The sequence below is a fragment of the Cloacibacterium sp. DMC96 genome (assembly GCF_056313765.1).
In genome coordinates, this window is sequence record NZ_JBQUZQ010000001.1 from 1,342,204 (window position 1) to 1,457,546 (window position 115,343).

Genomic DNA, 115,343 nt, shown 5'->3' on the forward strand with positions numbered 1-115,343 from the left:
TTTGAAAATGTGGTAATTTGAAAATGAGGTGACGGTGTGGGATACGGTGTAAAGTTGTAAAGTTGATGAGTTGTGAAGTCGTAAGGCGTAAGTTGTGAGTTGTGAAGTCGTGAAGTTGAAATATTTTTCTTGATGAAGAGATTCTTCACTACTCTACGCTTCGTTCAGAATGACATGGTTATGTTTTTTGCTCACGATTAGGAATCTGTTTCAGTGGGAGAATTATTTTTGATACGCAAAGATTTTTTATTATTCCTATGTTTTTAAGGAAGCAAAGTAGGAATTCGCTAGCGAATTGACGAAGCGTGTGTTTTAAATTTTTTTTTTCGAACGTATTTATTTGTGTTGTGGCTTCGACTACGCTCAGCCGCCGTGTATGAAAATTATTTTTTATGCTCTTTTGTTTTATTTTTGAAACGCAAAGGTTTTTATTATTGAATTACTTTTTTAAGTGAGCTAAGTTGGCGAAATTCATTCGCTCTGAAGCGAGGTGGAAATTGTTATTTAAACAGCCTTTTTTTATCACAAAGTTCACGGAGATGGAGTGAAATGATTCTGTTTTTGAGGGCTCTGAGGAACAGCGGAGATGTTCTCGATTAGGGATTAGGGGTGAGGGGCGGCGAGGTGAAATCGTAAAGTTGAGGAATTGTGAAGGAGTGCGAGAGTTTCTATCACAAAGTTCTCGGAGAGGGAGTGAAATGATTGTGTTTTTGAGCGCACTAAGGAACATCGGAGATGTTCTGGATGTGGATGGGTTCGCAATCCTTTGGTCTTTGCTAAGCTACTAGTGTGTGAAAATAATTTTCTTTTCCCCGACCCTGACTTCGGCTACGCTCAGTCACCGATGTGGAAAATTATTTTTATCTATTGTGGCTTCACAGGAAAAATTTGGTATAATAAAAGCCACACGAAAGGATTCGTGCGGTTATGCCAAGTGAAGATTTGGTAAAAAAGGAGGTTTTTCAAAGGGAAAAAAGATTATTTTTGAATAAACTATCGAAATGAAATTACCCATAAAACATCACGGAGCCGAAATTACCATCTTTTCTGAAATGACGGCACTTGCCCAACAATTTGGAGCGGTGAATCTGTCTCAAGGTTTTCCTGATGATGACATCGATGAGGCTTTGAAGAAGTTTCTTGCAGAAGGAACAAATAAAAATTTTAATCAATACGCTCCCAGTTTTGGTTTTCCTGCTTTGATAGAGAACCTCATCACGTTTAATTATGCCAGAAAAAATCCGATAGATTTTACTGCTTCGGAAATTACGATTACGCCAGGAGCGAGTTATGGAATTTACACCGCGCTTTCTGCGATTTTAGAAATGGGCGATGAAGTGATAGTGCTGGAACCTGCTTATGACAGCTACATTCCTTCTATTGAAATGAATGGCGCAAAGCCTATTTTGGTTTCTTTGAACGAAGATTTTTTACCCGATTTTGAAAAAATTAAAACGGCAATTACTGAAAAAACAAAGGCTATCCTCATCAATTCCCCGCATAATCCTACGGGAAAAATCTGGAGAAAAGAAGATTTTGAAAAACTCTATCAACTCATCAAAGACACCGACATCATCGTTATCTCCGATGAAGTGTATGATTTGATTACCTTTGATAACGCTGAATTTTACAGTGTTTTTCATCATGCGGAACTTAGACATAGGAGTTTTGCCATCTTTTCTTTTGGGAAAATGTTTCATCTCACGGGTTGGAAAGTTGGGTATGTTTTGGCTTGTGAAGAATTGACCAAAGCTTTTAGAAAAGTGCATCAGTACATCAGTTTCAGTGTAAATACTCCTGCTCAGTATGCTTTGGCGAAATATTTAGAGGTTTTTGACGCTCCAAAAAATCAACAGTATTTGCAGGAAAAAAGAGATTTCTTTTTGGCTCAATTTAAAGATTTGCCTTTTACATTTAAAGAAAAATCCGAGGGAAGTTATTTCCAGATTGCCAGTTATGAGAACATTTCTAACTTACCTGACAAGGAATTCTGCATTTGGCTCACGAAAGAATACCAAGTTGCCACAATACCGCTTTGTTCGTTTTACCAAGACCAAAGAAACACGGAAATGATTAGATTCTGCTTTAGTAAAAAGCCTGAAACGATTTTGAAAGCTGTAGAGCATTTGAGAAGGTTGGTGTGATGGTTTGAAAACCACTCCAAAGGAATTGTAAGGTAGCGATGATTTTTTTGTATGTTCTTTTGACTTCGTCGAACCACTGCGTTAGGTTTGGCTTGAACCAAAAGAACCAAAAATTGCCTCAACCATTTTATTATTTTCAAAGGAATCAGCGAAACTTTGTTTTTTTAACGCTTGCGGTTTCCTAGGACGTCAATTGCAACTTTATTTACAATAATGAGGCAGATTTAATCATACATTTTTAATAAAACACTTTAGAATATCCAATGATCAAAGTTTACACTTTAAATTTTTTAATAAAAAAGGAAAACAGTATTTTATAATCTTTTTGATTTTATTAACTTTGTATAAAACTAATAAGCAAAACTTAAAATCTATAACATAATTACAATAAAATTTTACAGCAGTGGCTATGTGGGTTCTAACCTCTGATGGAAATTTGCAGAATCCCACGAACGGAAGTAAACTTCATTCGTAGAACTTCGCAAATCTGCCGAATCTTTATCTGTAATTTTCCCTAAACTCACGACCAACAAAATATTTCATAAAATGAAAATTAAACTTTTATCATTATTTCTTTTTATATTTTTGATCTCATGTAATAGAGATGACAACAATATTGACACTAAAAGTTCAATAGAATTGTCTATTTTAAATTTTACCGCAACCTCAATTTCTTTGGATTATAATATAAAAAATATTTCAGGTGAAAAGTATTTAATATATAGCAAATCGGAAAATTTTGATTTACAAAATTGTGAAAAAAAAATTGTTTTAAATAATTCAAACAATATTCAAGTTAGTGATTTGACATCTAATACTAAATACTTTTTTAAGATTTCCTATACGGAAAACAATACTATTAAATATAGTGATGTGATTTCAGCAATAACAAAGGAAATTTCATTTTCAAATATATTAGATAAAGATATAGGACTTACTCCTGAAAACGGAAGTTTTATATATTTAATGGACAGTGAGTTAGATGAATCAAAATCATTTTTATTTTTATTAACTAGGCAAATCAAACAATATTCAGGGGTAAAAAAAATAGAATTACATAAAATAGACTTAAATGGAAATTTAATCTGGAGTAAATTAATTCAAGATTCGCCTTCTCCATACACATATAAAATACAACTTTTATCAGATCATAATATTGCAGTAATAACAGGAACAGGTAACCAAAAAGCGACTATAATAACAAAAATAAATCCAAATAATGGTGATTTAATATGGCAAAAGGAATATCCTGTAATTGATCTAAACGGGGTGCAAGCTAATTTAATTTTGGGTTATAAATATCAAAATAATCTAATTAAAATAATAACAGGCGGTGGATACGAAATTGAAGAGTTATGGGTAAATAATGAAGGTGGAATCATATTACATAAAACTTTAAAAACAAATAATATTGTATTCAATAGAATGACTTATTCTGAAGATGGTAGCGTTTTTGATATTTATAATGGTGACAAAATAAAAACTGATGCTTTGGTTACTTATGATGGATTAATTCAGAAAATAACTATTAATGATGATGTTTGTAATAAGTTGTACGAAAAGTATTATGGTGATTATGGCGGCGACGACTCTTTTGAAAATTTTTTATTAAAGGAAAATAATATATATGTTCAGGGATTTTATGGTGGAACAAGTGGTTTTACTGATAAGCAGAAGTGGGTATTAAAGTTAGACTTGAATGGTGAAATTTTATGGCAGAACAAACAGCCTTCAAGAAAAGATTTTATCTATCAAGGAAGAGATATAAAAATAAATGAGAACAATGAATTGTTTTGTTTAATGCATGAAATTTATTATCCTAACTATAATGCTTATGACTATACATCATTAACAAAATTCAATAACAATGGTAATTTAATTTGGACATGGAAAAGTGCTGATGATTTTAATAATGAGAGATTTTCCTCTAATAAAGTTTTTGAAACCAACAAGAACGAATTTATGATTACTGGATGGAAATCTCCTGGTGTGGGAAGTATTTGGATTAAGAAAATTAAAGTAAATGAATAAAACTACAGAGAACATATTCTATAAAAAAAAACAAATAAAATTTAGTTTCTTTTATTCTTTACTAAGCGCTGAAACTTATTTAATTTAGGTCTATTAATCCTATAAGAGAAGTGTTTAATGAAATCCTTGGAAATCTCTAATGAGCAAAGCTTAACCCGATGTCGCGGATTTGTAATCCGTGACTATACTAAAAATAATAGATGACTAATCATTAAATAAACAGCCACTTCTTTGTTGCTGTTTTTTTATTATTTTTACTCAAAACTAATAATGTCAACCAAATACAAAGCCACTGAAATTTCACAGGCATATTTCATTACTATTACCACAGAAGGTTGGGTAGATGTATTCACAAGACTACCACAAAAACATTTAATCATAGATGCACTCAAGTATTGTCAAAAAAATAAAGGACTTGTTGTATTTGCATATTGCCTTATGCACAGTCATTTGCATTTATTTTGCAGAGCAGATGGAGATTTAACATTATCAGAAATTATGCGAGATTTTAAAAAATATACTTCTAAAAAAATAATCCAAACCATACAAGACGAACCAGAAAGCAGAAGAGAATGGCTGTTAGAGTATTTTAGCAAAGCTTGCGAACATTTATCACGACCACAGCAATACAAAGTTTGGCAAGATGGCTATCATGCAGAAGAAATTTTTTCAAACCATTGGATAAAGGAAAAAATAAAGTACATACATGAAAATCCTGTAAAAGAAAAGATTGTAACGGAAGCAGAAAATTATTATTTTAGCTCTGCAAGAAATTATGCTGATTTAGATAGTGCTTTAGATGTCGAAGTCGTTTTCATGGGTTGGGATAACCACAAAATATAGAAATAGTCACGGATTACAAAACATCTAGTAAAATAATAGTAGTCACGGATTACAAATCCGCATTGAGCATAGATAATTATAAAAGAGTAATAGTCACGGATTACAAATCCGCGACATCGAGATAAACTTCCTTCTCGGTACTTCGCAAATCCGCCGAAACTTTAGCTGTAATTGTACCACAAATGCTGTCCTATAAAGAAAAATTGAAAGTATTTTATTTAATTTTAATTTCGTTCTGTAGCTTTAATTTAGCTGCTCAGAAAATTAACAAATCTGAAATCATAAAAATTTCAGATAGTATTATTCTTGCAAATACAAATTCTCACCTCATAGAATTTTTCAACGCAACTGAAGGAAGTTATTGTAGATATAAAAGCGGAAAAACAATAGAGATTGATCAATTGGATTTATCGCAAATACAAGAAATGTGGGTACATTATAAATTCAATCACCCTGAATTAAGTCCAATTTCTAATGGTTTATGGGTAAAATTAGATGAAGATTTTAAATTAATAGAACCTTTAGATCTAAAGTTTATCCCAGAATTTCTATGGAAAAATGAAGCAAAAAATTTCATAACTAAAGAAAAAGCCAAGCAAATAGCAATTTCAAAATTCGAAAAAAAAGGTATTAAAATTGATGATGCTGAACTAATGTATAATGATAAAACTAATTCTTATGTATACATTGTACATAATAAACTAAATGAAAAACCAAATTCAGCAAATAAACCTTCAGGAAACACGGAAGTAATAAAAGTTGATGCAATAACAGGCAATATTGTTGAAAAATTTGATGGATATTACGGTTTAATAATTAGATAAATTACAACTACAGCTAAGCGAGGTTTAAGGCTAAGTTGAACTGCTCTACTTTTTTAGCCACCAATATTTTCCTCAGTTTTTATATTTTTTTCAAAGGAATCGGAGAATCTTCGATTTTCCAATTCCACATATTTTAATAGTTTAGTTCCATTGAAAAAATATTGGCTGCGATAGTTCTGAACCTGTACTTTCGTTCTAATTAAGCCCGCAATTCACCAATACTTTTTCTTTATCTGCAAACAGATTTGACCAATATTGCGTAAATAATTTTGGATTAAATACCAAAAATTGGTATATTTGATTTTGAATTTTAAATCAGATTGTTATGGCAAAAAACACTTCGATTTTATTGGGCGATTATTTCGACAATTTTATCAATTCACAAATAAAAAATGGAAAATACTCTTCTGCAAGTGAAGTGATAAGAGCTGCTTTAAGAATGTTTGAACACGAGGAAACTAAAAAGTCTGAATTAATTAAAGAACTTAAAAAAGGAGAGAAATCTGGATTTTCAGCAAGTTTTAATCGAGAAACATTCAAACAAAATTTACATCAAAAATATTCTGCCGAATAATGAATTACAAAATTAGTAAACAAGCAGAAATTGATTTAGAAAACATTTGGCTTTATACTTTTGAAGAATGGTCGATTGATCAAGCAGATTATTATTTTGATTTGATTATGGATGAAATCGAATATATTTCGAAAAATCCAAAAACGGGTAAAGATTATAATGAAATCAGAAAAGGTTATTTTCGTTCACGCGTAAAATCTCACTTTATATTCTACAAAATAAATCTTAAAGAAGAAAATATTGAGATTATTAGAATTCTTCATCAACAAATGGATATAGAATCTCATATAAATGACTAATAAACCGCAATTCTAACAGTAGATAAGATAGATAGCCGTTGCACAACTCCCATTTTTTGAAAAAAGCACTTTGATGTCGCATTCTATAACAAAAACAAAATCCTCAAATTGAAATCAATTTGAGGATTTTTTAAACAACGTAATAAAGCTATTTATTTGAAAACACTAACATTTCCTTGCTTGTCTGTGAGTCTTCCTGAATTTCCATCATCAGACAGTTCCCAAGCATAAAAACCGTCTGTAAAAATAGGTTCGCCTTTTGGATTTGTTCCTTTTGCTACCAATTTGTGTTCTTCTTCATCATTCTTTTTAAGGGTCATCGCTAAATCGATTCCTTCGGCAAAATACGTTACCACTATGGTTTCTCCTTTATCATTGGTCAATGTTTTAGCCTCTTGTTTTAAAGAAACTTCTTTAGAATTTTTATCACTTATCATTGAAGTGTTCTGTGTAGCATCAGCTTCTTTTTTACAAGAAATCAAGAAAGCGAACATTGCTAAGATTATCCAATTATTTTTCATATTGATTCAATACTATTTTTTGAAAGAAATGAGTCCACTATATGAGCAGTCATTATTTTTAAAAATAATCACAAAAATGCTCTTCTGTTTTACAGGTGCAAATTTGCTAATAAATGTCATGTTTATTTTATGACTCAAGTCATAAATCCCAACTGTTAAACTCCGTTAAATTTGTTATCAAATTAATATTAAAAATAAAAATATATGAAAAATTTGAAATTTCTAGTCCTTCCTATGATGGCTTTCGCGATGGTTTCTTGTGGTAATGACAAGCCTGCAGACGCTTCTGCATCTACCTCATCTACAGAAACATCTGCTACTACTACGGAAAGTAGCGCATCATCTGAATCAGGACAATACGATCCGAAAAGAGGTTTAGGTAAATATGACGAAAGCAACGTAGATGTGAGCAAATTTGACGCTGCTATGGCTGCTGAAGGGAAGAAAGTGGCAGAGGTAAAATGTACTTCTTGTCATAAACCTACAGAAGAAAAATTAGTAGGTCCAGGATGGAAAGGAGTGACTACAAGACAAACTCCCCATTGGATTATGAACTTCATCAGCAATCCAGATCCTATGATTAGTGTAGACCCAGAATTACAAAAACAATTAGAGATTTGTTTAGTGAGAATGCCAAACCAAGGGCTTAATGAAACTGAAGCAAGACAAATTCTAGAGTACATGAGAGAAATCGACGGTGCAAAATAATTTAGATAGACTATAAAAATAAATATATGAAAATTATTCAGTTATTTGGTATTTCGGCCTTTGCTTCATTAGCTTTTTTAGGCAGTTGTAAACCCAAAGGTACAGAAACCGCAGTAAGTGGTGACGCCGCAGAAAAAGTATATGTAGCTCCTGGAAAATATGATGAGGTATACAATTTCGTGAGTGGTGGTTTTAACGGACAAATGAACGTTTATGGTTTACCGAGCGGAAGATTATTGAAAGTAGTTCCTATTTTCTCTGTAAATCCAGAAAATGGGTATGGTTTCAGCGAAGAAACTAAACCTATGTTAGAAACTTCACACGGTTTTATTCCTTGGGATGACCAACACCACTTAGAATTATCTCAAACGAATGGTGAACAAGACGGAAGATGGATTTTTGCGAATGCGAATAACACTCCACGTGTGGCAAGAGTAAACCTGAAAACCTTCAGAACAGAGGAAATTATAGAATTGCCGAACTCTGCTGGTAACCACTCTTCTCCATTTATTACCGAAAATACAGAATATGTAGTGGCAGGTACTCGTTTTGCTGTTCCTACAGATGACATGAACGGAGATGTTCCTATTAATTCTTTCAAAGAAAACTTCAAAGGAGTGATTTCTTTTATCGGAGTTAATAAAGAAACTGGTGATATGAATTTATCATTCCAAATTGAAGCTCCGGGTGTAAACTTTGACCTTTCTCACGCTGGTAAAGGAAAATCTCATGGTTGGTTCTTCTTCTCTTGCTATAATTCAGAACAAGCAAATACTTTATTAGAGGTTAATGCTTCTCAAAATGATAAAGACTTTATCATGGCGGTAAACTGGAAAAAAGCGGAAGAATATCTAAAAGCTGGTAAAGGTAGAAAAGTAAAAACTCAGTATGCTCACAATAAATTTGATGAAAAAACTCAAACTGCTACCTCTAAAATGGAGCAAGAAGTGACTGTACTTTCTGCTAAAGAATTAAAAGATATTTGCTATTTCATGCCAACTCCTAAATCACCTCACGGTTGTGACGTAGACCCAACTGGTGAATACATTGTAGGTTCTGGTAAATTGGCCGCTCTTATCCCAGTACACAGCTTTAGCAAAATGCTTAAAGCCATTGAAAACAAAGAATTTGCAGGTGAATATGATGGAATCCCAATCTTAAAATATGAATCTACCCTTTATGGTGAAGTTCAAAAACCAGGTTTAGGGCCATTACACACAGAATTTGACGGAAAAGGAAATGCTTATACTTCATTCTTCGTTTCTTCTGAAGTGGTGAAATGGGATATTAAAACATTAAAAGTTCTAGACAGACAACCAACGTTCTACTCTGTAGGTCACTTAATGGTAGTAGGTGGTGATACTAAAAAACCTTACGGTAAATATCTCGTTGCTTATAATAAAATTACAAAAGACAGATTCTTACCAACAGGTCCAGAATTAACCCAATCTGCACAGTTGTATGACATTAGTGGAGATAAGATGAAACTCTTATTAGACTTCCCTACTTTTGGTGAGCCACACTATGCACAAGCTGTTCCCGCTTCTCTTATCAAAGACCAACAGGTGAAGTTCTACAATATTGCAGACAATAAACACCCTTATGCAACTAAAGGTGAAGCTGAATCTAAAGTGGTAAGACAAGGCAATAAAGTACATGTTTACATGACTTCTATCCGTTCGCACTTTGCTCCAGATAATATCGAAGGTATCAAAGTAGGTGACGAAGTTTACTTCCACGTGACCAACTTAGAACAAGACTGGGATGTACCACACGGTTTCGCCATCAAAGGCAATCAAAATGCTGAATTATTGATTATGCCAGGTGAAACTTCTACGCTGAAATGGGTTCCTAAAAAAGCAGGAATGTACCCAATGTATTGTACAGACTTCTGTTCTGCATTACACCAAGAAATGCAAGGATACGTAAGAGTTTCTCCTGCAGGAAGCAATGTTCCTCTTACTTACAGCCTCAATAATAAAGCGGATAACGCTAAAAGCCCTGTGAAAACAGCAGTCACAAAATAAATTTCTAAAAGGGCGGTTTCTACTGCCCTTTTTTACTTCTGTAACAAAAGTTACACTCTATAAGAACTTCTTATTACAATCTAAAAACAATGAAAAACAATTCATTATCTAAACTCTCTAAAATTTTGCTTATTACAAGCGGAATTGGATTAATCATCAGCATCTTCGTTCCTTTATGGGCCATTTATCTAGAAGCTCCTCAATATCCAGAAGGATTGGGCATGTTTCTCCATGCTAACAAAATCACAGGAGACTATGAAATTATCAATGGACTGAACCATTACATCGGGATGAAAGAAATACATCAGGAAGATTTTTGGGAATTTAAAATTTTACCTTATGCGTTAGGATTCTTTGCAGCGTTGGCATTTATCACCGTATTCCTCAACAATAAGAAATGGCTATATTTCTTTGCGGCTTTATTTCTTATATTTGGAGTAGCTTTCATGGTAGATTTCTATCTTTGGGAGTACGATTACGGTCATAACCTTAATCCCAATGCAGCGATTGTAGTTCCGGGCATGAGTTACCAACCACCACTTTTAGGTTTTAAACAACTTCTGAATTTCGGTGCGTATTCTTATCCTGATATTGGTGGCTGGATTATGTTTGGTGTAGGAATTATCCTTGTTGTTTTATCTTATTTAGAAATAAAATCTTCCAAAAAAGTAATATAAAATGAAAAATTTATTTAACATTCTAGGAATCATCTTTTTAGGCGTAATTTTTTCCTGTTCACCAAAAGGTCCAGAAAAAATAAACTTCGGGAAAGACCAGTGTGAACTTTGCAAAATGGGAATAGAAGACCCTAAATTCGCTACAGAACTTATTACAGAAAAAGGCAGAATCTATAAATTCGATGATCTGAACTGTATGCAAAGTTATGCCACCGAAAATGTTGAGCAAGTAGGTCAAGCCAAATTGTATGTACCTGATTTTCTTACCCATGAATTGTTCCCACTAGAAAAAGCAACTCTTATCACAGGTGGTGCCATAAAAAGCCCTATGAATGGTAATGTAGCTGCATTTATCGACAAAACCAAAGCCCAAGAAGAAGCTCAAAAATTAGGAGCGAGCTTCCTAGAACAATAAATTTCACTTTAACTTATAGCTTTTAGGCTTTGTGAGAAAGATTATTTTCTATTGTAATTCATTATAAAAATGATTAATTTTTATGTTTTTGAAACGCAAAGTTTTTTATTAAAAATATAAAAACATTAAGCAAGCAAAGTTGGTATTCGCTAGCGAATTGATAAAGCGAACGCTTTAAACGAATGTATTCGTAAACTTTGCTCACTATAATAATAATATTGATATTATATTGCTTTGCGTTTAAAAAAAATCAATACAATAGTTCATTTTAGTATTTTTAGCAAAGCCTATTTTTTTGAAACATCTTGAAAAATTTATCCAAAATATTATCTTTTTTCTTTCTCCTGAATTTTGTTTATCATTCAGCAAAAACGCTTGTGGTAGGTAAAAATCAGGCTTATAAAACCATTAACTCTGCCATTGCTCAAGCTCAAAATGGCGATACAATTTTGGTTCAAAAAGGACATTACAGAGAAGGAAACATCAACATCCAAAAATCTATTGCTCTGATTGGAATCGGCAGACCTGTCTTGGATGGTCAAATGAAGTACGAAATTGTTTCACTAAGAGCCAATAAAATTCTTTTGCAAGGTTTTAAAATCATCAATTCTGGGGAAGATGAAGTGAAAAACATAGGAGCTGTTCGTTTGTATGACAGTCAGTTTTCCACCATTAAAAATAATATTTTTGAGAACAATTACTTTGGGATTACCATTCAGAGAGGGTATCAATGTTTGATTCAAAACAATAAAATCACCACCAATAGAGGGAAATCACAAGAATTAATCGGTGATGGCGTTCACGTTTGGTCCAGTGCAGAAATTTGGATCAAAAACAATTACATTTCTGGTCACAAAGACGGCATTTACTTAGAAAAAGCCAACAACACCTTTGTTTTTAGAAATATTTCTGAGAAAAATAAACGTTATGGGTTGCACTTCATGTTCGCGCATAACAATGTCTACACCGGAAATATTTTTAAGAATAATGACGCTGGAGTTGCTGTAATGTACAGCCGAAATGTAGGCATGTATAAAAATAAATTCCTCGATAACTGGGGAGATGGCGTTTATGGACTCTTGCTCAAAGACCTTACTTTCAGTAAAATCAAGCACAATATTTTCAATAACAACACCGCAGCCATTTTTATGGATGGCACTTCTAAAGTTGACCTTTACAACAATCAGTTTTCTAATAACGGTTGGGGTATAAAACTCAATGCCAATTGCATGGAAAACCGTCTCATGAAGAATAATTTCGAAAATAATACTTTCGATGTGAGCACAAGTGGAAGTCTTGTGATGAATATTTTTAAAAATAATCATTGGGACAAATATGAAGGTTATGATCTGGACAAAGACCAAATTGGCGATGTACCTTTTCATCCCTTGAGTTTATATTCCGTTCTTTCTGAGCAAAACCCTATGATTATGTTGTTGTACAGAGCATTTTTTGTGGAGATATTAGACCGTTCCGAACGCTTAATTCCAAGTCTTACTCCAGAAAATTTTGTGGATGAGAAACCGGAGATGAAACCTAATAAGGTGATGAGGTGATGGAGTTATGGAGTGATGAAGTTGTAAAGTTGTAAAGTCGTAAAGTTGTGAAGTTGTGAAGTTGTGATGGAGTGATGAAGTGATGGATGAAGTGATGAAGTGATGAAGTGAAATGGTGAAATGATGCACTGTTTTGTGATTCTAAAAATTATTTTTATAAAAAGTTATGATTGAAATAAAAAATTTAACCAAAAAATTCAATAAGTTCACTGCGCTTAACGAGGTGAATATTCGCTTTAATGATGGGCATTCAGTTGCACTCATTGGTCCCAATGGTTGCGGAAAAACTACCCTTATTAAATGTATTCTCGGATTAAATGTAGTAGAAGATGGCGATATTTTGGTCAATAATGAAAGCGTAAAAGAACATTATCTCTACCGAAAAAATATTGGTTACATGCCTCAAATTGGTCGATATCCTGAGAATATGACCATCGCGCAAACCATTCAGATGATTAAAGATACCCGAAAAGTCTCTGAAAGCGAATTAGATACTGAACTTTTAGAAGCTTTCGAACTGGAAAGTATCTTCGACAAAAAAATGCGCACGCTTTCTGGGGGAACTACCCAAAAAGTAAGTGCTGTTTTGGCTTTTTTATTCAATCCTGGGATTATTATTTTAGATGAACCTACGGCAGGTTTAGACCCACTTGCTTCTGAAATTTTAAAAAATAAAATCATCAAAGAAAAAAACAAAGGAAAACTCATTATTATCACCTCTCACCTCTTGAGCGAATTAGATGATATTGTGAGTGAAATTGTTTTCATGAATGAAGGAAAAGTCATTGTTCACCAATCTGTAGAAGAATTAATGACCGAAAGAAAAACCGAGAAAATATCAGAAAGTATCATCAGTATTTTAAAGGAAATGAAGCCATGAACAATATCGCAAAATTCATCTTTTTTGACATTTTAAAAAATAAAATCGTCTTATTATACACCGTACTTCTTTTTGTCATTTCTTGGTCTGTACTGGGATTAGATAGCAATTACACCAAAGCTACGTTGAGTTTACTCAATATTGTTTTATTGGTGGTTCCACTTGTGAGCATTATTTTTTCTACGATTTACGTGTATAACAGCAGTCAGTTTATAGAATTATTGCTCAGTCAACCGATTGCCAGAGGTAAAATTTGGTTCAATATTTTTATCGGGCTTTCCTCCGCATTGATTCTGGCGTATTTGCTTGGTTGTGGCGTTCCTATTTTGCTCTATTCTTCTCTAGAAACTGGGTTTTCGCTTATTATCATTGGAGTAATGCTTTCGGTTATTTTCACAGCATTTGCTATGTTGTCTTCGATTGGAAGCAGAGACCGTGCCAAAGGAATAGGCATTTCGATTTTTGTTTGGTTGTTTTTCGCTATTATTTATGACGGCATTTTGTTGGTTCTCATGTTCCAATTTTCGGATTATCCCATAGAAGGAATCATGGCGACATTGGCAGCGATAAACCCTATTGGTCTTGCTCGAATTTTCGTGCTCTTGCAACTCAATATTTCAGCGATGCTCGGCTATTCTGGAGCAGTTTTTAAAGATATTTTTGGTTCAGGTGGCGGAATGGGAATTTCTATGGTGATTCTCTTCATTTGGATTGCAGTCCCTTTTCTGCTCTCTTATATCAAATTTAATAAGAAAGATTTATAATTTTCATCATTTGTGTTTTTTTGTAGATCTTCCCTCTTTTGGGAAGATTTTTTTTTAAAATATCAATTTAGCTCTTTTTCAATTCTCTGATAAATCTCACGTTTTCAAGCCTTTATTTTATGATTACAATCATAAAAGCATGACTGGGTTTGCTCGTAATTTTATTTAAAATTTTATAAAAATATGAAAAAGACATTTCTAATCCTTTCTTGTGTTGCTCTAGGACTTATCTCATGCAACAAAACCGAGGCTACCACTGAAACCTCAACCTCTACAGAAACTGTAGCTGGTGGTCAAGAAGCTGTAGTAGACGAAGATTCTGCACCTACCATTGTAAAATTAGCGGCAGGAAATAAAGATCTTTCTACCCTTGTTACCGCAGTAGAAGCAGCGGGACTGACTACTTCACTCAGTAATGCAGGTCCATTTACTGTTTTTGCGCCTGTAAATGCTGCTTTTGATAAATTACCTGCTGGAACAGTTGATGATTTATTAAAACCTGAAAACAATAGTAAATTGGGTGATATTTTAGGACACCACACTTATGTAGGAGTGATTAAAACAGAACAAATGACTGACGGTCAATCTTTAGGCATGGTAGACGGTAAAAATATTACTATTAAAATGGTGAATGGCAAACCAACCATCAACGGAACGGTTAATATTATTGCTACCGTTCCTGCATCTAACGGAATTGTACACGTAGTAGATGGTGTTATTTTACCACAATAATTATTACATAGGTTTTTCACAACAAAAGGCTTACTGATTTTTAGTAAGTCTTTTTTTATGGTGTGGCTTCGTGAACTTCGTTCGCAGACCTTTGGTCTGTGCTCAGCCACCGATTTTCTTTTCCCCGACCCTGACTTCGACTACGCTCAGCCACCGAAAGTGGAAAATTATTTTTATTATATGTTCTTTTGGCTTGAACCAAAAGAACCAAAAGTTCAAGTCTGGAAATCCTCAGCTAAAAATGTATAACCTTTTCTAAAAACTCTGAAACTCACTCGGCAGAATGCCGAGCTTAAACAGCAGACTTTTTTTAACGAAAAGGTTATACATTTTTTTAACGCTTGCGGTTTCCTAGGACATCAAATTCAACTCGATTTGTAATGTACAAGAGATTTTCTGTCCTTTCGTTCTCTTTAATATTTTAAACGTTTCAACAGACTAATTAATGGAGATAATTTTCTTTCCTCTACCCTGGCTTCGGAAGGCTTAGCCAACGAGATAAAAATTACGGTTTTCCTTTATTTTATTTTCTGCTTTTTGTTTATATTTGTTAAAACTAATAAACTGAAACTCGAGTACCTAACACAAAAAATTCTTATTGTCATTTTCAAAAAAAATAATTTATTGATAGTAAGAATTTTACCATTAAAACATTTGTATTTGACTGTTTAGCGTTTTTTTAAAAATATATCAATATTTTGACAGAATACCCGAAAGACATAAAATTTAAATACAGTTGGAGAAAATACCAACAACGAGTGCTTGACGACTTACAAGACCACCTAAATGACGGACATTTACACGTAATTGCTCCTCCAGGCTCGGGAAAGACAGTTTTAGGACTTGAAGTTGCTATTCGGCTTAACAAACCTACTTTAATTCTTGCTCCTACCCTTGCAATTCGTAACCAATGGATACAACGTTTTTGTGAACTTTTCCTTCAAACCAACTTGACCCCTGATTGGATCTCTAGAGACATACGCAATCCAAAATTTATGACCGTTGTAACGTATCAAGGTCTTCATGCAGCTTGTAACAACTGGAGAACTGACGAAGAAGAACTTGAAAGCGAAGAAGAAAAAACAGAAAAAACAAACGAAAAAGCAACAAATCCCAATCTTGAAAATATTGTACGCGGACTAAAAGCACAAAAAATAAAAACGATTGTAGTGGACGAAGCACACCATTTAAAAAATGAATGGTGGCAAACACTAACAAAGGTCAAAGAAAAATTAGCCCCGACTATTGTTGGCTTAACAGCCACTCCTCCCTATGACGTTACAGCTACAGACTGGCAAAGATACATTGACTTAAACGGACCTGTTGATACAGAAATTTCAGTTCCTGAATTGGTTATTGAAAGTGATTTATGCCCTCACCAAGATTACGTTTATTTCACATTACCAACAGAGAAAGAAAACCAAAGCATTGTTAATTTCAGACAAAACATTGAAAAATTTTTTCAAGAAATTAAAAATGATGAAACTATCATCAAGGCTATAGAACAACATCCCATTTGGCAAAACCCGATAGAACAATTAGATTGGATTTACAACAACCTCTCCTATTATTCAGCTTGTCTGATTTTCCTAAAAGCCAACGATAAAGAAATTCCAGAAACTCATCTGGAAGTAATTGGAGATAAGAAATTTAAAATTCCAAAACTTGATTATGAATGGATTGAAAAACTTTTAGATTTTTACCTCTACAAAGAAAAAGAACACTTCAAGACATTTGAAGAACATCAAAAAACGCTTGAAAACCGATTAAGAAGATATGGGGCAATAGAAAGGCGACAAATCAATTTTTCCCAAAATAAAAGAGTAACAGGATTTTTGACTTCAAGTATTAGCAAACTCAACGGTATTAAGGAAATTGTTGATTTTGAATATCAGAATTTAGGAAACAATTTACGATTAGTAATTCTTTCAGACTTCATCCGTAAAGAGTTTTATATCAACGCTCCTGACAATAACCTTGAACTCAACAAAATCGGAGTAATTCCAATTTTTGAAAAATTAAGACGAGAAAACAATGAGAATAAGAAAATTGCTGTTTTAACAGGTTCAATGATCATCATTCCTGTAAGTGCTTACTCTGCTTTTGAAGCAAAAGCTGCAAAATATGGCATTAAGCAAATCAGTTCTAATCCCCTTCCTTTTGACAGCAATTACATATTAATCAGCCAAACCGAGCAACTCAAACATGACATCGTTCATATAGTAACACAAATTTTTCAACGTGGAGAAATAGAAGTTTTGATAGGAACAAAATCTTTGCTTGGTGAAGGTTGGGACGCTCCAGCAATCAACTCATTAATCTTGGCAAGTTTTGTAGGTTCGTTTGTGCTTTCCAATCAAATGCGAGGTAGAGCCATTAGAACCCAAAGCGGAAATAGCGAAAAGACAGGAAATATTTGGCATTTGGTCTGTATTGACAAAACTTCACCCACAGGTGGAGAAGATTTTGACTTACTAAAAAGACGTTTCAGAAGCTTCGTTGGCGTTTCTTTCAAAGAAGAACCCGGAATTGAAAATGGAATTGGCAGATTGAATTTGCCCGAAAATATTCACCATACAGAAGAAACTGAAAGGAAAAACATTGAAATGTTTACCCACGCACGAGACAGAGAAAGTTTGAAGCAGCGCTGGAAAGAAGCATTGGCAACAGGTGTAGACCTTGTAGAAGAAATCAGAATTCCATTCCCCGAAGAAAGAGAATACAAAGCGGTAAAGTCAATGTACATTGACAAGACAATTAAAAACTTATTAGCCACTTTAGGCTCAGGACTGCTTGGCTTTGGTTTAGAAAGTTTACAAGGACTTGGAAGAGCAGCAAAAAATATCAAAACAACTCAAGACCTTTATTTATTCCTTGCAATTCTTGGAACTATTGGTATGTTAATTTTCGGAAGACAGACTTACAAAACCTTGACACTATATTTTAAATACCGTGACATATCAAAAGACATTCAGCAAATCGGGAATGCACTTTTAAATTCATTAGTAAAAGCAGGTGCAATTCGCACAGACAATTCAAAATTAAAAGTTGAAACCTCTGTTGACTATTGGGGTGCTGTTTATTGTCATTTAGAAGGTGGAACTACATTTGATAAATCAACTTTTATAAACGCACTTCAAGAAATCATTGCTCCTGTTGATAACCCACGATATGTGATAATCAGAAAAAACAGGTTTATGCTTTTCGTTAAGCAAAAAGACTATCATTCTGTTCCTGAAATACTTGGAAGAAACAAAAATGCAGCAGAATATTTCCAAAATCAATGGGAAAGACTTGTAGGTGCTTGTGAATTGATTTTTACAAGAACAATTGACGGAAGAAAGCTACTTTTGAAATCAAGAGTAAAATCTTTGGCAGCACAATTTGATGACAAAGTAGAACACGTAAATAAATGGAAATGAGAACAACAGAAAAATGAGTATATTTTCTTATCATCTTGTAAAACTATCTTTTATTTCTGCATTCAGAATAATGTTTTCGTCAATTAAATCAAAACAAGTAAATGGATTGATTTATGCTGAAACGATGTCTGCAATGGTGTTAGGTTCATCCATCTTTTCTAAGTCTCGATTTTTTAACAGAGAAATTGTGGTTTTCGCTCAATGGGAAGATGAAAAGTATCTAAATGAATTTTTGCAATCTCATTCTAAAGGAAAACTAATCGCAAAAGGTTGGCATATTCGATTGGAATTTTTACGACAATGGGGAAAAATCTCAGGATTTCAAATTCCTCATCACGAAACAGAATTAGAAAACGAAAATAGACCAGTAGTCGCAGTTACGATTGCTAGAATGAAATACACACAAATTCAGAGATTTATTCATTGGGGAAGACCTGTAGAAAAGCAAGTTCGAGACAATGACGGAACTACTTTATCATTGGCTTCTATTCGATACCCGAATGTTATATCAACTTTTTCAATTTGGAAAACACAAAAAGCAATGACCGATATGGTTAGTGGACACAGTAAAATGCCACAACCAAAACGACACATTAATGCGATGAAAGAACGTGAAAGAAAAGATTTTCATTTTGAGTTTACCACGTTGCGTTTTAAACCACTTACAGAATATGGAGAATGGAATGGCCAAAAAAATTATATCCCAAATCAAAGCGAATCGTTATGAATACAGCAGATACAATGCAAAAATTCCAGGATTGGTTTACACAACAATGGGTAATTACTTATGGAAGAAAAATCAATCCTCTTGAAAATTCTTGGTTAATGGGTTATTTCGGAAATGTAAACGGAATTGGTGAAAAATTTATTTATGATTTAGCCGAAAAGGAAGATTTAACCATAAGTAGAAATTCGCATCACAAAGGATTGTTGGATTCGATTTCGAGTTTGAATTTACAAGAGAATGAAATTAAAAATCTTTCTAAAAAAGTTGTAGATTTTTACGAAAATACATCTGAATACAATTTACAATTTAGCTTAAAATGGAATCCTATATTTAAGATATTTGGTTATATCGTGAATAGATTATTCAGCCAGAGAATTAATCAACTTAATATTCCAACAACAAACATTCAATCCGCTGAAAATCTTACCAGCGAAATCATTCAATTAGTTGCAAAAAATACTAACGAGGTAAAATATACGATTTGGCTGCGAAAATTTCAATCAACAGGAAAAGTCATTTATTCTGGAATTTATACAACTTGCACACTACCTTCAGGTATTACTTGTGTAAAAGCCATTTTTCCATTACCAAAAGGAAATGCAACGGTCATTCTTAAACCTTCTGTCGGAGAAAAAAACGAACTGATTTTGGATTCCTCGGGAAATAAATTTGGGGACGCAGGTTTTTATTTTTTACTTCATGATTCCAAAGGAAAGCGTTGGAGTAAATACATAAAATCCTTCAAAGACAAACTCATTGTTAGCGATGAAAATGGAAAATTAACAGCAGAACAAACGCTAAGATTATGGAATCTTAAAGTTGCAAGATTTGAATACAAGATGAAAAAGTAAACAACATCAACTGAAAGAATAAGGGCGAATAGATAAAATGTGTATAGCAATATGGGGAGTTAAGCAAAAATTCAAAGTATTTTTCTGTCGCAACTTTCCTTATTTTAATTTAGCAAAAAACAAAAAGGCTTACTGAAATTCAGTAAACCTTTGTTGGATTTATAAAAAAGTAAGGGGTTTAATTGTTTTTTTCCTTTAAGGTGTTGAAGATGATTAGAATGGAGATTAAAATGAGTACAGAGATTCCAAATAAAAATTCATTGGCAAAAGGAATCGCTACATATTTTATCGAGAAAATGCCCATTAATCCCAATAAAAATTCATTCAGAAAAACGCTCAACAGAAAATATTTTAATCCAGCATTTAATCTTGGGTTAGTTTTAAAATTTTGAATGACTTGACTTAATAAAAAAGTCGCCACGCACATCAATAAAATCAAGTGTAAATAGGCAATCACCACGTTTCTAAAACCGAACGCAAATTGAGAAACCACTGGAATGACAGAACCCAACTGCAATAAAATTTTCACTGCAAAAGCAAAGCCTACATAGATGAAAACAAATCTCTGTAAAGCATTGGTAGTGGTTTTTATCTTTGGCCATTGGTTTTTTATCCATTTAAAAAACACAAAAGCGGCATGAGTTTGAACAAGCGTTGCCAAAACAATGACTAGATAAATCCAAACAGGCAGTTTCAACCATAAAACCGATAAACCGAAGCCTATGAAACAACCTATGAACAACAACCAAAATATCCTTTTGTTTTCTGTTGAACTGATTAGAATTCCTTTTTCTTTCAGGTGATAAAAGAGCAATCCTAGACATGAAAAAATAAAAAATCCGTTGTACTGAAAATGCAGATAAAAATACGTAGACGCTAGATATAATTCCTGTACCACGTTTTTACTCGCCATCATATAACTCAATGTAAAAACGCCTAATGATGACAATACGGCAAAGAAAAAAGCCCCTAAAAACCAAATTTTGGAGGTTTCCTGAAGGTTTTTAAGGTCTCTGTGCAAGAAAAGATAGTACACAAAACTATTCAGCAAAGCGATGGTGGAAAAAATTATGGACAACCAATAATATCCTGCGTATAGAAAACTCAACAGCATTCCGTAAGAAGCGAAAAAATTAATCCTAATCAATATTTGGTATTTTTTCAACTGAATTTCTTCTACCGTTTTGCTTAGATATTGAGCCACTAAAATGTAAATGCACGAAGTGATGAAGCCATAAAAAGCAAAATGAGAATGGGCTTCTTGCAGATGTTTTTGTTCTACAAAAGGCAAAGAAAAGGCAATCTTATAGCGCATCAATACGCCTAAAATCGCAACGATTACAAAACTGAAAACTGAAAACTTAAGTAAGAATGCTTGATTTTTCATGCCCTAAAATTAGAGCATTTAAACTACTTATTCTATGACTGTAATCACAGCGACTAGAAATAAATTTTACCATTTCTGATTTCTAACTTGCCATCTCTTTCCATTTTTTTAACGGTTCTGATAATGGTTTCGGTTCTGAGACCCGTCATATTCGAAAGTTCTTTTCGGGTGATGTCTATTAGAATTTTTTCTTCGCCACAGCTTTTTTGCTTTTTATAATCGCAGAGTTGGCTGAAAATTCTGTTCTCAGGATTTAGGAACACGATATTTTTAATGGAATTGCTCTTGCTGATGGATTTTTCGGCAATAGACTTGGTAAATTCTATGAGTAAATCTGGTTTTTGTTTCAGATAATTGAGGAAATTATCTTTGTTGATTTTGTAAATTTCTGCACATTCTGAAGTCACCACTACATTTCCCGGAAAAGGCCTCCCTAACAGAACAGCTGGTTCCCCGAAAAAACTTTGGTCAAACACTTTGTGTTGCAAAAATTCTTTTCCTTCTTCGGTAAAGTGAAAGACAGAAAGTTCTCCTTTTACCAAATAATAAAACGAATGCGAATGACTTCCTTCACTGTGAATTAGGTCATCTTTTTTGTATTTTTTTAACTCAGCATTTGTGTTAAAACTAAATTCTTGATCTATAATAAAACTCATCTCAAACCATTTTAACTTTCTGCAATTTACAAAATATAAATGACCTTTACTAAAGAATTTTAAAAAGACCATAACAGTCTTATTTTAAGATAAAAAAGCGCTCAATTCTACAAATTGAACGCCTTTTTACAAAAAAATTTAAAACAATTTATTATCTCCAACCGCCACCTAAAGCACGGTATAGTTCTACTCCTGCTTGTAATTTGGTATATTGAGCATTGGCAATGTTAATTTCTGCATTCAGTTTATTTACGTTGGCATTCAGCACTTCTAAATAATTCGCCATTCCGTAATTCACCAGTTCCTGAGAAAACTCTACCGATTTATCATACGCTGATAATTCTTTTTTCTTAAAAGCGATGAATTGGTCCTGCGCATTGTACATTTTCAGCGCATCTGAAACTTCATTTCCCGCATTCAGAATTGTTTTTCTAAAATTCAGATAAGCTCTTTCTTGATTCGCAAGACTTACTTCGTAATTGGTTCTGATTTGTCTTTTGTTCAATATCGGTTGAGCCAAACCTACCAAAACATTGGCAAAAACAGAATTGGCACTGAATAACTTGTCAATATCTACCGATTGTACTCCTGTACTTCCTGTAATTCTAAGACTAGGGTAAAACTGTGCTTTTGCAGCATTGGTGAGTTCAAAAGCATTAATCAGGTTAAATTCTGCCTGTTTTACATCAGGACGATTCGCCAAAAGAGCGCTTGGATAACCTACATCTGTATTGAGTGCAAAATTCTGGGTACTGAGAGACGTTCTTTCGATTTCGTGAGAAGGTTCACCCATTAACAAAGAAATGGTATTTTCTAACATCTGAATCTGAACGTCTAAAGTCACCAAAGAAGCTTCGGCATTATACACCAACGCTTCACTTTGTTGAACCGCCACTTCCGAAACTATTCCCGCATCTTTTAATGCTTTGGTGGTTTCTAAATTCTTTTTGCGAATTTCTATGGTATTGCTGAAGATTTTTTTCTGTTCATCAAAAGTCAAAAGTTGATAATACGCCGTCGCAATAGAAGCCACCAAATTGCTTTTTACATTTTGATGCGCTGCAACAGAACTCAGATATGCTGCATATTGCGCTTTTTCTTGCCCTTTTAGTTTTCCCCAAATGTCAAGTTCCCAACCAAGATTTGCAGTAATATCAAATTGATTGATGTATCTTCTTTCTCCTACAATTTGTCCGAACTGTGTATTGAGCGACGAGGTATTAAAAGAATAATCAGGCCCCACAGAAATGGTAGGTTGATACGCTGCTTTTGACTGTTTCAAATACGCTTCTGCGCTTGCAATATTTTGCAAAGCGATTCTGATGTCTAGATTATTCTCTAAAGCTTTGGCGATGTGTTTTTGCAAAACAGCATCGGTAAAAATTTCTTTCCAAGAGAGATTTGCCATGCTTAGACTGTCTTTTGGCAAGGCATCTGTTCTGAAAAGTTTTTCGTCTACCACATCGTTAGCTCTTTGGTAATTCTGTCTGGTGTGACAAGACACCACCAAAAAACTTACGAAAAATATAAGAATGATTTTATGGATTGTTATTTTCATAAACTTCGTTTTTAAATTATTCAGACAGATTAATTTCTAGTTTTTTAGGCGGCGTAATTTTTTCTTGTAAATATTGGAAAATCACGAATAATACAGGAATTACCACCAATCCTAAAAATGTACCTATCAATAGCCCCACTGCAGCACCTGTTGCAATCGAACGGTTTCCTACCGCACCAATTCCTGTTGCGAAAATGAGAGGCAATAAACCAAAAATAAACGCAAAAGAAGTCATTAAAATCGGTCTTAATCTCGCTTTAGCTGCATTGATGGCAGACATAACCAAGGTTTCACCGTGATGACGTCTTTGCACCGCAAATTCTACAATTAGAATGGCATTTTTCGCCAATAAACCTACCAACATGATTAAGGCAATCTGGAAGTAAATGTTGTTTTCTAAGCCTGCTAATTTTTGACCTAAAAACGCACCCATCACTCCTAATGGAAGGGAAATAATCACAATTAGCGGTAAGATATAACTTTCATATTGCGCTGCTAAAATGAAATATACAAATACCAAACTTAAGAGGAATATCAACAGCGTTTGAGAGCCAGAAGCTAATTCTTCTCTTGACAAACCTGTAAATTCTACCTCATAGTTTTGGTTGAGTGCACCATCTGCTACTTCCTGTACTGCTCTAATTGCGTCTCCGGTACTGTAACCCGGTGCATTAGACCCAGTAATTTTCACGGAAGTGAATAAGTTGTAACGGCTTACAGATTGTGGACCATAGGTTTTTTCTAAGGTTACAAATTGAGAAATTGGTGCCATTACTCCAGATTTGGTTTTCACATATAAGGCATTCAAACTTTCAGGAGATTTTCTAGCATCTGGTAAGGCTTGCACCATTACTCTAAACTGTTTTCCATATTTGGTAAAATCTGCTGCATAAATTCCACCAATATAGCCTTGCATGGTATTTAAAATGTCCGTCACCGAAACGCCAGATTGCTCTGCTACTGGAACATTAATCGACATTTGATACTGAGGATACTTGGTATTAAAAGAAGTCTGCGCAAATTCAATTTCGGGTCTTTCTATGAGTTTTCCAATGAATTCTTGCGTTACTTTGTCTAAATCTGCATAATCACCACCTGATTTATCTAGTAAAACCGCTTCAAAACCTGCACTACTTCCAAAACCTGGAACAGAAGGCGGTTGGAAAAACACTACTTTCGCATCTGGAACCGTAGCTGCCATTCCGAAGAGTTTTTTGGTAATGTTTTCTATTTTTTCGTCGTCACCGGTTCTTTCTTCAAAAGGTTTTAGTCTGATGAAAGCCAAACCATTATTGCTACCGTTTCCTGATAAGAAACCTCTTCCCGTAGAAATGGTTACGTTTTTCACTCCTGGAATTTGTAAGGCTTTTTGTTGAATTGCCTTCAAAGCGTTATACGTTCTTTCCATGGAAGCTCCTGCAGGAAGTTGAACATCTGTAAAGATGATTCCGCGGTCTTCATTCGGAACGAAACCTTTTTTCATGGAAGCATTTGCCCACCATAAAATTCCCATGGTAATGGCAAAAATAATAACGGTCACTTTCTTGTGTCTGATGAGATATACAAAAGCTCTTCCATAACGGTCTGTAGATGCTTTGAAGCCTGCATTAAATCTGTGGAAGAATTTTCCCATGGTGGTTTTTTCTTCGTATTCTTTATCGTGATGTTGAGGTTTTAAAAATAAAGAACACAACACTGGACTCAATGTTAATGCGTTGATTGCTGAGATTAAAATCGCCACGATTAAGGTAATCCCGAACTGTTTATAGAATACACCGGTAGGTCCTTCAATAAAAGTCACGGGAATGAAAACGGCAGCCATTACCAAAGTAATCGAGATAATTGCCCCTGTAATTTCGTGCATGGCTTCTACGGTTGCTTTTTTGGCATCGCTGATGCCGTGTTCCATTTTGGCATGTACTGCTTCTACTACTACTATGGCGTCATCTACCACAATCCCAATCGCTAACACCAAGGCAAAAAGCGTCAATAAATTCAAGGAATATCCTAGAAGATTCAGGAAGAAAAACGCCCCTATAATTGATACGGGAACTGCAATTGCCGGAATCAATGTAGAACGGAAATCTTGCAAGAAAATAAATACTACGATGAATACCAAGATAAACGCTTCAATTAAGGTATGTACAACTTTTTCGATAGAGGCATCCAGAAATTCATTGGTGTCAAAGTTTACGGTATAATGAATGCCTTCTGGGAAGTCGCTTTCGGCTGTTTTTAGGTAAGCTTTGATATCGTTGATGATATCTTGTGCATTAGAACCCGGCGTTTGAAAAATCCCCATACTGATGGCTGGAGAATTTCCGTTTTCGCCTCTTCCTGTATAAGATTGAGCAGCCAATTCTACTTTAGCCACATCTTTCAGCATGAGGTTTTGTCCGTTTCCTAAAGACTTAATGATGATATTATCATACTGTTCTTTGCTGTTGTATTTCCCAACGTATTTGATGATGTATTCAAAAGAACTCCCACTATTCTGTCCGATAGAACCTGCTGCCGCTTCTCTACTCTGTTCGTTTATCGCTGCGGTAACATCTGTAGGATTCAGTCCATAAGCAGCTAGTTTATTGGGGTCTAGCCAAATTCTCATGGAATAATTTTTCCCACCCATTACGTTGGCATCTCCTACTCCATTAATCCTTTTGATGTTTGGAATAACATTGATATTCAAATAATTCTGAAGATAAACATCATCTATTTTTTTATTTTCTGAGTAAAAAGAGAGGTACATCAGCGCACTGGTCTGTTGTTTTTGTGTTACCACTCCAGAACGCGTTACTTCACTTGGCAAAAGCGGTGTAGCTCTGGCTACTCTATTCTGCACGTTTACCGCAGCAATATCTGGATTTACTCCTTGTTTAAAAAATATCTGAATGTTCGCCGAACCATCATTTCCTGCAGAAGAAGTAATATAACTCATTCCTTCTACCCCGTTAATTTGTTCTTCTAAAGGCACTACTACACTTTTCATCACCGTTTCTGCATTGGCTCCTGTATAATTTGCCGATACACTTACGGTAGGTGGTGCGATATCTGGATATTGAGTCACGGGTAAAGCCATCAATCCCAACACCCCTAAAATAACGATGAGAATTGAAATTACGGTTGATAAAACCGGTCTGTTGATGAAATTCTTTATCATTAGAAAAGCGGTTTTATAGATTGTACAATGCTATCAAATTTTGCAGGTTTTGGAATAATTGCCGTTCCTGGTTTTAGTCCGCCAATTCCTGCAGCCACTACTTTGTCACCTTTGTTTACACCAGATTTAATGATGACCATGTTATTAATTCTGTCTTGCACTTCAATCACTGTATTTTTAGCGGTATCTTTTTCTACTTTGAATAGGTAAACCATGCCTTGCTGTTCATAGGTAGCACTTTCTGGAACCACTAAAGTATTGTCATAGAATTTAGGAAATCTGATGGCTCCACTGTTTCCGTTGGTGAGTAATTTAGAAGGATTAGGGAAACCTACTCTGAACTGAATGGTTCCTGTAGCTGGGTCAATCTGACCTGTTACCACTTCTATTCTTCCTTTTTCTGGATACAGACTTCCGTTGGCTAATTCCAGTTCTACGTTGGGTAGATTTTTGATTTTCTCAGGAACGGTAGCTCCGTAAGATTTTTCTAAAAAATCTAAATATTCTTTTTCATTCATTGAGAAATACGCATATACAGAACGTGTATCTGAAATGGTAGTGAGCGGTGTAGCATCAGAAGGCCCTACCAAACTTCCTACTTTCAGTGGCAGTTTTCCTACAATTCCTGAAATAGGCGCTCTGATGATGGAATAATTGATATTCGCCTGTACTGATTTATAATTGGCAGATGCTTGTTGCTGAGAAGCCACTGCTTGTGACAATTGTGCTTGTGCTCTTGCTAAATTTGCTAAAGCCGTCTGCAATTGTACGTTGCTGATGATATTTTTTTCAACGAGAGGTTTTAATTTATTTACTTCCACTTGCGCAGCATTTACAGCTGCTCTCGCCGCAGAAACATTGGCTTGTGCCGCCGTAATTCCAGATTTAGCTGCATCTGCATTTTCGCTTAGCATGTTGGTTTCTAGTCTGAAGAGCGGTTGACCAGCCGTTACATATTGACCTTCATCTACTAAAACCTGAGTAATATATCCTTGAATTTTTGCGCGAACATCATTATTTACTACTCCTTTTATCGCAGCAGGATAGACATCATATCCTGTTACGTTTCTGGTTTCTACACTGATTACGGGATAAGGTTTTGGACCGTCTTTTTTTTCTTCTTGTTTTTTACAAGAAATGACTGATAGAATTGATAAGATGAGGAGTAAAAAAATATTTTTCATATGATTCAATTTTTTCATAATTTATAATTTGTCTAATGTTTCCTGAATATTGGCAATGTTTTTTTCTAACAGTGATTTATACAGTATATAACGTTTGTCATACTCGGTATTGTCTACTCGAGTTCTTCTAAACTCACTTAATTGGTCTAAAATTTTTATCTCTCGTTTCATTCGAGTCACAATTTCTTCGAATCTGATGTTGATAAATCCTTCATTAATGAGGAAATACCGCTTTCTTTCATCCATTTTATTGAGTGATTTGATGAGTTCTGCATTGAGCAAGAAATTAATGCTAGAAGAGATAGAACTTTTGCTTGCACAGAAAGTTTCTACCAATTCATCAAAGCATATACCCTTTCTTTCGAAGTCGAAAGCAAGGTAAGCGTAAATTTTTGCAGAAAGTGGTGGCATATCAAAGAGTTGACCATAGAAATCTACTAATTCTTGATATACTTGAGGTTCTATTTGTAGGCTATTTTTCATTTAGAAATGAATTGAGGCGCTAATTTACCAATTAGTTCGGAACAAAACGAACTAAAGTAGATAGATTTTATCAATTTTTTTGGTGAGGAGGTGATGAAGTTATGAGTTATGGGTTATGAATTGATGATACGAGATACGAGGTTCGGGGTGCGAGATGCGGGGTTTATTTGAGGATGAAGGATGAAGAATGAAGGATGAAGGATGAAGGATGAGATAATGAGATATTGAGATAATAAGGCTATGGAGGTTATTGATGGTAGAGATTTATACGGAAGGACAAAGTGGCTTTTACCTGTTCGTTTTGGGAAACTTAGTCTAGATTGTAAAAAACTCCGAAGTCTGGAAGATTCGGAGCGTGGATTTTTATTCAATTGCTATTTTATTTTGGGTACAGTCTATGTACATAATGTTGTTGGAAAATATTTTGTTTCCTAACATGCCAGTCATGCCCGAAAACTTCATCATTGCATATTGAGCTTTTGAAAATCCCTCAACGTATGTAACATTGTTAAGAGGTATTTCCACGTTGGCTATTTGAATTTTTTGTTTACAATTTGCCGTATATGTCGTTAACACGTTATTCCAAGATTGTTCTGATTTTTCAATGATTATTTTTGAGTTAGGCCCTTTTAAATTATTCCATACTTCTTTGTTGGTTAATAATTCGTAAGCACTGGTACCCGTATCCAATAAAAATTTTTCCTCTTTTGCTTTTAAAAATCCGTTTAAGATTATTTTTCTTTTTTTGAATTGGAAATCAAAAAGTTTGTTTTGAAATATAAGGGGAACCTTTGATACATTTAAAACCATGTAATTTTCTTTGAAATTGATAATTGTCTTTCTGTCTTCCAATATGTCGGCTCCTATTGTACCAATTATTTTTAGTGAATCTTTATTTTCACTTGCCATATTGTATATTTTGAAATGATCGGAAGTGACTTTGGTTTTTCCTAAATAAAAAGATGCTTTTGCAGTTTCTTTATGGATGGAAATTTGAGGAATATTCTGGATTGCTTTAGCATAAAAAACAGTATAAGGCGAGCCAGTATCTAATTGCAAATAATACGTTATGGTATCATTAGAAAAATGAATGGGAAGTAACAAGGCATTTTTTTCTTTCCCTAACCAAGTAAATGGAATAAAACCGCTCTCTTTTTCTACTTTCAAATAATTTTTATCTGGTGTGAATTTTAGGTTAAAATAAATATAACCACCCGCTGTAGTGGCTACTAAAATAACAAAAAGCGTTAATACAACTTTCTTTAAAATTTTCATTGGAGTATTTTTTGCAAACTTCTTTTTTATAAAGCAAAATGAAGGCAAAATCAATACGTCAATTTTACGTCAATTTAATTGGAATTTTATAAATAATTGATTTTTAGATTTTTGTATAAGTCGTTATTATTATTTAAGCTTATACCATTTAGGATTACTACCAGTAATTTTAAGGCATAAATTAATAATAGTGGATATAAAAATAGTGGAAAATGCAATGACAATCCTTTTTGAATGAATGGACTTGCGATTTGAGAAATTGCTAAAGCGGTTGCTAAAATGATTTGAACGCTAACAATGCTTTTCCCTAATTCTTTGATTCTAGGATCTTTTGTTTTATAGGTTAAAATAAAAGGAAATATAACACCACCAAAAGGTATTATAAGTCCAAGTAAGCTGGAGAAATTAATCCATTTTATTCTATCAATTTTTGTATTTTCTTTAGAAGGCAATAGTTTTTCCGGTTCAATTTCAAAAGTATTTGCAAGAGCCTTCAAGGTGAATCCTTTTGGGATGTTTCCTGCTTCAATTCTTTGAATAGTTCTTAGTGAAAGTCCACTTTTTTGGGCAAGCTCGCTTTGAGTTAAGTTTTTTTCCTCTCTAAATTGTTGAACTTTCGATTTCATTTCTGTTTTATTTTGTGGTTTGGATAAACTTTCTGCTGACCTTAAAGATGCTAATTTTAATTGTTAAAAACATATTCCCTATTAATAATTGAAAGTATTTAATTTGAAATATTGAGTTTCCGTTTATTGGTTACCAACAAATTTAATAAAAAAAATGAATGATGAAATGGTGATGAGATAATATGATGATTTGATGATACGGAAAGAGGAAATTGTGTGGAATATAAAAAACCAGTGAAAAGTTCACTGGCTTGATTATTTGGTTGGGCTTAAAGCTATTTTTTGAGGAGTTTTACGGTTTTGGTTCCTTGGTCTGAAATTATTTTTAATACGTAAACTCCAGGAGATAATGAGGAAACATCTTGTTGGTTGGTTTTTAAAAGTTTTTGAGTGGACAGAACTCTTCCGTCTACATCTAAAATTTGGATGGTTACATTGGTAAGATTTTTTGCATCAACATTTACAAATGAAGAGGTGGGATTAGGATAAACCTTTAGTTCTTCTTTTAAAATATTCTCTGTAGATAAATTGGTAACGGTGCTTGTGGCATACTGCAATTGTCTAGGATTTTCTGGTGGCCCATAAGAAGGATTTCCTGTTCCTGCGAAATGATCAAAAGTCATCATTAAAGTATTGGCATCTGTATATTCCGCAGAGATGTATTGACCCGTTCTTAAATTTCCAGAAAATGCAGTCCCTATTTGCCAATTTGAACCTCCATTAAACAAAATTGCATAATTGATCTGTCCTGTGTTGGTAGTGGTAGGCGATGCATTATACACCAAAGCCAAATCGTTATAAGTATTTCTGGCAAAAGTATAATAACCATCTATACTAGACATTAAACCAGCCGTTAGATTTGAATTGATTTGTCCACCATTCCAACTTCCCGTTTTATTGGTTGTGTACATTACTTTTAATGTATTGGAATTTTGTCTATAGACAATATGCTGTTTATTATTGGTATCAGACAAAATATACACTCTATCTGCTGCAGGTGTGCCCGTACTTCCCGTTGCTAAAAAGACTGGAGCCGACCAAGTTCCAGAAGTATTATTGAGATAAAGCAAGCTACCATCTGTACCACTTCCATTGGTTTCTGCTACCATTGCTATATGAGATTTATTATTTCCATCTATTGAAGCAGACATCATGTTTATATCATTTGCACCAGTTCCACTTCCGCCGGTTTGAGAATAAGCTGTTTCTGTATTCCACGCACTCCCATTAAAATATTTATGCATAACGGAATATACTCTGGTAGAAATCCCTCCTGTACCAATATTTTTAATTAAATAATACACATGAGGTTTATTAGTGGCATCTAATTTGAGTTGTACATTTGCAAAACTATAATTGGTCTGATTATTTGAATGGTCAATCGTAGTATACGTCCATGAACTTCCATTAGCACTGTATACATATTTAATTTCTGTACCATTAGAAGTATAGACCGTAATTAACATGTGATAACCGCCAGAAGAATCAATTTCTAATGCATTTCCATCACTAAACATCGTAAAAGAAGAAGTCACAATTGCTCCCGGAATTACTGAAGCATCTAGATTCGCTACACTCACCCAAGAAGATGAGGAAGGTTCCCATCTTTTAAGTCTATATGCGGGAATTACGTTGTTTATGGTATTTACCACATTTCCATCGTTAAAAAAACAATAGAATCTGCCATCTGGTCCTATACTTGTACTGCTGAAGATGTTAGAAGAGCCATTTCCTAACTCTACCACCCCTGTTGTAAAAGTCTGTGAAAATGATTGTAAAGAGATGAATACAATCAGAATGAGTAATCTTTTTAGCATAAGTTTTAGTTTTTTAATTTTTAAAAGATTTATTGACACTTTAACAAATGTATCATTAATTTATCTTTTTATTTAATTTTTCATATTAATTAACATAAAAAATTTCATTATAACCAATTGAAAAACAGAAGATAAAGCCTTAAAAGTCCTTATTCATCGCATTTATTTGCTTACCAACAGATGCAAAGAATTTTAAATTATTTAATCAAAATATTAATTGGACTATATAAAACTACAGAGAAGGTAGAAAAAGACTGAAAGTATAGAAAAAAAGAAAAAACGCTGTAAACTTTCGTTTACAGCGTTTGTAATTATTTTGGCGGAGAAAGAGGGATTCGAACCCCCGGACCTGTTACAGTCAACAGTTTTCAAGACTGCCGCAATCGACCACTCTGCCATTTCTCCAGAAACGATTATCTCGTTTTCAGTGGTGCAAATATAGAACCTTTTTAAATTCTGACAAAATTATTTTTTTAGATTTTTCTACATTTTTTATAACGCATTAATTTTCAACATCAAAAATTAATTGCCTGCTGCCTGAAAACCTAATATTACTGCTATAATTCCTAAGATTATGCTCAATAAAACATAAGAAATAAGCACTATATAATTTTGATTTTGTAATAAAGAATAGTTTTCTGCTGCAAAAGTAGAAAACGTGGTAAAACCTCCACAAAAACCTGTAATCAATAGAAATTTAAGCGAATTGTCTACTTTGATAAAATAAGACGAAAAAAGACCTATTAAAAAGCAGCCGATGAGGTTTACCAAGAATGTTCCAAGAGGAAAACTCCCAATAGAAAGGAATTTGGAAGTGTAAAACGATACCAAATACCGCATTACACTCCCTAATCCGCCTCCTAAAAATATGTAAACTAAGGTTTTCAAAAGAATTATTCTAATTCTGATAAATAACGTTCAGCATCTATGGCTGCCATACAACCAGAACCTGCTGCTGTAATCGCTTGTCTGTAGATGTGGTCTTGTACATCTCCTGCTGCGAAAACGCCCGGTAAATTGGTTTTAGAAGATTTTCCTTCGGTGATGATGTAACCGTTTTCGTCTAAGGTAATTTGGCCTGCAAAAACATCAGTATTCGGTTTGTGACCAATCGCGATGAAAATACCGTGAACGTCAATCTTAGAAGTTTCTTGCGTTTGGTTATTGATGACCACTGCTCTTTCTACTAAGCTGTTTTCTCCTTCGATAGCAATTAATTCATGATTGAATTTCACTTCGATATTTGGTGTATTGTTTACCTTGTGAATCATCGCTTTAGAAGCTCTGAAATGGTCTTTTCTTACCAACATGGTCACTTTGTTACACAATTTAGAAAGATAAGTCGCTTCTTCTGCTGCAGTATCTCCTGCTCCAACTACGATTACGTCTTTGCCTCTGTAGAAAAATCCGTCGCAAGTAGCACAAGCAGAAACTCCCCCTCCAGAATATTTTTTCTCGTCTTCTAGACCTAAATATTTTGCAGTAGCTCCTGTAGAAATAATCACTGTTTTTGCTAAAATTTCTTTTTCGCCTGCCCAAAGTTTATGAACTCCCCCTACTTCTTTAGAAAATTCTACTTTCGTAATCATTTCATAGTGTACTTTGGTTTCGAATCTTTCGGCTTGTTTTTGCAAATCCATCATCATTTCAGGACCTGTAATTCCGTTTGGATAACCTGGGAAGTTTTCTACTTCGGTCGTTGTAGTCAACTGACCTCCTGGCTCTAAACCAGTGTATAATTCAGGTTTTAAATCTGCTCTGGCTGCATAAATAGCAGCAGTATAACCAGATGGTCCAGAACCTACAATCACGCAATCTAATATATTATTTTCCATAGAATATAAGGGTTGTTATTTTTTCGAGTTGCAAATTTCGTGAATTTTATTGTTTTGATGATGATTCTCTCATGAATTTTTTCAATGAAAACAATTTTTGATTTGGCATTTCCATTTTTGAAAATTTTTATATGAAAACTTGAAATTAATGTTTCAATGGTCTTTTCTTAATCATTCCACCTTTGGTATCTTTTACCGTGTGCATCACCACGAATGCTGTAGGCGCAATTTTCTCTAATTCCGTGGTCAGTTTACTCACTTCTAAACGAGTAATCACGGTAAAGATAATATCGCTATCTTCTTTCATTCCTCGTTTTCCAAAGCCTTTTTTGCCATTATAAACGGTAACTCCTCTTCCTAATTTATTGTAAATCATTTCTTTAATCTCTTCACATTTTGAAGAAACGATGGTTACCCCAATGTATTCTTCAATTCCTTCTACAATAAAATCGAGTGTTTTAGAAGCCGATAAATACGTAATCATGGAATACAACGCGATTTCTACGCCTAAAAAGTACGCTGCAGCAGAGAAAATCATTACATTGATGATGATAATCACATCTCCAATAGTCGTCCCTAATTTTTTACTTAAATATAATGCTAAAACTTCGGTTCCATCAATTACAGCGCCTCCTCTAATAGACAAACCGATTCCTGCCCCTAAAAAGAAACCTCCAAATACCGCCACTAGAATATTATCATTGGTCACATTTGGGAAGTCTATGTTGGCTAAAACCAATGCTAAACCACCAATTGCAAGAGCTGTTTTTACCGCAAAATTGATTCCCACGGTTTTGTGCCCCATAATAATGAAAGGCAAATTGATAAGCGGAATTAAGTAATAAATCGGAATTTCTGTCAACGCAGAAACCAACAACGAAATTCCTGTTGCGCCACCATCTATAAATTTATTGGTCAAAAGAAATCCTTTGAAACCGAAACCTGCAGAAAATACACCGATGGTAATGAGTAAAAAATTTTTGAATTCGTTTCTTAGGGAAACCAAAATATTATTTTTGGTTTTAATGACTTTGTACCGACTGGTATCTGCTTCGCCTTGTAAACGAAGAATGAGTAAAATGATTTGTTTCCAGATATTTTTAATCATTTTTAGCTTTTGATTTTATCAATGTTTACAATTTTGTAGACCATTTCTTTTAAGAGTTCACTTTCCTCCATATTTACTGCTCCTAGACCTTTTGATTTTAAATCAATTTCCCTCAAAACCGAGATTACTCTGGTCGAAAATTTCAACGGATAATTTCTCGCCGCTTCTGCATAATCTTTCACAAAAAAAGGATTTACACCCAATGCAGACGCGATGAGACTTTGCCCTTGATTCGCTACGGTATGATACATCACCACATTGCTGAAAAAATTATAGAGATTTCCTATGGTCATGACAATAGGATTGGTTTTGGGATTTTTTCCCATGTAATACGCAATTTTGAAGGCTTGATTGCTGTCTTTTTTTCCGAGTGCTTTTTGCAATTCAAAAACATTAAATTCCTTAGAAATCCCAATGTGCGTTTCTACTAATTTACCATCTAAAACTTCTCCTTCTTTCAGCACCAATTTCATTTTATTGAGCTCATTGGAAATTCTAGAAAGGTCATTTCCCAAGTAATCTGCCAATAGTTGAGCAATTCCTGGCGCTAGTTTTATTTGAAGGTTTTTAGATTCGTCTTCTATCCATTTCGCCAAGTTATAATCTTTTACAGGTTCGCTGTGAAAGAGCATATTTGCTTTGTCCAGAACTTTGAATACTTTTTTTCGGCTGTCTACTTTTTTATGCTTGTGTGCAAAGACCAGAATGGTAGATTCCACAGGATTTGTGGCGTAGTTTTCTAAAATTCTAGATTCGTCTTCATTTAATTTTAAGTCTTGTGCTTCTTTTACGATGATGAGTTGCTTGTCTCCCATCATAGGATACTGTCTAGAAAGTGCCAAAATATCATTATAATTGGTATCTTTGCCATAGACTACCGTTTGGTTAAAAGCTTTTTCGTCTTCTGTAAGCACATCATTTTCTAATGCTTTTACAGCTGCGTCTATAAAAAAAGCTTCTTCGCCATGGAAAAAGTAGATGGGTAAAAAGTCCCTATTTTTAATATGTTTGAAAATCTGTTCTAATTCTTTCATCTGAATGCAGCTGCCGAAATTAAATTTTAAAGAAGATTTTGTTTTTGATATCAAGCGAGACAAAGATACGTTTTTTATTTATGATATGGTAAGGAAATCTTGGTTGGTTCTCACTCCTGAAGAGTGGGTAAGACAGCATTTCGTACACTATTTCACTCAAGTAAAAAAGTATGCAAAATCTGCATTAATCCTAGAAAAAAAACTAGAATTAAACGGAACCATCAAGAGAATAGACCTCTTGATTACCGAAAAAACAGCACCTAAAATTTTGGTAGAACTCAAAGCACCACATATCACCCTTACCGAACAAACATTTGAACAAATTGCAAGATACAATTCGGTGATTGGTGCTGAAAAAATTATTTTGAGCAATGGTTTACAGCATATTGCCGCAAGATTTGAAAACGGAAACTATCATTTCGAAAATGTAGAATTTTAAAATAAGAAAAACATGAATATCAAAAATATCATCTTTGATTTTGGCGGAGTGGTTATGGATTGGGACCCGCGTTATTTTTTCAGAGATTATTTCAATGACGACGAGAAAATGGAATATTTCTTGGGAAATATCGCTACCAATGAATGGAATGCGGAACAAGACCGAGGCAGAAGCGTAGCTGAAGCCAATGCTTTACTCATTTCTAAGCACCCAGAATGGGAAAAAGAGATATTGGCATATTATGAAAACTGGCACATCATGTTGCGTTCAGACATTCCAGAAAACGTGAGTGTTTTGCAAAAATTAAAAGGAAAATATGAACTTTTCGGACTTACGAATTGGTCGGCAGAGTTTTTTCCTTACGCTTTGGCTAATTATGAATTTTTCAATGTTTTTGAAGGAAAAATCGTAGTTTCTGGCGAAGAGAAACTCATCAAACCGAATCCTAAAATTTGGGAAGTTCTCCTCGACCGTTATCAAATAAAAGCCGAAGAATCTGTTTTTATTGACGATAATTTCCACAACATCGAAACGGCAAAAAGTTTAGATTTCATCACAGTTCACGTGAATGAAAACATGAATTTAGAAACTGAACTTAAAAATTTGGGATTAGAATTTTAAATTCATCAAAAACATATTCCATCAAAAAAGTCACATCGTGAGGATGTGACTTTCTATCTTTTATTTCCAAAATTTTACAAGAAAATTTTAGTCTCTTCTTTTACCGTACACAGAACGATGCTGCTGTGATAATCGCCGATGTGGGGATAATTGGTAAATGTTTTTTCTACAAAATCGTTGTATTCTTTAATGTTTTTGGTCACAATTTTAATCATGTAATCATACACTCCAGAAACACTCACTACTTCTACTATTTCAGGACATTTATTGAGTTTTTCCTCAAAATCTCTCAAAATTTCCACTGATTTATTTTTGATGGTTACGTTGCAATATGCCACCAATTCGTACCCTACTTTTTCTCTATCTACGATGGCTACATATTTTTTGATGATTCCATTGTTTTTGAGAGATTTTACTCTTTCATAAGTGGGTGTGAAAGATAAACCGATTCTTTCTGCCAAATCTTTGATGGCAATCGTGTTATCTTCTTGCAGAATATTGAGGATTTTGTAATCTAACTTATCGAGTGACTTCATAAATTTTATCTAAAAATGAAGTCAAAAATAAGAATTATTTTTAAAATATCCTGTATTTTGGAAGTTTGACCATAAAAAAAATCTATAAAAGGAGTTGTTGGTTGTTGGTTGACAGTTGTTGGTTGTTGGTTGATGGACTATAGACGATGGATCAATTTAAGATCTTTTGAGGGATTCTAAAAATCGAATCACTTTGCTGTTGAAAACGTGTGGAGCATCTACATTGACTACATGACCGCAGTTTTCGATCACCAATAAACTCGATGATTTTTCGTGGTTTTTTACCACTTCTTTCACCGAAGGCAAAAACATATAATCCTCTTCTCCCATCACATAAAAAGTGGGAATATTGAGTTCCTTTTGTCTGAACCAACGCAGAACTGGGTTAATTTCTGTCGTCAATTTAAACCACTTAATAAACTCTTTTTGGTATAATTTCTTCGCCTCATTGATAAAGAGATTTCGCGAAGATTTATGATTTTTCTTGGGCATAATAATGAAGGCAAAGAGACGGTACAAAACCAAATATGGTAAAATGTATTTAAAAATATTGCCAATTTTCATTAAAATCTGCGAGCGGAAATTCATTTTCAGAATAGCTCCTCCCATTACCATCGATTTTACACGTTCTGGACGCATTTCTGCCAACTGACGAATCACAATAGAACCTAAAGAAATCCCCACAAAATGAGAACTTTTGATTTTAAGATGGTCTATGACTTCCAAAATATCATGCGCAATAGATTGAAAGGTGTATTTCTTCGCCTTTAATTTATTAGAACTTCCGTGACCTCGTAAATCGAGCATTAAGACATTAAATTTCTTCTGAAATTCGCGGATTTGTTTGAACCAAATGGTAGAACTTCCTCCAGCTCCATGAACAAAGGTCACCCATTCTGCACTTTCAGAATTTTGATAAATTGTATATGAAATCAAATTTTTAACTTTTTTACAAAAATATAATATTATGCAATAAATATAATTAATTTTTCGTGAATTTTTATCTCTTTTATCCATAAAAAATCATTCTCAAAATTATTTCCCCTTCCCTAAAGGGTGTAATTTTGAATACTCTATTCTTCCCTGTTCACCAAATCCATAGAAAAAGCAGGCAGACAAATGGCTAAATATTCAAAATTATTTTCCCCTTCCCTAAAGGGTGTAATTTTGAATACTCTATTCTTCTCTATTCACTAAATCCATAGAGAAAGCAGGCAAACAAATGGCTAAATATTCGCATTCATCTTCGAAAGGGTTGCTGTAACGAATTCTTGCCCCTTTTTGGATTAAAATGCTCTGTCCAGCTTCTAAAACTACTAATTCCCCATCAATTTCAAACTGTTTTTTCCCTCTGATGATGATGGTAAATTCATCAAATTCTGGCGTTTGATGCGGTTCGCTCCAATGTGGTGGCGCAATCATGTGCGCAATAGAAATTTCTGAATTCCCTGTAGAATTTCCCCAATGTTCTTGAATTAATTTACCATCTGTAGTAGGCACTACAAAAGGATTTTTCTGAATTTTATATTTCTTTTCCATTACAATTATTATTAAAAAACCTTTATCAAAATTAAAGATAAAGGTTTGAATATTATATTACTTTACGGTCAATTTTTTGTACTTGTAATAAGCACCTAATCCTAATGCCGTCATTACTCCAATACTGATGTACACCCAAGCTGGAACAGGAATAGGATCTCCTGCTGCATAAGAATGCAATCCTGAAAGGTAATAATTCACTCCAAAATAGGTCATTACCATACTACAGAATGCGAACATGGTCATTAAGTGGAAGGCGTATCTTCCTCTCAAACCTGGAACCAATCTCATGTGCAATACAAATGCGTATACAATGATAGAAATGAATGCCCAAGTTTCTTTCGGGTCCCAGCTCCAATATCTACCCCAAGATTCATTTGCCCAAATTCCACCTAAGAAATTCCCCACGGTTAATGCAAATAAACCAATGGTTAAGGACATTTCTGAAACGATGGTTAATTCTTTAATCGTAGAATGGTCATGTTTATCAAATGTATTTTTACTTGAAATAATATAGAAAAACAATGAAATCACTGCAATAATCATTGACAAAGCGAAGAAACCATAACTGCTGGTAATAATCGCTACGTGAATGATTAACCAATATGATTTCAACACTGGTACTAAAGGTGTGATTTGAGGGTCTAATTGAGAACCACCATGTGCAAATCCCATCATGATTACCGCTACCATAAATCCTGCAGCTGGAATGAGTGCATTGGCATTTCTGTACAGCATTAAACCTGCTGAAATTCCCACCCAAGAAATAAATACAATGGCTTCGTAACCATTACTCCAAGGAGCGTGACCAGAAATGTACCATCTTCCGATTAATCCTAAGAAGTGAAGGAAATATCCTACTACTCCAATGTAAATGATAGATTTGATTACTTTGTGTAATATTTTGTTTGGTTTGAAAAGTTCTATAAATCCTAAAACGATTAATAAACCACCAATGATTGTATAAAAAATCAATAACCAAAAGTTAAGATTTGCTTTGTTCATAAAAACTTCAAGGCTCACTTTGCTCTCATCTGGAAGTACATTTTTACCCCAAGTTTTTTGATATTCTTGAATTTTGGTTAGCGCTTCATCTGCTTTTGTCCAGTCTCCATTTCTAGAAGCATCTACTACACTGATGAAATAAGGTGCAATCACATTTTGTGCTTGTGGATCTGCTTTTTGTTCTGCATCTAGCCAAGAGTTCCAAGTATGATTAGGGTCGTTTTGAATAGGAACTACTCTAAAATATTGTCCAGAAAGCAATCCGTAAAATACTTGCACTCTTTCGTTTACAGAAATAACTTCTTTATCATAATTGCTTTGTTCTGCAGGTTTTTTTCTAAAAGCCGTATTGAAATCTTCTTCTAAAATGAATTTTGGCATTCCCATCGCATCGGTTACGAAAAGATTCATCATAGAAGTATAGCCATCTTCGTTGGCTTTGGTTTTTTTCTTTAATTCTTCGCCACCTTTTGTTCCGATTTTGATGATTTTATCGTTCATCCAAGCCATCGGATTGATGTTAATCGATAAGAACCACTGGTTCGCGTTTAGCTCTCCCCATTTTTCTTTTTTGGCTAACTTTCTTAAAACATCTAATGCTTGAGTATTCATCGGTTCTATTCTTCCGTCAAAACCTTGCACGAGAAGATACCCGAATTTCTCGGCATGTTCTTTAGAAATTTCGGCGTGAACCATTTGTTGAGGCACACTTTGCGGTTGAGCAGTTGGCGCAGCTTCAGCATGAACTTCTCCTTCTTTATGTTGATGCTCTTGAGCATTTAATCCCACCATTGAGAATAATAAAAGGAAAATTGCAACTTTCTTTTTCGCCATGTCTTTTAGAGATTGGTTCAGTTTCCAGAAGTGTGTTCCTTTCCAGAAAAGTGCTACAAACAATCCTAAAAACAAGAATGCGTAGCCAATATATGTTACCAAAGTTCCCCAGAAATCGTGATTTACCGATAGCACGGTTCCTTGTCTGTCTGGGTCAAAACTCGCTTGGAAGAATCTATATCCTTTATGATTTAAAACGTGGTTCATATAAATTTTATAAGGCGTTTGTTTGCCTTCGTCTACAATTTGAACGTGTGATTCATACGCAGATGGAGAATCACTTCCTGGGTAAGTTTCCATGACGAAATCATCTAATTTCAAAGCAAATGGAGTTTGATACACTTTCGGACCGAAACCAAGAATGATGTTTAATCCGTCAATTGTCATTTGTTTAAATGCGTTAGGATTTCCTTTTTCTACTGACAAATCGATGGTTTGTTCTGTTTTAGGACCTTTTACCAAAACTTTTAACATATCAGGAACATTTTGGTCTCTTTTTTTATCTCCAGAATAGGCAATTAGGTTTCCTTTTTTCAAAGGTTCTGGAACTACCAATTTTAAATTTTCGATGGTGTAAAGACTTCTCAAAGCCAATGGCTGGAATTCATCTTTCTTAGTAACACCAGTTGCTTGAGTTGCCATGGTCATATAATTGGCTTCTACAGGTGTTTTGATGAATAAATTCCCGTTTTCCTGTTTGAATTCTACTGCTCCTTCTATACCTTTATTGAAAGAAACTAGGAATCCATTGATGCTTTTTACCTCACCAGAACCCAAATAAATATCTTCTCTTCCATTATCATTGGTTGAAACCAAGTGAAGATATTCTTTTCCTGAATCGCTGACAACTAAACTGTCTTTTTTTCTCTGAATATATTCTAATTGCTCTACTTGAACCAGTTCCCCATGGAAATCATACTTTGCCTTAAATCTGTGCGGAATAATTTTCGCAATGAGTGGTTCTTGAGAAGCCATCATATAAGGAATTTCGGCATAACTTAAACGGTCGCCACCTCTTTCGATTTGAATTTTAAAGAAATTTTTATCGGTAATGATTTCATTAGAAGTTTCTCCTTCTCTGATGTGCATTTGCCCTTCGTAACTGATGTAACGGGTGATTGCTCCCCCAATAAAAATAAAGACAAAAGCCAAGTGAAACACCAATAACGGCCATTTTTCTCGTTTCCAAAGTCTGTATCTATTAATATTACCAATAAAGTTGAGGATAAGTAAAATCATTACTACTTCGAACCATTTTGCTTCATAGATTAAAGCTTTGGCAGTAGGTGTTCCGAAATCGTTTTCTACAAAAGTAGCATAAGCCATTGCAAAAGCATAAACGAACAATAAAACAGCCATTGTTCTCGTAGAAATCAGAATATTAATCAGTTTTTTCATTATAGATTTTTAAACTGCACAAAAATACATTCTATAAATTGAATTAGCGAATTTTGATAGTTGGATTTTATCTATAACTGTGTTAAAATTTTTATAAAATTTTGCTTTTTTTTAACTTCTTTGGTTCATTTAATCATTTGATTTCTCTGTATAAAAATTCAACTTCTTAAAAACCAAATCCTCATTTTCAATTTGAAGACCTCAAAATCAGAAAATTAAATGCTATTTCTAGCTAAAAAGTTACTATTTTTAAAATCAAAAAACGATTTCAAATGTTTTCATTTTTCATATAAAATATTACCTTTGCGTGTTATCACATTATGGCAAAATTAGCATCTAACAATAGACAAGAGGTAGAAGAAAGCAAGACGCTCTCTAAACCCAGAATTTTTTTCGGACTTTTATTTTTGTTTTTATCGGTAGTGTTTGCACTATCTTTCGCATCTTATTTACTGAATTGGAAGGCTAACCAAAGTCAGACTGGTGCAATGTTGGATAAAAGCATTAAATCTTCTAATATTTTTGGAAAAGTGGGAGACTGGCTCGGGAATATTTTTATTTTCGATAGTATCGGGATTGCTGCTTTCATTGTGGCTTTTTTGATGATGGTTTTAGGTTTCCAAATCCTGAAGAAAAACTATTTTAAAATCTGGAAAACCCTTTCTCACTCTCTCTTTTTTCTTTGTTGGCTCCCTATTCTTATGGGCGCCATCACCAAAGGAAACGGAACGTTAAGTGGCGTTTTCGGGAATGAAATTCAAGAATATTTGGCTTCTATTATTGGTGATTTCGGATTGTGGATGACCCTTTTAGCTGCGATTATCCTGTATTTTGTTTTGGAATTTAATCTCAGACCGAGTTCTATTAAAAATCAAATCGATTCTATTAAAGATAAATTTGCCCCAGATTATGATGCCGATGAAGATTTCGAAGCAGACAAAGAACTGAAAGAAGAACCTCATTTTGAAAACCTAAAAGTCACTTCGGAAGTTGAAGCTCCTAAAACAGAAACTTTTGAAACTATTAAAACACCTCATCAGACAGGCTTGGAAGTTCCTAAGACAGATGTTTCGACTCCGCTCAACATGACAAAGGAGAAAGATTTAGAGCCTACAGGTTTTAGTTTTCAAAAAGAAGAGACACCTACAAAAACTGCAGACAATATTGCTTTCAGTATTGAAGAAGTGAAGGAAGATTTAGACGATTCTGAAAGAAAAGCTAAGGATTTGGTAGACAAACACGGTTTGTATGACCATAAATTGGATTTGGCGAATTTCCAAATGCCAAAAATTGAACTTTTAAGAGAATATGGCAACGAAGAAATCGCCATCAATAAAGACGAACTCGAAGAAAATAAAAATAAAATCGTTGGCTTACTGAAAAATTTCAACGTAGGTATTGCAGAAATTAAAGCAACCATCGGTCCTACTGTTACGCTTTACGAAATCGTTCCAGAAGCGGGAATCAGAGTAGCGGCGATTAAAAAATTACAAGATGATATTGCTTTAAATTTATCAGCTCTAGGAATTAGAATCATTGCACCAATGCCAGGAAAAGGAACGATAGGAATAGAAGTTCCACGCAAAAATCCTTCAATGGTTTCTATGCGAAGTGTTATTTCTTCACCGAAATTCCAAAATGCAGATATGGATTTGCCAGTAGTTTTTGGGAAAACGATTTCTAACGAAGTTTTCGTAGCAGATTTAGCCAAAATGCCTCACTTATTGATGGCTGGAGCAACTGGACAAGGAAAATCTGTTGGGATTAACGCCATTCTTACTTCCCTACTTTACAAAAAACATCCTAGTGAATTAAAATTTGTAATGGTAGACCCTAAAAAAGTAGAACTTTCATTGTATTCTAAAATTGAAAGACATTATTTGGCAAAACTTCCAGATGGCGAAGACGCTATTATTACGGATACGCATAAAGTGATTAACACTCTGAACTCTCTTTGTATAGAAATGGATACGCGTTATGACTTGCTGAAAAATGCTTTTTGTAAAAATATTAAGGAATACAATAAGAAATTCACGGAGCGCAAACTGAATCCTGAAAACGGTCACCGTTACATGCCTTACATCGTTCTTGTGGTAGACGAATTTGCAGACCTTATCATGACGGCAGGAAAAGAAGTAGAACTCCCAATTGCCAGATTAGCTCAATTGGCAAGAGCGGTGGGAATTCACTTGATTGTAGCAACGCAAAGACCATCTGTAAACGTCATTACAGGGATGATTAAAGCCAATTTCCCAGCGAGAGCAGCCTTTAGAGTAATTTCTTCTGTAGATTCCAGAACCATTTTAGATTCTACAGGTGCAGAGCAATTGATAGGAAAAGGTGATATGTTGTATTTTAACGGAAATGACTTATTGAGATTGCAATGTGCATTTGTAGATACTCCAGAAGTGGAAAAAATTGCAGAATACATTGGCGAACAAAAAGGTTACGCTTCTGCATTTATGTTGCCCGAATATTCTGGGGAAGAAACCACTTCTACGGTGGGAAGTTTTGACCCGAATGAAAAAGACCAACTCTTCGAAGAAGCCGCTAGAATTATTGTTTCTACACAACAAGGTTCTACTTCTATGCTTCAGAGACAATTAAAATTGGGCTACAACAGAGCTGGAAGAATTATGGACCAGTTAGAAGCTGCAGGAATTGTAGGCGGTTTCAACGGTGCAAAAGCAAGAGAAGTCATGATTTCTGATTTGAATTCTTTGGAAAGTTTCTTGGAGGAATTGAGGAAGTAAATACAAAAACAAAAGAATAAAAATGAGAATACTATTTATCTTAATTTTCATTTCAAATTTTACATTCTCCCAAGAAAAAAAAGATAGCTCTTTTTGTTCTGAAACATTTGAAATTACTGATAAAGTTCCTAAAAATATCAGAAGATTCATAAAAGAGAATCGGAAAAAAGATGAATTGCTTTGGTATAATCAAAATAATAGATTTATTAAAACATACAATATTCATTTTTTTAAATCTAAAAACTTCTTTGCAATAAATTATTTTTACGATTCTTCAAGTTATTCTCAAAGCAGAATTATTTTTTTTAAAATCGAAAACATAAAAAATTACTCTATTGTAGGTGATTGTTGCCTTCAATATGAGAATTTTAATGATAAATTAAAATGCAATTGTGAAAAGAACTTAACCTTTCTTAAAGAATAGTTAAATAGATAAAATGCAAAAACATTGGCTCACTTTTTGAAATCTACACCAAGAATCATTAAAAATAAAAACATGAAATATTTTAACAAGATTATATTAGCAAGTGCTTTGGTTGGAAGTTTTACCTTTTCGTTCGCGCAAAAAGTAGATGCTAAAGCCAAAACTATTTTAGAAACCGTTTCTAAAAATTATAAAGCCAAGAAAAATACGTACTTCAAATTTTCTTACGGAACGGGAACTGGAAAAGTAAGCAAAACCGAAACAGGAATCTTCTACTCTACTCCTACTCAGTATAAACTGAATATCATGGGAAATGAGCAGATTTTTGACGGAAAAAAAGTGTACAACATTTCTAAAGAAGACCAAGAAGTGACAATTGCTCAGCCGAATGGTTCAGAAAAAGCACTTTCCCCTATCAATTATCTTGATGAATACAAAACAGGCTACACCGTAACTTATGCAGGAAAAAGTGGCGGTCTAGACCTCATCAAAATGGTTCCTGTGAAAGATAATGGAGTAAAAAGTGTGGTTTTGTACATCAATACGCCTAAAAAGCAGATTGCTAAAATTGTACAGACTTCATCAGGCAATGATTTGGCCGTGATTACCGTAAATCAATACAAAGAAAACCAAAGTTTAAGTGCTTCTACTTTTAGCTTTGATAAAAACAAGTACAAGAATTACCTGATTACAGAATTATAATTTTCAAAAAATAAGTTAAATTAAAGTCACAAAAGCCATTCCTTTTGTGACTTTTTCATAATTTTGGCAAATGTTAAAGAAACTCGATCAATATATTATAAAAACCTTTTTCGGGCCGTTTCTATTTATTTTCAGCGTGCTGTTTTTCATCTTTATGGTGAATATTGTATGGATACAGCTTTCGCAGTTTACAGGAAAAGGCTTAAGCAATTGGGAAATTGTAAAATTCTTGTTTTATCTGAGTGTAAACGTTGTCAAAATGGTATTACCACTCACGATTCTTTTGGCTTCCATTATGACTTTTGGAGATTTCGGGGAACGCTATGAACTCGCCGCCATGAAATCTGCGGGAATTTCCCTCACCAGAATTATGATGCCTTTATTTGCCATCGTTTCTTTACTTTCTATCATGCTTTTTGTGTTTTCGAATAATGTGATTCCAGATTTTCAGAGGAAGGCCAAAAACATGATGTACAATATTGCCGCTACCAAACCCGCCATCAACTTTACCGCAGGACAATTCATCAATTCATTGCCTGGAGCAACGGTAAAATTTGACAAAATTTATGGAGAAAACGGCGAACATTTAGAAGGCGTTTTTGTGCACAAAGTGGCTAATGCTTATGAAGACCAAAGAACTATTATTGCTAAAAAAGGTGAATTTACACCTGCTGCGAATAGAAATTATTTGAAATTGGTTTTATATGATGGCTATATTTTCGAAGATAATATTCAAGACAAAAATTATTTAGAACGACTAAAACAGCCTGGTCAATCGGTAAAATTTGATTCTCTGGTTCAGCATTTTGATGTGAGTGATGTCATTAACAAAGCCATAGAAGACGAAAAAATCACAGATGATTACCGTTTCCAAAACTATAAAGAGATTAATAAAACGATTGTAAAGGTTAAGAAAGAAAACGATTATAGTTTTAATTCTATTAACTCAGAAATGGTAGGACAAACGAATAATTATGTTACCTATATTGACAAAATTAAAAATCCTGCCAAACCTACAGAACCTTTTGCGATAGAAAAATTGAAAGAAGATAAAAGGTTAGAAGTCCTCTATCAAGCCTATACTAAAATTTCTTTTTTACAAAACGAAAAAAAGAATAAGGATACCCAAATTTTAGATATTGTAAAGTATTACAATAAGATTATCATGTATCAACAAGGGATTATTGCTTATTCCGTGACTTGTCTTATTTTCTTTATGATTGGTGCGAGTTTAGGTTCTATCATCAGAAAAGGAGGTGTAGGTTTACCTGTGGTGATTGCAATTATCATTTTTATTGTCTTCTATGTGATGAACTTGACCGTAGAAAATATTACTTGGAAAGGAAAACTCAATCCTTATTTCGGAGCTTGGCTTTCTAATTTGGTTTTATTTCCTTTTGGTGTTTGGCTCACATATAAAGCGCTTACCGATTCTCAAGTTTTCGATGTAGAAAAATACAAAGCACTGACCAAGCCTCTTTGGAGCAAGTTTGTGAAAGAAAGAGAGCATGAAAGGTATCAATAGGTTTAGATTCTAGATACTAGATATGAGATTCTAGATATGAGATTCTAGATTTTATAATAAAAAAACTCCAGAAATTCTGGAGTTTTTTGTTTTGCTTATGTTTATAGCATTAGATTTTGAAAATATCTGTTTCTTTTGCTTTAAAATGTTCGTCTGCTAATTTCACATACTTGTCTGTCAGTTCTTGGATTTTAGCTTCTGTATCTTTGATGATGTCTTCAGAAACGCCATCTAATTTTTTAAGTTCTTTCATACCATCATGTCTAGCATTTCTGATGGTTACTTTGGTTTGTTCGGTTTCCGCTTTCGCTTGTTTTGCTAAATCTTTACGTCTTTCTTCAGTTAATGGCGGAACATTAAGAATAATTGTATCTCCATTATTAGAAGGCGCAAAACCAAGGTTAGAATTGATAATCGCTTTTTCAATGGCGTTAATCGCTGATCTATCCCATGGTTGAATAGAAATCGTCATCGCATCTGGAACAGATACATTCGCAACTTGATTGATTGGCGACATTGCTCCGTAATATTCTACCACAACATCTTGAACCATAGATGTAGAAGCTCTACCTGCTCTAATTTTTTGGAAAGCGTGATCAAGGTGCTTAATTGCAGCATCCATTTCTTGCTTTACCATATCCATAATCATGTTTAATTCTTCCATTGTATATTGAAAATTTGATAAGTTACACATTATATATTCACAAGAGTTCCTACTTCTTCGCCTAAGACTACTTTTAATAAATTACCGTCTTTATTCATGTCAAAAACAATGATGGGTAAATTATTTTCTTTACTTAGGGTAAATGCAGTCATGTCCATTACTTTTAAATCTTTCTCAAAAACTTCGTCGTAAGAAAGCGAGTTGAATTTTACTGCATCTGCATTTTTTTCTGGGTCAGAATCATAGATTCCATCTACTCTCGTTCCTTTCAAAATAACATCAGCGCCTATTTCTATTGCTCTCAATGTAGCTGCAGTATCAGTTGTAAAATACGGATTACCAGTTCCCGCTCCGAAAATCACCACTCTTCCTTTTTCTAAGTGTCTCACCGCTCTTCTTTTGATGAAAGGTTCTGCTACTTTATCCATTTCTATTGCAGACTGTAATCTGGTCTTAATGCCTTGGTCTTCTAGTGCGCCTTGTAACGCCATCCCATTAATTACGGTAGCCAACATTCCCATATAATCGCCTTGCACTCTATCCATACCTTTGGCTGCTCCAGCTACTCCACGGAAAATATTTCCTCCTCCTATTACAATTGCTAATTCTACACCTGCATCTACTACTTTTTTAATTTCTTTAGCATATTCTACCAATCTATCATTATCAATCCCGTATTGTCTGCTACCCATTAAAGCTTCTCCGCTTAATTTTAAAAGAACTCTTTTGTATTTCATTGTTATATTTTTATCAAAATTGGTGTCTCAAAAAGTATAGATTTGAGGCAAAAAATAAATTTAATGCAAATATAATGAATCGTAAAGAATTTCGTTAATAGAATTATGTTTTCGCTTTTAATTTTTGTTAAAGTGTAAAATAAATTATTTTTGCAAAGTTATAATTGAAATTTTGAAGAAACTATTTACCACATCCTTCTGTTTATTCGCATTATGGGCTTCTGCACAAACTGGAACCAAGGTCTATCCTTTTCTGAATGTTCCCGTTTCTGCCAGACAAGCTGTTTTAGGTGGTGATGCGGTTTCTGTACGAGATTATGACGTGAATTTTGCTGCCATCAATCCTGCTCTCATGAACCTAGACATGGACAATAGAATCGGGATTAATTACGGTTCTTACATTGCTGGTTCTAATTTGGGAAGCATTAATTACGTAAAAGATTTAACGGCAGGACATTTCATTTCAGTCAACGCCAGAGTTTTGGACTTCGGAAAAACACCCAGAACTGATGAATTCGGGAATGTAAACGGGGAATTTTCTGCCATGGATGCTTCATTTGGCATAGGTTATGCCTATCAGTTTGATGATGATTTCACGATTGGTGCCAATGTGAATTACCTCACTTCTAAAATCGACAATTATACTTCTTCGGCCATTTCTGCGAATGCTGGAGTAACTTATCACAATGAACAATCCAAAGAAACGGTGGCTTTGGTTTTCAGAAATTTTGGTTATCAAATCAAATCTTACAACGGAACCAAAGAACAATTGCCTTTCCGAGCAGATATAGGTTACACCAGAATTTTACCAGATTTTCCTTTGGCTTACACCCTTACTTATCATGATTTACAGCAATTTAATATTTCTCAATCGTATGATATTAATGGCAAAGAAATCGGTTTTGGCAGAAAATTGATGGACCATCTTTCTGGTGGCATCGAATTGTTTCCTGAACAAGCCTTCAATATTAGAATGGGTTATAACGTAAAACGCGGAAACGAACTCGCGGTTCTCGATCAAAGAAATTTCTCTGGATTGAGTTTTGGCTTTGGAATCAAAATCTCCTCTTTTAGATTTGATTATTCCCACGTTCGTTATCACAACGCCGATAATGTGAATCAAATTGGCTTAATGCTGGATTTGGTAGAACTTTCTGGAAATAGAAGGTGATGATTTGGGATTTGGGATTTGGGATTTTAGATTTTTAGAAAACTAATTGAAAGAAATCTTTTGTATATTTGGATTAAGTAAGTTCGCAAATTTGCCGAACTGTTAGGTAAAATCATAAAATAACAAAACTCTAAATATGAATATTACAAACTTTACAATTGAAGGTTTACATAATACCAAAGATTATTCATTAAAATTCTTGGACAATAAACTAATATTGGTATCAGATAATGGAGCTGGTAAAACAACAATTGTTAATATTTTCTACTACTTTCTATCTAAACAATGGAACAAATTATTAGAATATAATTTTAGAAGAATTATTTGTTTAATTAACGATGAGAAAATAGAATTTACTAAAGATTTTTTTCAAAATTTACTTCAAAGAGACAGCAAATTTAAACATAGATTTTCACAAAATACATTATTTAAACTTAACCAAATCTCAGACTTAATTGCTTCTGTTGATTTTTTTAATTTAACAAATAAAGAAATTGAATTACTTTCGGAAAAATTTGATATTCCTTCAAGAGTAATTAGGGAATATATATTTGAGGTATATGAAAAGAAAGAAAATATAGACAATCATAATAATATTAAATCTATAGAAACTAGATTAAATGCTATTTTAAAAGACATTAAAATAATATACTTACCAACCTATAGAAGGATTGAAAAGGATTTAATTAATATATTTCCTCATCTAGAAAGAAGTATTAAAGAATATGAAATTCAAACTAGAAGATATAACTCTAAGGAGGAAAATTATTCGGAATTAGTTGAATTTGGCATGAATGATATTCAAAGAAAAATTGAAAGAAGGTGTTTGGAACTTAAAAACTATTTTTACGACAAATTAAATTCAAATTTAATAGGTTCATATTTAGATGATATTTTAAATAAAAGTTATAACAATTTTGATTTTAATAAAATTTCTCAAATAGATGAGGAAGCGTTAAACTACATTTTAAAAAGACTTGATGATTCTGTAATTAGTAAAGAAGGTAAAAATAAACTTAGAGATTTTGTGCAATCATTACAATACAATGTTGCAAATAATGATATAGAAGATAAGATTAATGCGCATTTTGTATGGAAATTATTCCAAATATATGATTTTCAACAAAAAGAAGAAAGTGACATTCTGAAGCTTATAAAAATTTGTAATGAGTATTTAGGATCTGACAAAGAGTTAGTATATAATAAAGATGAATTTAAAGTAGAAATCATTTTAAATCAAGAAATAAATTTTAGAAATAACCTTAGACAACTTTTCTTGGACGTAGATATTATAAAAGAAGAAAAAATTAATAGGATAGAATTTAAAGATTTATCTTCTGGTGAGAAGCAAATTATTTCACTTTTTACACATTTAGTTTTATCTGAAAAGGACTATTACATTATCATTGATGAGCCCGAACTTTCCTTATCTGTTCCTTGGCAAGAAAAATTATTAACCAATATTCTTGAATTAGATAAATGTAAAGGCTTACTTGCTGTAACACATTCTCCATTTATATTTCAAAATAATTTGAGAAAATACACTCACGCATTAGAAGAATTTAAAAGATAATATTATATGAGCTTGTTAGATATTTTAGACGAAAAAATTCTAACACCATCAGCTGCTTGCATAAAAATATTATCACAATATAAAACAAATGATAATACAATATTTTGTCTTGTTGAAGGTGTTGAAGATAACTCTTTTTATCGTCATTTTTTCGAAATTTACAAGGAGAATATTCCAGTAAAATATATTGTTTGTAATGGTAAACAAAATGTTATTGATAACTATAATGATTTAGATTGGCAATTTTACGATAAAAAAAGAATCTTATTTTTTATTGATAAAGATTTTGATGACTACATAGAAAGAGAAACTTTAAATGATGAAAATGTTTTCATAACAGACTATTATTCTATTGAGAACTATTTAGTTGATGAAAAAATTTTGGAAAAGTTTATTACAGATAACTGCTTAATAACTTCAGAATCAGTAATACAGTTAGCTGTAGAAAATTTTAAAAAACAACATAAAATTTTTGTCAAACAACTAAAAATGATTTCCGCTTGGATGATGTATTGTAGAAAAAATAATTTTGAAGTTTGTTTCAATGATATTAAAATGTCTGATTTATTTAAAATCGATAATGATGGTAAATTAATTAAGAAATCATTATCAACCTACAGAAGTAAATTTGAATACCTTTGTGATAAAACACAATCTAACCATTTTAATATTGCTGAAATAAGATTTTTTTATAACAAAATAAAAGAGGAAACAAAACCAAAAAAATATATTAGAGGAAAGTACGAATTGTATTTTATGTTTATGTATTTAAAATATATCTCAGAAAATGTCGTAAATGAAATATCTAGGGAAGTTAAAGAACATAATAAAAGTGCTCGCGGAAAAGACAAAATCGTTAGACCTAAATCTACAATTCAAATTAAAGAAGAAAATGTTTTTCAAGTATTGTACAATAAATCGAAAGTACCAATAAAATTAAAATCTTTCTTAGAAACAATATAACGTATCTTAATAACTTGAATGTTGAACAAATTCAAATTTTTCAAAACAATATAAAAAATCATAAAAATTCCATCTCTATTATTCTCCCATAAACTCAGCAACCACAAAAAGGTTTTTCTTTTAGTAATTTTCAAATTCAAAAAACTTTAACGAAATTTGTAGCATGAACAAAAAACCAGTTATTGCTATTGACGGATTTTCATCTACCGGAAAAAGTTCAATTTCTAAAGTGATTGCCCAAAAACTTGACCTCATCCATATTGATACAGGTGCACTCTACCGTGGAATTACCTATTTCGCTTTAGAAAACTGCCTTAATGACAGCCAAGAAATAGACATAAAGTCACTCTTTGAAAAATTTGACCAAATCCATTTGGAATTTATTTTAAATAATGGTGTTTTAGAGCTTTTCCTCAATGGCAAAAACATCGATAAAGAAATTCGTGAACCTAGAGTTTCTGACCATGTAAGCCTTATTGCAAAACAAGCAGAAGTAAGAGCTTTTTTACTTGATTTTCAACGAAATTTAGCTCAAAAAGGTGGCGTAATAATGGACGGAAGAGACATAGGAACTGTTATTTTGCCTAATGCAGATTATAAATTCTTCATTACTGCCAGTCCAGAAGAAAGAGCCAAAAGAAGACATCTTGAACTGCAAAATTCTGGCGTAGATATTTCTAGAGAAGAAGTTTACGAAAACCTAAAAACCAGAGATAAAATCGATAGCGAAAGAGCAGTAGCTCCGCTGAAACAAGCAGATGATGCCATCTTGATAGACAATACCTTACTGAACAAAGAAGAAACCATAGCATTGATTCTATCACATATTTCAAAATAAAAAATAGAATCTATTCATGCAATTTTAACATAAATTTGTGAAAATTTTCCTTATATTTGGTATAGAAGTTGTGCGAATGAAGAGGTAAAAGAAAATAAATTATTAACACTAAATTATTACAAAATGGGAAAAGGTAAAAATACAGCAGGAATTATTGCAGGTCTTCTAGCAGGTGCTGCAGTAGGTGTAGTTTTAGGAATGCTTTACGCTCCAGAAGAAGGTAAAGAAACCAGAAAAAAACTAAAAGCTAAAGCGAATGATTTAAAAGATCAAGCATTAGACGAATACGATAAAGTATCTGAAAAAGTAAAGTCGGAATACGGAAATCTATCAGACAAGGCAAAAGAAAATTTAGATAAAGTAGTTTCTAGCGTAAAAGATAGCTACGAAAAGTACAAACATACCGCAGCCAATAAAGCTTCGGAAGTAGTAAAAGAAGTAGAAACAGAGCTAGATGCTCTAAAATAATCTGTAAAGTTTTTATAAAATTTTATAAAGGAACTTATCATAAAAGTTCCTTTTTTTGTACCTTTAAACAAAGAAATTTGCCATGATAGACCTCATCAAAGATTACGCGGAAAAAAAAATAGAACTCGTAAAGCTAGATGCTACCGAGAAATCTCTTAAAATCATTGGAGTTTCAGTACCTGTAATGATTATATCTGTTCTTGCCATTTTCTTTATCTTTTTGTTAAACGTGAGTTTAGGTTTATTCTTAGGAAATTGGCTCCACAACTTTGCTTATGGCTTCCTTATTCTTGCAGGATTCTATTTATTGCTCATTTTATTGGTCTTTTTAATGAGAAACTACATTAAAAAAATCATTACCAATAAGGCAATAGAAACGCTTTTTAACGATTAAAATTCCATGACATGAAAAACTTAGAAGACTTAAGAAAACGCAAGGAAACTTTAAGGAAAGAAATTGCCGAGCTAGAAGACATCGCAGCATTTAAAAATCCTAAAGAAAGTTTAAGTGCCATCACTCATGGATTCACCGACCAATTTTTAGTTGATAAGACAGACGAAAACGGAGAACACCGATTAGCACTCAAACCAGCCAATATTTTAAGTTTTGCTACAGGTGGCGCTTCTGAAAATTATATCAAAACCAAAATCAATCAATACGGCGAAGAAAAAATAGGCATCAATACTCAAAACGTAGTAGGAAGCATCGCCGAAAACGCCATCAAAATAGGATTAGCAGCCGTAGTTACCAATTTTGCAAAGAAAAACCTCTATCATACCAGTTGGAAGAAAAAAATAATTGGCATTGCGCTTATTTATTTGGCACCCATGGTTTTAAAATTTTTAAGAGAAAAATTAGAAGAATACGAAGAACGTGAAGTTTTAAAAAGCCTAGAAGAAATTTTATAATATGGAAAAGGAATTTGTAGATTTCAGCAGTACAATACAACATTCATGGGAAAATTTCCTTGGTCAATTGCCTGCTATTTTGTTGGCAATTTTGGTTTTTATTGCTGGGATTTTCGCCATTAAACTATTTTCAAAAGTCGTCACCAAATTCATAGACGAAAAATCAAAAGATTCTATCGTTACAGATTTCTTGGTGAATATCGTTTCTTTTATCCTCACCATTTTTTTGGTTATCGTTTGTTTGGGAATTTTGGGCTACGGAAATATTACCGATAAAATTTTGGCAGGAACTGCACTCACCACTTTTATTGTAGGTTTTGCTTTAAAAGATATTGGCGAAAATTTCTTGGCAGGAATCCTTATGGCTTTTAGAAGACCTTTTAGAATAGGCGATTTAATCGAAGTACAAGGAATGAGAGGTCGAGTTAAAAAAATGTCTCTCAGAGAAACCAATATAAAAACTCTTGACGGAAAAGATGTTTTCATTCCCAATTCCATTATTCTTAAAAATCCACTTGAAAATTTCACGTACAATCAACTTTTGAGAAGTGAATTCTTCATTAATGTAGATTATTCCGAAGATTTAGAAAAAGTGATGAAGGATATTTTACACATCATCAATTCGTTTGAAGAAGTAGAGAAAAATCCTCATGCAAGTGTTTATGTACAAGAAATAGATGGCGAAAAAATAAAATTGCGTGGTGCTTATTGGTTCAAAACGACTGATGTAAACGCTCCCGGAAACAGTTTAAAATCTGAAATATTGTTCAAAGTTATTCATTACATCAAAAAACAAGACATTCAAATCGAGGAAAATTCTCCCAATCATGATGATGAAAGAAAAACAGTAAAAGAATAATTTTTACTTCAAAAAACGCAGTTTTTCTTTGAGACAAGTGAATTTCACAGGTGCATAACCGATAAATTCTCCGTCCATATCAATGGTTAAAGCCAGACCATCTGCATTTTCGATGAAAACTTCCTGAGTCGAAGTATAAGAAACTTGCGGATGATTAATTTTTTTGCATTTTTTAGCAGTTCCAATATTTCTAAAGTAATCCAACAAGCTGATGTCTCCCACATTGGTAATGGCAAATTCGCCATCAGAAATCTCTGCATGTGGCGCAATTCCTATAGAATTCCCGAAATATTTAGCATTGGCTACTACATAATTCAGCACTTTTCCTTGCCACGTAAAATCTTTGGCGGTGACCCTGATGGTTTTCTTTTTGTACATTAAAAAAGTAGAAATAATGGCGATGAAATAATTCACGTCGCCAGGAAAAACCAAAGGCAATCTTTCTTTACTAATCACTACTTCTCCCCCAATTCCTACATCTGAAACATTGATGAAAAAACGCTCAGCTTTTTGTTTTTCTCGGTTCAGAAATTCTGCAAAACCCACATCTACAAGCGCAGAAGAATCTTTTGTAATAAGCGATTGCAATTCGTCTATATTTTGATAACCTAGATTTTTGATAAAATCGTTACCGCTTCCTGAAGGTAAAATCCCAATTTTTATTTGAGAAATCCTTTCCCAATCATAGCCATTTTCTGTGCGGAAAGCTTCTATTAAGCCATTCACAATCTCATTCAGCGTTCCATCTCCACCTACTGCAATAAAATGCGTAAAACCTTCTTCCACCGCTCTTTTTGGCAAGGTTAAAAAATGCCCAGAATATTCTGAAATAAAAAACTGATAATCTTGATTGAGAAAATGATGCTGAATGTCTATTTCAATTTTCTTGAAATGTCTAATGGTAGGATTGATGAAAAAGGCGATTTTTGGCATTGAAAGAGGTAAAGGTAAAGGTTGAGGTAAAAATTGATTTAAAATTAGCTTTTAAAGATAAACATTTTTCTCAAAACTAAATCCTAATCCCTAAATCCTAATCCTTAAATTTTAGAAAAAATCTGCCCTAGAATAATTCCTGTCGCCATTGAAACATTAAGGCTTTCTGTAGATTGTTTTTGTCCGAATCGAGGAATCGTAATGTTTTGTGAAACCAATTTTTCAACTTCTGGTCGCATTCCGTTTCCTTCATTACCCAAAATAAGATTGAATTTCTCTGGAAAATCAAATTGATAAATATTTTCACCGACCATATCTGTACCGATGTTTACAGCGTCTGTTTTCGCCAAATATTCAGTTAAATCGGTATAAACCACATTGATTCTGGCAAAAGAACCTTTGGTGGACTGAATCACTTTTGGATTGTACACATCTACGGTGTCATGACTGCAAATTACCTGTTCAATTCCGAACCAATCTGCCAATCTGATGATGGTTCCCAGATTTCCCGGGTCTTGAATTCCGTCTAAAATAATCTGTATTTTCTGTTGCTCCAGCATTTCAGGAGAAGGCAATTCTACTACCGCTACAGAATCTTTTGGTGTTTGCAGGAAACTAATTTTCTTCAGTTCACGTTCTGTAATAGGATGAATTTCTGTTTCGGGGAAGAATAAATCTTCGGGTTGAATAGAAAAAATTTCTTGAATTTTGTAAGAAGAATGTTTCAACTCTTGGATTATTTTGTTACCTTCAACCAAAAACAAATTGTATTTTTGTCTGAACTTCTTTTTGTCTAAAGACTGAAAAACTTTTATTTTATGAGCAGTAAGCATTTTTTTAAATATTTTCAAAAATACCACATATTTTTATCTTTTGCAATCCTCGTTTGGTTTCTTTACGCTTGTAACAGTACCAAGAAAGTTCCGAATGGTGAGTATTTATTGACCAAAAATAATTTTGAATATGTAGACCGAAAAGATTTCGATGAAGAAATCCCGAATTTTGTTAGTCAAAAACCCAATAAAAAAGACCTCTATTTGTTCCCTACTCGTTTATGGATTTATAACATGGCGAATGCGAAATATGACAGCATTCTAAACGAGTATCAAACGTTTCCGAGACAAATGAGAAATCAAAAACTCAGAGATTCCCTTTATGTGAAATACAATCACCCAGAATTGAAGGGCAATAGTCTGTTTTGGAACAGAGTTTGGCATTCTTTAGGGAAACCACCTATTATTTTAGAGCAAGGAAAAACCGAAACCAGTGCCAATTCTATTAAGAAATTCTTGGTATATAAAGGATTTTGGGACGCTCATGTAGATTTTTCTCATAAATTAGATTCTGCAGCAAAAAAAGCCCAAGCCAATTACAAAATCACGTACAAAGATCCTACTTATATCAACGGATATTACTACAATATTCCCTACGAAAACATCCGAAATATTTACGAAGAAAAAATTACAGAATCTAAAGTAAAATCAGGAGATGTTCTAGACCAAGAAAAATTAGAAGACGAGGTAAAAAGAATTACCGAACTCATGCAAGAAAAAGGTTATTATAGCTTCAATAGAGATGGTGGCGAAATTTATTTTACGGCAGATACTTTGCAAAGCAGAAAGCAAGTTCCACTCACCATGGATATTTTAAAAGACACCCTGAAAACACCTTACAAACAATACACCATTGGCAACGTAGAAATTCAATATTTAGAAAAACTTACCGATACTGCCAATGTAGACGTAAAAGAATACGAAAATGCCATCATCAAAAGAATTGATGACCAATATAAGGTAAAAGCACTTTGGAGACCGATTACGTTGAAAAAAGGTGAAATTTACAACCAAAAAAATCTTGATCTTACCAAAAGAAATTTCTTAGCGCTTAATAATTTCAGCATTGCCAGTTATAAAGCTTCTCCAGACAAATACAGCAATCCGAATGATACAATTATCAATGTAAAATACAAACTCATTCCGTTACCGAAATACAATTTTAAAACGGCGCTTGATTTACATTATTCTCAAATTTTGAACTTCGGGTTTTCTCCTTCTGCCGAATTGACGGCAAGAAATGTTTTTGGTGGCGCCGAAAACTTTACGGGAAGTGTTTCTGGAACTTTTGGTACGGTTTACGATGAAAAAAATCCCAACGCGTTGTTTAATGCTTCTGAATATTCCCTACAATTTGGCTTGAATTTCCCAAGATTGCTCTTGCCTTTTAACACCGAAAAATTTGTCCCGAATAAATATTCGCCTGTTTCTACAGTGAATTTAGGTGCTTCTGTACAGAATAATATTGGGATGGACAGAATCAACGTGAACGCTGGTTTGAATTATTTTATCACGGTGAATGAAGTAATTTCTCACCGATTATCAGTTTTTAACACGCAGTTTTCATTTACCCGAAATAAAGATAAATATTATGATTTATTCAAAACGGAAGGAGATATTAAAGACGGAATTTTTAATCTTTATGATATCTATAATCCAGGTGCTATTAATTTAGACACAGAAGCCAAATCTAGATTATTGCTGAATGATACAGGTTTTGCGAATAGTCTTTCGCCAACTGGTTTAGATTTATTGCTCAATTTCAGACAGTCTACCATTAAAAAAGACCGATTGACCCAAGACGTTCTCATTAATTCTTTGGCTTACAATTATATCTATAATGAAATCGGGAAAAAAGGCTATCAAAACCCATTCTTTTTAGATGCTAAAGTAGAATTGGCTGGAAATTTATTGAGTATTTTCAGCAAAAACAATACCGATTCTGGAGTTTTGACCAACAGCAAAACGATTTTCGGCATTCCGATTTCCCAATTTGTCAAATTTGATATTGATGCAAGAAAATATTTCACCTTCAAAAACAAATCACAGTTTATTGTAAGACAATTTATTGGTGTAGGAATTCCTTACGGAAATTCTAGCAATATGCCATTTATCCGTTCGTATTTCAATGGCGGAAGTAATGACATCAGAGCTTGGATTGCTTTTGGTGGATTAGGTCCTGCCGATACGCAAATCGATCAAAAAGTGAGAGCTTATATGATGGATAACGTAAAACTGACCACCAACATAGAATACCGATATCCATTTAATGAAATGTTTGAAGGTGCCGTTTTTGCAGATGCTGGAAACATTTGGAGCACCAAAGATTCAGGAATTGGTGATGAATTTAAGTTCAATAAATTTATTTCTCAAATGGGATTGGGTTCTGGTTTCGGGTTGAGAATGCATGTGGCGTATATTACGGTAAGAATAGATTTAGCTTACAAACTACACGACCCAAATCAGCCAAAAGGCGAAAGATGGGTTTTTGACAAAATAAAACCATTTAAACCAACCTTCAACTTCTCGATTGGTTATCCTTTCTAAAAAAGCGCATATGAAGAAAAATTTAATCATTCTTGCACTGCTTAATAGTGTTTTCTTATTTTCACAAGAAAGAAATCTTAGAAATATTCGGCAATTAACCGATGGTGGAGATAATGCCGAAGCGTATTTCTCTCCCAATGGAAAATTCCTGACCTTGCAAGTCACCAATAAAAATTTGGGAGCAGAATGTGACCAGATTTTTGCCTATGATTTATCGAAGGATTATTCTAAAAAATCTGATAATTTACAATTAATTTCTACAGGAAAAGGAAGAACCACTTGTTCTTTCTTTATGCCAGATAACCAACATATTCTCTACGCTTCTACACACGAAGCGAGCAGTGCTTGTCCAGCTCCGCCTATTTCTAAAGATGGAAAATATCTTTGGGCTATTTATCCAGAATTTGACATTTATATGTCAGATTTAAGCGGTACAATTGTTAAAAAATTGACAGATGTTCCTGGTTATGATGCAGAAGCGGTGGTTTCTCCAGATGGTAAAAAAATTGTTTTCACTTCTACCAGAACTGGCGATTTAGAACTTTGGACGATGGATATTGACGGGAAAAATCTGAAACAACTTACCTTCGGTTTGGGTTATGACGGCGGTGCGTTTTTCTCTCATGATTCTAAAAAAATTGTATTCCGTGCTTCTAGACCAAAAACTGATGCCGAAATTAAAGAATACAAAGATTATTTGGCTCAAAATCTCGTTGCACCTATCAATATGGAAATCTACACCATCAATGCTGATGGAACAGATTTAAAACAAATTACGCATCTTGGAAAAGCGAATTGGGCGCCTTATTTTACTCCAAATGACAAGAAAATTATTTTCTCAAGTAATCATCATTCCACGAGAGGTTATGATTTCCAGTTGTACACCATTGATTTAGAAGGAAAAAATCTGAAACAAATTACCTACGAAAGTGAATTCAATGCGTTCCCGATGTTTTCTAAAGACGGGAAAAAATTGGTTTTCAGCAGCAATAGAAATCAGTCGAAGCCGAGAGAAACCAATGTTTTCATCGCAGACTGGGTAGACACAGACGAAGCTGAAAATGTAAACGAAACTCAACTTAAAAATCATCTTACTTATCTTGCTAGTGACGAATTACAAGGCAGATTAGCAGGAAGTGAAGGCGAGCAAAAAGCGGCAAATTATATTCAGAAATATTTTAAAAAATTAGGACTTAAAACCCATTTACAACCGTTTGATTATTCCATTAAACTCAATCCACACGATGAAAATTCTTCTACTCCAAGTAAAGGAACCAACGTGATAGGATATTTAGACAATAAAGCCTCTAAAACGATTGTTATTGGTGCACATTATGACCATTTAGGATTGAACCAACATCATCAATCAACACTGATGAATTCTGATGGACAAATTCACAATGGTGCGGATGACAATGCTTCTGGCGTTTCGGCAGTGATGGAATTGGCGAGAATTTTTGCTAAAAATAAGACTCAAGAAAAAGTAAATTACGTTTTTGTGCTTTTCTCAGCGGAAGAAGACGGATTGATTGGTTCTAAAAAATTTGCCGAAAATGTAAAATCTCAATATCCTAATGTAGTCACCATGATTAATATGGATATGGTAGGAAGATTAGACAAAGATAAAAATCTTACCGTAGGAGGTGTAGGTTCCTCTCCTATTTTCCCAGATTTGGTAAAAAAAGTGAAACCTGCAGGATATAATATTACACTTGATGAATCTGGAGTTGGTCCTTCTGATCATACCAGCTTCTATCTGAAAGATATTCCTGTTTTATTCTTGTTTACTGGAACGCATGCAGATTATCACAAACCAAGTGATGACAGTGATAAAATAAATTTCGATGGCGTAAAAACCATCACCCAATATGTTTTCGGCATTGCGAACGAAGTTTCTCAGAAATCTGAAATTCCGTTTACGAAGACCAAAACCACTTCTACCAAATCTGTCCCAAAATACAAAGTAACACTAGGAATTATGCCAAGTTATGCCGATTCTAAAGATGGTTTGCACATTGACGGAGTTACTGATAACAGACCTGCTGCAGTTGCTGGAATTCAGTCTGGAGATATTCTTACCCAAATTGGAGATTGCAAAATCACCGAAGTTTATTCTTATATGGACTGTTTATCAAAACTTAATGCTGGAGACGAAAAAGACGTTACCGTGATTAGAAATGGAGAAACGAAAGTTTTTAAAGTGAAGTTCTAATCTTAATTCAAAATACCATTAAATCCATCAATTTAATATATCAATTGGAACGGGCTTTAGCCCGTTTTTTTATAATCTAATACAAGATTGGCTTTAGCCAAATTTTATCTAGGTTTTGGCTAAAGCCATGTATTTTTTTGACTTTTTCATCGGGCTAAAGCCCGACGCAATTTATAAGCTTGTAAATTTTAGAATATTAATATTGTACAAATAGAACAACTATTAAATTTCGTTCTTAGATTAAAGAAAATTTGATAACAAAAAACTCGTTCCGAAATTTTGGAACGAGTTTTTTTCTATTTATACAATCTCAGAAGTAAGACCTCTGGAAATTAATTTTTCGTGCATGGGTTTTAGAAGTTCCATGCTACCAGTTTTCACGGTGCATTTACCTTTGTAATGAACCAAAATGGTGCATTGTTCAGCTTGTTCTAGCGTATGTTTACAAATTTCGATTAAACACTCTATCACAAAATCAAAAGTGTTTACATCATCATTATGCAGCACTAATTTATAGACTTCGTCTTCCTGTTCTAGAAGCGCTACTTCTTCCTGATATTCTCTTTGAGGATTATCGTAAAATTTCATTTTGATTGAAGTTAACTTTGAGGTAAAAGTTGAGATTAATTAGATTTCGCTAATTTCTTCGGTTAAGTCATCTACAATATCTTTTGGTTCGTAGACCAATTCTACCAGTTCTACCGACTTATTATTCATTTTCAAAATTTTGAAATGATAATCATCGATATCGAACTCTTGATTTTCTTCTGGAATATCTTCTAATTGATGCAGGATAAATCCAGCTAAAGTATTGTATTCACCAACTTCTGATAACTCTTTCGGCAAACACTCGTTAATTTCTTCCAAAGGTTGAGTTGCTTTTACCCAGAAAACGTTTTCGCCAACTTGGTCTACAATTTTATCTTCATCATCCTCTTCATCTTGGATTTCGCCTACCAATTCTTCTAAAATATCTTCTAACGTAAGAATACCTTCTGTACCTCCGAATTCATCGATAACAATGGCTAAATGCTGTTTCTTTTGTTGGAAAACATTTAACAAGTCTGAAATCTTTTTACTTCCAACCACGAAGAATGCTTCTCTCAAAAACTCTTTTAAATCAAGGTCTTTGTTTTTGATGTATTCTCTCATAATTTCCTTGGTGTAGAAAAGTCCGATAATGTTATCAATCGAGTTTTCGAACACTGGAATTCTAGAATATCCACAATCGATGATTTGTTTTAGAATTTCTTCTTTATCATCTTCTATGTCAATAGAAATAATGTTTTGACGAGGCACCATCACTTGTTTTGCAGTGTGGTCTGTAAAATCAAAAGCATTTTTAATGATTTCGTAGTTTTCTTCTTCTATCTCACCACTATCTGCAGATTGTTTTACCAATAACTGAAGTTCTTCTGTAGAGTGAATATCGTGTTCAGAAGCGGGATGGATTCCTATTAATTTCAAAAAAGCATTTGAAAATAAATTCATTAACCAAATAAATGGTTTGAAAATATTGTAGAATAATCTTAATGGTGCAGAAATGAATAATGTAGTGGCTTCTGATTTTCTAATAGCAATAGATTTAGGCACTAGTTCACCAAAAACAATATGCATTACGGTAATGATTAAAAAACTGACTACTACAGAAATCGTCGTAATCATGGTAGGTGCAATATTGATATTGAAATAAGAGAATATGCCATGGAAAACATGTTCCAGAGCGCTTTCTCCTACCCAACCTAATGCTAATGAAGCTAAGGTAATCCCTAATTGTGTAGCAGATAAATAAGCATCTAAATGTTTGATGATGTGTTCGGCTTGTTTCGCCATTTTGTTTCCTTCGGCAGCCTTGATTTGAATCTGAGAATAACGAACCTTAACGATGGAAAATTCCGCCGCTACGAAAAAACCGTTTAATAATACAAGTAATAAAGCAATAAGAAGTTTGACGACACTATCGTAATCCATTTATAAAAAATTGTGAATTGATTAATCTATGCAAATATATGATTATTTTTAATATGAAAGTTTAATAAAAAAGAGTGCGTAAACGCACCCTTTTTTTGGTCTAAAAATCGAAATATGAAGAAAATTACTACTTCCTGTTGTAAAAAAAAATTTCTACTGCAGTTTACATAATAACCTTAATTTTACTGCAGTAGAAAATTTATCATCATTTGTGTTTTGGGTTATTACGGTGCAAATTTAAAACGATTTATTTTATGTTTCAATTACACTTTTGTGTAACCTTTTCTTTAAATCTACAGTTCAAAAATACACCTTAACACAATGACGGACAATACGCTTAATTACGTATTTTAATTTTTTTATTCCAAAGTTTTAGTCACTTTTCCTATCAGAACTGTATTGGTAGGCATTTGTTCGTATACTTCCATAATGTAATCTCCTCTAGAAAAATCTTCATTATCCCATACAAACTCAAGTTTTGGGCTTTGACCTTTTTCGTAATTAAAAGTGGTTTTATCAGAATAAAGCATTTTTCTATTGTTAAAGTTAAACGTTCCAGAAGCTCTATTGCTAAACGTCACAATTTCACCAGAAGGCTTTTTGATGAGCATATAGATTAACTTTTGACCACTTTTCGCCAAGATATTGTCATTAATATCAAAACTGAATTTTATACGGTCTATTCTGGATGCTTTATCTGTTTCTACTTCTTTTCCACTGTTTCTGACTTTAAAACTTCTCAGCATAAAATTAGAAAGTGATAATTTAGAAGCATAATTGATGAGTTCATCTTTCTTTTTAGAAATTATTTTCTCACTTTCTATTTTACGGTCTAGTTCTGATACTTTATCTTTTAGCACCACTACTTCTGTGGTTACTTTTTCGTTTTCTTCTTTAAGTTTTTGTTTTTCTGTATCCAGCGTAGTTACTTGATTATTCAGAATGATTACTTTGTTCTGATAATTCTTAATGAAAGTTTGAGAAATATTTCTCATAATTCTTTTCGCTTCCATTAATTCTTCTTGAGAGATGTTATTTTTTTTGAGTAAAGTTTCTATTCTTTTCTTCTGGGCAATAATTTCTTTGTTGCTAAAATTGACATCATTTACTGCTACTTCTAAATCTTTCTGAATAAACTCATAATCTGATTTCAGGTCTGAGAATTGCTCCTGAATTTCTGCCTGAGACAATTCGTTATTTAAACTGTCATAGAGCATAAATCCTGATAAACATAACACCAGGGCTGATAAAACAACTATTAACTTCGATTTCATTTGTGTATTTTATTAATATTTTTTCAAAAATTCTATAAAAAAGGTGGTTCCTTCATCTTTTATGGATTCAAACCAAATTTTCCCTTCATAATCTTCTATAATTTTCTTTACCATGAATAATCCCAGTCCCATTCCTGTAGACTTCGTGGTAAATTTTTTCTCGAAAACTTTATCTTTATTTTCTTCAGAAATCCCACTCCCATTATCTTGAATTTTGATTAAGAAACGGTCCTGTAAGTTTTCTATTTCTACTTTTACCTTTTTATGTTGATGATGAATGGCTTGAATACCATTTTTCACTACATTGGTAATGACTCTTGTAAGGTAAATATTATCTATTTTATAATAAATTTCCTCTGCATTAGTCGAAAACTCTATAATATGATCGGGGAAAATATCTACTGCATATTTCACGGTTTTTACCACATCTATGAGCGCATCATTATTCACAGGCATTTTGGCAAAATCAGAAAAAGCTTTGGTAATAGAAGAAATAATATCAATTTGATTGACGACCACTTGTGTAAGATTTCTTACTTTTTCTTCATTATTTTCGTCTTCTGGATTGTATTTTCTCTGAAAATTCTGAACAGAAAGTTTCAATGGAGTCAAAGGATTATTGATTTCATGTGCAATTTGTCTTGCCATATCACGCCATGCCTCTTCTCTTTCTGTTCTGGCTAAAATGCTGGTTTGCTCTTGCAATTTCTCGAGCATGATATTGTAAGAATCTACTAATGGCTTTATCTCGTCTCTATCGCTGTATTCTATAGGCGTTTCTAGATATTCTACATTGGTTTTCTGTAACGTTTTAGAAATATTGGCAATTTTCTTGGTAATCCCTTTCGAAATGTACCAAGCTGCATAACCACTTAAAATCAATAGGAAAATAATCGCTAAAAAATGCTGTTTCACTAGTATTTTAAAGTGATAATACCATGAAGATTTATTGGCAGTAGTTTCTGTACTGATAATGGCGATTGGCTTGTTTTGGTAGTTTAAATAACTCCAAGAAGAATATTGTATACTGTTTTTAGGAGTAGCGGTTTCTTGCTCTTTAACAATATTTTTAGTTTTTAATAATTTTTGTAAAAAAGCAGAAGATAAATTATCTTTTTGAGGTCTAGAAGAAGTGATGATTTTTCCTTCCAAATCGTATAGCGTGATGGCTACATTATTTACATTGGCGAGTTCAAAAATTTTATTACTGATGGTCTCTTTCACCTTAGCATCCTGAAAATCAGAACTGCCGTGATTTTCTTTAAGGATGTAACGATACGTTTCTTTGACTTTGTTTTCTGTTTGAACGAGTTCCTGCTTTTTTAGAATTCTCATCCTCAAACCATCTCTGTAAAAATTAAATGCCGCCATAAAGGTCATAAACAATAAGTTTAAAACCACTATCGCAATAAAAATCTTGTCCCGAAGAGAAGTAATTTTAGAAAACATATTTAAAAAAAATCATGCAAAATTAGTCATAATAAATTGAACGGCATTCATGAAAGTGAACTCATAAAATGAACTTATCATTTTACCATCATCAAAAAAGGGCATCAACCTGAGTTGACGCCCTTTCATTTATCGTATAAAAGAAATATTTCTTAGCTATTTTTAAGTGCTTCTGCACCAGAAACGATTTCTAAAATTTCATTGGTAATCGCAGCTTGACGTGCTTTGTTATAGAAAATTACCAAATCATTTTTAAGTGCTTGTGCATTGTCAGTCGCTTTGTGCATCGCTGTCATTCTCGCTCCATGTTCAGATGCGATAGAATCTAGCACTGCTTTGTACACCTGCGTTTTAATAGATTTAGGAATTAGGCTATCCAAAATCTCGTTTCTGTTGGGCTCAAAAATATAATCACTGTTTGCATTACCATCAGTTTCCGGCATTGATATTGGTAATAACTGTTCAGTTTTTACTTCTTGATTAGCAGCATTTAAAAATTTATTATAAATTAGATGTACTTCATCAAATTTTCCTTGGCTGAAATCCTTCATCACAGCAGAAGTCACTTTTGATACTTTTTCAAAACTCATATGATCAAAGATGGCACTTTGGTTATCATATACCGTTCTGTTTTTCTTTACAGCATCAAAAACTTTTTTCCCGATGGTTAACACTTCTACTTCTACAGCAGAATTAGAAATTCTGTGGTTTAATTCTTTGATAATAGATGAGTTAAAAGCACCTGCTAAACCTCTATTAGAAGTAATAGCGATGTATAGTACTTTTTTCACCTCTCTCTTTTGTGCAAAAGCAGAAACGTTATCAGAATCAGAGCTTGCGCTTACATTCTGAATGATTTCTTGAAGTTTTTCAGAATAAGGTCTTAACATTACAATGGCATCTTGTGCTTTTTTCAGTTTCGCAGCCGAAACCATTTTCATTGCACTTGTAATCTGCATTGTAGATGAAATAGAAGTTATTCTTCCTCTAATTTCTTTTAAATTTGCCATATTTAGTTTAGTTGTTGGTTGTCGGTTGTTGGTTGCTAGTCTTAGAAAATTCCGTCAACTATCAACCAAAAACCATCAACTAATTTTAGTTATATTTAGAAGCTAAATCTGTAGCTACTTGCTTAAGAACACCTGTTAAACTGTCATCAATCTTACCAGATTTAAGAGCAGCCATTACTTCTGGGTGTTTATTTTTTAAGAAGTCTACGTATTCTACTTGGAATTCTCTTACTTTTCTTACAGGAACGTTTCTTAATAAGTTTTCAGTTCCTGCGTAAATCATCGCTACTTGTGATTCTACAGGTAGTGGAGAGTTTACTGGTTGTTTAAGAATTTCTACGTTTCTTTCTCCTTTTGCGATAACTGCCATAGTAGCCGCATCTAAGTCAGAACCAAATTTAGCAAAAGCTTCTAATTCTTTGTACTGCGCTTGGTCAAGTTTCAAGGTACCAGAAACTTTTTTCATAGACTTAATCTGAGCGTTACCTCCTACTCTCGATACAGAAATACCTACGTTAATCGCTGGTCTCACCCCAGAGTTGAATAAATCTGACTCTAAGAAGATCTGTCCGTCTGTAATAGAAATTACGTTGGTAGGAATATATGCTGATACGTCACCTGCTTGAGTTTCGATGATTGGAAGAGCCGTTAATGAACCACCTCCTTTTACCATTGGTTTTAATGATTCTGGTAAATCGTTCATTTGAGCAGCGATGGTATCATCTTTAATTACTTTTGCAGCTCTTTCTAATAATCTTGAGTGAAGATAGAAAACGTCTCCAGGATATGCTTCACGGCCTGGTGGTCTTCTTAATAATAGAGAAAGCTCACGGTAAGCTACCGCTTGTTTAGATAAATCATCATAAACGATAAGCGCTGGTCTACCAGTGTCTCTGAAATATTCTCCGATTGCAGCTCCAGCCATTGGTGCATACACCTGCATTGGAGAAGGGTCTGAAGCGTTTGCTGCTACCACAACGGTGTAAGCTAAAGCTCCTTTATCTTCTAAAGTTTTTACGATTTGTGCTACAGTAGAACCTTTTTGACCTACAGCAACGTAGATACAAAATACAGGCTCACCAGCATCATAAAATTCTTTTTGGTTCAAAATAGTGTCGATAGCAACGGTAGTTTTACCTGTTTGTCTATCTCCGATGATCAACTCTCTTTGTCCTCTTCCGATTGGAATCATAGAGTCAATCGCCACGATACCTGTCTGAAGTGGTTCATTTACCGGTTGACGGAAAATTACTCCTGGAGCTTTTCTTTCTAGTGGCATTTCATAAAGATCACCTGTTACAGGACCTTTACCATCGATAGGATTTCCTAGAGTATCTACTACTCTTCCTAAAAGACCTTCTCCTACTTTAATAGAAGAGATTCTTTCAGTTCTTCTTACTGTATCTCCTTCTTTTACTCTTTTAGATTCTCCAAGAAGTGCAACACCTACATTGTCTTCTGCAAGGTTTAATACAATACCTTCAATTCCTGATTCGAATTTTACCAATTCACCGTATTGTACGTTTTCTAAACCGTAAACTAGAGCGATACCGTCTCCAATTTGTAATACTGTACCCACTTCTTCTACATTTGTTTGTGTATCAAAGTTGGCTAACTGTTGTTTTAAAATTGCTGAAACTTCAGCCGGATTTATTTCTGCCATTTTATGGTTTTTTAACTTAATTTAATTGAAATTCTTTTTTCACTTGGCTTAGTTTAGTTCTTACCGAAGTATCAACCTGTTGGTCTCCTACTCTTAAGATATACCCGCCAATAATTTCAGGGTTTACTACCACATTTAGGTCGTAGTTTTTAGTATGGTCTACTAAAGATGAAGATTTTACAATGTCTTCTACATTTTTCTGAGACAGTTCAGAAGCTACGGTTAAGGTAACTCTCTGTACGCCTTGCAAGTCTTCTACTTTATTGATAAACTCTTGTGCTATATCTTGCAGATGACTTTCTCTACCTTGTTTAATCACCAAAGTAATGAGATTCTTACTTAATTGTGAAAACTGAGCAAAGATCTCTAAGGCTGCTTTGGTTTTCTTTTTAGCGTCTATGATTGGCGAAGCAAAGAAGTTCTTTAATTCCTTAGAATCATTAAAAATCTTTACCACATCTTTCATTTCCGAAAAAATAGAAGCCGTGTTACCAGACTCTTGAGTAAAGTCTAGTAAACCTTGTGCATATCTTTTCGCTACTTTAGAGGTTAGCATATTAATTTAAGTTAGATTTATTAATGATTTTTTCAACTAATGCGTTGTGAGCATCAGCATTATCTAATTTTTGTTTTAGAATGGTTTCTGCAATTTCTACAGAAAGAGAACCAATTTGATTTTTGATATCAGCCATTGCTGCATTTTTCTCAGCATTGATTGATTGTTTAGCTTGTTCAATCATTTTGTCTCCTTCAGATTTTGCAAGGTCTTTTGCTTCACCTACGATTTTGTCTTTTAACTCTCTCGCTTCTTTTAAGATGGCATCACGTTCAGCTTTAGCTTCGCGGATGATTCTCTCATTGTCTGCTTTAAGATTTGCAACTTCTTCTTTAGCCAATTTAGCTTGGTTAATAGCGTCTTGAATAGAAACTTCTCTCTCATTTAAAGCAGTAAGGATAGGTTTCCATGCAAATTTTCCTAACACGAAAAGAAGTATCAAGAAAATAACTGACTGAATGATGAACAAACCTGACGAAAAATTCTCTAATAATCCCATAAGATTTTTATATATTTTTTTTATTTAATTTTTAAAAACACTTCCCGTAACCAACCGTTACGGGTGAGTGCTATTTTTTTGAGTCTTAGTTTACAGCAAATAATGCAGCAAATGCAAGACCTTCAACTAGTGCAGCAGCAATAAGCATTGCAGTTTGTAATTTACCAGCTTGTTCTGGCTGACGAGCCATACCTTCTAAAGCAGCAGCACCGATTTTACCGATACCTAAACCTGCTCCGATTACTACTAAACCTGCACCTACTAGTTTTGGAATTTCCATAATATATAATTTTAAAAATTAGTTTCTACTTTTATGTTTTGAGTTTTGAAATCCGAGTTTCGAGTTCAAAATGATAACTTTCTACTTGGCTCTTGGCTCTTTAAACTTGTTTCTTATTAGTGATGAGCTTCTTCGTGGTGGTGTTCTTCATTTGCCATTCCGAAGTAAACCGCAGATAGCATGGTGAAGATATACGCTTGTAAGAACGCTACTAATATCTCTAATAAATACAATACAAATGTTAAGAATGGGAATGCTACGCCTGCAATTACATTTTGGAAGTAATAAATCATTGCAATTAATGACATAATTACGATGTGACCTGCTGACATATTTGCAAAGAGACGTATTAACAATGCAAACGGCTTAATCACCATCCCGATTAATTCAATAGGAATCATTACCAATTTCATTAAGAACGGTAAGCCTGGCATCCAGAAGATGTGTTGCCAATAGTTTCTGTTTGCCGTAAACTGTGTAATGATGAAGGTAAAAATTGCTAAAGCAGCTGTAATGGCTAAATTCCCTGTTACATTAATCCCGAAAGGCAATAAACCAAATACGTTCAGGAATAAAATGAAGAAGAAAATAGTCAATAAATAAGAAATATATTTGTGATATTTCGCTCCGATGTTTGGAATCGCAATCTCATCTCTGATGAAGATTACCAGTGGTTCGAATAATTTACCTGCACCTGTAGGAATTGGTGATTTCTTATAATTTCTAGCCATAGAACCGAAAATTACAATCATCAATAATGATGCACATAAAATCATCAAAACACTTTTCGTGATAGATAAGTCTAAAACTTTTGCATTGGTAGCGTGACCGTGGTCATCTAAAGTAATAGCACCAGAAGCATCAGTTTTCACAATTTTTTCGTGGTAAAGAGCGTAGTTTGCGCCTTTGCTTTCTACTACGTTGTATTTTTTGCCATGAGCATCTTTCATTTCTTTACCGTGGTGAAATTCTGAACTCATGAATGCGTGAAGACCGTTTGCTTCATCATAGAAAATAACAGGAAGTGGAAAACCGATGTGGTGTTCTGTACCGTCTGCTTTCTTTTCCACCATAATATCAAAGCTGTGAGCATCTAACAAGTGATGGTCTATAAACTCCTTATTTTCTTTCTTTATTTGTTCTTTTTCTGCTTCTTCGGCACTTACCAATTTGGTTTCTGTAGCAGGTTTAGTTTCTGCTGCAGCTTCGTGATGTTGCGCTAAAGAAAGTGAAAATGTAGATAAAAAACCGATTAATAAAACTCCTCTTTTCAGCATTGATTTATGTTATTTTAAAAGTTTTGCAAAAATATGATAAAAAAACAAATTAACAAAGCATGATTTAGTTATTTTTTTGTTCTTTCAATAAACCGATGGCGAACAATGTTTCTAATAGTAAAGAAACCAAGTAAGGTGGTATAAAATGATACTTGTGATATGGCACCTCAGACAATTGTAATTTATTCATTACCAAGAACATAATACTCAACTTAAAGAGCATGAGTCCCATAAAAGTAAAACCGATATACTCTGGATAAATCTTTTTCACAATAGACATAATGGTGATGACCATCATAAATAAAATGGTTAAGAAAAGATAATAGCGAATAAATATGACTTGAAAGTCATTTACATACAGTTGCCATATCGCAAAATGTAAAAAAAAGACCAGAATAAATAGAACAATGTATAACCAAGAGGTAGACTGTTTCATGCGTATTATTTATTTATGTTTTCTAATTGTTTTAAGGTACTGTACAAGGCTAATCCTAATCCTGATAATCCGATGGCAACGGTTAATAAATCATTGGGCAATTCTAGATAATCATTAATTTTCTTTCCTCCCCAAAATCCCAAAGCAATGATGGCCAACATCTGAAACACGATGGAAGAATAAATTCCGTACAAGCGCATGGGATTTTTTTTGTACTCTTCCTGTTGTTCTTCAGGAGTTTTCGGAGCATTTGGGTCTTGTAGAGCCATTGTTTTTAATTTGGTGTAAAACTATATAAATCTGAGCGGAATGACAAAAAATATGACAAATGTCATGTTTTAAAATTTAGGTGATGTTATTAGGTGATGAAGTGATGAGGTTATGGAGGCTATGAAGTTATAATGTTTTTAATTAGATTCGGAAGGAATCCGTTATGATGTATAAAAATAGCTCATCAGCAGAAATAATTTTATGAAATTTGTGCTTCTTTTCCTTATATTTGTTCAAAACTAAACCATTGAAACTCGAAAACAGTATGGCAACTTATTTTTCTATAAAATTTCACCACTACTTTTTTTGAAATTGTTCGATTTATAACATTAACAGCATACTTCAAATGAAAAAAACATTTACTTTAATAGGATTTATTTTATTCTTTGGTAAATCTTACTCACAGGAACTTATAGAAGCCATTAGAGAGAATAATATTGCTAAGGTTGAAAAACTTGTCGAAAATAAGAAAAAACTAAATGCCACTGGTGAGAATGGAATATTCCCTCTTTTTTCAGCTTCTGCCGAAGGAAACCTAGAAATTGCAAAAATTTTGATTAACAAAGGAGTATATGTAAATCAAACTTTAATAAACGGAGGGACTGCTATGCATATGGCTTGCCAAGAAGGATATTATGAATTAGTAAAATATTTGCTCGAGAATAAAGCTAATCCCAACATTAAAGACCAAAACGGTTGGTCTGCATTACGGTTTGCTGCTAGAAACGGCAGAACGGAAATTGTAAAACTATTGGTAGAAAATGGTGCAGAAGTAGACTCCAAAGCTAATGACAAAGCTACTCCTTTCGCAAGTGCATGTGGAAAAGGACATGCCGAAATTGCTCAATACCTATTAGAAAAGGGAGCTAATATAGACAATCAAGACAAGGATAATGATACTCCACTCATGTATTGTATTGAAAATGGAAACCGAAATATGGTCGCTTTTATTTTACAACATAAACCTAATCTAGAACTTAAAAACAATAAAGGAAACACTGCTTTTGATTTTTGTAAGGATTTTGGTCAACCAGAAATTCTTAAAATGTTAGAAGACTATAAAAATAAAAACTAAAAACCTTCTCACCTTTTCTCTTATGTCGTTATCACTTATCATTATTAAAATCTATACACCATGAAATTTACTACAATGCTTTGCGCATTATTGCTGTCGGTAAATGCTTTATTGGCTCAAAATTCAAATGCAGAAACCAACAAATCCATTCAAATTATTGAAAAATCTATTCAAGCTCAAGGCGGAAGAAAACTCTTAGAAAACATCAAAACCCTTTATTCTAAATCTGAAACCGTAATGGAAGGCAGAAATGTATACTGGATTACCAAAGAAATGGCTCCCAATAAAGGAAGTTTCGAAATAGAATACCAAGGAAGAGTGGTTTATAAGTCTTTTTATGACGGAAAAATAGGATATGACGTAATAAATGGTCAAAAAACCATTGCAGACCCAGCCCAATTCAAAGATAAAAACTACCGTCGCCACATCATTAATAGTTTAGATTACTTAGACCCAAGTCTTTACACTCTAGAATATTTAGGCGAAGAAAAAGTGAATCAAAAAGATTGTGACAAAATAAAAGCTACTCTAGTAAATGGAAAAGTGAGTTATTTGTACTACGACAAAAACACTCATCTTTTAGCAAAATCAGAAGTGGTAGAAAATCCAGAGAAAAACACTTTTTCGGTGGTTTATTTTGAAGATTACCAAAAATTTGGCGATTTGATTTATGAAACCAAGCAGATTTTTGTTTCAGAAAACGGAAACCAAGTTGCTAAAACGGTAGATTTATACTACAATAAAAACATCAGCAATAGCGATTTCCAATAATTTAATTTACACATTACTCTTTTATGAAAAAACTTATCCTTTTAGCATTTGCTTTCTTGCTTATTTTTCAGAATGCGTATGCTCAGAATTCAGACAATCGCTATTACAGTAAAGATTTTAAATGGTCTATTGAAATTCCAAAAGATTATGTAAAAGTAAGTGAGGAAGAATGGGCAAAATCTCAAGAAAAAGGTGAAAAAGCCATAGAGAAAACCACTGGCCAAAACATCATCAATGAATCTAAAACTTTATTCGTTTATAAAGCAGATGACATGCATTTTATAGAAGCGAATTATCAACCCTATGATACAGCGATTGATGGAGACTACTTAGAAAACACGAAGCATGTGAATAATACTCTTTATCAAACATTTAAAGAAAATATTCCTAATGCTAAAATAGATACAGAAACTTCTACAGAAACAATTAATGGTCTACTCTTTCATACTTTTGAAATAAAAATTCATTTGCCCAATAATCTTACTCTTTATGCCATCATGTACAGTAGATTGTTTGACAAAAAAGAATTTACCGTGAATATTATGTATTTAAACCCAGAACGTGGAGAGGAAATGATAGACGCTTGGAAAAACTCTACTTTTGAAAAATAATTTCATGAAATTATTGTAAAAAAAGTAAAAGGAAAATGGACCGTTGCCAAAGTCTTTGAAAAGGAAATTAAATATACTTTTAAATGGCCATTAAACTTTGATGCTGAAGGAGATTAAAAAAAGACGTTTAAGATTTGCTGTTTATTTATAAATATTTACTTTTTTACAAAACTTTTGTATATTTGGGTGATGCGCTATTTCGCTTGGCGAACTTCGCACATCTGTGAAATTGCAAAATCCCACGAACGGGAGTAAACTTCCTTCGTGGAGCTTCACAAATCCGCAGAACCGTTGGCATTAATTAAAAAAAACCGGTAAAATTCGAACATATGAGTGAAGAAAAAAAATGTTTTATAATTATGCCCATTTCTGACCAAGAAGGATATGAAAAAGGGCATTTTAAAAGAGTTTATGAACATTTAATAAAACCTGCTTGTGAGTTAGCCGGATTTATTCCAATAAGAGCTGATGAAGAAATCAAAACTAATTATATCGTAATTGACATTCTAAAAAAAATTTTAGAATCTGAGTTTGTTCTTTGTGATTTAAGTGCAAAAAATCCAAATGTTTTCTATGAATTAGGCATAAGACAGGCTTTCAATAAAAAAGTGGCATTAATTAAAGATTTTAAAACTGGAAGAGTATTTGACATTCAAGGGTTAAGAGCGATAGATTATGATGAAAGTTTAAGAATAGATTCTGTTCAAAGTAAAATCAAAGAAATTGCAAACACAATTAAGGAAACTTATGAAAATGACGAAGAAGGAAATGTTAATTCATTAATCCAATTACTTTCTATTAAACCCGCAAAATTAAGTGAATCATTTGTTCTTTCAGAAGAATCAGGTTTAATATTGAAAGCAATTAATGACATTCAAAATAGAATTAGTAATGTTGAAAACCGAAGTTCAAATTATATAAACAACGTTTCTGAATTTACAATCGATGGAAAGGAATTTAAAATAGGATGGTCAATCTATTCTAATAATAACGATTTAGGCAATTTAGTAAGTGTTGAAAAAGATAGAATCATAATAAAAAACAATAAAAACGAAATAATAATAATTTCTCATGACAATCCAATTTTTAAAGATTTAGAATGTTTACCGTTCTAAATGAAAAAACTACCGCCAATTCACGTTTGGCGCAATTGCGAATTTTGTAGTAAACTCACCTTTGCATTTCACAAGCAATTTTATCTTTATCAGAAAATAATAAGTTCCGAAGTTCACACAACAAGTTGATTTATAAAATCCTCAAATCCCAAGAAACACTTGGCTTTGTGACGTCACAAATTAGTGCGAACATTAGCAGTAATTTAACCGCCAACAAATATTAAATAAATGAAAAAATACGTTTTCTTAATTATTACATTTGTTTTATCTAGCTGTAATAAGAATGATGCTGATGATTCTAATTATCAATACCCATATGATTTTATTAGTCCAAAGAACAATGTGAATATTAAAGTTTCAAGTACAGTAGAAGAAAATTTAGAAGCCTTAACAAATATTGAAGTGACAGACCAATTTAATAATTGCTATGACGAAAATGGAAATACGTGTAAGGGATTTAGTTCTGTTCACAAAAAAATATTTATTAATTTCACAAATGAGAAAAAAGAAATTTCTTTTTTAGAAAAATATGAATATTCATGCGAATGTAATTTTGCTAACAATCTTGTTGAAACTTTACATTCAATTCCTATAAACCAAATTTCAAAGATTGACACAATACCTATATCTACATCTAATGATATTAATAATACTCCATTAACAACAATTTATATAATCCCAAAATTTAATTCAGAAATAATCAATTATAAAAAAATAGACAAATATTATGATAAAAAAAAAGGGAAATATTTATATGTTAAAAGTGAAGGAAAGAGCGCTGGCTCAATATTTTTTGAGAGCAAAAAACATATTATTATTACACTTAAAAATAATTTAGAAAGTCTAATAAAAGCATCAGAATAACTTAAAAATTGAATGGATAAATATAGCTACCGAAAAACAAAAGTGTCTAGCCCCTATTTAATTGGAATAGTTAAACTATATCTAAGGAGTGAATATATTTAAAATTAACATACTTTTTTCACTGAATAGTATTCAACTTCGCATATTTATGGTTCAGAAAAAAATAAAATTGGTGAAATTCTCTATTTGAATACAAAGGATGGGTTAAATTTCATATAAACTACAGATAACATAAATAGCTCTTGCACAACTCCCATTTAAAAATTTCAAAACAACAACCTCAAAACACATAAAAAAGCCAACTTATCGTTGGCTTTTTTTTACAATGTTTTTTTAGCATTTATGGAATCAATGTTGAGTTTTTCACTTCAAAAGTTGCTTTTGTGGTGTACGTTTTTCCGTAGCGGTCTTTGGCTCTTACTTCTACTTCGTGGGTTCCCAATTCTAATTTTCTAGAAAAAGGAGCCGACCAAATATGTTTAGAAGCTTCTGGATTACTCGGTCTTCTTCCGGTGAACAGTTCTTGTGTGGTATCCCATTTCAATACATCATTCGTGTAATCTGGGTCTATAGATTCTGTATAATCCATTTCTTTCCATTCGCCATTATCTATTCTGTATTCCACCTTATCATGTTTGCTTCCCATAAAGAAATTGGCTACAATTCTTGCTGCATTTTTCGTTTTGAAAGGAATCACTTTCGGCACCCAAAGATTGATTTGATAATCTTCTGGTTTTCCTGCTACTTTATACGTTATTTCGTACTGATTGTCATTGAAACTCACAAAAGAATACCCTCTTTCTGTTCCGTCTCTCATCACTGATTTTGGCACACCCAATTCATCTGCTGTTCCTGAGTACCAATCTCCAGAAGTAGTTCCTGCATTGAACTCATGAATCGGCTTGATGCCTTCCCAACCTTCTTTTTTTCCGTAGAACAATTGGGTTTGCTTGTGCGTGTGTGCAGACATCATCAATACATTTTGGAAAGGTTTTAAAATCTCAAACAACCTCTTTCTGTCTTCCATTCTAAAATGTTTGTCACCATCATTTTCTGGCGTCAACTGAATGTGAAATGAAAACACCACCAACTGATTAGGATTTACGTTTTTCAAGTCGTTTTCTACAAAATCCAACTGGTCTTTTCTGAAACCGCCCCAATAGCTTTTTCCATCTCTAGGATCTGGATAAAGAATATCATCTAAAACGATGAAGTGTACATTGCCATAATTGAAAGCGTAATTATTCGGGCCAAAATTCGCTTCGAAAGTTTCGTCTGACAGTTTATCCTCTTTCGCTTCGTAGTTCATATCGTGATTCCCCATCACATTGTACCAAGGCAAACCGATTTCTTTAACCGCATCAATATAATGCGGGTGTAAACTCAAATCATCTCCAACCAGATCTCCTAAACTGATGCCAAAAACCGCATCTTTCTTATTGTTTTTCACCTCATTGATGATTCCTCTTCTGAAATAATCAATTTCTTTTTCATCATACGGTTGAGGATCACCAAACACCAGTACTTTGAACTGTGTGTTTTCCTTTTGTGCGTAGAGTGGAAAGTTGATTTCTTTTGGCAATTTTCCTGTAGGTTTTACGCCTGCATATTTCATGTCTTTTGGCGAACCTTCAGGTTTGTGAATGTAGTAGAATTGAGGCAATTGCGTGTTGCTTTTCGGCGTAGCATAGTTGGCTGGTTTGATGACGAAAATAATGTTGTCATTTTCTACAGGCAAGATATATTTTCCCGTTTCGTCTGTTTTTACCACGTCTACTCCATTAGAAACAGAAACGTTGGCAATTCCTTTTTCTTTACGGTCTTTGATACCGTTTTTGTTGGCGTCTTCGAAGACATATCCTGTTGCTTGTTGCTGTGCAAAAGAAAATGCAGCGCACAAGAAAAGCATTAAAAATGATTGTTTCATTTGTTGATTTGTAATTTTATGAGAGCATATTCAATGGTTATGAAGCTATTCTCTGGATTTATTGATATTTAAAAATACATCTGGTGTATTGGTGGTTACGAATTGCACACCAGCATCATACAATTTTTTATAGATTTCTGGGTCATTTACGGTCCACACATTCGTGATAACACCCAAATTTTTGGCTTGTTCTATCCAATCTTGGTGTTTTTCTAAGAATACATTATAATGATAATCTACGCCATCAATTCCTAAATTTTTAATCTCTTGTGGCGAAAGATCACCTGCGAGATATTGCACCAAAGCTTTAGGATTTTGCTTTTTTAATTCTTTGGCAATATGCAGACTAAACGAGATGTACTCCGTCTGATTTTGCAAGTGAAATTTTTCTACCATTGCCAGCGTTTTTTTTACCATTTCGGTTTCCAATTCTGGAGTTTTGGCGGGTTTAATCTCAAGGATAAGCTTTACCTCAGATTTTTTGCCTTGCTTCAAATACTTTTCTAAAGTAGATAGGTTTTCGCCGTTTGATAATTTCTGTTTCTTCAAACTTTTAAAATCTGAAGTGGCAATTTCAACTCCATTGATGTGTTCATCATGGTTGATAACCAAAACACCATCTTTGGTCATTCTCACATCGAACTCACTGCCATACACTTTCAATTTTTGAGCATTTTTAAGCGCTGCAATAGAATTTTCAGCAGTTGTAGGATTGGTTTTCCAGAAACCTCTGTGTGCAATCACTTGAGTCTGTGCGTGGTAAAAATTAGCGCCTACCAAAGTGGCCAAAAGAATTAATTTTTTCATATTGAATATCGTTACAAATCTTTTACAAAGCTAATCATCACTTGTAAAAAATGTATTCTTTTTTTATTTTTTTATTGATTCCACCAATCTTTAACGTTGATATTATCTCCTCCTAAAGATTGAACTGCTGCGTTATAATTGGCACTGTTCAAAATTTTTGGTTGCGTAGGATATAATAATCTCTGAGGCATTTTACCGTCATTTAATAATCCGCCATTGTTGGGTAAAACTGGGTAACCTGTTCTTTTTTGTTCAAACCACTGTTGTTGGTCTACAAAGAATAGCGCAACATATTTCTGCAACATAATTCTTTCTAAAGTTCCATCATAAGCCACTTTAGGATTTGCAAAATAATTGGCTGGAACCACAGCTCCCCATTGTTCGATGGCTGCTTTTACCCCGTTTTCATAATAGGTTTGAGCATTTCCTGTGATAATTCCTTTGAATGCTAATTCCGAAAGAATGAACTGCAATTCTGCATACGGTAGAATCAAGACTTTAAGCGGAGCTTTAGCTAAATTCTGGTTAAAGTTAGACGGTTGATACGTGAACGTAGTTCCGTTCATGTAAGCAACTGGAGCACCTTTGTACCCTATATTTTGGTTATTGCTTAAATTTTTTGCTTGCGTGAAAAACTGCGCCATTCTAGGATCTTTGTTATCATTCAATGTATTCACAAAAAACTCCCCTACCGCTCTATAAGAAGTAAAATCTTGAGGTCTTGCCAATGGCGGAAGCATAGGCGCTACGCCTGTAACGTTCATCAAGGCACTTTCAGCATTGCTCTGAAAGATGGGGTAAACGGTAGGATTGTTTACTATTTCTTGAATTCTTGCATAGACATCTATTTCCCCATTTTTCTTTAAAATTCTGGTTAACAATCTTAACGATAACGTGTTACAGAATTTTTTCCAATTCGTAATTCCATTGACATCATTATTCGCATTGTAGAATAAATCTTGTCCTGCTAAAGTAGTATTGGTTACAAAAAGAGCATTTGCTGCTTTTAAATCGTCTAATAATTTTACGTAAATGTCTTTTTGTTTATCGAATTTCGGCTGAGTGATGCCTTCTTCCACTCTAGAAGCTTCAGAAAACGGAATATCTCCGAAAGTATCGGTAAGGTTAGAATATAACCAAGCGTTCATCACCATCGAAATCGCCTGATAGTTTTTATTGTTTTGCTGAACCGCCAAATCTTGCATTTGTTTTACTTGCATCAGCCATTTATAAGAAGTATTCCAATAAGAGTTTCCTGTAGATTCGGTTACGTAATATCTTGAAATATTATTTCCTTCTCCTGGAAAATCTATTGCAATCTGCATGATATCAAAAGTGAAATCATTGGCTCTCAAATAAGCATTAGCAGCCATATTGTATTGAATTGGTGCCAATAAACTGGCAGGTGTAGGCTCTATAATCTTGCTGGTATCGGTATTGATTTCCTCAAAAGACCTGCTGCAAGAAGTAGCGGCTAGAGAAATTACGCAGAACGCTACTGCTTTTATCCATATATTTTTCATAGTTGTCGATTAGAATTTAGCATTAAGTTGAATTCCTACAGTACGGGCAGTAGGAAGTTGCCCTATTTCTACTCCCGGAGTAATTGATGAATCGTTCAATGTAGCTGCTTCTGGGTCAAATAATGGGAATTTCGTCCACATCCAAAGGTTTCTACCAAATAAGGATAAACTTAAGTCTGACATGTTCAGCGACTGCACGATTGGTTTAGGGAAATAGAATGTGATATTGGCTTCTCTTAATTTCAGATAAGATGCATCAAATGAGTTGGTTTCCACATTGGCTCTTCTATAATAATCTGCATAATAAGAAGTAAGGGTTACCGCTTTGGTATTCTGAGAGAAAGATCCATCTGGATTTTGTACCACTCCTACTCCTACAATCGTTCCGTTTGGATTATCTCTACCTACCAAAGTATGGGTAAGTTTTCCCTGTTCAGACATTTTATGGTGAGACTGTGAGTAAACTCTACCTCCGTATTGCCCGTCAAAAGAGAAACTTAAAGAAAAGTTTTTGTATTTAAAAGCGTTTTGTAAACCTCCTCTCCATTTTGCATAGGCATTTCCTACATATTCTATTTCTGTAGATTTGGCAGTAAGACCATCGCTACCAAAAATCACTTGACCATATGGAGCGTACTGTAATTTATATCCGTACATATCTCCTAGAGAACCTCCAACTACTGCATTAAAGAATACTACTCCTCCTACGCTTCCCATGGTATATGGTTCCCCTTGGAATTCTGCCGGTAAAGACATGATTCTGTTTTTATTCATAGACCAGTTTGCGGTAACATTCCATTGGAAATTTTTATTTTTCACTAGGAAGGCATTCAAAGTCATTTCTATCCCTCTATTTCTTACTTCACCAGCATTAATAGTACGTGTAGAATACCCAGTTTCAATAAGAGACGGTACGTTTACAATTTGGTCTTTGGTACTGTTTTGATAAACCGTAACGTTATACGTTAATCTATTTTTGAAGAAACTGAAATCCATCCCTGCTTCTATGTTCTGGTTCATTTCAGGTTTCAGATTAGGATTTTGGAAATTGGCAATGTTTTCTGCCGAACCTACAAAATCGCTGGTATTATAGAACTGTTGTAATTTGTACGGTTGGGTATCGTTTCCTACTTGAGACCAAGAAGCTCTCAACTTCCAATAATTCCAGCTTTTCGACTTCATTTTCAAAACATCTGAAAGAATTAAAGAGGTAGCAACCGATGGGTAGAAATAAGAACGATTGGCTTTCGGTAAAGTACTGCTCCAGTCGTTTCTTGCGGTGAAATCTACAAACCAAATATTGTCATAATTGAATGACGCTAAACCGTAAACACTGTTGGTTTCTTTGTCATTTGGTTGAGCAATTCTTGTATTTAGAGAAATTGCATTGGTTAACTGATAAATCCCGGGAACTCTAAGCCCAATAGCTCTATAATCATTTAGCACATATTCATTTGCTCTGATATTTCCCCCTGCTGAAGCAGAAACGCCCCATTTCCCAAAATTGCTTTTATAGGTAAAAAGTAAGTCTGTATTATACTCAGAATTTTTAATGTATTGTTCGCGATAGTATCCTTGAAGGTAATTGGCAGAACTGTAAGGTCTCTTGGTTGTTCTTTCTTCATCTGTGATTTCAATACCAGACCTTAGCATCATTTCAAAGTTATTATTGAAATTATACGTTGCGGTAATATTTCCTGTGATTAATTTTTTGTCTACTCCATTCAGCATTTCATAAGCGATAAGATAAGGGTTATCTATAAAGGTACTGAAAGGGTGAATCTGGTCTACCTGATACTTATCTTTCTTCCAAATCGGTTCATACCAAGCCAAATCAACGTTTGGATTTTGGAAAATCATGAAATAAGAAATCGATTGGTTGTTATATCCTGTAGAAGGTAAATTATCACTCTTGGTATAATTGTAGGCAAATTTAGTGGCCACTCTTAACTTCTTACTTAGTTTATGGTCAAAAGACAAAGCATAATTAAATCTGTCAAAACCCGTATTCGGCATCATCCACGTATTGTTTACTGCGCTTAGTGAAGTACGGAAAGAAGTTTTATCATTAGAGCTTTCTATACTGATGCTGTTAGAATAGGTAGTTCCCATTTGCCAAAAACCTTTAACATTGTCTTTGTAAGGTCTCCACAATTGTCTTTCTAAACTTTGTCCTTCTACGGTTGGGTCATATTGAAAATAATATTGCCCATCAAATTTAGGTCCGAATGCACTACTGGTTCCTCCTGTACTCACTCCATCAGCTGAAGCGCCATAAGAATAGTAAAACTGACCTGCTGAATTTTTCGCCAATGTTCCTTGACCGTATTCATATTGCCAATCTGGCCATTTCAAAACGGTATCAAAACTTGTAGAAGAATTAAGGGTTACTCTTATTTTTCCGTTCTTTTGTTTGCCTGATTTTGTTGTAATCATGATGGCTCCATTTGCACCTCTAGAACCATATAATGCAGAAGCAGTAGCACCTTTTAGAATCGTTACATTCTCGATGTCATCTGGATTAATACTGTTAAAGTTGTTACCGTAATCTACAGGCAAATCACCTCCAGAACCTGCACCATACGCTGCGTTACCTGTACCAGTATTGGTTCCACCCAATGGAACACCGTCTACTACAATAAGCGCTTCATTGTTGTCCAAATTCATGGAAATACTTCCTCTCAAGGTAATTTTAGCACTTCCTAGAGGACCTGCACCTGCTGTTTGGATTTTAAGCCCCGCCACTTTTCCTTCTAACGCTTGTGCCCAGTTGTTGTTTTGTGTTTTTTCAAACTCTTCTGATGACACTTTTTCTGCTACATAGCCTAGGGATTTGTCTTGTCTTTTGATTCCCAAAGCAGTTACTACTACCTCGTCTATGTTTCTTACGGAATCTAATTTTGCTTTCTTAGATTGCGCCTGTAAATGGGTTACACTTACTAGACCTAGAGCAGCTAATAAAATAATCTGCTGTGTTCGTTTTTGCATTTTACTTTTTTTTAAGCTCAAAAGTATTCTAATGCGACCGTTAAGTATTTTAACAAGCTTTTAACATTCTTTAAATTATTCGTCAACCAAATTTTAATCAAAAATGAATGTTATTTTGCCAAAACATTAAAAGTAAAAGAGTGAAAACATCTAAAACTCTCATCTTTGGGAGATTGAGGATTTAACATTGAAAGAAGCTTTTTAAGAAAAGTTAATAAGAGAATTTGAAAATTTGAAAATGAGGGAATTTAAGGAAGGTTATAAAGTTATAGAGGTTATGGTGGTTATAATGGTTATGAGGGTTATAATGGTTATGGTGGTTATGAATTTTAGTTTTTTAATAGTGTTATTTCGTATTATAAATTGTTTATTGGTTTTAAATTTTGCTTTTTGCGATTTTGTTGGCGAGAGCGCTTACATAGAACAATTGGAAACTATGGTAAATCATGATGGGCAATAGGAAAAGAACTTTTTGTTCTTCGGGAATCCCTAGTATCATCACAAATAAACTGCCATGAACCAAAGATTTTTTGGAGCCACAAAATGCAGTGGTAATCACATCTTCCCTGCTGAAACCCAATCGATGCGAAATGCGTTTTAAAATCTCATATACGATAAAAAACAACGCTACTGCCGCAAGTGTAATCACTACAAAGACCAATAAAGGAACGGTAGAAAAAATACTCTCAATAAATGCTTTTGAAAAACTTTCGTAAACGATGAGTAAAATAATGAGACGGTCAAATTCTGCAATGATTTTACTGTATTTCGTTACCCAATTTTTGAAAATCGGATTGAGCAGAATTCCCAAGATAATCGGCAAAAGAACTTTGAGTAAGAGTTGTTGGATAATTTCAGACTGATGACTTTCGGCAGCTTGAGCATTTAAGAAAAATCCCATCAATAAAGGCGTCATTACAATACCAATAAGCCCAGAAACCGATGCATTAAAAATAGCCGAAGTCACATTTCCTTTGGCAATAGACACCATCACTACCGATGAAGAAACCGTAGAAGGCAAACACGCTAAAAAATATACGGAAAGCCAACTTTGGAAGTATGGCGAATCTTTAAAAATTGGATAAAAAACCAAAACCAATGCTGGAAAAAGAATGAAAGTTCCCGCTTGAATCAATAGGTGCAACTTCCAATTGGAGACATCTTTCAGGACTTCTTTCAAGTTGAGTTTTAACCCGTACAAAAGGAAAATCCCCGCAATTCCCCAATCGATGAATTGTTCTAAGTTAAATATTTGATGGTAAGATTCTTGGTAAGGAATGAGTTTTCCTGCCAAAACCATTATCAGTAAAAGCAACAAGAAAACATTCTGTTTATCGGCTAATTTTTTAAGATTCAATTTCTAGTATTTTCTACAAAGATACAGCAGATCAGGTTGGTGGGGAAATTATTTGGAAAATTAAAAAGTATTCTAAACACTGTTTAAATAAAGATTTAATCGATGATACAAAAAATATGAGATTGATCCAGCAACAAAATACAACCATATATTTTCAAAAAAAGTTCCTGTAATTTTATACTTTTCTTTAATTATTTTTTCAAACTCTTATTTCCAGATTTCAATGTTATTAACTTTTTCCATTTCAAGAAATGAAATATTATCATATATAGCATTTAGGTATTTTTTAATGAATTTAAATGCATTCAAAATACTTATTGCCCAACATAATATCGCAATAAAAACAAAAATCTGAGCATAATTTAATTCATCGTTTTTACCATTATATAATGCAAATCCAATTGAAGAAACATCTAATGCCATTAAGTAATAAATAAGTTTTTCTTGTCTTTCCTTGTACTCTTTTTTAAGATTATTAATTAGTTCACTCATAAAATTATTTTTATGCTATATAAACGTAAAAAAGAAAAAATTTTACCTTTTTTTTATAAAATTTACATTTTAACTTCAGCAAATTAATTTGTTAACTATGTGTTCCTTTTTACCACCTTCCTTCGAGTCTTGTTCGAATCAAGTTCGAATCAGCTTCGGAAAAACGGTACTTTTTCCGAACAAAACTGCACTTTGACTGCCACCTGATTCAACCCAAACCCTAATCATGGTGAAATCCTCCCTCAAAAACTCATCATTAGGTCACGTCATTTATTTAGTGTACCTTTGTAGAATAATTTATAAAATAGGTTACTGCCTTTGCTATCTGTTACAGTTTAGAATATTTTTTTATTTCTTTTTCAGTTTTTGCTTTTTCAGCGTCCCTTTTTAGAATAACACCTCACAGATGCACATAACCCTGAAAGCAAAACAAGGCAAAATAACCTGGACGAAATTCCCCTGACCCTTATGATATAAGCGCTCTGTTTATAAAATTAGCAGATTTCTTATAGCACGCAATACACCAATATTTATTGGTTTCATCATTCATTAAAAAACAAACAGAACATTATTTATGGCAGATTCTTTCTCAAAAAAAGAAAACTTTAAGAAAAAAATTCAAAAACAAAAAGAAAAAGCACAACGCCGTGAAGAGCGTAAAGCGAACAACAACAAAGGAAAAGAACTAGAAGATATGTTTTCCTATGTAGATGAGTTCGGAAGAATTACAACTACTCCGCCAGAAAAAAGACAAGAGGTTTCTCTAGACGATATTCAATTAGGAGCTGCTCCTATTCCTGAAGAAGAAACTAGAAAGTCTGGAATCATTACTTTCTTAAGCGAAAAAGGTTACGGTTTTATCACCGAAGACCGCTCAAAAGAAAATGTGTTTTTCCACCAAAATAATGCAAGAGAAATCCTGAAAAAAGGGCACAAAGTATCTTTCGAGAAAGAAAGATCTGCTAAAGGATTTTCGGCAATCAACATTGAATTGGTCAAATAACGAGAAATCATCTTTGGAATACTATTTCAAAACTATTTCTCTTTACTCCATACATTGCGCAAAAGCGCTATTACCCATTAAGAAAAAAGAAACTTAGGTTTACTGCTTCTTAATCCATTAACCAAGACATTGTAAAAAATGTCTATTTAAAACCCATTACTATGCAAGAAGGCACCGTAAAATTTTACAACGAAACAAAAGGTTTCGGATTTATTACTCCCAACAACGGAGGAGATGACATTTTTGTACATTCTTCTGGTTTAAGCACTAGAACAATTAAAGAAAATGACAAAGTTGTGTACCAAGTAACACAAGGACAAAAAGGATTAAACGCTATTCAAGTAAAATTAGCATAATCTCTTTTTGGTATTCTATATACACGAAAGCGACTTCTTAGGAAGTCGTTTTTTTTGTTTTTCTTTTTAAAAAACGTATTTCTCTTGATTTAGATTTTTCAAAAGGTAAAAATCAATAAATTTTATTCTATTGGTTTACAAATCTTTTAGGAGTTAGAGAAACAAGTCAACAAAATTCCTTATTTTTGCACATCTTAAAAAATCATTCACTATGTTTAATAGTCTTCAGGACAAGCTAGATAAAGCCTTACAAAACATTCAAGGCCGCGGAAAAATTACAGAAATTAACGTAGCAGAGACGGTAAAAGAAATTCGCCGTGCTCTAGTAGATGCCGATGTTAATTACAAAGTAGCCAAAGACCTTACCAAAAGAGTTCAAGACAAAGCACTGGGACAAAACGTGCTTACCTCTATTACTCCAGGGCAATTGATGACCAAAATTGTACATGATGAATTGGTAGAATTGATGGGTACTACTCAGGAAGGCATCAATCTTTCTGACAAGCCTACCATTATTTTAATTGCTGGGTTACAAGGTTCTGGTAAAACTACTTTTTCTGGAAAACTCGCCAACTATTTAAAACAAAAAAGAAGCAAAAACCCTTTATTGGTTGCTTGTGATGTTTACAGACCTGCTGCAATAGACCAGTTAACGGTTCTTGCAGACCAAGTAGGCGTAACCATTTACAAAGAAATCGAAAATAAAAATCCTGTAGAAATTTCTCAAAAAGCTATTCAGTTTGCTAAAGAAAACAAGCATGATGTAGTGATTATAGATACTGCAGGTCGTCTTGCGATAGATGAAGCCATGATGAACGAAATCAGAAACGTTCACCAAGCCGTAAAACCTACCGAAACCCTTTTCGTAGTAGATGCCATGACGGGACAAGATGCGGTAAATACAGCTCTTGCATTTAACCACGTCTTAGATTACAATGGTGTAGTTCTAACTAAATTAGATGGCGATACCAGAGGTGGTGCTGCGCTTACTGTTCGTTCGGTAGTTAACAAACCGATTAAGTTTATTTCGACCGGCGAAAAAATGGAAGCTCTAGACCTGTTCTACCCAGAAAGAATGGCAGACAGAATTCTAGGAATGGGAGACGTAGTTTCCTTAGTAGAAAGAGCTCAAGAACAATTTGACGAAGAAGAAGCTAAAAAACTTCATAAAAAAATCGCTAAAAATGAATTTGGTTTTGATGATTTCTTAACGCAGATTAACCAAATCAAAAAAATGGGTAACATGAAAGACTTAATGGGAATGTTACCAGGTGTAGGAAAAGCCATAAAAGATGTAGACATTAATGATGACGCTTTCAAACACATTGAAGCCATTATTTATTCTATGACTCCAGAAGAAAGGAGAAGACCTTCTGTGATTGATATGAACCGTAAAAAAAGAATTGCTAAAGGTGCAGGCAGAAAATTAGAAGATGTAAATGCACTGATGAAACAATTCGAACAGATGGGCAAAATGATGAAGATGATGCAAGGTCCTCAAGGAAAACAACTCATGCAAATGATGAGCAAAGGAATGCCTAATATGCCAGGAATGGGCGGCAACCTTTTCGGGAAATAGTCTTAAAAATATTTATATAAAAAACGCTCCAAAAATTGGAGCGTTTTTTGTGTTATTTGAACCAATAATTAAGGCCTACTTGCCAATAATTATTTCTCATTTTTATTCCCTCACCAAAATCTGAAACATTAGATGCTCCTACATTAAATCTCGCATCTAAATCTAGTTTTGGGGCAATTCTATAACCTAATCCTAATAAAATTCCTAAATCAAAAGATTTAAAAATTTCATCAGCTTTCACTTCTACTGATTCCTGAGACACTTTAGGACCTGTAATAAAACCTAAGTTTAATCCTCCTTGAATATAAAATTTTTCATTAGTTTGATATTTTAAAGAAAGGGGAATTATTAATTCTGGAATTTTAAATTCTGATTTAATTCCATCTGTATCATCTGTACCTCCTAAAACAGTGTAGAGCGCTTCTGCCTGAAATTTTAAATTTTGACTCATAGGAACCTCCATTGTAAGTCCGATGTAAGGTGAGATTTTAGAATCAGAATTACCCGTCTCCCCATCATATTCTGCTGTAAGATGGGCAACTGTTAAACCTCCTTTTGCTCCAAAATTGACTTGAGCATTCATCGCTCCGAAAAGTGCTAACGCACCTACTAAAAATAATTTTTTCATAATGATATAAGTTTTTTAAAAAAAATCCCGCATAAACGGGATTATAGTTAATTAAATAAAAGTCTATTTACCTACATTAAACGCAACACCAAAATTAACAGAACTTAAAGAAGAACCATCTTTTGATACGCCTTTATAAGATAAAATTAAATCTACATTATTCATTCTGTATCCTGCTTTTGGCTGATAATAGAAACCTCCGTCAGAATCTCCATCATATAGTAAAACTCCATAACCTAAATCTGTACCCAAGAAAAATCCTCCATCAAAATTATATTGACCAGAAGCAGCAATAGGTATCACTCCCATACTTTTTCCTCCAATATCTTTAAAATCAGATTTTGGAAAATAATTAGAATAACCTGTTGCTAATCCTACTTCAAAATTAGACGGTAGTTTCCAAGAGTAACCTAGATCTACTCCTGCATTTAAACCATATAAAGGATCGAAATCTCCAGTAGTAATACCCAAATGAGCTCCTACTTTAACATTCCCTGTTTGAGCATTCATCGCTCCAAAAAGTGCTAATGCACCTACTAAGAATAATTTTTTCATGATCTATTAGTATATAATTAACAGAAACTAAATTAAAAAAAATAAACTAAACCATCAAGAATTTTATGAATTATTTTCACTTTTTAGAAAAATTAATAAAAAAAAGCGAATTTTATTTCGCTTTTCTAACTATATTTTTTCTGTAAATATTTGTTATTCTTCTCTTTGTCTTTTTTCTTCGGCGTTGTAAGCCAAGATAATTTTTTTCACTACAGGGTGTCTTACCACATCTTCTTCGGTAAGATGTACAAAACCTATTTCATGAACTCCTTTTAGAATTCTCATCGCTTCTTTTAGCCCAGAATGTTGTTTTGGCGGTAAATCTACCTGACTTGGATCTCCAGTGATAATGAATTTAGCATTCATGCCCATTCTCGTCAGAAACATTTTCATTTGAGAATGTGTGGTATTCTGCGCTTCATCTAGAATAACAAAAGCTTCATCTAACGTTCTCCCTCTCATAAAAGCTAATGGAGCCACTTCTATCACTTTGCGCTCGATAAAACCTTCTAATTTTTCGTGAGGAATCATATCTCTCAACGCATCATACAGCGGTTGTAAATAAGGATCGAGCTTTTCTTTCAAGTCGCCAGGTAAAAATCCTAAACTCTCCCCTGCTTCTACTGCAGGTCTGGTTAAAATAATTCTTTTGACTTCTTTATCTCTCAATGCTCTCACTGCCAATGCTACACTGGTATAAGTTTTCCCTGTTCCTGCAGGACCTATGGCAAAAACCATGTCTTTCTTTTCACTTTCTTTGACCAATTTTTTAAGATTGGTGGTTTTCGCTTTGATGACTTTACCATTTACCCCTTTTACAATGATATCTTGGTCAAAAACCAATTGTTTTTCCTCCTCACTTTTTATTTTGAGAATATTTTCTAAATCTTTAAGTCCAATAGAATTATTGGTGGAAATATAACTCACAATATCATCTAATTTTTGCTTGAGCACATCTAGCGTTTCTTGATTTCCCATTGCAAAAATAAAATTGTCTCTCCCAGTGATTTTCAGCGTAGGAAAAGAAGATTTCAGCAAATTAAAATACTGATTATTAACACCATAAAATGTTTTAGTGTCTATTCCCGTGAGTTCGTAAGTGATTTCGTACAAATTGTTTATATTTTTAAAAATTTTATCTTACCAAAAATAAGCAATATCTTTGTTTTTTCAAATTTTTACTATTAAAAATGCCAATAATTACCCTTACATCAGATTATGGAAATCTAGACCACAGAGTTTCAGCCATTAAAGGCAGCATTCTCCAGCTTAATCCAGATGCTAGAATTATTGATATTACCCATGAAATTGGAGCGTATAATCTTATCCAAACCGCTTATATTCTTAGAAATGCTTACGCACATTTCCCTAAAGAGAGTGTGCACATTGTTTCAGTGGACAGTTTTTTTCACAAAGACCGCAAAAATCTTTTGGTAAAAATGGATGGGCATTATTTCATTACTGCTGACAATGGATTGATGAGCCTCACTTTTTTTGACCAAAAACCAGAAGCCATTTACGAAATCACCATCAATAATCGTTTTGACGACGAAGTGAAATTTGCCAGTGTGGATATTTTCGTTCCCGTCGCAGCACATTTGACCAAAGGTGGTTTGCCAGAACTCATCGGCAGAAAAATTAAGCATTACAAGTGTACTACTTTTGCAAAACCTTATTTTAATGAACCTGAGAAAATGCTGATTGGCGAGGTGATGTACATTGATAATTTCGGGAATTGCGTAACCAATATCAGCAAATTAATTTTTGATAAAACAATGGTGAATTTCAATAATTTTGAAATTAACATTCGAAATATTTTACTGAAAAACATCAACCGTAAATACACAGACATCGTGACAGATTGGGAAAAAGAAAACGAATATCATGGCAAAGCTTCTGCTCTTTTTAATGGTCAAGATTTATTAGAAATCACCATTTATAAAGGTACAAAAAACAATGGCGCCAATTCGCTTTTTGGTTTAAAAGTGGGTGATAAGGTGTATATACAGTTTGAATGATGGATGTTAGATGTTAGATGTTAGATGTTAGATGTTAGATGTTGGATGTTGGATGTTGGATGTTAGATGTTAGAAAAATTATAAATCGTAAATCATAAATCGTAAATCGTAAATCGTAAATTACCATGACTTATTTAATCATAAAAGCGCTGCACATCATCTTTATGGTGAGTTATTTTGCGGGAATTTTTTATCTCGTAAGAATTTTTGTGTATTACAAAGACACTGATGCTTTCGAAAGTCCTAAAAAGGAAATTCTACGTGAGCAATATGTATTTATGGCAAGAAGATTATGGAATATTATCACGGTTCCTGCTTTTGTTTTGATGACGATTTTTGGAACAATTTTAATTTTAATGAACCCTACACTTTTACAAATGTCTTGGTTTCAGTTGAAAATAGCCTTTCTCATAGGACTTTTCATCTACCATTATTGGTCTTGGAAAAAAGTATTAGAAATAAAAAAACTACAAAACGGTGAACTAAAAACCGCCAATCTCAAATTAAGACAAGCCAATGAAATTGCAACATTTCTACTATTTTTAGTGGTTTTCACAGTAATTTTAAAATCTTTGACCATTGAAAATTGGTGGCAATTAATTACAGGATTTTTCGTTATTGTGTTGGTGATTATGATGACGGTAAAATTGGTGAATAAGAAAAAAAGTGAATAGTAAATTCGCTACGCTGTGAAAAGTGAATTAAAAAATTAACGCAAAGCAATTCACTATAAAATAAATTGACTTGCGAAGCAAAAATTGATAAAAGTATGATTGCTATACTAAAAAAAGAACTTTGGAGTTATTTCGGGAATTGGAGTGCATGGATTATCATCGGTGCATTTTCTTTGATTTCTGCCTTATTTTTATTTTTTTTCGAGAATGATTTCAATATTCTAGAAATCGGAACAGCCAGTTTGCAGAGCTTTTTCACGCTTTCGCCGTGGCTATTTTTGTTCATTATTCCAGCATTAGCCATGAAATCTTTTGCCGAGGAACAACAAAATGGCACTTTGCAATGGCTTTTTTCTCAACCCATCAAAATTTCTGAAATTGTTTCAGGGAAGTTTTTCGCGGTATTTTTGGTTGGGATTTTATGTTTACTTCCTTCATTGGTTTACCTCTACTCTGTTTACGTTTTAGGCGTTCCAGCAGGAAATTTAGACCTGGGAGCAACATTAGGAAGCTATTTCGGGATTATTCTTCTCATTGCTGCATTTTCTGCGGTTGGGATTTTGGCAAGTTCACTTTCCACGAATCAAATTATGGCTTATTTATTGGGCGTTTTCTTGAATTTCATCTTATACTTTGGAATAGAACAATTGGCCAATTTCAAATTATTGGGAGGCGCAGATTATTTGCTTCAAAATCTTGGTTTTTATCATCATTTTATGGCATTTACAAGAGGTTTGATTGATACCCAAGATGTGTTTTACTTCTTGTTGGTGATTGGATTGAGTTTGTTTTTGGCTAAATATTTTGTAGGGAAGAAGAAATAATGAGTAAAAGGTTTTTCATATTCATTTTTACACTTGTTGGCTTGATTTCTTTTTCTCAAACTAAAGAAAATCAAAACTTTAAAGACCTTGATTCTTTAGCAAAAATGATTAAATATGAAGATAATTTACCTGAATTGGTGAATCGTTTAACCAAAAGTTGTAAAACAGAAGAAGAAAAATATAGAGCCATTTTCATTTGGATCACTCACAATATTGGTTACGATTATAAAACATATAACCAAAACCGAAAACCAGTTAAGATGAAATGCAAGGGAAAAGAAGATTGTGAAAAGAAGTTGGCGAAATTAAATAATGAGATTATTGATAGAGTTTTAAGCAAAAAAATTGCAATTTGTGATGGCTATTCCAAGTTATTCAAGCGAATGTGTGATATGGCCAATCTCAATTGTTCAATTGTAGAGGGTTACATCAAAAATTCTCCGTATCAAATAGGAAATATGGGAATTCTAGACCACGCTTGGAATGTTATTAGAATTGATAATAAATATTATAATGTAGACGCAACTTGGGCTTCAGGTTACTGCACTAAAAATAAAAAAGGAAAGCTAAATAGTTTCGTTAAACATTATAATGATTACTATTGGTTGACCGAAAATAAAGATTTTTTTAGAAATCACTTTCCAAAAGATAGAAATTGGATGAATGACACTGGAATTTCTATGGAATATTATAAAAATCAGCCTTATATTGAAGCATCTGAAATGCCCAATTTAAGATTTACAAAACCAGAATCGGGAATCGTAAATGTAAAAAAAGGAGAAAAAATAAAATTTGAATTTACGTATGATGAATTGGTAGATAAAATTCAAGTTAACTCCAATCTTTATAAAAATCCAAGTATTTGGAAAACCATAAAAGGAAAAAAAGAATTGGATAAAAAAGCTATAGAAAAACAAAAATTTATTGATTATCAACAAGTACAAAATACTTTTTCATTTGATATGACTGCTGATAACGAAAAATTAAATTATATAGAAATCATTTTTGATTATAAAACCATTGCAAAGTTTAAAATAATAGTTTCAAAATAAAATGTATAAAAATTTGAAATCAACCAACAATAAAAATATTTTTATAATTGCTCTAGCCATTATCCTATTATTAGGGATTTTCGGGGTATTTTCTTATCGTTTTGATTTGACTAAAGAGAAGCGTTACACCCTTTCTGATGCTACGGTAGAAACGCTGAAATCTGTAAAAGAACCACTGACTGTAGAAGTTTATCTGGAAGGTGATTTTCCAGCAAGTTTTAAGCAATTGCAGAACGAAACGCAGTTTCTTTTGGAAGAATTCAGGAAAATCAATCCAAAAATTGATTACAAATTTATCGATCCTATTTCGACCAAAATGTCTCAAGACACGCTTCAAGCAATGGGAATGCAACCTTCTATGTTGCCTGATATGAAAGACGGGAAAGTTTCTCAAATTGTGCTTTTCCCTTATGCAGCGCTGAAATATAAAGGTTACGGAACTTCTATTTCGCTCATTACCAATCAAATGGGAATAGATGCAGCGGAACAATTAACCAAATCTATTGAAAATCTGGAATTTAACTTCGCTTCTACCATTAAATCTTTGGTAGCAGATCAAAAGAAAAATGTAGGTGTTTTGGTGAATCAAGATGAATTAAGAGTAGATGAATTCCGTAGTTTTATGGACATGACGCTCGAAAATTACAATGCTGGTCCTGTAATTCCTGTAAACAAAAAAGAGTTGACTTTAGAAGATCTTCCGAATTTAGAAAGAATGGATGCTTTGGTGATTGCAAAGCCTAGAAAAGCCTTTACTGATGGCGAAAAAGTGATTCTAGACCAATACATTATGAACGGAGGAAAAACACTTTGGATGATTGACGCCGTGAATGCAGAAATGGATACTTTGATGACCAAGAAAAAACTCATGGCATATCCTATCGACATCAATATGACCGATTTTTTCTTTAATTATGGCGTGAGAATCAATGCGCCTTTGATTAAAGATTTCCAAAAATCTGCTTTGATTAGATTGCAAGTTGGCGAAGTAGCAGGAAATCCTCAATACACCAACTTAATTTGGCCTTATTTTCCTTTGGGAATTAATGAAAATAACAATCCGATTACCAAAAACATCAATCCTGTAAAATTTGAATTCCCAACTGCAATTGATACCTTAGGAAGAAAAAACATCAAAACTCAAGTGCTTTACGAATCGAGTGAAAGAACCACTGCTAAGTCGGTTCCTAATTATGTAGAACTCTCAGAAATGGCGAATCTTGACAGTCTTTCTGTGATGGAGAAACCTACTACTCCGAAGATTTTTGCGGTGAGTTTAGAAGGTAAATTTACTTCTGCTTATGCGAATAGAAGTGAGAAAAACGGTTTCCATAATTTCAAAAATAAAGTGTCTGAAAACAATAAAATGATTGTTATTTCTGATGGTGATATTGGCCGAAATCAAATGATGAAAGGTCAAAACTTACCTTTAGGAGCAGATTTATTAACCGACCAACTCTACGGAAACGAACAATTTTTGAGAAACTGCTTAGATTGGCTTCTCGATGATTCTAATCTCATAGAACTCAGAAACAGAAATATAGAATCCCGCTTGCTTGACAGAAGAAGAATAGACGAAGAAAAAACCAACTGGCAATGGTTTAATTTGCTTACACCTTTGGCAATTTTAGGACTTTTGGGCGGAATTTTCTTCTGGTTGAGAAAGAAGAAATTTGGGCAATAGTTCTCACAGATTACACAGATTTTCACAGCATTTTTTCACGAAAAGTCGCAAAGATTTTTACGCAATGCTCGCAAAGATTTTTATGCAAAGAACACAAATTTTTTTTTGAGATAAAACAAGACGCTTCGTTTAAAAAAAACGAAGCGTCTTTATATACTTTAAAAACTTAAAACCCATGTGAATACTTTGGGTACTTTCACTTGGCTCTTTTTACTTTTTACTTGATTCTTTTACACATCTTTTATAAACTCCTCATATTCATAATACACCATTTCAAAAGCGGTCATTTTTTCGACAAAGAATTCGAAAATTTCTCGCCAAGTGTTTTTATTGTAGATGGAAACACCATGTTTTTCTACCCAAAATCTGGAAATCTCTTTTCCGTTTTCTAAGGTGTAGAATTCGTCTTTATACACCTCGCATTTCAGTTCATCTTCTAAAATTCCTTCGAGAGACCAAAGCTTTTCATAATAAGCATTTCTGAAGATTTCATCTTTCATTTCTATGTCTACAGAAACCTCAGCTTTTTTGTTGTCACAATAGAATTTAAAGGCGAAATCTTTGATTTTAGTATCATACAAAATCCATTTTCTCGGAAACGACTTCCCGAAACTGGTCCAAAATTCCTTTTTTATTTTAGCAGCTTCTTCTTTGCTGAACATTTTTATTAAGTTATAAGTGATGAAGTATGAGTTATGAGTTGGCGAAAATAGGGAAATTCTGTTCAAATATTATTTTATTTCGTTAAAAAATATTAGTTTTGGAGAAACTTACACCATGAAAAGCCTCATCATTATTGCCTTATTTTTCAGTTCTTTGCTTCCCGCACAAAGTTTTTACAAGAAAATTTCAGATAAAAACATCAATACAGAAAGACAAACCATTGCCAAAAATTTCATTCAAGAATTTCTCAATAAATGTGAGAATAAAAACTATACTTCTTTTGAGAGATTTAATGTTGCGAAGAAATTTGAGATGTTTTTAGAGGAAAAATTAAGTGAAATCTGTCAAAAAAACGAAACCGATTTAGGAAAAATAGAATTGCAAGATTTTAATTCTGCTTATATTCATAAAACTTCATTGACAACAGATCCTGTGGAATTATATGTTTTCAACACAAAAACGGAAAAGAATCCTGATATTCAATTTTTAAGCGTTTGGATTTACCAAGACCGAAACTATATTCGCGGAATGGTCATCACCAAAGAAAAGCCCATCAATCCTAATAAAAGAGAATAAAAAAAGCGGACTAAAGTCCGCTTTCATTGATTTTTATATTTTACATCAGAATGAATTCCGATGCTTATGTATCGTTCGTTGCTCCGCAACTTTCTTAAAGAATCTAAATTTTTAAGAAATTACGCCTAATTCTTTACCTACTTTTTCGAAAGCAGCAATGGCTTTATCTAAATGTTCACGAGTATGTCCCGCAGAAAGCTGAACTCTAATTCTTGCTTTTCCTTTCGGTACAACTGGGTAGAAGAAACCGATGACATAAACGCCGTTTTCCATCATTTTTTCTGCAAAAGTTTGGGCTAATTTAGCATCATATAACATTACCGGAACAATTGCCGCATCACCATCAGGAATATCAAAACCTTTGGCTTTCATTTCCGTACGGAAATATTCTGCGTTTTCCATCACTTTATCACGAAGTGAAGTATTTTTAGAAAGCATTTCTAGAACTTTCAAAGCCGCTCCTACAATTCCTGGAGCCAGAGAATTTGAAAACAAATACGGACGAGAACGTTGACGAAGCATGTCGATAATTTCTTTTTTCCCAGAAGTAAAACCACCAAGAGCGCCACCTAAAGCTTTTCCTAACGTAGAAGTAATAATATCTACTCTTCCCATCACTTCATTGGCTTCATGTGTTCCACGACCTGTTTTACCGATGAAACCTGTTGCGTGAGAATCGTCAACCATTACCAACGCATCATATTTCTCTGCTAAATCGCAAACACCTTTTAAATCTGCCACGATTCCGTCCATTGAGAAAACTCCATCTGTAACGATGATTTTGAAACGGTGATTTTGTTTAGAAGCTTCAATAAGTTGTGCTTCTAAATCTTCCATATTATTATTTTTATATCTGTATCTCGCTGCTTTACAAAGTCGAACCCCATCAATAATAGAAGCGTGGTTCAACTCGTCTGAAATAATAGCATCTTCTTCTGTGAAAAGCGGTTCAAATACCCCACCATTTGCATCAAAAGCTGCTGCGTACAAAATGGTATCTTCGGTTCCTAAAAATTCAGAAATTTTCGCTTCTAATTCTTTATGAATATCCTGAGTTCCGCAGATAAAACGCACCGAAGACATTCCGTAACCATGAGAAGCAATCATATCTTGAGATGCTTTCATCACTTCTGGATGGTTAGAAAGTCCCAAATAATTATTGGCACAGAAATTCAATAATGATTTTCCATTGGCTACAATTTCTGCAGATTGTTGTGAAGTAATGATTCTTTCACGCTTGTACAATCCGTCATTTTCGATATTTTCTAGCTCGTTTTGTAAGTGTTTTAGGTATTTTTCTGAAATCATTTTTTAGATTTTTTGATTTTCACAAATGTAATAAAAAAAGCCCTCATAAAAGAAGGCTTTGTCGATATATTCTAAGTGTTGCTTTCTTTGAAATTATAAGATTTTTCATTTCCTCTAATCCTAAAGGATGGGAAAAATCTTCATATTTACTACAAATCTATCACAGGTTCTAGCAATTGTTCCATTCTGGCTTTTATTTGGTCTACAGAACCTAAATAACCATTGATTAACAAAGAAAAAGAAAGAATTCTTCCGTCTCTGGTTTTAATGTAACCTGCCAAACATTTTACCCCATTGAGTGTTCCTGTTTTGGCAAAAATTTGACCGTAATTGTTACTTGTCTTAAACATTCTTCTCAGTGTTCCTGTTTCTCCTGCTATAGGCAAAGATTTAAGGAAATCGTCATAATATTTCTCTTTCATCACCTCTGCTAAAAACTTCACCTGAGAAATGGGTTTCACTTTATTTGCTCTCGACAAACCACTTCCATCCGCTAAAACCAAACCATCAAAATCATATCTTTTCTCTTCTAAATGTCTCACGATGGTTTCTCGTCCGGATTCTAAAGAAACATTTCCTGTTTTGTAAAAACCTACTGTTTTCAAAAGAGATTCTGCTAAAGCATTATCACTTTTTTGGTTGGTAAAGTAAATAATATCCACCATTGTAGGTGAAGAATATTTCGCTAAAAATTGTCTTTCTTCGGGATTTGGGTCAGTCACTCTATTAATGACTTTTCCAGAAATTGGGATTCTATTTTTAATCAAACTCGCTCTAAGATTATTGGCTAATAACGCTGGAGCTGCAGGAATTGTGGTAATTAAATTATTGGCTTCAAATTTTTCGGTGAAAGCCATTTTGCGCATGTAAGGAGAAACGTAAAAATATCTTTTTGAAGTGTCAAAAACAGATTTTGCTTTTACTGCAATTCTCTCGTTTTTTGGGTTGATGTTATTGGTATTTCCTACAGGAAGATAGTAATTGTTATGCTCTAACCAAACTATTTTTTCAGGCAATTCTAATCTTACATCCTGAAAAACAGCAGTTTGCACTACAATATCTCCATTAATTTTCTTAATTCCCGCTTCAGAAATTTTAGCTAAATAATCGCTGATAATTTGAGAATAAGACCACGCTCCTGCTTTTCCTGTTCCCATAGAAGGATCACCACTGCCAATCACGAAAAGATTTCCGTTAAGCGTTCCCGTTTCGTCAATGGTTCCAGAATATTCTAATTGAGTAATCCATTTAAATCTTCCTCCCAAAAGCGACATGGAAGCATCGGTAGAAAGCAATTTGGTGGTAGAAGCCGGAATCAGAGGTTTGTCTTCATTATAACCGGTGATAACTTCTTTCTTTTTGGTATCGTACACTACAAAACCCCAAGTTGCGTTGCGCAAAAGAGGGTCTTTTTTCATTTTTTCTATATTTTCTTCTAATTGTTCTTTGGGGGAAAGCACAGGTTTTTCTATTCCAGCACTTCCTATTCCATTTTTTTCGGTATATATATTAGAAGAAACTGATGAAGTTTGGGCAATAACTGCGGTTTGTACAAGCACAGTTGCAGCTATAGCTATTCTTTTCAATTCTCTCATTTTAGACTTTATAATAATCAGATTTTCAATATTCTAACGGGACAAATTTATAAATTATTGCCTTTTCCTATTCTTCTTGTATAGCTAAAACTGTCCCAAGAATTGTTAAAATTTGTTAAAAATCAACAAACGTATCTATTTTGATGCTTTTGTAAGCGGTAATTTCTTCAAATTCTTCTAGAGATTTCAGCACGTAATCCTTGTATTCTTGGTACTTTTTGCCTCTTGGTAATTTGAGCAAAATCTGATATTGATACAAGAGATTTATTTTACCAATCGGTGCTTTTTCTGGCCCTAAAATACATGGCAAAGGCAAATATTTTTGCAAAACCGAACTTAAAAACTGAGAAGCTCTCTGTAATTTTTCTTCTTTTCTATGTTTGAGTTCTATTAGAACCAATTTCACAAAAGGTGGATACAAAAATTGTTCTCTTTCTTTGAGGAAATGCTCATAAATTTTTGCAGAATTTTCTTCTTTAATCAGTTCAAAAAGTGGATGATGAGGATTATAGGTTTGAATATAAATTTTACCTTTCCCAGAGTTTCTACCCGCTCTTCCCGAAACCTGCGTAATCAATTGATAAGCTCTCTCTTCTGCTCTGAAATCCTGAACATACAACAGTGCATCTGCTTTAGGAATCGCCACCAATTCTATATTATCAAAATCCAAACCTTTAGAAATCATTTGTGTTCCTACCACAATTTCGGCTTCGCCAGATTCTATTTTTTCGTAGAGTTTTTCGTAGGCAAATTTCTTACGCATGCTGTCTACATCCATTCTCTCTACTTGTGCTTCTTTAAAAATTTTCTGCGTTTCTTCTTCTATCTGTTCAATGCCAATTCCACGAGTATTGAGGTTTGTACTTTGACATTTCGGACAAATTTTAGGTTTTTGCGCTTTGTGACCACAATAATGGCATTTCAGCTCATTGGTAGATTTATGATAGGTCATCACCACATCACAATTGCTGCAATAGGTAACATGACCGCAACTTTCGCATTCTACCACGTTTGCATATCCTCTTCTGTTGTGCAGAATGATGGTTTGCTTTTTATGTTCTAAATTTTCAGAAATTTTATCAATTAAATGCTGAGAAAAATGACCTACTGAAAGTTTCGATTCTTGCGCTTCTTTGAAATTGATGATTTCATATTTTGGCAAAGCCACTTCTCCAAATCTTTCTCCTAAGAAAACGTATTTTAACTTACCATTTTTGGCGGCGTAATAACTTTCTACGGAAGGCGTTGCAGAGCCCAAAATCGCTTTCGCTTGATAATAATTTGCCAAAACCAAAGCGGCATCTTTGGCATTGAAAAAAGGTTTTACTTCTCTAGGTTTGTAAGCAGCATCATGTTCTTCATCGATGATGATTAAGCCTAAATTCTGAAACGGAAGAAACAGCGAACTTCTGGTTCCGATGAGGATTTTAATCTCATTATTCTTCACTTTTCGCCAAACTTCTACTTTTTCGAAATCCGTGAGTTTTTGATGATAAAAACCGAGTTGTTTTCCGTATTTTTTTTCTAATCTTTGGATAATTTGTTTGGTCAACGCAATCTCTGGAAGCAGAAACAACACATTTTTTCCATTAGCAATGGTTTCTTCTATTTTTTCCAAATATAGATGCGTTTTTCCAGAACTGGTAACACCATGAAGCAAGACATTTTTGCCTTCACGGAAACCTTCATTCATTTCTGCCAAAGCTTTTTCTTGAATTTCCGAAAGTTTTTCCAGATTTTCTATTTCTCCTTCATAAGTTTCGATTCTATCTTTCTGAAGGTAATATTCCTGTACCAAGTTTTTCTCCACCAAACCTCTTAAATGCGAAGCATTGAAAACTCCATTTTCAAAAAATTGAGACTTTCGCAGCGGTTGATTTTGTGTTTGCTGAGCCTCCAAAATCGTTAAAAACAAATCTTTTTGTTTTTTGGCTTTGGTTAAACTTTGCAGAATTTCTGACAGATTGCCGAGAATATTTTCATCAATTTTAAGATAAGCTACTTCTTTGGCTTTGTATTTTTCGTAGATTTTTTCGTCTATTAAAATCAGTTGTTCGTCGATGAGCGCTTTTACTGTTTTTACGATTTCTTTTTTAGGAATAAACGCTTCTATTTCAGACAAACTGACGAGGCTTTTCACTTCTAGAGCTTGTAATAAATAGGTTTCATTGGCATCCAGAACTTCCCAGTCTATTTCTTTATTCGGATTTCGTTTCAGATAGGTTTCACTTTCTAATTTTAAAGAACTTGGAAACGCAAAACGGTAGATTTCGCCAATATTACAGAGATAATATTCCGAAAGCCAATTCCAGAATTTCAATTGCTGTTTGGGAACAATAGGTTCTGCATCTAGCAATGAATGAATGTCTTTTGGCAAAAAAGTTTCAGGTTCATTCTGATGAATTTCGGCAACAATTCCTGTATAGATTTTCTTCCCACCAAAAGGAACCAAAACACGCATTCCTACTTCGATTTTCGACAAAAATTCTTCGGAAACTTTGTAGGTAAAAGTTCCTTTGAGATTAAGCGGTAGAATGATTTGTGCGAAAGTCAATGCGGCGATGTGTTGATTTGACGATTTGATGATGATTTTTACAAAAATACGGATTTTAGAATTGATTTTTCACGCAAAGTCGCAAAGTTTTACGCAAAGAACGCTAAGTTTCCTTTAATTTAAATTTAATAAATGAATTAAGAGAATTAAATTTTGGCTAAAGCCGATAACCAAATTCATAAAAAAAGCGGACTACTTTTCGACTACGCTCAAAGTGACATCCGCTTGTATTGATATTTTGAAAAATTTCTGAAAAAATTACTTTTCTTTTCTTCTTCTTTCTAATTCTTTTTGAATCAATGAAAGTTCACGACCTGTTTGTCCTGCTACAGAAGTGTTTTCCTGTGCTCTTCTGGTAAGATAAGGCACTACATCTTTTACTGGACCGTAAGGTAAATACTTGGTTACATTGTATTTTTTCTCCCCAAGGTAATAAGTAATGTTATCACTCATTCCGTATAACTGCCCGAAATGGATATTTTCGTGGTCATGAGGTAAACCTTTAGCTTGCATTTTGTCCATCGCCAATTCTGTAGACTTCTCATTATGCGTCCCGAAAAATGCTGCTACTCTATCTAAATTTTCTAAAACAAAATCTACTGCTGCATTATAATTATTATCGGTAGCTTCTTTGGTTGGCTGAATTGGGTCTGGATAATTCTTTTCTGCAGCGCGTTCTCTTTCTTTTTCCATGTATGCACCACGAACAAATTTATATCCTAAGAAGTAGTTTTTAGATTTTGCACGCTCTAAATCTTGAGCCATATATTCTAATCTTCCCGTTCTGTACATTTGGATTGTATTCCAGATATAGGCTTTCTCTTTGTTGTATTTCTCCATCATTTCATTTACCAAGTGATCTACTGCATCTTGCATCCAAGATTCTTCTGCATCAATCATCAGAATTACCTTATTGTCATACGCCATTTTGCAAACCTCTTCGTAACGATTTCTTACACGTTGCCATTCTTCTTTCTCGGAACTGGTCAATTCTTTTCCCGCTGAAACATCTGCATACAAGTCTAATCTACCAAAACCTGTTGGTTTAAAAACCACAAAAGGAATAGCAGGATTACCTATTGCAAATTTTATGTTTTCTTTAATTTCTTCGCAAGTTTTATCAAAAGCAGCTTCTTCTTCCTTTCCTTCGATGGCATAATCAAAAATGCTTCCTACGTGATGAGTAAACATTTTATCTACCACTTTCATGCTTTGTTCACGAGTTTCGCCACCACAGAATTGCTCAAAAAGAGTAGTTTTTACCAAATCTGTTACAAAAGGAAAATTATTCTTAATGGTGAAATTCAGAAAGTTAATTCCCACATTGGTTACGCTAGGATATTTAATAGCGGTAAACATCCACTTAGCTTTTTCTAGTTGCGCTGTTGACTTTTCAGCAAAAGCAATTTTAGTATCGTTGAAAATTGACATATGTAATTATTTGACGCCCAAATTTAATGATTGTTATGCAATTACTAAAATATAAATTTCATGATTTTTATAGGTCTAATAATTAAACATTTGTATAGAATAATTTTGTTATACAAGACAAAAATCACGGCACACCAAAAATTTGGTGTGCTTTTTATTGTTATTTTTGCAAAAATTTTTAGCATGCTTTCTATTTTAGACTCAGAATTTTCAGCACTTAATACGTTTATACAAGAAAAAAATCCCAGTCAGATTTTCATATTGGTAGACGAAAACACTCATCAACATTGCCTTCCCACACTTTTAGGAAATCTAGATACCGATATTCACTTCGAAATCATAGAAATAGAATCAGGAGAAGATGCTAAAAATATTTCTACCGTTGTTCAACTTTGGGAGATTTTATCAGAATTCGAAGCGGATAGAAAATCATTACTTCTCAATTTAGGTGGTGGCGTGATTACAGATTTAGGCGGTTTCGTAGCATCTACTTACAAGAGAGGGATTTCTTTCATCAATATTCCTACTACTCTTCTAGCGATGTGTGATGCTTCTATCGGTGGAAAAACAGGAATAGACCATCAATATCTCAAAAATATTGTAGGAACTTTTGCCGAAGCAGAGCATATTTTGGTTTATCCAGAATTTTTAAAAACGTTGGACTTCGTAGAGTTAAGAAGTGGTTTTGCAGAAATGCTAAAACATGGCTTAATTGCAGATATTTCACACTGGAATGATCTCATTACCATAGAAGAACTTACGCCCGAAAATATTGCTCCGCATATCGAAAACTCTATGATGATTAAAGAAAATGTGGTGGTAAAAGATTACAAAGAAAAAAGTCTTAGAAAAATTTTAAATTTTGGTCATACTATCGGTCATGCAGTGGAAAGTCTTTGTCTGAAAATGCACCAAGTCATTCCACATGGTGAAGCGGTAGCGCTTGGAATGATTATCGAAACGAAAATTTCGGAGCTAGAAAATCTTATTTCGCCAGAAAAAGCACAACTCATTATTGAAAATATTCAAAAATACTATCCATATATTTCGATTTCTGCATTTAGCAATGAAGAGATTATCGCACTAATGCTCAATGACAAGAAGAATGACCATGGCAAGATTAATTTCTCTATTCTAGAAGGTTTAGGCAAATGCAACTATGACTACAAAGTAAGTCAAGAGCACATAGAACAAGCTTTAGATTATTACAGAAATATCAATGCATAGCATAATAAAAACCCTTTAAAAGAAGGTTTTTTGGCAACATATTTGAAAGTTTGGCTTTGGCCAAACTTTTTTTATGGAATTCTGTAAAAAACAATGAAAATTTTGTAAAATAAAATTTTAAGAAATGCTACAACTTTGCCTTAGAAATCTGAACAACTTTTCAGTTTTAATAAAGCTTACAAGTGTGGAGCAAAAATTTTGAAACAATTGTTTAAAATTTTATAACAAGAAGCTTTTACAAAAATTGAAACTTTGCAAAGACAAAACATAAAACTTAAAAATTAGAAATTAATAAGAACAAAAAATTTAAAATTATGAAAAAATTATTTTTAACAGCTGCAGTAGCAGTAAGCTCATTGACATTTGCACAGCAATTCGGAGCAAAAGCAGGTATGAACGTTTCAACTATTTCAGACGAAGGATTTGATGATACTAAATCAAAAGTAGGTTACTACGCAGGTGTTTTCATGAACGTTCCAGTATCAGAATCATTCAGCATTCAACCCGAAGTTTTATATAACAATTTAGGCTCTAAAGTATCTTCTACCGTATTAGGAACTACTTATTCTTCTACCCTTAACCTAGATTACGTAGCAGTTCCAGTGATGTTCCAATATAAAGCTACTCCACAGTTTTACTTAGAAGCAGGTCCAGAATTTGGATTTTTAGTGAATGCTAAACAAAAATTTGATGACGGTTCTTCTTCAACAGTAACAGAATTGGATAAGGAAGACTTCAATAGCTTCAACATGGGAGTTGGTTTAGGTTTAGGATTTGACATTTCTAAAAATGTAGGTCTTAACGCAAGATATGTAGCTGGTTTCAGCGATATCACTAAAGAATCAGGACCTTCAACTGACGCGAAAAACAAAAACAATGCTTTTCAAGTTGGTTTAAATATAAAGTTCTAATAAAGAACACTTGATAAAAAAAATAAAAGCCGAAGATCATTCTTCGGCTTTTTTAGTATTGTAAATCAACGAGTTAAAAATTCAGTTCAATTTTTGGCATGCTCTTTGGAAATATGAAAGTATTAAACAATTATTTAATTAAGAAAAATAAAAGATTATGAAAAAAATATTTTTGGGATTAACCGTTTTAGCAAGTTCACTTTCTTTTGCACAACAGTTTGGAGTAAAAGCTGGTCTTAATGCATCAGACATTTCTAATACTTCTACCGCAGTAGACACGAAAATGAAAACTGGATTATATGCAGGTGTAACTGCTACTTTCCCTATTACAGAATCTTACAGCATCAAACCAGAATTGGTGTACAACCAAATGGGAGCAAAAACCGATTTATATGATTTCGGTGGAATTATTGGCCAAGTTTCTACTACAACCAAGTTAGATTACTTATCATTACCGATTATGTTACAGTATAATTTGCCAAGTAATTTATATTTAGAAGTTGGACCAGAATTTAGCTACATGCTTTCGGCAAACCAAAGTTTAAACACCATTATCACACCTTCTACCAACATTAATATGGATTACTTAAACCGATTTAATGTAGGAGCTGGAGTTGGCGCTGGACTTAAAATCAATGAGAATTTAGGCATCAATGCTCGTTATACATTCGGTTTAACTGGAATTGGAAAAGATGGAAACGTAACCGATTATTTCTTAAGCAATTCTAAGAATAATAACTTGCAAGTAGGTCTTGATTTCAACTTTTAGAACACTAACACTTTCATACATACAACCTATCATTACCAAAAAAACTCGAGAAATTCTCGAGTTTTTCTATTTATTTAAATTTAAAACTAATCAAACAAATGCGTTTCTTTTGGCTTGCTTACTGGATATTTTTCTGTAAAACAACCGAAACAATGGTCAGAAGAACCTAAAATTACTTTTAAATTATCAATGCTCAAAAATTCTAAACTGTCTACTCCCAAATAATCTTTTAATTCTTCCACAGACATGTTCGCGGCGATTAAATCATCTTTTTTCGGAGTATCAATTCCTAAGAAACATGGTGCAATAATCGGTGGAGAAACACTTCTGAAATGAATTTCTTTCGCTCCACTGTCTCTTAAAATTTTCACCAATCGTTTAGAAGTGGTTCCTCTTACAATAGAATCATCAATAATGACCACTGACTTGCCTTTGATTTCAGCAACAATAGGATTCAGTTTCAAATTCACTACTCTTTCTCTCATTTCCTGAGACGGAACAATAAAACTTCTTGCGATGTACCTATTTTTAATTAAAACTGGTCTAAATGGTATCCCAGAAGCTTTAGAATAGCCAATTGCAGCAGGAACTCCTGAATCTGGAACTCCAATGACAACATCTGCTTTTACAGGAGCTTGTTCCCAAATTTTTTCACCAGACTTTTCTCGGATTTCATGTACATTAATCCCTTCTAAAGTAGTATCAGGTCTTGCAAAATAAATATATTCAAAAGCACAGATTCTTCTTTCGCAATTTTCTTTAACCAAGAAACTCTGTAAACCTTCGTGATGCTCAGAAGTATAAACGATTTCACCCGGAAGAATATCTCTTACATATTGCGCTCCTACTGCATCTAGTGCACAAGTTTCCGAAGCACAAACGAAAGTTTTTTCATCTATCGCTCCTAAAACCAAAGGACGAATTCCGTGAAAATCTCTAAAGGCAAAAAATTTATTTCTGGTCATTCCTACAACGGAATAAGCGCCTTCTATTTTTTCCATGGTTGCTTTTATCGCACCACGCAATCCTAAATCTAGATTCTTCTGAATCAATCTCAATATCACCTCAGAGTCTGAAGTTGCTTTAAAAACTACACCTTCTGCTTCTAACTCCGCTTTAAGTTCTTGCGCATTGGTCAAATTACCATTATGAGCAATCGACAAAATAATTTGGTCGTACTCATTTTTTGCAAAAAATGGCTGAAAATTATAGGTTTTTTTATCACCAGCTGTGGTATAACGAGTATGACCAATCACTGCATTTCCCAATAATGCTTCAGGATTTGGAATGGTTTTAAAAATATCCAATACCAAACCTTCATCTTTTACGGTAATAATTTTACCTTGAGAAGAAACAGAAATACCGCAAGCTTCTTGACCACGATGCTGCAAAGCAAACAACCCGAACTGAGAAAGCGAGAACGTATCTACTTCATTATCAGAATACAAACCAAAAATTCCACATTCTTCTTTTGGAGCATCTAAGAATTCTTCTTCTTGAGTTCTCAAAAGATTTCTGCCGTAGAATTCTTGGCTAAATTGTTCCTGATATGTTAATTTTATATCTTTCATTTTATTTATCAATAGGTGAAAATCTTTCAGAAAATTACTTTCCTAGAGCTTTTTTCAATCTTTCATAGATTTCTACATACGCTTCAGTAACTTCGCCCAAATCACGTCTGAATCTATCTTTATCGAGTTTTTTCATGGTATCTTTATCCCAAAGTCTGCAAGTATCTGGAGAAATCTCGTCTGCTAGAATAATTTTACCATCAGATGTTTTTCCTAATTCGATTTTGAAATCTACCAAAATAATATTCATCTTATCGAACAATTCTTTCAGTAACTCATTGATTTTATTGGTTAAAGCATATATTTCATCTAATTCTTCTTTGGTAGCAGCTCCCAGGAAAATGGCGTGATAATCATTAATCAAAGGATCACCTAATTCATCTTTTTTGTAGCAAATATCAAAAATAGTCATTGGAGATTTTATGCCTTCTTCTACTCCTAATCTTTGTGCCATACTTCCTGCAGCGTAGTTTCTCACCACCATTTCTAGAGGAATAATACTCACTTTTCTTACCAACTGTTCTCTTTCATTCAATTGTTTGATGAAATGAGTTGGGATTCCTTTTTCTTGTAAATACTCAAAAATAAGTGTAGTAATAGCGTTGTTCATTTCGCCTTTCAAATCGAAACTTCCACGTTTTTGTGCATTAAATGCTGTGGCATCGTCTTTGAATTTTACGATTACTTCTTCTGGATTTTCTGTTGCGAAAACTTGTTTTGCTTTTCCTTCGTAAAGCATTTCACCTTTATTCATATCTAACTTTTTATTTAGGATTTATTTAAAATATTCTACTCCGTTTCTGAAAATATTATGATAATTAGCGGTAGGAATGTTTTTGAACAAACCATCTGCAAAACGTTCAGGATGTCCCATTCTTCCAAAAATCTTACCACTATCACTTGTAATTCCTTCAATTCCGAACAGTGATTGATTAGGGTTAAATGGCATTCCGTGCGCAACGTTTCCATCAGTATCGATGTATTGTGTAGCAATCTGACCTTTTTTGTACAAATCCAGCAATACTTCTTCCGAAGCCATAAATCTACCTTCACCGTGAGAAATCGGGATGGTATAAACCTCGCCTTTCATTCCCTTTAACCAAGGAGAATCATCATTGATGACTTTTACATCTACCATCTGAGAAATGTGTCTTCCGATAGCATTGTGCGCTAAAGTTGGAGATGTTTCATCTAAATCTCTGATTTCACCGTAAGGAAGCAAACCAGATTTTACCAAAGCTTGAAAACCGTTACAAATTCCCAAAATCATTCCGTCTCTGGAAAGCAATTCGTGAACTGCATTTTTCATCTTTTCATTCTTCAAAACATTCACAATAAACTTGGCAGAACCATCTGGTTCATCACCTGCTGAAAAGCCTCCTGAAAACACTAAAATTTGCGACTGTTTAATTTTTTCCACCCAAGCCTCTATACTTTCATCAAGCAATTGATGGGTTAAATTTTTCAGTGGTAAACTCTCTACAATAGTACCTTCTTTTCTGAAAGCATTTTGCGTTTCATATTCACAATTGGTTCCTGGGAAAATTGGAGCAAAAACTCTTGGTGTTCCAATTTTATGAGAAATAATGTTGATTGATTTTTTCTCTGTTCCGTTTAGATTTTCATCAAAATTAATAATGATTTTATCTTTTTCTTTAGTTGAAAATAAATTTTCAAATGTTCCAAAATTAACTTCAAGTAATTTATTGATTTCAAAATCTAAATTATTGATTTTGAGTATTTCTAAATTTTTAACCTCACCTATTAATTCAAGTAAATTATTGTCTAATTTTTCTGTAGATTCTATTACTAATCCACCGATATTTTTATCGAGTAGGAATTTTTCATCAACAGAAATTTTTGCACCGAGAAGATTTCCAAAACTCATTTTTGCAACCGCTACTGCAACTCCACCATCTTTAATGGTTTTCACAGAAACGATGTTTTTGTCCTGAATCCCTTGATGAATATAGTCAAAAACTTCGATTAAATTTTCGTAATTTGGCAATCCATTTTCTTGAGTTTTGTGATGGAAATGATAGATGAAATTTCCAGATTTTTTGAACTCTGGAGAAATGGTGTTTAATTTTTTCCCATCAGCACAAGCGAAGGAAATTAAGGTTGGCGGAACATTGATATCTTGGTACGTTCCACTCATAGAATCCTTACCACCAATTGCCGCTAAACCAAGGTTCATTTGGGCATCATAAGCACCTAAAAGTGATGCTAAAGGTTTCCCCCATTTTTCTGGATTATTGCCTAATTTTTCAAAATATTCCTGAAAACTTAGTCTGATATTTTTAAAATTTCCGCCCATTGCAACGATTTTAGCCACGCTTTCTACCACTGCTAAACTTGCTCCAATCATAGAATTTTGCTTGGAAATTTCGGCATCAAAACCCCAACTTGCATAAGAAACAGTTTCTATATTTTCAGCGTTGAGAATCGGTAATGTTTGCACACAACCTTCCGTTTCTGTTGTTTGATATTTTCCACCAAAAGGAAGCGCAACCGTAGTTGCACCCACTGTAGAATCGAACATTTCTACTAATCCTTTTTGAGAAGCTACGTTTTTATCAGCTAAAATTTTGTAGAAATTCTCTTTGTTAAACTCAATAGAATTTGAGTTAACTTCTTGTAAATGGGCAATCCTTGCCTTTTGATATTTGCTACAACCACTTGTATCCAGAAAAGCTCTGCTGAGATCTACAATTTTTTGTCCGTTCCAGAACATTTGCATTCTTCCACTGTCTGTAACTTTTGCTACTTCAACGGCTTTTATATTTTCTGCTTCGCAGAATTTGATAAATTTCTCTTTTTCGTGAGCTTCAATCACTACCGCCATTCTTTCTTGAGACTCCGAAATAGCGAGTTCTGTACCATTTAAACCTTCATATTTCAAAGGTAAAATATCCAGGTTAATTTCCAGTGAATCAGCAATTTCGCCAATCGCAACAGAAACTCCACCCGCTCCAAAATCATTTGATTTTTTAATCAACTTCGTTACTTCTGGATTTCTGAACAATCTTTGAATTTTACGTTCTTCCACTGCATTTCCTTTCTGCACCTCAGAACTCATGGTATGAATTGAAGTTTCATCTTGCTCTTTAGAACTTCCCGTTGCACCGCCAACTCCATCTCTTCCTGTTGCACCACCTAAAACAATTACCACATCTCCAACAGCTGGTTTTTCTCTGCGAACCCAAGATTTTGGAACCGCGCCTGCTACAAAACCAACTTCCATTCTCTTCGCTTTGTAACCTTCATCATAAATTTCAGAAACGTGAGTTGTAGCCAAACCAATTTGGTTTCCATAAGAAGAATAACCATTTGCTGCTTGTTTAGAAATGGTTCTTTGTGGCAATTTCCCTGGTAAAGTTTCAGAAATTGGCTCTAAAACATCTGCAGCACCTGTTAAACGCATCGCTTGGAACACAAAAGCTCTACCGGATAATGGATCTCTGATTGCGCCACCCAAACAAGTAGAAGCACCACCAAAAGGTTCAATTTCTGTAGGATGATTGTGTGTTTCGTTTTTGAACAACAAATACCAAGGTTCTTTTTTGCCATCGAATTCGGCTTCAATTTCTATAGTACAAGCGTTGATTTCATCTGAAACGACTAGATTTTCTAACTTGCCTGTTTTATGGAAATATCTTGCGCAAACCGTAGCCAAATCCATCAAAGAAATAGGTTTTGCTTCTCTGCCCAAGAATTTTCTTTTTTCTAAATAATCATTGAAGATTTTTTCTAAAGTCTCCTTAAACTTTCCCTCAAACTGAATATCTGTGAGTTCTGTTTCAAAAGTGGTATGACGGCAATGGTCGCTCCAATATGTATCGAGAACTTTTAGTTCCGTTTCTGTAGGATTTCTGTTTTCTGATTTAAAATAGTCTTGAATGAACTGCAAATCATCAAAACCAAATGCAAAACCGTGATTGTTGTAAAAATCGTTAAGTTGTTGAGTTGTTAAATCATTAAAATCATAGTAAATTTTGATTTGATCTGGAGTTTCTTCCGCAGGAATTTCTAAAATTTCAAGATTTTTTTCTTGAGATTCTACTTTATTGATTAGCAAATTTTTGATTTTAGTCAAATCAGCCTCATTGATTCCTTGTAATTCAATCAGTTTACCACTTCTCACGGTAGACTTCTCATTTCCAGTAAGTAATGCGATGCATTGCTGTGCAGAATCTGCTCTTTGATCATATTGCCCAGGAAGAAATTCTGTTGCAAAATAAATGGATTTTGCAGGATTATCATGATGCAAAATATCCACCACTGGATCTACAAAAGTATTGTTGACTACTTTTTCAAATTCCAATTCGCCTAAGCCAAAAATATCATAGATATTAAAGACTTTCACCGATTGAATATTTGGCAAAATAGATTTAATTTCATTTAAAACTTTAGGACTTTCTACATCGAAAATTCCTCTTTTTTCTACGAAAATTCTTTTTTTATGAGACATCAGATGTCAGATTTAAATATTAGATTTATTACTTTTCAAACAAAAAGTGCAGCGACAACGCTGCACAAATTTATACTTTTAGTTCTGATTCTAAGCCAATTAAGTCGGCGTATTTTTCCAAAACAGGTTGAATTTCTTGCTGAACAAATTCCTCGGTTTGGATAGGTGCGAAGCCGATGAAATTTTTAGGGTCTAAAACCTCTTTCAATTTCGACTTGTCTAATTTCAGGGAGTCGTCATTCATGATCCTTTCGATTAAGTCGTTTTCTTTGCCTTCTATTTTTACCTTTTTCGAGGCTTCCATAGAATGAACACGTATCACTTCGTGAATTTCCTGTCGGTCACCACCCGCTTTTACTTCCTCCATTATGATGTATTCTGTCGCCATGAAAGGAAGTTCTTCCATAATATGTTTATGAATTCTGTTTTCGTACACCACGATTCCATTCATAATGTTATTCCAAATCAATAAAATAGCATCTACAGCCAAAAACGCTTGAGGAATCGTTAATCTTTTATTCGCAGAATCATCTAAAGTTCTTTCGAACCATTGTGTAGCGGCTACCATTGCAGATGAATTTTGCAATGACATCACATATTTTGCTAATGCAGAAATTCTTTCAGAACGCATAGGATTACGTTTGTAAGCCATCGCAGATGAACCGATTTGATTTTTCTCAAAAGGTTCTTCTATTTCTTTTAAATTCTGTAAAAGTCTTAAATCGTTGGTGAATTTATGAGCAGATTGTGCAATATTTGACAATAAAGCCAAAACTTTTGCATCAATTTTTCTATCGTAAGTTTGACCAGAAACTCCGAAAACTTTCTCAAAACCAAAACGTTTGGACAATTCTTTGTCTAAGTGTTTCACTTTAGAATAATCTCCGTTAAAAAGCTCTAAAAAGCTTGCTGCAGTTCCTGTAGTTCCTTTTACCCCTCTAAATCTTAGGGTTTCAAGGAAAAATTCTAATTCTTCTAAATCCAGAAGTAAAGATTGCAACCAAAGCGTAGCACGTTTCCCAACCGTAGTTAACTGTGCTGGTTGAAAGTGTGTGAAACCAAGCGTTGGTAAATCTTT

102 protein-coding genes and 1 tRNA gene (1 of these 103 running past the window's edge) are annotated in these 115,343 nt (G+C 33.6%); 50 read left to right on the forward strand and 53 right to left on the reverse strand.

Going from position 1 to position 115,343, the window contains the following annotated elements; all coding sequences use genetic code 11:
- Positions 1–1,001: 1,001 nt before the first annotated feature.
- From ACT53I_RS05970 to ACT53I_RS05995, 6 genes are all read left to right on the forward strand, one after another.
- The gene (locus ACT53I_RS05970) at positions 1,002–2,144 is read left to right on the forward strand and encodes a methionine aminotransferase (protein WP_476078878.1); all 1,143 of its coding nucleotides are present in this window, start codon (positions 1,002–1,004) and stop codon (positions 2,142–2,144) included.
- A 546-nt stretch (positions 2,145–2,690) separates the two neighbouring features.
- Positions 2,691–4,175: a hypothetical protein gene (locus ACT53I_RS05975; protein WP_476078879.1), complete on the forward strand. Its 1,485-nt coding sequence runs from the start codon at positions 2,691–2,693 to the stop codon at positions 4,173–4,175.
- A gap of 270 nt (positions 4,176–4,445) precedes the next feature.
- On the forward strand, positions 4,446–5,018 hold the full coding sequence (locus ACT53I_RS05980; protein ID WP_476078880.1) for an REP-associated tyrosine transposase: 573 nt from the start codon (positions 4,446–4,448) through the stop codon (positions 5,016–5,018).
- Positions 5,019–5,200: 182 nt separating this feature from the next.
- Complete coding sequence (locus ACT53I_RS05985) at positions 5,201–5,842, forward strand: hypothetical protein (RefSeq protein WP_476078881.1); 642 nt, start codon at positions 5,201–5,203, stop codon at positions 5,840–5,842.
- Between the two features lie 325 nt (positions 5,843–6,167).
- On the forward strand, positions 6,168–6,416 hold the full coding sequence (locus ACT53I_RS05990; RefSeq protein WP_104793574.1) for a type II toxin-antitoxin system ParD family antitoxin: 249 nt from the start codon (positions 6,168–6,170) through the stop codon (positions 6,414–6,416).
- Positions 6,416–6,715: a type II toxin-antitoxin system RelE/ParE family toxin gene (locus ACT53I_RS05995; RefSeq protein ID WP_476078882.1), complete on the forward strand. Its 300-nt coding sequence runs from the start codon at positions 6,416–6,418 to the stop codon at positions 6,713–6,715. Before ACT53I_RS05990 ends, ACT53I_RS05995 begins: the two co-directional genes overlap by 1 nt.
- A 152-nt stretch (positions 6,716–6,867) precedes the next feature.
- Here the strand turns inward: ACT53I_RS05995 and ACT53I_RS06000 are convergent, their stop codons facing one another.
- Entirely contained in the window at positions 6,868–7,236 is a 369-nt protein-coding gene (locus tag ACT53I_RS06000; protein WP_476078883.1) for a hypothetical protein, read from the reverse strand.
- A gap of 204 nt (positions 7,237–7,440) precedes the next feature.
- Here ACT53I_RS06000 and ACT53I_RS06005 point away from each other — a divergent pair, with 204 nt between their 5' ends.
- From ACT53I_RS06005 to ACT53I_RS06055, 11 genes are all read left to right on the forward strand, one after another.
- Positions 7,441–7,944 carry a c-type cytochrome gene (locus tag ACT53I_RS06005; RefSeq protein ID WP_476078884.1) on the forward strand — a complete coding sequence of 168 codons (504 nt, stop codon included), beginning with the start codon at positions 7,441–7,443 and terminating at the stop codon, positions 7,942–7,944.
- Positions 7,945–7,970: 26 nt separating this feature from the next.
- Positions 7,971–9,971 carry a Sec-dependent nitrous-oxide reductase gene (nosZ, locus tag ACT53I_RS06010; RefSeq protein ID WP_476078885.1) on the forward strand — a complete coding sequence of 667 codons (2,001 nt, stop codon included), beginning with the start codon at positions 7,971–7,973 and terminating at the stop codon, positions 9,969–9,971.
- Positions 9,972–10,060: 89 nt separating this feature from the next.
- Positions 10,061–10,648: a hypothetical protein gene (locus ACT53I_RS06015; RefSeq protein ID WP_476078886.1), complete on the forward strand. Its 588-nt coding sequence runs from the start codon at positions 10,061–10,063 to the stop codon at positions 10,646–10,648.
- A gap of 1 nt (position 10,649) precedes the next feature.
- A complete protein-coding gene (locus ACT53I_RS06020) occupies positions 10,650–11,063 on the forward strand; it encodes a nitrous oxide reductase accessory protein NosL (RefSeq protein ID WP_476078887.1) in 414 nt (137 codons plus the stop codon).
- A gap of 305 nt (positions 11,064–11,368) precedes the next feature.
- The gene (gene nosD / locus ACT53I_RS06025; RefSeq protein WP_476078888.1) at positions 11,369–12,619 is read left to right on the forward strand and encodes a nitrous oxide reductase family maturation protein NosD; all 1,251 of its coding nucleotides are present in this window, start codon (positions 11,369–11,371) and stop codon (positions 12,617–12,619) included.
- A gap of 166 nt (positions 12,620–12,785) precedes the next feature.
- A complete protein-coding gene (locus tag ACT53I_RS06030; protein ID WP_476078889.1) occupies positions 12,786–13,499 on the forward strand; it encodes an ABC transporter ATP-binding protein in 714 nt (237 codons plus the stop codon).
- Positions 13,496–14,263 carry an ABC transporter permease subunit gene (locus tag ACT53I_RS06035; RefSeq protein WP_476078890.1) on the forward strand — a complete coding sequence of 256 codons (768 nt, stop codon included), beginning with the start codon at positions 13,496–13,498 and terminating at the stop codon, positions 14,261–14,263. The genes ACT53I_RS06030 and ACT53I_RS06035 overlap by 4 nt, the downstream gene beginning before the upstream one ends.
- Before the next feature lie 183 nt (positions 14,264–14,446).
- The gene (locus ACT53I_RS06040; RefSeq protein WP_069796456.1) at positions 14,447–14,995 is read left to right on the forward strand and encodes a fasciclin domain-containing protein; all 549 of its coding nucleotides are present in this window, start codon (positions 14,447–14,449) and stop codon (positions 14,993–14,995) included.
- A 698-nt stretch (positions 14,996–15,693) separates the two neighbouring features.
- Complete coding sequence (locus tag ACT53I_RS06045; protein ID WP_476078891.1) at positions 15,694–18,417, forward strand: DEAD/DEAH box helicase family protein; 2,724 nt, start codon at positions 15,694–15,696, stop codon at positions 18,415–18,417.
- Between the two features lie 13 nt (positions 18,418–18,430).
- Complete coding sequence (locus tag ACT53I_RS06050; RefSeq protein WP_476078892.1) at positions 18,431–19,144, forward strand: hypothetical protein; 714 nt, start codon at positions 18,431–18,433, stop codon at positions 19,142–19,144.
- The gene (locus tag ACT53I_RS06055; protein WP_476078893.1) at positions 19,141–19,995 is read left to right on the forward strand and encodes a hypothetical protein; all 855 of its coding nucleotides are present in this window, start codon (positions 19,141–19,143) and stop codon (positions 19,993–19,995) included. Before ACT53I_RS06050 ends, ACT53I_RS06055 begins: the two co-directional genes overlap by 4 nt.
- A 178-nt stretch (positions 19,996–20,173) precedes the next feature.
- On the opposite strand, the gene ACT53I_RS06060 is transcribed toward ACT53I_RS06055, so the two are convergent.
- From ACT53I_RS06060 to holA, 14 genes are all read right to left on the reverse strand, one after another.
- The gene (locus tag ACT53I_RS06060; protein WP_476078894.1) at positions 20,174–21,382 is read right to left on the reverse strand and encodes a hypothetical protein; all 1,209 of its coding nucleotides are present in this window, start codon (positions 21,380–21,382) and stop codon (positions 20,174–20,176) included.
- Between the two features lie 53 nt (positions 21,383–21,435).
- Positions 21,436–22,038: a Crp/Fnr family transcriptional regulator gene (locus tag ACT53I_RS06065; protein WP_104793564.1), complete on the reverse strand. Its 603-nt coding sequence runs from the start codon at positions 22,036–22,038 to the stop codon at positions 21,436–21,438.
- A gap of 151 nt (positions 22,039–22,189) precedes the next feature.
- Positions 22,190–23,596, reverse strand: a complete 1,407-nt coding sequence (locus ACT53I_RS06070; RefSeq protein ID WP_476078895.1) for a TolC family protein — start codon at positions 23,594–23,596, stop codon at positions 22,190–22,192.
- A gap of 16 nt (positions 23,597–23,612) precedes the next feature.
- Complete coding sequence (locus ACT53I_RS06075; RefSeq protein ID WP_476078896.1) at positions 23,613–26,756, reverse strand: efflux RND transporter permease subunit; 3,144 nt, start codon at positions 26,754–26,756, stop codon at positions 23,613–23,615.
- Positions 26,756–27,940 carry an efflux RND transporter periplasmic adaptor subunit gene (locus tag ACT53I_RS06080; protein WP_213195820.1) on the reverse strand — a complete coding sequence of 395 codons (1,185 nt, stop codon included), beginning with the start codon at positions 27,938–27,940 and terminating at the stop codon, positions 26,756–26,758. Before ACT53I_RS06080 ends, ACT53I_RS06075 begins: the two co-directional genes overlap by 1 nt.
- Before the next feature lie 21 nt (positions 27,941–27,961).
- Positions 27,962–28,423 carry a transcriptional regulator gene (locus tag ACT53I_RS06085; protein WP_476078897.1) on the reverse strand — a complete coding sequence of 154 codons (462 nt, stop codon included), beginning with the start codon at positions 28,421–28,423 and terminating at the stop codon, positions 27,962–27,964.
- A 363-nt stretch (positions 28,424–28,786) separates the two neighbouring features.
- The gene (locus ACT53I_RS06090; RefSeq protein WP_476078898.1) at positions 28,787–29,698 is read right to left on the reverse strand and encodes a hypothetical protein; all 912 of its coding nucleotides are present in this window, start codon (positions 29,696–29,698) and stop codon (positions 28,787–28,789) included.
- 86 nt (positions 29,699–29,784) lie between these two features.
- Entirely contained in the window at positions 29,785–30,324 is a 540-nt protein-coding gene (locus tag ACT53I_RS06095) for a helix-turn-helix domain-containing protein (RefSeq protein ID WP_476078899.1), read from the reverse strand.
- 275 nt (positions 30,325–30,599) lie between these two features.
- Positions 30,600–32,141, reverse strand: coding sequence for a T9SS type A sorting domain-containing protein (locus ACT53I_RS06100; RefSeq protein ID WP_476078900.1), 1,542 nt, complete (start codon positions 32,139–32,141; stop codon positions 30,600–30,602).
- Positions 32,142–32,458: 317 nt separating this feature from the next.
- Positions 32,459–32,546 (reverse strand) — tRNA-Ser (locus ACT53I_RS06105).
- 117 nt (positions 32,547–32,663) lie between these two features.
- Entirely contained in the window at positions 32,664–33,029 is a 366-nt protein-coding gene (gene crcB / locus ACT53I_RS06110; RefSeq protein WP_461375349.1) for a fluoride efflux transporter CrcB, read from the reverse strand.
- 5 nt (positions 33,030–33,034) lie between these two features.
- Positions 33,035–33,976: a thioredoxin-disulfide reductase gene (gene trxB / locus ACT53I_RS06115; protein ID WP_069796472.1), complete on the reverse strand. Its 942-nt coding sequence runs from the start codon at positions 33,974–33,976 to the stop codon at positions 33,035–33,037.
- 145 nt (positions 33,977–34,121) lie between these two features.
- The gene (locus tag ACT53I_RS06120; protein WP_476078901.1) at positions 34,122–35,084 is read right to left on the reverse strand and encodes a YitT family protein; all 963 of its coding nucleotides are present in this window, start codon (positions 35,082–35,084) and stop codon (positions 34,122–34,124) included.
- Positions 35,085–35,086: 2 nt separating this feature from the next.
- On the reverse strand, positions 35,087–36,118 hold the full coding sequence (gene holA, locus ACT53I_RS06125; protein ID WP_476078902.1) for a DNA polymerase III subunit delta: 1,032 nt from the start codon (positions 36,116–36,118) through the stop codon (positions 35,087–35,089).
- 4 nt (positions 36,119–36,122) lie between these two features.
- On the opposite strand from holA, the gene ACT53I_RS06130 reads away from it, so the two are divergent.
- Both ACT53I_RS06130 and ACT53I_RS06135 read left to right on the forward strand, forming a co-directional pair.
- Positions 36,123–36,557, forward strand: coding sequence for a type I restriction enzyme HsdR N-terminal domain-containing protein (locus ACT53I_RS06130; RefSeq protein WP_104792556.1), 435 nt, complete (start codon positions 36,123–36,125; stop codon positions 36,555–36,557).
- 12 nt (positions 36,558–36,569) lie between these two features.
- Complete coding sequence (locus tag ACT53I_RS06135; protein ID WP_476078903.1) at positions 36,570–37,178, forward strand: HAD family hydrolase; 609 nt, start codon at positions 36,570–36,572, stop codon at positions 37,176–37,178.
- A 74-nt stretch (positions 37,179–37,252) separates the two neighbouring features.
- Here ACT53I_RS06135 and ACT53I_RS06140 read toward each other — a convergent pair whose 3' ends face one another.
- The 4 genes from ACT53I_RS06140 to ccsB form a co-directional block, all read right to left on the reverse strand.
- The gene (locus tag ACT53I_RS06140) at positions 37,253–37,714 is read right to left on the reverse strand and encodes an Lrp/AsnC family transcriptional regulator (protein WP_069796477.1); all 462 of its coding nucleotides are present in this window, start codon (positions 37,712–37,714) and stop codon (positions 37,253–37,255) included.
- Between the two features lie 156 nt (positions 37,715–37,870).
- Positions 37,871–38,650: an alpha/beta fold hydrolase gene (locus ACT53I_RS06145; RefSeq protein WP_476078904.1), complete on the reverse strand. Its 780-nt coding sequence runs from the start codon at positions 38,648–38,650 to the stop codon at positions 37,871–37,873.
- A gap of 240 nt (positions 38,651–38,890) precedes the next feature.
- Positions 38,891–39,253, reverse strand: a complete 363-nt coding sequence (locus ACT53I_RS06150; RefSeq protein WP_476078905.1) for a cupin domain-containing protein — start codon at positions 39,251–39,253, stop codon at positions 38,891–38,893.
- Positions 39,254–39,310: 57 nt separating this feature from the next.
- A complete protein-coding gene (ccsB, locus tag ACT53I_RS06155; RefSeq protein ID WP_476078906.1) occupies positions 39,311–42,490 on the reverse strand; it encodes a c-type cytochrome biogenesis protein CcsB in 3,180 nt (1,059 codons plus the stop codon).
- A 320-nt stretch (positions 42,491–42,810) separates the two neighbouring features.
- Here ccsB and ACT53I_RS06160 point away from each other — a divergent pair, with 320 nt between their 5' ends.
- From ACT53I_RS06160 to ACT53I_RS06175, 4 genes are all read left to right on the forward strand, one after another.
- The gene (locus tag ACT53I_RS06160) at positions 42,811–45,243 is read left to right on the forward strand and encodes an FtsK/SpoIIIE family DNA translocase (RefSeq protein WP_476078907.1); all 2,433 of its coding nucleotides are present in this window, start codon (positions 42,811–42,813) and stop codon (positions 45,241–45,243) included.
- Between the two features lie 22 nt (positions 45,244–45,265).
- Positions 45,266–45,667 carry a hypothetical protein gene (locus tag ACT53I_RS06165; RefSeq protein WP_476078908.1) on the forward strand — a complete coding sequence of 134 codons (402 nt, stop codon included), beginning with the start codon at positions 45,266–45,268 and terminating at the stop codon, positions 45,665–45,667.
- A 72-nt stretch (positions 45,668–45,739) separates the two neighbouring features.
- Positions 45,740–46,369: an outer membrane lipoprotein periplasmic chaperone LolA1 gene (gene lolA1 / locus ACT53I_RS06170; RefSeq protein ID WP_213188973.1), complete on the forward strand. Its 630-nt coding sequence runs from the start codon at positions 45,740–45,742 to the stop codon at positions 46,367–46,369.
- Between the two features lie 70 nt (positions 46,370–46,439).
- A complete protein-coding gene (locus ACT53I_RS06175; RefSeq protein ID WP_476078909.1) occupies positions 46,440–47,894 on the forward strand; it encodes an LptF/LptG family permease in 1,455 nt (484 codons plus the stop codon).
- A 109-nt stretch (positions 47,895–48,003) separates the two neighbouring features.
- Here ACT53I_RS06175 and frr read toward each other — a convergent pair whose 3' ends face one another.
- Together frr and pyrH are read right to left on the reverse strand one after the other, a co-directional pair.
- Complete coding sequence (gene frr / locus ACT53I_RS06180; RefSeq protein WP_476078910.1) at positions 48,004–48,558, reverse strand: ribosome recycling factor; 555 nt, start codon at positions 48,556–48,558, stop codon at positions 48,004–48,006.
- A gap of 29 nt (positions 48,559–48,587) precedes the next feature.
- Entirely contained in the window at positions 48,588–49,295 is a 708-nt protein-coding gene (pyrH, locus tag ACT53I_RS06185; RefSeq protein WP_069796895.1) for a UMP kinase, read from the reverse strand.
- Positions 49,296–49,467: 172 nt separating this feature from the next.
- Here pyrH and porQ point away from each other — a divergent pair, with 172 nt between their 5' ends.
- The 8 genes from porQ (at position 49,468) to ACT53I_RS06225 (ending at position 56,076) form a co-directional block, all read left to right on the forward strand.
- Positions 49,468–50,466 (forward strand): type IX secretion system protein PorQ, encoded by a 999-nt coding sequence (gene porQ / locus ACT53I_RS06190; RefSeq protein WP_476078911.1) that lies wholly within the window; start codon positions 49,468–49,470, stop codon positions 50,464–50,466.
- Between the two features lie 136 nt (positions 50,467–50,602).
- Positions 50,603–52,039 (forward strand): AAA family ATPase, encoded by a 1,437-nt coding sequence (locus tag ACT53I_RS06195; protein WP_476078912.1) that lies wholly within the window; start codon positions 50,603–50,605, stop codon positions 52,037–52,039.
- Positions 52,040–52,045: 6 nt separating this feature from the next.
- On the forward strand, positions 52,046–53,002 hold the full coding sequence (locus ACT53I_RS06200; protein ID WP_476078913.1) for a DUF4435 domain-containing protein: 957 nt from the start codon (positions 52,046–52,048) through the stop codon (positions 53,000–53,002).
- A gap of 163 nt (positions 53,003–53,165) precedes the next feature.
- Entirely contained in the window at positions 53,166–53,840 is a 675-nt protein-coding gene (gene cmk, locus ACT53I_RS06205) for a (d)CMP kinase (protein ID WP_476078914.1), read from the forward strand.
- Between the two features lie 123 nt (positions 53,841–53,963).
- Positions 53,964–54,308: a YtxH domain-containing protein gene (locus tag ACT53I_RS06210; RefSeq protein ID WP_104793815.1), complete on the forward strand. Its 345-nt coding sequence runs from the start codon at positions 53,964–53,966 to the stop codon at positions 54,306–54,308.
- Positions 54,309–54,390: 82 nt separating this feature from the next.
- Positions 54,391–54,702, forward strand: coding sequence for a phage holin family protein (locus ACT53I_RS06215; RefSeq protein WP_371461404.1), 312 nt, complete (start codon positions 54,391–54,393; stop codon positions 54,700–54,702).
- A gap of 11 nt (positions 54,703–54,713) precedes the next feature.
- Positions 54,714–55,217: a phosphoribosyl-ATP pyrophosphatase gene (locus ACT53I_RS06220; protein ID WP_476078915.1), complete on the forward strand. Its 504-nt coding sequence runs from the start codon at positions 54,714–54,716 to the stop codon at positions 55,215–55,217.
- A 1-nt stretch (position 55,218) separates the two neighbouring features.
- Positions 55,219–56,076: a mechanosensitive ion channel family protein gene (locus ACT53I_RS06225; RefSeq protein WP_476078916.1), complete on the forward strand. Its 858-nt coding sequence runs from the start codon at positions 55,219–55,221 to the stop codon at positions 56,074–56,076.
- A gap of 3 nt (positions 56,077–56,079) precedes the next feature.
- Here the strand turns inward: ACT53I_RS06225 and ACT53I_RS06230 are convergent, their stop codons facing one another.
- Positions 56,080–57,009, reverse strand: coding sequence for a diacylglycerol/lipid kinase family protein (locus tag ACT53I_RS06230; RefSeq protein ID WP_476078917.1), 930 nt, complete (start codon positions 57,007–57,009; stop codon positions 56,080–56,082).
- A 104-nt stretch (positions 57,010–57,113) separates the two neighbouring features.
- Entirely contained in the window at positions 57,114–57,842 is a 729-nt protein-coding gene (locus tag ACT53I_RS06235; RefSeq protein WP_476078918.1) for a TrmH family RNA methyltransferase, read from the reverse strand.
- Here ACT53I_RS06235 and tamL point away from each other — a divergent pair.
- Both tamL and ACT53I_RS06245 read left to right on the forward strand, forming a co-directional pair.
- On the forward strand, positions 57,828–60,389 hold the full coding sequence (gene tamL / locus ACT53I_RS06240) for a translocation and assembly module lipoprotein TamL (protein ID WP_476078919.1): 2,562 nt from the start codon (positions 57,828–57,830) through the stop codon (positions 60,387–60,389). The genes ACT53I_RS06235 and tamL overlap by 15 nt on opposite strands.
- A gap of 10 nt (positions 60,390–60,399) precedes the next feature.
- The gene (locus ACT53I_RS06245) at positions 60,400–62,601 is read left to right on the forward strand and encodes a M20/M25/M40 family metallo-hydrolase (RefSeq protein WP_476078920.1); all 2,202 of its coding nucleotides are present in this window, start codon (positions 60,400–60,402) and stop codon (positions 62,599–62,601) included.
- 300 nt (positions 62,602–62,901) lie between these two features.
- On the opposite strand, the gene ACT53I_RS06250 is transcribed toward ACT53I_RS06245, so the two are convergent.
- The 12 genes from ACT53I_RS06250 to ACT53I_RS06305 form a co-directional block, all read right to left on the reverse strand.
- Positions 62,902–63,189, reverse strand: a complete 288-nt coding sequence (locus ACT53I_RS06250; RefSeq protein ID WP_069796922.1) for an ATP-dependent Clp protease adaptor ClpS — start codon at positions 63,187–63,189, stop codon at positions 62,902–62,904.
- A 39-nt stretch (positions 63,190–63,228) separates the two neighbouring features.
- A complete protein-coding gene (locus tag ACT53I_RS06255; RefSeq protein WP_476078921.1) occupies positions 63,229–64,572 on the reverse strand; it encodes a hemolysin family protein in 1,344 nt (447 codons plus the stop codon).
- 359 nt (positions 64,573–64,931) lie between these two features.
- Complete coding sequence (locus ACT53I_RS06260) at positions 64,932–65,846, reverse strand: coiled-coil domain-containing protein (protein ID WP_476078922.1); 915 nt, start codon at positions 65,844–65,846, stop codon at positions 64,932–64,934.
- A 12-nt stretch (positions 65,847–65,858) separates the two neighbouring features.
- Positions 65,859–67,226, reverse strand: coding sequence for a sensor histidine kinase (locus tag ACT53I_RS06265; RefSeq protein WP_476078923.1), 1,368 nt, complete (start codon positions 67,224–67,226; stop codon positions 65,859–65,861).
- Between the two features lie 221 nt (positions 67,227–67,447).
- Positions 67,448–68,305 carry an ATP synthase F1 subunit gamma gene (gene atpG, locus ACT53I_RS06270; RefSeq protein ID WP_371487110.1) on the reverse strand — a complete coding sequence of 286 codons (858 nt, stop codon included), beginning with the start codon at positions 68,303–68,305 and terminating at the stop codon, positions 67,448–67,450.
- 85 nt (positions 68,306–68,390) lie between these two features.
- Positions 68,391–69,968 (reverse strand): F0F1 ATP synthase subunit alpha, encoded by a 1,578-nt coding sequence (gene atpA / locus ACT53I_RS06275; RefSeq protein WP_476078924.1) that lies wholly within the window; start codon positions 69,966–69,968, stop codon positions 68,391–68,393.
- Positions 69,969–69,984: 16 nt separating this feature from the next.
- Entirely contained in the window at positions 69,985–70,524 is a 540-nt protein-coding gene (atpH, locus tag ACT53I_RS06280) for an ATP synthase F1 subunit delta (protein WP_476078925.1), read from the reverse strand.
- A gap of 1 nt (position 70,525) precedes the next feature.
- The gene (locus ACT53I_RS06285) at positions 70,526–71,023 is read right to left on the reverse strand and encodes a F0F1 ATP synthase subunit B (protein WP_069796933.1); all 498 of its coding nucleotides are present in this window, start codon (positions 71,021–71,023) and stop codon (positions 70,526–70,528) included.
- 85 nt (positions 71,024–71,108) lie between these two features.
- Positions 71,109–71,303, reverse strand: a complete 195-nt coding sequence (gene atpE, locus ACT53I_RS06290; protein WP_012782425.1) for an ATP synthase F0 subunit C — start codon at positions 71,301–71,303, stop codon at positions 71,109–71,111.
- Between the two features lie 116 nt (positions 71,304–71,419).
- Entirely contained in the window at positions 71,420–72,580 is a 1,161-nt protein-coding gene (gene atpB, locus ACT53I_RS06295; protein ID WP_476078926.1) for a F0F1 ATP synthase subunit A, read from the reverse strand.
- A gap of 64 nt (positions 72,581–72,644) precedes the next feature.
- Entirely contained in the window at positions 72,645–73,016 is a 372-nt protein-coding gene (locus ACT53I_RS06300; RefSeq protein ID WP_274778943.1) for a hypothetical protein, read from the reverse strand.
- A gap of 5 nt (positions 73,017–73,021) precedes the next feature.
- The gene (locus ACT53I_RS06305; protein ID WP_476078927.1) at positions 73,022–73,285 is read right to left on the reverse strand and encodes an AtpZ/AtpI family protein; all 264 of its coding nucleotides are present in this window, start codon (positions 73,283–73,285) and stop codon (positions 73,022–73,024) included.
- Between the two features lie 347 nt (positions 73,286–73,632).
- Here ACT53I_RS06305 and ACT53I_RS06310 point away from each other — a divergent pair, with 347 nt between their 5' ends.
- The 5 genes from ACT53I_RS06310 to ACT53I_RS06330 all read left to right on the forward strand — a co-directional run bounded on the left by ACT53I_RS06310 (position 73,633) and on the right by ACT53I_RS06330 (position 77,722).
- Complete coding sequence (locus ACT53I_RS06310) at positions 73,633–74,361, forward strand: ankyrin repeat domain-containing protein (protein WP_476078928.1); 729 nt, start codon at positions 73,633–73,635, stop codon at positions 74,359–74,361.
- 60 nt (positions 74,362–74,421) lie between these two features.
- A complete protein-coding gene (locus ACT53I_RS06315; protein ID WP_371487120.1) occupies positions 74,422–75,132 on the forward strand; it encodes a hypothetical protein in 711 nt (236 codons plus the stop codon).
- Positions 75,133–75,155: 23 nt separating this feature from the next.
- Complete coding sequence (locus ACT53I_RS06320; RefSeq protein ID WP_476078929.1) at positions 75,156–75,743, forward strand: hypothetical protein; 588 nt, start codon at positions 75,156–75,158, stop codon at positions 75,741–75,743.
- Positions 75,744–76,072: 329 nt separating this feature from the next.
- Positions 76,073–76,858, forward strand: coding sequence for a hypothetical protein (locus ACT53I_RS06325; protein WP_476078930.1), 786 nt, complete (start codon positions 76,073–76,075; stop codon positions 76,856–76,858).
- A gap of 228 nt (positions 76,859–77,086) precedes the next feature.
- A complete protein-coding gene (locus ACT53I_RS06330; RefSeq protein WP_476078931.1) occupies positions 77,087–77,722 on the forward strand; it encodes a hypothetical protein in 636 nt (211 codons plus the stop codon).
- 340 nt (positions 77,723–78,062) lie between these two features.
- Here the strand turns inward: ACT53I_RS06330 and ACT53I_RS06335 are convergent, their stop codons facing one another.
- The 6 genes from ACT53I_RS06335 to ACT53I_RS06360 all read right to left on the reverse strand — a co-directional run bounded on the left by ACT53I_RS06335 (position 78,063) and on the right by ACT53I_RS06360 (position 86,816).
- On the reverse strand, positions 78,063–79,649 hold the full coding sequence (locus ACT53I_RS06335; protein WP_476078932.1) for a calcineurin-like phosphoesterase C-terminal domain-containing protein: 1,587 nt from the start codon (positions 79,647–79,649) through the stop codon (positions 78,063–78,065).
- Between the two features lie 45 nt (positions 79,650–79,694).
- Complete coding sequence (locus tag ACT53I_RS06340) at positions 79,695–80,456, reverse strand: glycerophosphodiester phosphodiesterase family protein (RefSeq protein WP_476078933.1); 762 nt, start codon at positions 80,454–80,456, stop codon at positions 79,695–79,697.
- A gap of 71 nt (positions 80,457–80,527) precedes the next feature.
- A complete protein-coding gene (locus ACT53I_RS06345) occupies positions 80,528–81,979 on the reverse strand; it encodes a SusD/RagB family nutrient-binding outer membrane lipoprotein (protein WP_476078934.1) in 1,452 nt (483 codons plus the stop codon).
- Between the two features lie 9 nt (positions 81,980–81,988).
- Entirely contained in the window at positions 81,989–84,967 is a 2,979-nt protein-coding gene (locus ACT53I_RS06350; RefSeq protein WP_476078935.1) for a SusC/RagA family TonB-linked outer membrane protein, read from the reverse strand.
- Between the two features lie 376 nt (positions 84,968–85,343).
- Positions 85,344–86,324, reverse strand: a complete 981-nt coding sequence (locus ACT53I_RS06355) for a bile acid:sodium symporter family protein (RefSeq protein ID WP_476078936.1) — start codon at positions 86,322–86,324, stop codon at positions 85,344–85,346.
- Between the two features lie 207 nt (positions 86,325–86,531).
- The gene (locus ACT53I_RS06360; protein WP_476078937.1) at positions 86,532–86,816 is read right to left on the reverse strand and encodes a hypothetical protein; all 285 of its coding nucleotides are present in this window, start codon (positions 86,814–86,816) and stop codon (positions 86,532–86,534) included.
- Between the two features lie 574 nt (positions 86,817–87,390).
- Here ACT53I_RS06360 and ACT53I_RS06365 point away from each other — a divergent pair.
- The 3 genes from ACT53I_RS06365 (at position 87,391) to ffh (ending at position 89,754) form a co-directional block, all read left to right on the forward strand.
- A complete protein-coding gene (locus ACT53I_RS06365; RefSeq protein ID WP_069797279.1) occupies positions 87,391–87,819 on the forward strand; it encodes a cold-shock protein in 429 nt (142 codons plus the stop codon).
- Between the two features lie 161 nt (positions 87,820–87,980).
- Positions 87,981–88,175, forward strand: a complete 195-nt coding sequence (locus ACT53I_RS06370) for a cold-shock protein (protein ID WP_069797280.1) — start codon at positions 87,981–87,983, stop codon at positions 88,173–88,175.
- A 211-nt stretch (positions 88,176–88,386) separates the two neighbouring features.
- Positions 88,387–89,754, forward strand: coding sequence for a signal recognition particle protein (gene ffh / locus ACT53I_RS06375; RefSeq protein WP_476078938.1), 1,368 nt, complete (start codon positions 88,387–88,389; stop codon positions 89,752–89,754).
- A 52-nt stretch (positions 89,755–89,806) separates the two neighbouring features.
- Here the strand turns inward: ffh and ACT53I_RS06380 are convergent, their stop codons facing one another.
- The 3 genes from ACT53I_RS06380 to ACT53I_RS06390 all read right to left on the reverse strand — a co-directional run bounded on the left by ACT53I_RS06380 (position 89,807) and on the right by ACT53I_RS06390 (position 92,050).
- Positions 89,807–90,382: a porin family protein gene (locus ACT53I_RS06380; RefSeq protein ID WP_476078939.1), complete on the reverse strand. Its 576-nt coding sequence runs from the start codon at positions 90,380–90,382 to the stop codon at positions 89,807–89,809.
- Positions 90,383–90,445: 63 nt separating this feature from the next.
- Positions 90,446–90,937: a hypothetical protein gene (locus ACT53I_RS06385; protein WP_476078940.1), complete on the reverse strand. Its 492-nt coding sequence runs from the start codon at positions 90,935–90,937 to the stop codon at positions 90,446–90,448.
- Positions 90,938–91,090: 153 nt separating this feature from the next.
- Entirely contained in the window at positions 91,091–92,050 is a 960-nt protein-coding gene (locus tag ACT53I_RS06390) for a PhoH family protein (protein WP_371461802.1), read from the reverse strand.
- Between the two features lie 77 nt (positions 92,051–92,127).
- On the opposite strand from ACT53I_RS06390, the gene ACT53I_RS06395 reads away from it, so the two are divergent.
- The 5 genes from ACT53I_RS06395 (at position 92,128) to gldG (ending at position 97,189) form a co-directional block, all read left to right on the forward strand.
- Entirely contained in the window at positions 92,128–92,955 is an 828-nt protein-coding gene (locus ACT53I_RS06395; protein WP_104793547.1) for an SAM hydrolase/SAM-dependent halogenase family protein, read from the forward strand.
- Between the two features lie 125 nt (positions 92,956–93,080).
- Positions 93,081–93,629 carry a CopD family protein gene (locus ACT53I_RS06400; protein WP_476078941.1) on the forward strand — a complete coding sequence of 183 codons (549 nt, stop codon included), beginning with the start codon at positions 93,081–93,083 and terminating at the stop codon, positions 93,627–93,629.
- Between the two features lie 95 nt (positions 93,630–93,724).
- The gene (locus tag ACT53I_RS06405) at positions 93,725–94,453 is read left to right on the forward strand and encodes an ABC transporter permease (protein WP_476078942.1); all 729 of its coding nucleotides are present in this window, start codon (positions 93,725–93,727) and stop codon (positions 94,451–94,453) included.
- A 104-nt stretch (positions 94,454–94,557) separates the two neighbouring features.
- Positions 94,558–95,505: a transglutaminase domain-containing protein gene (locus ACT53I_RS06410; RefSeq protein WP_476078943.1), complete on the forward strand. Its 948-nt coding sequence runs from the start codon at positions 94,558–94,560 to the stop codon at positions 95,503–95,505.
- A 13-nt stretch (positions 95,506–95,518) separates the two neighbouring features.
- Positions 95,519–97,189 (forward strand): gliding motility-associated ABC transporter substrate-binding protein GldG, encoded by a 1,671-nt coding sequence (gldG, locus tag ACT53I_RS06415; protein ID WP_476078944.1) that lies wholly within the window; start codon positions 95,519–95,521, stop codon positions 97,187–97,189.
- Between the two features lie 230 nt (positions 97,190–97,419).
- Here gldG and ACT53I_RS06420 read toward each other — a convergent pair whose 3' ends face one another.
- On the reverse strand, positions 97,420–97,851 hold the full coding sequence (locus ACT53I_RS06420; RefSeq protein WP_476079382.1) for a DUF4268 domain-containing protein: 432 nt from the start codon (positions 97,849–97,851) through the stop codon (positions 97,420–97,422).
- 115 nt (positions 97,852–97,966) lie between these two features.
- Here ACT53I_RS06420 and ACT53I_RS06425 point away from each other — a divergent pair, with 115 nt between their 5' ends.
- Positions 97,967–98,428: a hypothetical protein gene (locus ACT53I_RS06425; RefSeq protein ID WP_476078945.1), complete on the forward strand. Its 462-nt coding sequence runs from the start codon at positions 97,967–97,969 to the stop codon at positions 98,426–98,428.
- A gap of 111 nt (positions 98,429–98,539) precedes the next feature.
- On the opposite strand, the gene kbl is transcribed toward ACT53I_RS06425, so the two are convergent.
- From kbl to ACT53I_RS06445, 4 genes are all read right to left on the reverse strand, one after another.
- Positions 98,540–99,736: a glycine C-acetyltransferase gene (kbl, locus tag ACT53I_RS06430; protein WP_476078946.1), complete on the reverse strand. Its 1,197-nt coding sequence runs from the start codon at positions 99,734–99,736 to the stop codon at positions 98,540–98,542.
- Between the two features lie 149 nt (positions 99,737–99,885).
- Positions 99,886–101,331, reverse strand: a complete 1,446-nt coding sequence (gene dacB / locus ACT53I_RS06435; protein ID WP_476078947.1) for a D-alanyl-D-alanine carboxypeptidase/D-alanyl-D-alanine endopeptidase — start codon at positions 101,329–101,331, stop codon at positions 99,886–99,888.
- 115 nt (positions 101,332–101,446) lie between these two features.
- A complete protein-coding gene (gene priA, locus ACT53I_RS06440) occupies positions 101,447–103,885 on the reverse strand; it encodes a replication restart helicase PriA (RefSeq protein ID WP_476078948.1) in 2,439 nt (812 codons plus the stop codon).
- A gap of 258 nt (positions 103,886–104,143) precedes the next feature.
- A complete protein-coding gene (locus tag ACT53I_RS06445; protein WP_476078949.1) occupies positions 104,144–105,316 on the reverse strand; it encodes a proline dehydrogenase family protein in 1,173 nt (390 codons plus the stop codon).
- A 183-nt stretch (positions 105,317–105,499) separates the two neighbouring features.
- On the opposite strand from ACT53I_RS06445, the gene aroB reads away from it, so the two are divergent.
- The 3 genes from aroB (at position 105,500) to ACT53I_RS06460 (ending at position 108,223) form a co-directional block, all read left to right on the forward strand.
- Complete coding sequence (gene aroB, locus ACT53I_RS06450; protein WP_476078950.1) at positions 105,500–106,543, forward strand: 3-dehydroquinate synthase; 1,044 nt, start codon at positions 105,500–105,502, stop codon at positions 106,541–106,543.
- Between the two features lie 314 nt (positions 106,544–106,857).
- A complete protein-coding gene (locus ACT53I_RS06455; RefSeq protein WP_104793536.1) occupies positions 106,858–107,454 on the forward strand; it encodes a porin family protein in 597 nt (198 codons plus the stop codon).
- Positions 107,455–107,611: 157 nt separating this feature from the next.
- Positions 107,612–108,223, forward strand: a complete 612-nt coding sequence (locus ACT53I_RS06460) for a porin family protein (RefSeq protein WP_476078951.1) — start codon at positions 107,612–107,614, stop codon at positions 108,221–108,223.
- 86 nt (positions 108,224–108,309) lie between these two features.
- On the opposite strand, the gene purF is transcribed toward ACT53I_RS06460, so the two are convergent.
- From purF to purB, 4 genes are all read right to left on the reverse strand, one after another.
- On the reverse strand, positions 108,310–109,794 hold the full coding sequence (gene purF, locus ACT53I_RS06465; RefSeq protein WP_476078952.1) for an amidophosphoribosyltransferase: 1,485 nt from the start codon (positions 109,792–109,794) through the stop codon (positions 108,310–108,312).
- Positions 109,795–109,828: 34 nt separating this feature from the next.
- Positions 109,829–110,548 (reverse strand): phosphoribosylaminoimidazolesuccinocarboxamide synthase, encoded by a 720-nt coding sequence (gene purC / locus ACT53I_RS06470; RefSeq protein WP_476078953.1) that lies wholly within the window; start codon positions 110,546–110,548, stop codon positions 109,829–109,831.
- 21 nt (positions 110,549–110,569) lie between these two features.
- Entirely contained in the window at positions 110,570–114,265 is a 3,696-nt protein-coding gene (locus ACT53I_RS06475; RefSeq protein ID WP_476078954.1) for a phosphoribosylformylglycinamidine synthase, read from the reverse strand.
- A gap of 70 nt (positions 114,266–114,335) precedes the next feature.
- Positions 114,336–115,343: the 3' portion of an adenylosuccinate lyase gene (purB, locus tag ACT53I_RS06480; protein ID WP_476078955.1), read on the reverse strand. It continues 420 nt past the right edge of the window; 1,008 of the gene's 1,428 nt are visible here — the last part of the coding sequence; the start codon falls outside the window, past its right edge; it ends in the stop codon at positions 114,336–114,338.

What these genes read in the sequence shown, in the direction of transcription:
- ACT53I_RS06425 (WP_476078945.1), top strand. Translation starts at nt 97,967, where the DNA reads ATGAAAAGCCTCATCATTATTGCCTTATTTTTCAGTTCTTTGCTTCCC.
- ACT53I_RS05980 (WP_476078880.1), top strand. Translation starts at nt 4,446, where the DNA reads ATGTCAACCAAATACAAAGCCACTGAAATTTCACAGGCATATTTCATT.
- ACT53I_RS06225 (WP_476078916.1), top strand. Translation starts at nt 55,219, where the DNA reads ATGGAAAAGGAATTTGTAGATTTCAGCAGTACAATACAACATTCATGG.
- ACT53I_RS06315 (WP_371487120.1), top strand. Translation starts at nt 74,422, where the DNA reads ATGAAATTTACTACAATGCTTTGCGCATTATTGCTGTCGGTAAATGCT.
- ACT53I_RS06370 (WP_069797280.1), top strand. Translation starts at nt 87,981, where the DNA reads ATGCAAGAAGGCACCGTAAAATTTTACAACGAAACAAAAGGTTTCGGA.
- ACT53I_RS06400 (WP_476078941.1), top strand. Translation starts at nt 93,081, where the DNA reads ATGACTTATTTAATCATAAAAGCGCTGCACATCATCTTTATGGTGAGT.
- ACT53I_RS06060 (WP_476078894.1), bottom strand. Translation starts at nt 21,382, where the DNA reads ATGAAAAATCAAGCATTCTTACTTAAGTTTTCAGTTTTCAGTTTTGTA.
- ACT53I_RS06120 (WP_476078901.1), bottom strand. Translation starts at nt 35,084, where the DNA reads ATGATTAAAAATATCTGGAAACAAATCATTTTACTCATTCTTCGTTTA.
- ACT53I_RS06335 (WP_476078932.1), bottom strand. Translation starts at nt 79,649, where the DNA reads ATGAAACAATCATTTTTAATGCTTTTCTTGTGCGCTGCATTTTCTTTT.
- ACT53I_RS06040 (WP_069796456.1), top strand. Translation starts at nt 14,447, where the DNA reads ATGAAAAAGACATTTCTAATCCTTTCTTGTGTTGCTCTAGGACTTATC.
- ACT53I_RS06090 (WP_476078898.1), bottom strand. Translation starts at nt 29,698, where the DNA reads ATGAAAATTTTAAAGAAAGTTGTATTAACGCTTTTTGTTATTTTAGTA.
- ACT53I_RS06100 (WP_476078900.1), bottom strand. Translation starts at nt 32,141, where the DNA reads ATGCTAAAAAGATTACTCATTCTGATTGTATTCATCTCTTTACAATCA.
- ACT53I_RS06285 (WP_069796933.1), bottom strand. Translation starts at nt 71,023, where the DNA reads ATGGGATTATTAGAGAATTTTTCGTCAGGTTTGTTCATCATTCAGTCA.
- ACT53I_RS05990 (WP_104793574.1), top strand. Translation starts at nt 6,168, where the DNA reads ATGGCAAAAAACACTTCGATTTTATTGGGCGATTATTTCGACAATTTT.
- ACT53I_RS06265 (WP_476078923.1), bottom strand. Translation starts at nt 67,226, where the DNA reads ATGACCTTTATGGCGGCATTTAATTTTTACAGAGATGGTTTGAGGATG.
- ACT53I_RS06140 (WP_069796477.1), bottom strand. Translation starts at nt 37,714, where the DNA reads ATGAAGTCACTCGATAAGTTAGATTACAAAATCCTCAATATTCTGCAA.
- ACT53I_RS06255 (WP_476078921.1), bottom strand. Translation starts at nt 64,572, where the DNA reads ATGGATTACGATAGTGTCGTCAAACTTCTTATTGCTTTATTACTTGTA.
- ACT53I_RS06080 (WP_213195820.1), bottom strand. Translation starts at nt 27,940, where the DNA reads ATGAAAAATATTTTTTTACTCCTCATCTTATCAATTCTATCAGTCATT.
- ACT53I_RS06245 (WP_476078920.1), top strand. Translation starts at nt 60,400, where the DNA reads ATGAAGAAAAATTTAATCATTCTTGCACTGCTTAATAGTGTTTTCTTA.
- ACT53I_RS06135 (WP_476078903.1), top strand. Translation starts at nt 36,570, where the DNA reads ATGAATATCAAAAATATCATCTTTGATTTTGGCGGAGTGGTTATGGAT.
- ACT53I_RS06055 (WP_476078893.1), top strand. Translation starts at nt 19,141, where the DNA reads ATGAATACAGCAGATACAATGCAAAAATTCCAGGATTGGTTTACACAA.
- tamL (WP_476078919.1), top strand. Translation starts at nt 57,828, where the DNA reads ATGAGCAGTAAGCATTTTTTTAAATATTTTCAAAAATACCACATATTT.
- nosZ (WP_476078885.1), top strand. Translation starts at nt 7,971, where the DNA reads ATGAAAATTATTCAGTTATTTGGTATTTCGGCCTTTGCTTCATTAGCT.
- ACT53I_RS06020 (WP_476078887.1), top strand. Translation starts at nt 10,650, where the DNA reads ATGAAAAATTTATTTAACATTCTAGGAATCATCTTTTTAGGCGTAATT.
- ACT53I_RS06200 (WP_476078913.1), top strand. Translation starts at nt 52,046, where the DNA reads ATGAGCTTGTTAGATATTTTAGACGAAAAAATTCTAACACCATCAGCT.
- ACT53I_RS06455 (WP_104793536.1), top strand. Translation starts at nt 106,858, where the DNA reads ATGAAAAAATTATTTTTAACAGCTGCAGTAGCAGTAAGCTCATTGACA.
- ACT53I_RS06460 (WP_476078951.1), top strand. Translation starts at nt 107,612, where the DNA reads ATGAAAAAAATATTTTTGGGATTAACCGTTTTAGCAAGTTCACTTTCT.
- ACT53I_RS06165 (WP_476078908.1), top strand. Translation starts at nt 45,266, where the DNA reads ATGAGAATACTATTTATCTTAATTTTCATTTCAAATTTTACATTCTCC.
- atpA (WP_476078924.1), bottom strand. Translation starts at nt 69,968, where the DNA reads ATGGCAGAAATAAATCCGGCTGAAGTTTCAGCAATTTTAAAACAACAG.
- ACT53I_RS06075 (WP_476078896.1), bottom strand. Translation starts at nt 26,756, where the DNA reads ATGATAAAGAATTTCATCAACAGACCGGTTTTATCAACCGTAATTTCA.
- ACT53I_RS06250 (WP_069796922.1), bottom strand. Translation starts at nt 63,189, where the DNA reads ATGAAATTTTACGATAATCCTCAAAGAGAATATCAGGAAGAAGTAGCG.
- ACT53I_RS06235 (WP_476078918.1), bottom strand. Translation starts at nt 57,842, where the DNA reads ATGCTTACTGCTCATAAAATAAAAGTTTTTCAGTCTTTAGACAAAAAG.
- ACT53I_RS06065 (WP_104793564.1), bottom strand. Translation starts at nt 22,038, where the DNA reads ATGAGTTTTATTATAGATCAAGAATTTAGTTTTAACACAAATGCTGAG.
- ACT53I_RS06220 (WP_476078915.1), top strand. Translation starts at nt 54,714, where the DNA reads ATGAAAAACTTAGAAGACTTAAGAAAACGCAAGGAAACTTTAAGGAAA.
- atpH (WP_476078925.1), bottom strand. Translation starts at nt 70,524, where the DNA reads ATGCTAACCTCTAAAGTAGCGAAAAGATATGCACAAGGTTTACTAGAC.
- ACT53I_RS06325 (WP_476078930.1), top strand. Translation starts at nt 76,073, where the DNA reads ATGAGTGAAGAAAAAAAATGTTTTATAATTATGCCCATTTCTGACCAA.
- ACT53I_RS06150 (WP_476078905.1), bottom strand. Translation starts at nt 39,253, where the DNA reads ATGGAAAAGAAATATAAAATTCAGAAAAATCCTTTTGTAGTGCCTACT.
- ACT53I_RS06310 (WP_476078928.1), top strand. Translation starts at nt 73,633, where the DNA reads ATGAAAAAAACATTTACTTTAATAGGATTTATTTTATTCTTTGGTAAA.
- ACT53I_RS06005 (WP_476078884.1), top strand. Translation starts at nt 7,441, where the DNA reads ATGAAAAATTTGAAATTTCTAGTCCTTCCTATGATGGCTTTCGCGATG.
- purF (WP_476078952.1), bottom strand. Translation starts at nt 109,794, where the DNA reads ATGAAAGATATAAAATTAACATATCAGGAACAATTTAGCCAAGAATTC.
- dacB (WP_476078947.1), bottom strand. Translation starts at nt 101,331, where the DNA reads ATGAGAGAATTGAAAAGAATAGCTATAGCTGCAACTGTGCTTGTACAA.
- holA (WP_476078902.1), bottom strand. Translation starts at nt 36,118, where the DNA reads ATGAAAGAATTAGAACAGATTTTCAAACATATTAAAAATAGGGACTTT.
- ACT53I_RS06160 (WP_476078907.1), top strand. Translation starts at nt 42,811, where the DNA reads ATGGCAAAATTAGCATCTAACAATAGACAAGAGGTAGAAGAAAGCAAG.
- trxB (WP_069796472.1), bottom strand. Translation starts at nt 33,976, where the DNA reads ATGGAAAATAATATATTAGATTGCGTGATTGTAGGTTCTGGACCATCT.
- lolA1 (WP_213188973.1), top strand. Translation starts at nt 45,740, where the DNA reads ATGAAATATTTTAACAAGATTATATTAGCAAGTGCTTTGGTTGGAAGT.
- ACT53I_RS05970 (WP_476078878.1), top strand. Translation starts at nt 1,002, where the DNA reads ATGAAATTACCCATAAAACATCACGGAGCCGAAATTACCATCTTTTCT.
- ACT53I_RS06330 (WP_476078931.1), top strand. Translation starts at nt 77,087, where the DNA reads ATGAAAAAATACGTTTTCTTAATTATTACATTTGTTTTATCTAGCTGT.
- ACT53I_RS06380 (WP_476078939.1), bottom strand. Translation starts at nt 90,382, where the DNA reads ATGAAAAAATTATTTTTAGTAGGTGCGTTAGCACTTTTCGGAGCGATG.
- ACT53I_RS06030 (WP_476078889.1), top strand. Translation starts at nt 12,786, where the DNA reads ATGATTGAAATAAAAAATTTAACCAAAAAATTCAATAAGTTCACTGCG.
- ACT53I_RS06410 (WP_476078943.1), top strand. Translation starts at nt 94,558, where the DNA reads ATGATTAAATATGAAGATAATTTACCTGAATTGGTGAATCGTTTAACC.
- ACT53I_RS06260 (WP_476078922.1), bottom strand. Translation starts at nt 65,846, where the DNA reads ATGAAATCGAAGTTAATAGTTGTTTTATCAGCCCTGGTGTTATGTTTA.
- ACT53I_RS06475 (WP_476078954.1), bottom strand. Translation starts at nt 114,265, where the DNA reads ATGTCTCATAAAAAAAGAATTTTCGTAGAAAAAAGAGGAATTTTCGAT.
- ACT53I_RS06340 (WP_476078933.1), bottom strand. Translation starts at nt 80,456, where the DNA reads ATGAAAAAATTAATTCTTTTGGCCACTTTGGTAGGCGCTAATTTTTAC.
- atpE (WP_012782425.1), bottom strand. Translation starts at nt 71,303, where the DNA reads ATGGAAATTCCAAAACTAGTAGGTGCAGGTTTAGTAGTAATCGGAGCA.
- ACT53I_RS06230 (WP_476078917.1), bottom strand. Translation starts at nt 57,009, where the DNA reads ATGCCAAAAATCGCCTTTTTCATCAATCCTACCATTAGACATTTCAAG.
- ACT53I_RS06085 (WP_476078897.1), bottom strand. Translation starts at nt 28,423, where the DNA reads ATGAAAAATAGCCTACAAATAGAACCTCAAGTATATCAAGAATTAGTA.
- ACT53I_RS06000 (WP_476078883.1), bottom strand. Translation starts at nt 7,236, where the DNA reads ATGAAAAATAATTGGATAATCTTAGCAATGTTCGCTTTCTTGATTTCT.
- ACT53I_RS06095 (WP_476078899.1), bottom strand. Translation starts at nt 30,324, where the DNA reads ATGAAATCGAAAGTTCAACAATTTAGAGAGGAAAAAAACTTAACTCAA.
- atpB (WP_476078926.1), bottom strand. Translation starts at nt 72,580, where the DNA reads ATGCTGAAAAGAGGAGTTTTATTAATCGGTTTTTTATCTACATTTTCA.
- ACT53I_RS06175 (WP_476078909.1), top strand. Translation starts at nt 46,440, where the DNA reads ATGTTAAAGAAACTCGATCAATATATTATAAAAACCTTTTTCGGGCCG.
- ACT53I_RS06070 (WP_476078895.1), bottom strand. Translation starts at nt 23,596, where the DNA reads ATGAAAATAACAATCCATAAAATCATTCTTATATTTTTCGTAAGTTTT.
- ACT53I_RS06195 (WP_476078912.1), top strand. Translation starts at nt 50,603, where the DNA reads ATGAATATTACAAACTTTACAATTGAAGGTTTACATAATACCAAAGAT.
- ACT53I_RS06395 (WP_104793547.1), top strand. Translation starts at nt 92,128, where the DNA reads ATGCCAATAATTACCCTTACATCAGATTATGGAAATCTAGACCACAGA.
- ACT53I_RS06305 (WP_476078927.1), bottom strand. Translation starts at nt 73,285, where the DNA reads ATGGCTCTACAAGACCCAAATGCTCCGAAAACTCCTGAAGAACAACAG.
- ACT53I_RS05975 (WP_476078879.1), top strand. Translation starts at nt 2,691, where the DNA reads ATGAAAATTAAACTTTTATCATTATTTCTTTTTATATTTTTGATCTCA.
- pyrH (WP_069796895.1), bottom strand. Translation starts at nt 49,295, where the DNA reads ATGAAATACAAAAGAGTTCTTTTAAAATTAAGCGGAGAAGCTTTAATG.
- cmk (WP_476078914.1), top strand. Translation starts at nt 53,166, where the DNA reads ATGAACAAAAAACCAGTTATTGCTATTGACGGATTTTCATCTACCGGA.
- ACT53I_RS06420 (WP_476079382.1), bottom strand. Translation starts at nt 97,851, where the DNA reads ATGTTCAGCAAAGAAGAAGCTGCTAAAATAAAAAAGGAATTTTGGACC.
- frr (WP_476078910.1), bottom strand. Translation starts at nt 48,558, where the DNA reads ATGGAAGAATTAAACATGATTATGGATATGGTAAAGCAAGAAATGGAT.
- atpG (WP_371487110.1), bottom strand. Translation starts at nt 68,305, where the DNA reads ATGGCAAATTTAAAAGAAATTAGAGGAAGAATAACTTCTATTTCATCT.
- ACT53I_RS06300 (WP_274778943.1), bottom strand. Translation starts at nt 73,016, where the DNA reads ATGAAACAGTCTACCTCTTGGTTATACATTGTTCTATTTATTCTGGTC.
- kbl (WP_476078946.1), bottom strand. Translation starts at nt 99,736, where the DNA reads ATGATTTCAGAAAAATACCTAAAACACTTACAAAACGAGCTAGAAAAT.
- ACT53I_RS06405 (WP_476078942.1), top strand. Translation starts at nt 93,725, where the DNA reads ATGATTGCTATACTAAAAAAAGAACTTTGGAGTTATTTCGGGAATTGG.
- ACT53I_RS05995 (WP_476078882.1), top strand. Translation starts at nt 6,416, where the DNA reads ATGAATTACAAAATTAGTAAACAAGCAGAAATTGATTTAGAAAACATT.
- ACT53I_RS06345 (WP_476078934.1), bottom strand. Translation starts at nt 81,979, where the DNA reads ATGAAAAATATATGGATAAAAGCAGTAGCGTTCTGCGTAATTTCTCTA.
- ACT53I_RS06445 (WP_476078949.1), bottom strand. Translation starts at nt 105,316, where the DNA reads ATGTCAATTTTCAACGATACTAAAATTGCTTTTGCTGAAAAGTCAACA.
- ACT53I_RS06320 (WP_476078929.1), top strand. Translation starts at nt 75,156, where the DNA reads ATGAAAAAACTTATCCTTTTAGCATTTGCTTTCTTGCTTATTTTTCAG.
- ACT53I_RS06130 (WP_104792556.1), top strand. Translation starts at nt 36,123, where the DNA reads ATGCAGCTGCCGAAATTAAATTTTAAAGAAGATTTTGTTTTTGATATC.
- purC (WP_476078953.1), bottom strand. Translation starts at nt 110,548, where the DNA reads ATGAATAAAGGTGAAATGCTTTACGAAGGAAAAGCAAAACAAGTTTTC.
- ACT53I_RS06215 (WP_371461404.1), top strand. Translation starts at nt 54,391, where the DNA reads ATGATAGACCTCATCAAAGATTACGCGGAAAAAAAAATAGAACTCGTA.
- ffh (WP_476078938.1), top strand. Translation starts at nt 88,387, where the DNA reads ATGTTTAATAGTCTTCAGGACAAGCTAGATAAAGCCTTACAAAACATT.
- ACT53I_RS06365 (WP_069797279.1), top strand. Translation starts at nt 87,391, where the DNA reads ATGGCAGATTCTTTCTCAAAAAAAGAAAACTTTAAGAAAAAAATTCAA.
- ACT53I_RS06050 (WP_476078892.1), top strand. Translation starts at nt 18,431, where the DNA reads ATGAGTATATTTTCTTATCATCTTGTAAAACTATCTTTTATTTCTGCA.
- ACT53I_RS06015 (WP_476078886.1), top strand. Translation starts at nt 10,061, where the DNA reads ATGAAAAACAATTCATTATCTAAACTCTCTAAAATTTTGCTTATTACA.
- ccsB (WP_476078906.1), bottom strand. Translation starts at nt 42,490, where the DNA reads ATGAAAAAACTGATTAATATTCTGATTTCTACGAGAACAATGGCTGTT.
- aroB (WP_476078950.1), top strand. Translation starts at nt 105,500, where the DNA reads ATGCTTTCTATTTTAGACTCAGAATTTTCAGCACTTAATACGTTTATA.
- ACT53I_RS06210 (WP_104793815.1), top strand. Translation starts at nt 53,964, where the DNA reads ATGGGAAAAGGTAAAAATACAGCAGGAATTATTGCAGGTCTTCTAGCA.
- ACT53I_RS06385 (WP_476078940.1), bottom strand. Translation starts at nt 90,937, where the DNA reads ATGAAAAAATTATTCTTAGTAGGTGCATTAGCACTTTTTGGAGCGATG.
- ACT53I_RS05985 (WP_476078881.1), top strand. Translation starts at nt 5,201, where the DNA reads ATGCTGTCCTATAAAGAAAAATTGAAAGTATTTTATTTAATTTTAATT.
- ACT53I_RS06360 (WP_476078937.1), bottom strand. Translation starts at nt 86,816, where the DNA reads ATGAGTGAACTAATTAATAATCTTAAAAAAGAGTACAAGGAAAGACAA.
- ACT53I_RS06350 (WP_476078935.1), bottom strand. Translation starts at nt 84,967, where the DNA reads ATGCAAAAACGAACACAGCAGATTATTTTATTAGCTGCTCTAGGTCTA.
- ACT53I_RS06035 (WP_476078890.1), top strand. Translation starts at nt 13,496, where the DNA reads ATGAACAATATCGCAAAATTCATCTTTTTTGACATTTTAAAAAATAAA.